Origin of the sequence: Thiohalophilus sp., from assembly GCF_046483665.1 — a bacterium.
GTDB lineage: Bacteria > Pseudomonadota > Gammaproteobacteria > UBA6429 > Thiohalophilaceae > Thiohalophilus.
In genome coordinates, this window is the sequence record NZ_JAWOCR010000007.1 from 1 (window position 1) to 115,343 (window position 115,343).

The following is a 115,343-nucleotide window of genomic DNA, read 5'->3' on the forward strand; positions in this document are numbered from 1 at the left end:
CACGGATGAAGGTGAAGTCGGTATTGTCATGGACGGTGACGATATGGGTACCTCTGGCACCGTATTCACTGTCACGGTAGGAGACGGCGCCAGAGGTACCCATATCTGTACCGTCCTCCATGACAATACCGACTTCACCTTCATCCGTGGCGACATCTGGTACAAATGCGGGATTACCCGAGGAGAGAGGATTACTTTTGCCGCCTTCATTCAGTTTATTTACGATGTCAGTGTTAGTTTGATTGCCACCCGATCCGCCTGCGGCGACTTTGGCGGCTTCGTTTTTGATGAAGCGGTAGGCGCTGTCGGCATTTTCATGTACCGCGTTGACCTTGGCGCTGGCGATATAGCCGTTATACGCAGGAATGGCGATGGCGGCCAGGATGCCGATGATCGCGACCACGATCATTAATTCGATGAGGGTAAAACCTTGTGTACGTTTCATGCTGTTCTCCCAGCTAGTGGTTGGTTTAAAAATCTTGCGGCAACTGTTTGCCGTCTGTGTTGGTGTCTTTGTAGCAGTATGCGTGCCACAAGGGTATCGACCCGGTCACAGAAATCTTGATTTCTTATTTTAACTTTTTATTTCAATAACTTGTGAGGGGAGGGCGGATCGAGGCCGGACCTCACGTTGATGATATTTTCGCCGTTGTGTCACCTCGGGGTGACCGGTTTTGTCAGTTTGTGACACGCGGGGTCAGATCGTGTCAGGTTGCCGGTTACTCGATGCCGAGTTTCTTGATGCGATAGCGTAACTGACGAAAACTCAGTCCCAGTAATTTCGCGGCGGCGGTTTTGTTGTAGCGGGTCTGCTCCAGCGCCTTGCGGATGGCCTCTTTTTCCTGTTCCTGCAGCGAGCTGTCCAGCGGGTTTTCCGTTGCGGCGAGCGGGGGAGCGTTGTCGGTCGTGGCGGCGTGGTTGGCGGGCAGGTTGAGGCTGGCGGCGTCGATCCGGTTGTCCTCGCACAGGGTCATGGCCCGTTCCAGCAGGTTTTCCAGCTCGCGGACATTGCCGGGAAAGGAATAGTTTTGTAAGGCCCGCAGTGCATCATCCGTCAGCCGGGGCAGATCCACCTGCCAGTTGGCGGCGATGCGACGCAGAAAATAGTCGGCCAGCTTTGGAATGTCATCGGGCCGTTCGGCCAGGTCCGGCAGGTGCAGTTCGATGACGTTGATCCGGTAATAGAGATCCTGGCGGAACTGGCCGTCCTGAATCAATTGACCGAGATCCTTGTGCGAGGCGCTGAGGATGCGCACGTCCACATGCACCTCCTGCTGGCTGCCGATGGGGCGCACGGCTTTTTCCTGGATGGCGCGCAGCAGTTTGACCTGCATGTGTAGCGGCAGATCGGCCACCTCGTCCAGAAACAGGGTGCCGCCCTGGGCGGCCTGGAACAGGCCGGCCTTGTCGCCGTTGGCACCGGTGAAGCTGCCTTTTTTATGGCCGAAGAACTCGCTCTCCATCAATTCGGCGGGAATCGCGCCGCAGTTGACCGGCACGAAGGGCCGGTCGCGACGCGGGCCCTGCTCGTGGATCAGGCGCGCCGCGAGTTCCTTGCCGACCCCCGAACCGCCGCTGATGTAGACCGGCGCCTGGCTGCGGGCCAGCTTGGCGATGGTCTGGCGAATCTGTTGCATCACGGGCGAGTCACCCAGCAGGGTAGTCTGCCCTGACTCGGTCGGGCTTCTGGCCGCCGGCCGCCGTTCGAGTTTGAGGGCGGTGGTGACCAGACTGCGCAGATCGTTGATGTCCAGCGGCTTGTTGACGAAATCGTAGGCCCCGGCCTTGAGCGCCTCGATGGCCGATTCCATGTTGCCGTGGGCGGTGATCATGGCCACCGGCAGATCCGGGTATTGTTGCTGGATATGACGGATCAGATCGATGCCGTTGCCGTCGGGCAGGCGCATGTCGGTCAGACAGAGATCGAACGTATGCTGTGCCAGCAGGTTTCTGGCCTGCGCCAGATTTTCCGCACTGAGGCAATCCACGGCCATGCGTGAGAGTGTGATCTCCAGCAATTCCCGGATATCCGGTTCGTCGTCGATAATCAGGGCTAAGGGTTGATCTGGCACGGCATTCCTTAAAGTTGTTTGTACAGTTATTTATTCAGATAGAGTGGATTCCGGGTCGCGCCGCTGGCTTGCCCGGAATGACGCAAGTTGTTTTTTCCTCGTCACTCGTTCCTCATTTTCCGCACTGAGGCAATCCACGGCCATGCGTGAGAGTGTGATCTCCAGCAATTCCCGGATATCCGGTTCGTCGTCGATAATCAGGGCTAAGGGTTGCTGGGACACGCTCATCCTTTCGGTCGTTGTTTTGTTCTGGTTTGTTGCATCAACAGAGACTGGATTCCGGGTCGCGCCGCTGGCTTGCCCGGAATGACGTTTCCTGTTTTTCTAGTCACTAGTGCCTGGTCACTAGCCCCTGTTTTTAGGTTCCGGGTCGCGCCGCTGGCTTGCCCGGAATGACGCAAGTTGTTTTTTCCTCGTTACTCGTTACTCGTCCCTGTCTCGTCAATGCATCTGCCGCCGCGGATCCTGAAAGGTAATCCGGAAACAGCTGCCGCCGGTAGCGACCGGTTCATAGTTTAAATGGGCCTGGTTGGCTTCGGCCAGCTCCCGCGAGATATACAGCCCCAGGCCGGTCCCTGAGGTGGCGGTGGTGTAAAACGGTTCGAAGATATGTTCCGCCACGTCCGGGGGAATGCCGGGGCCGTGATCCAGGATATCGATGAACGGGCGGCCCGATTCCTCGGTCAGTGCAACACGGATCTCCACCTTGGGGAAACCGGGATACTCCTCGCTGTGGCGTACGGCGTTGTGGCACAGGTTGGTCAGGATCTGATCCAGATGGGTCGGATCGAAGCGGACCTGCAGTTGCGCGGGATTGATATTGATTCCGATCAGTTCCGGGTGCAGCCCCTGGCCGGAGAGAAACTCGCGCACGAATTTGTGTAAAAACGGTTCGAGTTCGATGAGCCGCGGCGTGGAGTGATCCCGTCGGCTCAGTTGCATGATGTTCTCGACGATGGTGTTCATGCGCCGGGATTGATCGCCGATGATCCCGGTCAGGCGCCGATCGTGTTCATCCAGATCGGGCGATTCGCCCAGTAACTGGCCGGCATGGCTGATGGCGCCCAGCGGGTTGCGAATCTCATGCGCAATGCTGGCTGTGAGTCGCCCCAGTGCCGCCAGCTGCAGTTGCTGCGCCTGGCGCGCCAGGGCGGTGGCGTCCTCCAGAAAGATCAGGGTGCCGGTGGCATCCTCCTGACCCAGGCGGGCGAAGCGGGGCATTACCCGGGGGTGCTCGGCCGAAGGCTGGATCATTTCGATATCGGTACCCGGATCCGCCTCCCAGCGTTGCAGCTGATCAGCCAGCTCCGCTGACAGTTGGCCGAGTCGACTGTAGTGGGTCGCCGAGGGCATGCCCAGCATGTACCAGGCCGATTCGTTCATCAGGCGAATCTGGTCTTCGTTGTCGGTCACAATAATCCCGGTTTGCATTCGCTGGATAATATGTTCGGTCAGTTGCGACATATTGGCCAGGTCCAGCCCGCGTCGCTGGGCCAGCGCTTCTGATTCGCGGATGCGGTGGGCAAAACCGTGCACCGCCAGGGCGGTGACGAACAACACCAGGCCCAGAATCCCCGCCTGGGTGTAGTTGTTGGGCTCGCCCAGGCCGATGTACTGGGCATAGAACTGTTCGGCCAGCACGGCCAGGGTGGCCAGGGCCGCGAACATCAGCGGATGGCGCCCCCCCATGACGATGCTGCCGCCGGCCACGGCGACAATCAGCAAAGTCCCCAGACCACTGGTGATGCTGCCACTGGCATGCATCAGCAGGACGGTGGCCAGAATATCGGTGCCAATCTGCAGATAAACCTGGATATCAAACCGCGGCCAGCGGTTGCTGATAAGCAGAATGAAGACAATGGCGGCCGCAAAATAGAACAGGGAGACCGCGTAAAACAGCACCGGATCATGGCTTGCCAGGGGCGGCAAAAGATAACCACTGTAAAACAATCCGGTGAACAGGCCGCTGATTAACAGGCGATAGAGATTGAGCAGAGCCAGCGGTTTCCAGACCCGGGTTTCGCTGTCGCCAGTGCCGACAAAAAAACGGTTGGCTTCGGTTTCCGTGCTCATAAAGTTAGCGTGTCACGTCTTGCGCCATTTAGCGATGGCGGGGCAGGTGTGCCCGGCTGCAATAGTAATGCCCGTCCTGTTCCAGCGCTTCTTTTTCGGGCACATGGGTGCCGCACTGCTCGCAGCGAACCATATTCTCAATCGGGCGAGCCGACTGTTTTTTTGACGCCGAACGACGTTGCTGGCCCAGGGCCTTGAAACGCTGATAGAGCCGGATGATCAGCCAGATCAGCAGGGCCAGCAGAATAACGCGCACCAGTCCGGGCATGGGAATTCCTGAATCATAGAGACCAACGGGCATGATAACCCAATTTAGCGTGGGATATCCCTGCACGAGTTTTGCGTCTGTCCGCGGATTGTTCCAGAATAGCTACTGGTTTCCCGCCAGAACAAGAATATGAATCTTCACGAATTTCAGGCCAAGCAACTGTTTGCCCGCTACAACATTCCGGTGCCCGAGGCGCGAGTCGCCGAGTCGGTCGAGGCGGCGCGATCCGCCGCTCGCGAACTGGGAGGCGGGCAGTGGATGGTCAAGGCCCAGGTGCATGCCGGCGGCCGTGGCAAGGCCGGCGGAGTAATCAAGGCCGGCTCGGCGGAGGAACTGGAAGCCGCGGCCGATCGCTTGCTGGGTTCCCGGCTGGTCACCGGCCAGTCCGGCCCCGACGGACAGCCGATCAATCAGCTGTTAATCGAAAGCCCGGGCGATATCGCCGCCGAGTATTACCTGGGTATGCTGGTGGATCGTGCCCTTTCAAGAGTGGTCTTCATGGCCTCCGCCGCCGGCGGGATGAACATCGAGGAGGTGGCCCGCAAGACGCCGGAGAAGATTCTCACCGTGCCGGTCCATCCGGCTGCCGGTCTGCAGGGCTATCAATGCCGGCAACTGGCGTTTGGCCTGGGGCTGGAAAAACAACTCAAGTCCCTGACGGCCATCATGCACGGCCTGTATCGACTGTTCATGGACAACGATCTGAGTCTGGTGGAGATCAACCCGCTGGTGCTGACCGCCAGCGGTGACCTGCTGGCAGTGGATGCCAAGATCAATCTCGATGACAGTGCTCTTTATCGACACCCGGAGTTACAGGCCCTGCGCGACGCCAGCCAGGAAGATGAGCGGGAAAACCGCGCCCATCAGCACGGCCTCAATTACGTCAGCCTCGACGGTAATATCGGCTGCATGGTTAACGGCGCGGGACTGGCCATGGCGACCATGGACCTGATTCAGTTACACGGCGGGGCGCCGGCCAACTTTCTTGATGTGGGCGGCGGCACCACCGCCGAGAAAGTGGCCGGGGCCTTCAAGCTGATCCTCTCCGACAGCAAGGTGAAAGCGATCCTGGTCAACATCTTCGGCGGCATCGTGCGCTGCGATCTGATTGCCGAGGGCATCATCCAGGCGGTGAAAGAAACCGGGCTCGCGCTACCGGTGGTGGTGCGTCTGGAGGGGACCAACGTGGATCAGGGCAAGGCGCTGTTGCAACAAAGCGGGCTGGACATTATTACGGCCGATGGATTGAGCGACGCGGCCACCCGGGTGGTCGACGCGGCCGGAGGTCCGGCCTGATGGCGATACTGGTGGATAACACAACCCGGGTGATCGTGCAGGGTTTCACCGGCAAGCAGGGCAGCTTCCATGCCGAACAGGCCATCGAGTATGGCACACAGCTGGTTGGTGGTGTCACGCCCGGCAAGGGCGGCACGACCCATCTGGAACGGCCGGTATTCAATACCGTCGCCGATGCCGTGCGTGAGACCGGCGCCAATGCCAGCATGATCTACGTGCCGGCGGCTTTTGCCGCCGATGCGATCCTGGAGGCGGCCGATGCCGGCATCGAGGTGATCGCCTGTATTACCGAAGGTATCCCGGTGCTGGATATGTTACGGGTCAAAACCGCATTGCAGGACAGCGACAGCTATCTGGTGGGTCCCAATTGCCCCGGCATTATCACCCCGGGCCAGTGCAAGATCGGGATTATGCCTGGCGCCATTCACCAGCCGGGGGGGGTCGGCATTATCTCGCGTTCCGGCACCCTGACCTATGAGGCAGTCTATCAGACGACCCAGAACGGACTGGGGCAGAGTACCTGCATCGGTATCGGTGGCGACCCGATTCATGGACTGAATTTCGTCGATTGTCTGTCGCTGTTCGAAAACGATCCCGATACCCGCGGCATGATCCTGGTAGGCGAAATCGGCGGTGGCGAAGAGGAAGAGGCGGCCGAGTTCATTCGCCACCATGTCAGTAAACCGGTAGTGGCTTACATCGCCGGGGTCACGGCCCCGCCGGGCAAGCGCATGGGCCATGCCGGCGCGATCATCTCCGGCGGCAAAGGGACCGCCGAGGGCAAGTTCACCGCCCTGCAGGATGCCGGTGTGGCCGTCAGCCGCTCCCCGGCCGAAATGGGCCGGCTGATGCAGGAACAACTCGGCACCTGAGCCTGGCATCGGCTCTACAATTCAAAATGACCCTCGCCAGAATGCACAGATGCCGGAATACCCTGAATATATTCAGTCCGCCAATAAACGCGAATGAACGCCAATATGAAAACAGAATTGGCGTTTATTCGCGTTCATTGGCGGATTAGAATCGCCTTGCTGTTTTACAAGAGATTGATCTGGAGATAAGCGCAGACATGCCAGAACAGGAACTACGGATCGCGATTGCCCAGATCAATCTGCTGGTTGGCGATATGGAGGGTAACGCCCGGCGGATTATCGAGGCGATGCATGAGGCTCGTGACACCCTCGGGGCGGATGTGCTGGTGACGCCCGAGCTGGCCCTGACCGGCTATCCTCCCGAGGATCTGTTGTTACGCCCCGGCATGTATGAACGTATTGAACGGACACTGCTGCATTTGCAAAAGCAGGTATCCGGCATCGATGTGTTACTGGGATACCCCGAACACACTCCGGAAGGGGTGTATAACGCTGCGGCGTTGATTCGTGAAGGCCGGATCATTGCGCATGCGCGTAAGGAAAATCTGCCCAACTACAGTGTATTCGACGAGAAGCGCTACTTTTCGCCGGAACACGACAGTTGTGTGGTTCGCATCAAGGGCGCCAATGTCGGCATTACGATTTGCGAAGACGTCTGGTTTCCCGAGCCACTCCAGCGGCTCAAAGAGGCTGGCGCCGATCTGATCCTGAATATCAATGCCTCACCCTACCATATTAATAAAGGTTACGAGCGAGAGCGGGCCGTGGCGGACCGTTGTCGGGAAACGGGCCTGCCGGTTGTGTACGCCAACCTGGTCGGCGGTCAGGACGAGCTGGTGTTCGATGGCGATTCATTCGTGATGGACGGCGAGGGTACCGTCACCCGGCGTGTCCCGGCGTTTATCGAAAAGCTGGAACAGGTTCGCTTCGTGAAAGATACTCAGGGCTGGCAACCGGTGCAGGCCGATGCATTACCGGCGCCGTTGTCGACCACCGCCAGCGTGTATCAGGCCCTGGTGCTGGGAGTGCGCGATTTTGTGCGCAAGAACGGTTTCAACGGGGCGGTGATCGGGTTATCCGGCGGGATCGATTCGGCGTTGACGCTGGCAATTGCCGTGGATGCGCTGGGCAACGAGGAGATCGAAGCGGTGATGATGCCCTCGCGCTACACTGCGGATATGAGCGTGGAAGATGCCGCGGAACAGGCGCGTACTCTGGGCGTCAATTACCGGGTTATCGCCATCGAGCAACCCTTTAATGCTTTTCTCGATATCCTGGCCGATGAATTTGCGGGCTTGCCGGTGGATACCACCGAGGAGAATATTCAGGCCCGTTGCCGTGGGGTGTTATTGATGGCCATCTCCAACAAGAAACGCAAGATGGTCCTGACCACGGGAAACAAAAGCGAGATGGCAGTCGGCTATGCGACACTCTATGGGGACATGGCCGGCGGCTTCGATGTGCTCAAGGATGTGCCCAAGACCCTGGTGTATGAATTGTCCAGTTATCGCAATACGCTCTCACCGGTGATCCCGCAACGAGTGATCGACCGTCCCCCGTCCGCCGAACTGGCACCGGATCAAAAGGATACCGATAGCCTGCCGCCCTACGACGTGCTGGATGCCATTCTGGAGATGTACGTGGAAAAGGACATGGGACTGGAGGATATCGTGTCCTGTGGTTATGACCGGGAGATCGTGCAAAAGATCATGTATATGGTGACACGCAACGAATACAAACGCCGTCAGGCGCCGCCGGGGATCCGTATTACCCGGCGCGCCTTCGGTCGCGATCGACGCTATCCCATCACTTCGGGGTATGCCACGCCTACCCGGTGACGAGGAAAGCCGTTTATCACGAAGGCACGAAAGCACCAGCTTATATTATACTGTCTCGATAACTTGAATTATTAACATTTTCGTGTCTTCGTACCTTCGTGGTAAATTATTTAAGCTGCGGGGTGTGTTTAACGCACTGTGATGCCAATGCAACAAACCAGGGATTAGTGTTATGAAAAAAGTCGAAGCGATCATCAAGCCGTTTAAACTGGATGACGTGCGTCAGGCGCTCTCCGAGATCGGGGTTACCGGGATGACCGCTACCGAGGTCAAGGGTTTCGGCCGGCAAAAAGGGCACACCGAACTGTATCGCGGTGCCGAGTACGTGATTGATTTTTTGCCCAAGGTTAAAATCGAAGTAGTGGTGGCCGATGAACTGGTCGATCAATCCCTCGAGACCATCACCAGTGCTGCCCGTACCGGCAAGATCGGCGACGGCAAGATCTTCGTCACTGATGTGCAGCGGGTAATCCGGATCCGCACCAGCGAGGAAGGCAACGAAGCCATCTAGGTCCTTCGTTCCGAAGGACCAGTTTCCGGGGGCCAGGTTCTAGCTGCTAGAACCTGGCCCCTGGCCCCTGGAAACTGCTTTTGTTATGTCGTGATCAGGATAGTTCAATTCCAGCACTTTAAGCGTGTCGGTGGCGAGATCGTTCAGTTCCAGTTGCCGGTAGGCCCGTACCATGATGCCCAGGGCTTCGGGAACTTCGGAAGTTTGCTGGTAATTTTCCACCACATGTTTGGCGCGATTGACTGCGGCGATCAGGGCGCCACGTTTCAGGTAATAGCGGGCAATATGCATTTCATGTTCGGCCAGCGCATCGCGCAGGGCATACATGCGGGCAACGGCATCCTCGGCATACTGGCTGTTGGGAAACTTTTCAACCAGTTCGGAGAAATGGCGAAAGGCCTCGCGTGAAGGCCGGGGATCGCGCTCGGTCATATCCTGATCGAACCAGCGATTGAGCAGGGAGGGTTCCAGGCGAAAACTGGACAGGCCGCGCATGTAGTAAGCGTAATCGACATGTTGATGGTTGGGATGCAGTTTGATGAATCGCTCAGCGGACAAAATGGCGGTCTCTTCTTCCCCGTACTTGTAATAGGCGTAGATGATCTCCAGCTGGGCCCGCTCGGCATAGGGACCGTAGGGAAAGCGCGACTCCAGCCGTTCATACAGGTTGATGGCGCTCTCGTAGTTTTTATTTTCCAGCTCGCTGTGAGCTTCCTCGTACAACTCTTCCACTGTCATGCCCGAGGTGGGATCATTCGCATCCGGCGAGGAACTGCATCCGGAGAGTAACAACAAGGGCAGGAGCAAAAGCAGATAACGGGCGAACATGACGATTCCGGTAAGGTGAGTGTGAATTTGTAGTACGATTCTGGTTCAGACCGGCATTATACCCGCAAACAGGCCGATGACGACACAATCGACAGAACTTCTCCGTGGCGAGATCCCCAATAGTCTGGCCGGCCAGCGGCTCGATCAGGCTCTGGCACAGCTGTTTTCCCAGTACTCCCGCTCCCGTTTGCAGCACTGGCTGAAACAGGGATGTGTGCGGGTCGACGGCCGCCAGAGGCGGGCGAGGGACAAGGTGTTCGGTGGCGAGCAAATCGAGATCGAAGCGGTCCATGAGCCCCAGGGGGAATGGCAGCCCGAGCCGATCGAACTGGATATCGTGTTCGAGGACGAGGCATTGATTGTACTCAACAAGCCGGCCGGGCTGGTGGTGCACCCGGCCGCCGGTAATCCTGAAGGGACCATGCTCAACGCCCTGCTGCACCACGATCCCGATCTGGCCACGGTACCGCGCGCCGGTATCGTGCATCGCCTGGACAAGGAGACCACCGGCTTACTGGTGGTGGCGCGTACCCTGGAATCCCAGAAGCAGCTGGTGGAACAACTTCAGGCACGGCGCTTTCTGCGCGACTATCAGGCTGTGGTCAATGGCGTGATGACCGGGGGTGGCAAGGTGGACGCTCCCATCGCTCGTCATCCCACGCAGCGCAAACGCATGGCGGTGGTTCAGAATGGCAAGCCGGCGGTCACCCACTACCGGGTCGCGCAGCGCTTTCGCGCCCATACCTGGTTGCGTGTCACGCTGGAGACCGGGCGCACCCATCAGATCCGGGTGCACATGGCGCATATTCACCATTCGCTGGTGGGCGACCCGACCTACGGAGGTCGTCTGCGGCTGCCCAAAGGAGCAAGTGAGACGCTGGCCGAAACCCTGCGCGGCTTCAGGCGTCAGGCTCTGCACGCCAGCAAACTGGGACTGCAACATCCGCTGACTGGTGAGATGGTGCAGTGGGAACAGCCGTTGCCCACGGATATGGCCAATCTGATTGCGGCCCTGCAGCAGGATCTGACGGCACAGGATAAGCCATGAATCGCGAATGCTTTGTCATGCCTCGCTGGCCGGCTCCCTTAACGGTCCGGGCCGGGACCAGTTGCCGTCGGGGCGGAGTGAGTGCACCGCCGTATGATTCGCTCAATCCGGCCTCCCATGTGGGCGATTCCCCGCAAGCGGTGGCGACTAACCGGGTCCGACTGGGTTTGCCGGCCGAGCCGGGCTGGTTGCAACAGGTCCATGGCACGCGGGTTGCCCTGCTGGAACACAACGGGCAGCACGGTCTGGAGGCCGATGCCGCCTACACGCGCACGCCGGGGGTGATCTGTGCGGTACTCACCGCGGATTGTTTACCGGTGTTGCTGTGCGATCGGGATGGCCAGGAGGTGGCGGCAGTCCACGCCGGCTGGCGGGGCCTCAGTGCCGGGGTGATCGAGGCGGCACTGGACCAGTTTCAGGCCCCGGCCGATCAGATCCTGGCCTGGCTCGGTCCGGCCATCGGGCCCGACGTTTATGAAATCGGCGAAGAGGTGCGTCGCGCCTTTGTCGAGCCCGATTCCGACAACGGGGCAGCGTTCACGCCGACCCGCCCCGGTCACTGGTTGATGGATATCTACGCCCTGGCGCGCCGGCGTCTGCTGCAGCGGGGCGTGGAACAGATCAGCGGCGGGGAATATTGCACCTTCACTGATAGCGAGCGGTTCTACTCCTACCGGCGCGACGGCGTCACCGGGCGCATGGCCAGTGTCATCTGGCTGGCACCGGCTGACAGGGGCTAGCCGCCAGATACCAGGGGCTAGTGGTAGGCCGGACATAGCGGATGCGGTGTCCGGCAACTCGAAAAGTGCCCGATACCGCGTTGCTATATCGGGCCTACCTGCTGGCGCCGGATGACAGGGGCTAGCTGCCAGGTACCAGGTACCAGGTGCTAGTGACTCTTCTTGAAGGTATTGTGCCGATAATTTTCTCCGCTAACGAGGCGGGAACGGTGCGTGGGACGCACCCTATCTCCCTGGGTTCTAGTAGCACAGAGCTTGGAATTTTAGCCTCTAGTACCTAGCCCCTGGTAACTAGCACCTAGTATGATGATGGGGTTTTTTGCCGACCTGGAAGGGTAATGTCGTTATTCATCTGGATTTTGCTGTTCAGTCTGCTCGGCGGGGTGCTGAGTGTGCTGGCGGCCGCGCTGTTTTTATTGATTCCTGGTTTTACCCGGGATCGGCTGTTGCCCCATTTTGTCAGCTTCGCCATCGGTGCCCTGCTGGGGGCGGCGTTTCTGGCCCTGCTGCCGCACAGTCTGGCCGGCACGGACGACTTTCATCTGCTGGGCATGACCGTATTGCTCGGCGTGCTCGGTTTTTTCCTGCTGGAGAAGATGGTGCTGTGGCGCCACTGTCATCACGAAGTCTGTGAGGCACATACTCCTGAACCACACACGCATGACAACAACGCGGCAGGGACCCTGATCCTGATCGGCGACGGGGTACATAACTTCGTGGACGGTGTGCTGATCGCCGCCGCCTTCATGACCGACATTCATCTGGGTATCGTTACCGCGCTGGCCGTGGCGGCGCATGAAATCCCGCAGGAAGTCGGTGACTTCGCCGTGCTGTTGCAAAGCGGCTTCAGCAAGCGCAAGGCATTTTTGTATAACGTGCTGGCCAGCCTGACTACCCTGATCGGGGCCGGCCTTGCCTATTACAGCCTGGCTGATATGCAGCAGGCGTTGCCGTATGTGCTGGCGGTCGCGGCCTCCAGCTTCATCTATATCGCTGTGGCCGATCTGATCCCGGGCCTGCACAAGCGGGTGGAGTTCGGGGCGACTATGCAACAGATTGCCTTGATCCTGCTCGGCGTGGTGGTGATCTACCTGGCGCATTCGACACTGCATTGAATCCTGTTCCGGTGTTATCGTCTGGCTATCAGCCACTTGATTGACACCTTGCTCTCAAGTGAAGGGATTGGGCAGACGAAATACGCTTTAACAGGGATACTATAAAAAGGCGCGACAGGTGATGGGCTGGGAATTGAGCTGGGGGATGTGGCTGTTAACAGGTGTCGGCATTCTGCTGATCATTATGCTGGTCGCTATGTATCTGGCCGATGTGACGCAGGTGACTCATGCCATTCGGCGAAATTATCCGGTCATCGGTCGCTTTCGTTATTTGTTCGAGAATCTCGGCGAGTATTTTCGCCAGTACTGGTTTGCCCACGATCGTCAGGAGATGCCATTTAATCGGGCGACTCGCGCCTGGGTCTATCGCACTTCCAAGGGGCTGGGAGGGCTGCTCGGCTTCGGTTCCACCAATGATCTGCGCGAGCCGGGATCGATTATTTTTGTCAGCGCCTCTTACCCGTTACTGGAAGAAGAATATACCGATACCTCGCCGGTGGTAATCGGTCCCGGGTGCGACAAACCCTTCGAGGCAAAATCGGTTTTCAATATCTCCGGGATGAGTTATGGCGCGCTGTCAAAGCCGGCCGTCAGGGCTCTGTCGCGCGGCGCCGCCAGTGCCGGTGTCTGGCTCAATACCGGCGAGGGGGGATTGTCTCCCTATCACCTGGAAGGGGCCTGTGATCGTATCTACCAGATCGGGACTGCCAAGTACGGGGTTCGGGATGCCCGGGGTAGTCTCAGTGAGGCGCGTTTGCGCGAGGTGGCTGAACAGGTCAACGCCTTCGAAATCAAGTTGTCGCAGGGTGCCAAGCCGGGACGTGGCGGGGTCTTGCCGGCGGCCAAGGTGACGGAGGAGATTGCCGCCATCCGCGGTATCGTACCGGGGCTGGTCTCCAGCAGTCCTAACCGGCATCGGGAGATCACCAATGCCGATGATCTGCTCGATATGGTCAATCGGGTGCGGGATATCACCGGGCGTCCGGTTGGTCTGAAAACCGTGCTCGGCTCCGAGGAATTTCCCCAGTTACTGTGTGAGACTATCCTGCGCCGGGGCGAGGATCAGGCGCCCGATTTTATTACGGTCGATGGCGGGGAAGGCGGTACCGGTGCGGCGCCGCAATTACTGGCGGATTATGTCGGTTTGCCGATTACCGAGTCTTTGCCGGTCATGGTGGACACCTTGATGGCCTACGGGCTGCGCAATCGTATCAAGGTAGTGGCTTCGGGCAAGATGGTGCATTCGGCCAAGGTAGCCTGGGCGTTATGCATTGGCGCCGATTTTGTGGTCAGCGGGCGCGGATTCATGTTTGCGCTGGGCTGTGTCCAGTCGTTGCAATGTCACAAGGACAGTTGTCCGACCGGCATTACTACCCAGGATCGACGCCGGCAAAAAGGTCTGGTGGTGGAAGACAAGGCCGAGCGGGTGGCGCAATATGCCTACTGGGTCAATCACGAGGTCAATGTGCTGGCACACTCCTGCGGTCTGTCCAATGCCCGGGAGTTTCGGCGCGAGCATATCCGCATTGTTCAGACACCGGGCAAGAGTCTGCCATTGAATGTGCTTTATCCGTATCCGGTAAGCAAGCATACATACTGATTCTTTGTGCACCCCCTGTCGCGCAGTCTGTTGCGGGGTACTACGTCAGCACTCGCAGGCAAAATCTTACCGATACCCTGTCAGGCGAGTCATCATCCGGGTTGTCAGCGCAACAGCAGTACCGGGACGGTGGCGTTGCGGACCACGCTGGTGGTGGTGCTGCCGACCAGAAAACGACGAACTATCGAGTGACCCCAGGCGCCCATGATCAGCATATCGATCCCGTTGTCCGCGCGGTAATCGCATAACACCCGTTCGATATCCCCGCTAACAATACTCGCCGGAGTGTCAAAGCCTGCTGCCTCGAGGGTCGTCTGCGCCCATTGAAGCTGTTCGCGATTGCTCGCACTGTCATTGCCGACCATCAGCAGATGGCAGGGAAGGCCTTTAAACAGCGGGCTGCGAGCGACCATCTCGACCCCTTTACGGGTGGTATCGCTGCCATCAAAAGCCAGCATCACACTCTCGGGGGCCTTGAAGGTACCGGTGGTAACCAGAATCGGGCAGTGCAGGCTGCGCACTACGCTCTCCACCCGGCTACCCACGTGCGGTTTGAGTTTCTCGTCATGTTTGCCCAGCACCAGCAGGCGGGTGTCCTGTTCGATGGCCAGCAGCGAGTCGATCAGGCTGCCGTGACGCTGGTGAGTAATCGGTTCGCTGACGCCGTCTTCCAGCGCGCGTTGTCTGGCGGATTCGAGCATCAGCCGTCCCTGTTCCATGGCCAGCTTGCCACGCTTTTCGTCCAGCTCCGCCAGCTCCTGCAGCAGGGTTTCGCGACTGCCCAGGCCGATGTTGCCGCTCAGGTCGGTTTGCGCCGGGTATTCCGATTTGTCCAGCACATGCAGCAGGACCAGCGGGGCATCCAGTTGCAGGCTGGCCCAGGCGGCGCAGTCGCTGACTGCGGTGGAGACTTCGGTACCGTCGATACAGGCGATAACATTGGGCATAGCGGATATCCTGTCAATGGGCCATCAGTTTATCGACGGCGTCGGGTTTGTCATGCACCGCGAAGCGATCCACGATGGTGGCGCTGGCCTCGTTGAGGCCAATCACTTCGACTTCGGTGCCTTCGCGGCGGAACTTGAGTACCACCTTGTCCAGCGCGGCCACCGCCGTGATATCCCAGAAATGGGCCTGACAGAGATCGATGACCACTTTATCCAGCGCTTCCTTGAAATCGAAGAACTCCACAAACTTGTCCGCCGAGGCGAAAAAGACCTGGCCCACCACTGTGTAGGTCCGCGTCGCGGTTTCCTCGTCCCGCTCGGAGACCACGTATTTGTACTGGCCCACCTTGTTGGCGAAAAACAGCGCGCCCAGCAATACGCCGACGAACACCCCATATGCCAGATTATGGGTGGCGACGACCACCACCACGGTCGCGACCATCACGATGTTGCTGCTCATCGGGTGTTCCTTGAGGTTGCGGATCGAATCCCAGCTGAAGGTCCCGATGGAGACCATGATCATCACCGCCACGAGCGCGGCCATGGGGATCTGTGCCACCCATTGATCAAGAAACACAACCATCACCAATAAAAACACACCGGCTGACAGAGTCGAAAGCCGGGTGCGGCCGCCGGATTTGATGTTGATCACCGACTGGCCGATCATGGCGCAACCGGCCATGCCGCCCAGCAGGCCCGAACCGATGTTGGCGATGCCCTGGCCCTTGCATTCGCGGTTCTTGTCGCTGGATGTGTCAGTCAGATCATCGACGATAGTGGCGGTCATCAGCGATTCCAGCAGGCCGACCACCGCCAGCGAGAGGGAATAGGGCAGGATGATCAGCAGAGTCTCGAGATTGAGCGGCACGTCAGGCCAGAGGAAGATCGGCAGAGTATCGGGCAGCTCGCCCATGCTGCCGACGTTGCGAATATCCAGATCCAGCCAGATGGCCAGCGCGGTCAGCACTACGATGGTCACCAGTGGCGAGGGGATGGATCGCGTGATGTACGGAAACAGGTAAATGATCGCCAGTCCCCCGGCGGTCATGGCATAGACATGCCAGGTGACCCCGGCGGTGGCCGGATTCAGCTCCGGCAACTGGGCTAAAAAGATCAAAATGGCCAGCGCGTTGACAAAGCCGGTGACTACCGAGCGCGAGACAAAGCGCATCAGCGAGCCCAGCTTGAGATAACCGGCGCCAATCTGCAGCAGGCCGGTCAGCAGGGTGGCAGCCAGCAGGTATTCCAGCCCGTGGTCCCGCACCAGGGTGACCATCAGCAGCGCCATGGCGCCGGTGGCGGCGGAAATCATGCCAGTGCGGCCGCCGGTAAAGGCGATTACCACGGCGATACAAAACGAGGCGTAGAGCCCCACCTTGGGGTCGACCCCGGCGATAATGGAAAAGGCAATGGCCTCGGGAATCAGCGCCAGCGCCACCACGATGCCGGCGAGCAGATCGCCGCGCGGGTTGCTGAGCCAGTTGGTTTTCAGGGTCTGGTACATGGTTATCGGTATTCCAGTTCGCAATTGTCGAGCGCCGCGCCGTGTACGAAGTCGACGCATCACGGCCGTCAGTGGCGGCAACGACCGTCAGGTCGGGAGAATGAAAGCATTGGCGGGCACCGCCGGTGCGCCGGTACCCGGACAGAAAGCCGGTCGTAGCGCGAGAGGTGCGGCGGCAAACGCGGCGCGCACTATAGCACAACGCGCCTGGCAAGGCAGGTGCGCCGCGGATGGTTCAGGGCGTATCATGGTTTTATGAGCCTGAATGACACCGAGCTCGAACAGTTGCACGCCGCCCTGCAGGCCCAGCGGGCCGCGCTGGATGAGACCCGGGATACCAATGCCGAGGCCAGCTCGACCGTGGAGCTGGACCAGACCCGCGTCGGCCGCCTCTCGCGGATGGATGCCCTGCAGAGTCAGGCCATGTCGCAAGCCGCCGGCCAGCGGCGTGAGCAGATGCGGCTACGTATCGAGTCGGCACTGGCTCGAATGGACGCGGGCGAGTATGGCTATTGTCTGCGTTGCGAGGAGCCGATCGCCGCCGCCCGCCTGTTCGCGGATCCCGCTGCCACCCTCTGTATCCGCTGCGCCAGCGCCAGCGAACACTGATTTGTGCAAAGGCGGTAATTAAACGCTGAGGACGCGGAGACGCGGAGGCGCTGAGAAGTCAATATAGGGTGCGTCCCACGCACCGTTTTTCTGCATTCGAGGTAAGCGTGCGTAGAACGCACCCTACCCACTATTCGTTGTAGGAGACCTGCCCTCTGGCCGATCTGCTTGTGGATGGTGCGATCGTCAGGGTGAATCGCCGAGGGGGCTCGGCTCCCACAGTGCTTTGCGCACGAGGATGGCTGCTTCGGATCTTCTGTTTTGCCGCCAAGCCTTGAATCCCGCATAACCGGCCCTATTTTTGTTGGAGTATTTGAAATTTTATCCGCACAGGGGAAAACGAGTTATGCGAATGGACAAACTCACCAGCAAGTTCCAGATGGCGATCGCCGATGCCCAGAGCCTGGCGGTCGGCCGCGATCATCAGATGATCGAGCCGGTGCATCTGATGAGCGCCATGCTGGATCAGGAAGGCGGCAGCGTCTCGCATCTGCTGGCCCAGGCCGACGTCAACGTCAATCTGTTGCGCTCCCAGCTGGGTGAAGCGCTGGATCATCTGCCGCAGATCGAGGCTGCCACCGGCGAGGTGCATATCTCCAATGATCTGTCTCGCCTGCTGAATCTGACCGACAAGCTGGCGCAAAAGCGCAAGGATAAATATATCTCCAGCGAACTGTTTGTGCTGGCGGCCGTGGATGACAAGAGCAACCTCGGAGAATTGCTGCGCAAAGCCGGCGCCACCTCCGGTACCCTTGAAAAAGCGATCGAAAATGTCCGCGGCGGCCAGCAGGTCGACGATCCCAATGCCGAGGAACAACGCCAGGCGCTGGAAAAATACACCATCGATCTGACCGAACGGGCCGAACAGGGCAAGCTCGATCCGGTGATCGGGCGCGATGATGAAATCCGCCGTTCCGTCCAGGTCCTGCAACGGCGTACCAAGAACAATCCGGTACTCATCGGTGAACCCGGTGTGGGCAAGACCGCGATCGTCGAGGGTCTGGCGCAACGCATTATCAATGGTGAAGTACCCGAAGGACTGAAGCGCAGGCGTGTGTTGTCACTGGATATGGGCTCGCTGCTGGCCGGTGCCAAGTTCCGGGGGGAATTTGAGGAACGTCTCAAGGCCGTGCTCAATGATCTCTCCAAACAGGAAGGACAGGTGATCCTGTTTATCGACGAGATCCACACCATGGTCGGTGCCGGCAAGGCCGAAGGTTCCATGGATGCCGGCAATATGCTCAAGCCGGCACTGGCCCGTGGTGAGCTGCATTGTATCGGCGCTACTACCCTGGATGAGTATCGCAAATACATTGAAAAGGATGCCGCACTGGAACGCCGTTTTCAAAAAGTGCAGGTGGATGAACCGAGCGTGGAAGATACGGTAGCGATCCTGCGTGGTCTGAAAGAGAAATACGAAGTCCATCACGGGGTGGATATCACCGATCCGGCGATCGTCGCCGCGGCGACCCTGTCACATCGGTATATCACCGATCGGCAACTGCCGGACAAGGCGATCGACCTGGTGGATGAGGCGGCCAGCCGCATTCGTATGGAGATCGATTCCAAACCCGAATCCATGGACCGTCTGGATCGCAAATTGATTCAGCTGAAAATTGAACATGAGGCATTGAAAAAAGAGAGTGACGAAGCCTCGCTCGAGCGTCTTAACAAACTGGAAGACGAAATCGACAAACTGGAGCGTGAATACCACGATCTTGAAGAAGTCTGGAATTCAGAAAAAGCAGCTGTGCAGGGTACCCAGCATATTAAAGAAGAGCTGGAACGTGCCCGTATCGAGCTGGATACGGCGCGCCGTGCCGGAGACCTGGCACGTATGTCCGAGCTGCAGTACGGCAAGATTCCCGAACTTGAAAAACAGCTGGACATGGCTGCCCAGGCGGAAATGCAGCAGGAAACAACCTTGCTGCGTACCTCGGTGAACGAGGAGGAGATCGCCGAGGTGGTCTCCAAGTGGACCGGCATCCCGGTTTCCAAAATGCTCGAAGGCGAGCGCGACAAGTTATTGCGCATGGAAGAGGCCCTGCATCGGCGCGTGGTGGGACAGGACGAGGCAGTTAAATCAGTGGCCGATGCCATTCGCCGCTCGCGTGCCGGACTGTCCGATCCCAACCGGCCCAACGGTTCGTTCCTGTTCCTCGGCCCGACCGGGGTGGGCAAGACCGAGCTGACCAAGTCGCTGGCGGCTTTTCTGTTCGATACCGAGGACGCCATGGTGCGCATCGATATGTCCGAATTCATGGAGAAGCACTCCGTGGCCCGGTTGATCGGTGCCCCGCCCGGTTACGTCGGCTATGAAGAAGGCGGTTACCTGACCGAAGCGGTACGTCGCAAACCCTATTCGGTTATCCTGCTCGACGAGGTCGAAAAAGCGCATCCCGATGTGTTTAACATCCTGTTGCAGGTGCTGGATGATGGCCGACTGACCGACGGTCAGGGTCGCACGGTCGATTTTCGTAACACGGTGATCGTGATGACTTCCAACCTGGGTTCACAACAGATCCAGGAGATGGCCGGTGAGGAAAATTACGATGCCATGAAGGCCACGGTCATGGAGATTATCGGCCAGCACTTTCGCCCCGAGTTCATCAACCGCGTCGACGAAGTGGTGGTCTTCCATCCGCTGGCACGCGAACAGATACGCGCCATTGCCGGCATCCAGTTCGATTACCTGCGCCAGCGCCTGCAGGATCGGCATATGGATATCGAACTGACCGGGGCGGCGCTGGACAAGATCGGCGAAGCCGGTTTCGATCCAGTCTACGGCGCCCGGCCACTCAAGCGGGCCATCCAGCAACAGGTGGAAAACACCCTGGCGCAGGAGATACTCTCGGGTAAGTTCGTGCCGGGCGATGTGATCAAGGTCGATGTCAAAGACGACCGGTTCGTCTTTGGCAAATCCGATCGCAAGGCCTCGGCGGCGTAAGAGCACACCACCAAGACACAAAGACACCAAGTCTGAAAATAAATTTGCCGGCGAAAGCCGGCATTTTTATGTGTGCGTGATTTTTTCTGAATTAGAAAATATATTTTTGTTTTCCTTGGTGTCCTGGCGTCTTGGTGGTGATTGTTTTTATTTTAAAAGTGCATGTTCATGAGGCGCTGGCGGGCACGACGATATTCGTCCTGGGTGATGATGCCTTCGTCGGAGAGTCGGCGCAGTTCTTTCAGTTCGATCGCCAGCATCTCTTTTTTGTCAAAGGTAATGGCCTGGCTGGCGGCGAGGATGCGGGTTTTGAGTTCGGCGACGAAGTGTCGAAAGCTTTCGGGGTCGGGTTTGTTATAAAGCAGGCGTAATAACGGGCAACTGCCGTAGCGACTGCGAAATTCGGTGACATTGGGCGAGTAGTAGATAAACAGAATCAGGCAGCCGCAGGTCAGCAGGATAAAGGTAATCAGAAATGGAAGCACCTGGTTCAACGTCTGGGTGGTCTGGTTCTGCCACAGATAAAAGCCGAATAGCAGGGTGGTCAGGGCAAAGTAGGCGATGCCCAGCAGCCAGCGCCAGGCAATTCTTCGATGGCGAACCGGCCACGGCTCCAGCATGCCCAGGTTCAGGTGATAACTCTGGCGACCGAACAGATCCTGGTCCGCGACCTTCACGAACTTGTCGTTATAGATTTCGATGCGCCGCAGTTGCCCCATGCTGCGCGCGTGTTGGGACAAAACGGTGTTGATCCGCCGGGTGCCGACGCTGACGGTGGTTGTTTCGCTGGCGCTCATTGATTCTGTCTTGTTCTGTATTAGTCGTCCTGCATCATAGCCCAGCCGGCGAGGTCATAACAGCCGTGCGGTTTGCATATTAGCAGATCATGATGCAGATGAACTTGTGCCCGGCGTGGATGTCCGATGGGGTATCGTCGAATCGGGAACTGCTGATACGTTACTTCAAGGATACTTACGATCAAGCCATCCGAAATAACCGACCCGGAACTCTATCGCCAGCGGCGCCGGTTTTTACGTCTGGCGGTGCTGCGCCCCCAGGCCAGACGCTGATGCAATCTGCAACAGGGGGTTGCATGGATCACAGGCGGGCTGCAATCCGCAGAACCGGTACCGGTTTTGTCGACCAATTGGCGTAAACGTATGCAATCCGGATAAAGTTTGTACTATCATGTCGCAATCCCGCTGCGAGGTCACACAATGTGATTCCGGTGAGCCGCCTGCAGAGACGGGCAACAACAAAAATACAACAGTACAAAACCAAGACTTACAATTTGAAGGTATACGAGGAGGACCGAATGTCTATTAATCGCCGTGAATTTATCCAGCTGATGGGTATGGCTGCGGCTGCAGGCATGTTGCCGGGTTGCGACAACAAGTCGAGTGGCTCAGCCGGAGTGACGACCACCGGACAGGGCAAGGCGCCCGAGGATATGTACCATGTTCCCAAGTTCGGCAATGTCACTTTCATGCACATGACCGACTGCCATGCCCAGCTGAAACCGGTCTATTTCCGTGAGCCGAACGTGAATCTGGGGCTGCATGATGCCAAAGGTCGGCCGCCGCACATTGTCGGTCATGCCTTGCTCGACTATTACGGAATTAAACCCGGGACTCCGGAGGCGCATGCCTTTACCTATCTGAACTTCGCCGAAGCGGCTGAAAAATACGGCAAGGTCGGCGGTTTTGCGCATCTGCAAACCCTGGTCAAGAAACTGCGGGCCGATCACGGCGCCAACCGGACCCTGATGATGGACGGGGGCGATACCTGGCAGGGTTCCGGGACGGCCTACTGGACGCGCGGCAAAGATATGGTCGGCGCGACCAACTTGCTCGGCGTGGATGTCATGACCGGTCATTGGGAATTCACCTACCACGACGAGGAAGTTATCTCCAACGTCAAGGACTTCAACGGCGAATTTGTCTGCCAGAATGTTCTGGTCAAGGACGAAGCCAGCTTTGATTACAAGTTCGAGGACTTCGAGCACTTCGACATGAATTCCCTGCACGCCTTCAAGCCCTATACCATCAAGGAAATGGACGGGGGAATTCGTGTCGCCATTATCGGTCAGGCCTTCCCCTATACCCCGATTGCCAACCCCGGTGAGCGCTTTATCCCCGACTGGACCTTCGGGATTCGTGATCAAGCCATGCAGGCGATGGTGGATACGGTACGCGAAACCGAGAAGCCCGATGCCGTGGTGGTGATTTCGCATAACGGCATGGACGTGGATATCAAGATGGCCTCCCAGGTCAGCGGTATCGATTGCATCTTCGGCGGGCATACCCATGACGGCATGCCGGGAGCTATGGAAGTGAAGAACAAGGGCGGTACCACACTGGTCACCAATGCCGGCTCCAACGGCAAGTTCCTGGGTGTCATGCAGTTCGATATCCGTAACGGCAAGGTCCAGGGTTACGATTACAAGCTGCTGCCGGTCTTTTCCAACTTCCTGGAGCCGGATCAGGAGATGGCCAGGTACATCGAAGAGGTGCGCAAGCCCTACCTCGATACCCTGAACGAAGAGCTGGCCGTGGCCGATGATGTGCTCTATCGCCGTGGCAACTTCAACGGGACCTTCGACCAGCTTATCTGCGATGCGCTGCGTGAAGTGGGCGGCGCCCAGATTTCCTTCTCACCGGGCTTCCGCTGGGGCACCACGGTATTGCCGGGGCAGCCGATCACGATGGAGCACGTGCTGGATCAGACCTGTCTGACCTACCCGGAAACCTACGTCGATAACCTGAGTGGTGAAAACATCAAGCTGGTCCTTGAAGACGTGGCCGATAACATCTTCCACGAAGATCCCTATCGTCAGCAGGGCGGGGATATGGTGCGTGTCGGCGGCATGGATTACACCATCGACCCGACCAGGAAGATCGGCGACCGGATCAAGGACATGCGTCTGGACGACGGTACCCCGATCGAGGCCAATAAGGAATACAGCGTGGCCGGCTGGGCCTCGGTTTCCCCCAATCCGCGCGAAGGCAAGGATATCTGGGATGTGGTGGCCGAGTACCTGCGCGATCAGAAAGTGGCGAGCGTCAAGAAACTCAATACGCCCAAGCTACTTAATGTGCAGGGTAATCCCGGCCTGGCGGACTATAACGCCTGAACGGTATTCTGATAAGGCAATAAAAAGGGGGAGCAGATGCTCCCCCTTTTTTATGGTCAGGCTCTAGTTGCTGGTTGCTGGTTGCTAGCCCCTAGCCCCTAGCCCCTGCGCCAGCAGTCGACGGGTATCTGTATCGGTTGGCGAAAGCCCGTGCCAGGCGCCTGTGTGCTCGCTGATCAGATCGGCCAGAAACCGGATATGTTCCGGGCGATCGTTGAGGGCCGGGATGTAGTCGAACCGTTCGCCGCCGGCCTCGAGGAAAAATTCCCGGTTTTGCATATCGATCTCTTCCAGGGTTTCCAGGCAGTCACTGGCAAAGCCCGGACTGATCACCTGCACGTGACGGATACCTTCGTCGGGTAACGCCTTGAGGGTGACGTCGGTATAGGGCTGCAGCCACTCTTCCCGGCCGAAGCGGGACTGGAAGGTCACCTGCCAGGCGTCTTCGGGTAGTTCAAGCTGTTCGGCCACCAGCCGGGCGGTTTTGTGGCACTGGCAAAAATAGGGATCGCCGGCCAGCAAATAGCGTTTGGGCAGACCGTGAAAGGAGAACAGCAACTTTTGTGGTGTGCCGTGTTGCTGCTGGAACTGTTGAATACTGGTGCACAGCGCGCCGATATAACCGGGATGATCGTGGTAGCTGGTCAGCATGTGCAGCTCCGGTAACCAGCGCCAGGTTTTCAGTTCGTCGGCGATGGCGTCGAAGGTGGAAGCGGTGGTGGTAGCCGAATACTGGGGATAGAGGGGGAGTACCAGAATACGCCGTACCCCGGCGGCCTGCAGTTCGGCCAGACCGTCCGCCAGTGAGGGATTGCCGTAACGCATTCCGATAGCCACCCTGAGCGGTTGTTGAAATATTGTCTCCAGTACCGGTTGCAGGGCCCGGGCCTGCCTGCGGGTGTAGGCAAGCAATGGGGCTCCGTCCTCGCGCCAGACGCTGGCATAGGCGTGGGCGACGCGCGGCGGGCGAATGCGCAAAATGACGCCGTGCAGGATAATTCGCCACAGCCAGCGAGGCATTTCCACGATGCGCGGATCGGCGAGAAACTCTGCCAGATAACGCCGCACCGATGCGCTGTCCGGCGCGTCGGGGGTGCCGAGATTGGTCAGCAGAATACCAATTTGATCGGGCTGTTGATGAGTGAAACCGGGCGTGCCTTTAAAAGCCATGCGCCAAACCTTGTTGATGAGTGTAGCGTGGATTATCCCGGAGTTTGCGCGCCGGCAAAAGTGGTAAATATACTCGGTACATTATTGTGGCCCATGGGAGAGGGAGATGCTGGGGGTTTTTCTGGATACAGGCAGTCTGGTCGCCGGACAGGGGAATCACGGCGATCTCGATTTTGCGGCCATCAATGCATTACCCATTGACTGGCGCTATCATGCATCTACCGAAGCCGAAGCGGTTGTGGAACGCCTGCAAGGGGCCCGGGTGGTGGTCACGAACAAGGTTGTGCTGGATGCCATGCAGCTTGCCCGGTTGCCGGAGTTGAAACTGATCGCGGTGGCGGCCACTGGCGTCAACAATATCGACCTGGACGCGGCCCGCCGGCAGAGCATTCAGGTATGCAATGTCACCGGTTATGCCACTGCCTCGGTGGTACAGCATGTGTTCATGTTGATTCTCGCCTTGCTGCGCCAGCTACCCGCCTATCGCGCAGCACTGCAAGACGGCCGCTGGCAGCAAAGTCGGCATTTTTGTCTGCTCGACTATCCCATCGCTGAATTGCAGGACAGGAGCCTCGGAATTATTGGTTATGGCGAACTGGGCCAGGCGGTGGCCCGCATGGGGGAAGCATTCGGCATGCGCCCTCTGATCGCACAACGCAGTGCCGACGATCAACGTGCCGGTCGCCTGCCGCTGAGCGAAATGTTGCAGAAGGCGGATATTGTCTCTTTGCATTGTCCGCTGACCGAGGAGACCCGCCATCTCATCGGCGCCGAACAGCTGGCCCTGATGAAACCCGGTGCCCTGTTGATTAATACCGCCCGGGGCGGCATTGTGGATGAGTCGGCGTTATATGAAGCGCTGCGGGAAGGGCGTCTCGGCGGGGCCGGTGTGGATGTGCTGGCGCAGGAACCGCCGGTGCAGGATCATCCGCTGCTATGTGCGCAACTGGATAACCTGATTGTTACGCCCCACATTGCCTGGGCCAGCCGGGCCGCACGTCAACGGCTGCTCGATCAGGTGGCAGATAACATCGCCGGTTATCTGAACGCCAGGCCGTTACCCAATACCCTGTGGTAGCCGCTGGCACCGCTTGCGTTTTTTACAGGCTGCAAAGCCGGTCACAGCAGCGGATGACAGGCTGTGATTAAACTCACGGAACTCTTTGTCAAAACGCCGTTACATAGGCGCCCAATAATTCATGTATACCGACTCAAGGGAAGCGAAACCATGAAAGCATATTACGGATTCACCCTGGCTCTGCTACTTGCCAGTGGCCAGCTGGTCGCCGCCGGTGCGACAGACGAACAGAATAGCTCGCCTTATATCCCGGACGAACAGGAGCAGGAACAATCGCGCCAGAATCAGTCCGGTCAGGATCAGATTAGCGAGACCCCGACCGCGGCAATGGAGCAGAGTGGTTTTTCCTCCGGCAGTGTCATGCGCTCGGCCTTCACCACCCGGATTGAGAATCGTGAGCCGGCGGATAATATTGACCAACTGGAGAATGACGTACAGGAAGTCTATTACTTTACCGAACTGCGAGATATGAAGGGGCAAACCGCCCGGCATCGCTGGAAATATCAGGGCGAAGTCATGGCCGAAGTGGAATTTGACGTCAAGGGATCGCGCTGGCGGGTATGGTCGAGCAAACGTTTGATGCCCGACTGGACCGGCGAGTGGAGTGTCAGTGTGGTTAACGCCGCCAATGAGGTGATTGCCGAAGACAGCTTTGAGTATGTTGCGCAAACCGAAGACCCCGCTGCTGACGAGACGGAAAACACCGGGGATATGGAAAATAACGGTGATCTTGAATAGTCCGGCGATTCAATAAATCAGCCAGTAAAGTTCAAGGCCTTTCATAAATGAAAGGCCTTTTTGGTTGTTGTGACAGTCAACGCAACCTGCCATATAGAATAACGATTACAAACAATAAACAGGGGGTTCCGTTCGTCGCACCGGGGGTGACATTTATCGACCTGCTGCTAATGTATTATTTGTGGTTTGTGCCGCAAACCGTCCAGCATGATTCCCGACCGGCGGGGAGGGCGTATGCAAGAACATCGAATTGAACCTGTTGTGGGCCAGTGGTATCGGGATGCCGATGACCGGATGTTCGAAGTCGTGGCCACTGACGAGGACAGTATTGAAATCCAGTTTTATGACGGCGATGTAGAAGAGCTTGAAATGGATATCTGGGACGAACTGGCCGTCATTGCTATTGCCGAGCCCAATGATGGCAGTGGTCCGTTTGACGATTTCGAAGATGAACTGAATACTCTGGCCGAGGAGTATCATCCCCGCCATTGGGGGGTATAAAGCCGGTGGTCAACCACTCGCCCGGTCGTTATTTATCCAGACTCTTATACTTGATTCGGTGGGGCTGTGCGTCATCGCCGAGCCGACGTTTGCGATCTTCTTCGTAATCGGCGTAATTGCCCTCGAACCAGGTAACCTGGCTGTCGCCCTCGAAGGCGAGCATATGGGTGGCGATGCGATCCAGGAACCAGCGATCATGCGAGATGACGACGGCGCAACCGGGAAATTCGAGCAGGGCCTGTTCCAGCGCACGCAGGGTTTCCACGTCGAGGTCGTTGGTCGGTTCGTCCAGCAGCAGGGCGTTGCCGCCGCTTTTGAGCAGCTTGGCCAGATGCACCCGGTTGCGCTCGCCGCCGGAAAGATCGCCGACCCGTTTTTGCTGATCACTGCCGCGAAAGTTGAAGCGGCCGACATAGGCGCGGGAGTTAATCTCGAAATCCCCCACCTGCATGATGTCCTGGCCGTCGGAAATCTCTTCCCAGACAGTTTTGTTGCCATCCAGACTGTCGCGACTTTGATCCACATAGGCCAGTTGCACGGTGTCACCCATGCGCAGCTCGCCGTCATCGGGCTGTTCCTGGCCCACCAGCATGCGAAATAGCGTGGTCTTGCCGGCGCCGTTGGGGCCGATGATGCCGACGATGCCACCGGGCGGCAGATTGAAGCTCAGATCATCGACCAGCAGCTTGTCACCGAAGCCCTTGCGCAGATGATTGGCTTCGACTACCAGGTCGCCAAGGCGAGGGCCGGGCGGAATGAACAGTTCGTTGGTTTCGTTACGCTTTTGATAATCTTTTGACGAGAGCTCCTCGAAGCGGGCCAGGCGCGCCTTGCTCTTGGCCTGGCGTCCCCTGGGATTGGTGCGTACCCACTCCAGTTCGCTCTTGATGGTCTTGATTCGCGACTGCTCCTGTTTCTCTTCCATCTCCAGCCGCTTCTCTTTTTGTTCCAGCCAGGAGGAGTAGTTGCCCTGCCAGGGAATCCCCTCGCCGCGATCCAGCTCCAGGATCCAGCCGGCCACGTTATCCAGGAAGTAGCGATCATGGGTGACCGCCACCACGGTGCCGCTGTAATCATGTAAGAAGCGTTCCAGCCAGGCGACCGACTCGGCATCGAGGTGGTTGGTCGGTTCGTCCAGCAGCAGCATATCGGGTTTGGACAGCAGCAATTTGCACAGTGCCACGCGGCGGCGTTCCCCGCCGGAGAGTTTACTGACATCGGCATCCCAGGGCGGCAGGCGCAGGGCGTCGGCGGCAATTTCCAGGGTCCGCTCCAGATTGTGACCGTCGCTGGCCTGCAGCAGGTTCTCCAGTTCGCCCTGTTCGGTAGCCAGGGCGTCGAAATCGGCGTCCGGCTCGGCATAGGCCGCATAGATCGCTTCCAGCCGGGCCTGGGCCTCCTTGATGTGCTGCAGGGCGCCTTCAACGTTTTCACGGACGGTTTTGGTCTCATCCAGTTCCGGCTCCTGGGACAGGAAACCGATATTGATCCCCGGTTGCGGGCGGGCCTCGCCCTCGATCTCGGTGTCCAGCCCGGCCATGATGCGCAGCAGGGTCGATTTGCCCGCGCCGTTGAGCCCCAGCACACCAATCTTGGCGCCGGGGAAAAACGACAGAGAGATATCCTTGAGAATCGTGCGCTTGGGCGGAACCACCTTGCTGACGCGGTTCATGGTGTAGATATATTGAGCCATCGGTCTGTCTTTCTCCGGAAAAAATAGTCTCTATCAGAAGCCGGTCATTGTACCGGATCCGGGGGAGAAGACGATACGGGAGCATCCCGGCTCACCCGGGCTTCAAGTTGGCCGGGTTCGGGCCGCTAAGCTGTCAACCTGATATAATTATGGATGGGGCGCGCTCCGGCTGCGTCCCGGCACCGGTGAGGCCTTATGCGAACCCCTATGAGCACACGCCCCAGCATTTTGCGTCGACTGTTTGTTTCCTTTTTAACCTTCGGGTTAGTAGTGGCACTGATTTTTCCGTTTTATGCGGAGTTTTTTGTCGAATGGAAACCAGGTATGTATGCCTGGTTTGTGCTGGGTTGCATTCTGGCCGGTACTTCGATCGGCATCGTCAATTATTATCTGGTCCGCTGGATACTGCTGAGCAAGTTACGTCAGATATCGACCCTGGCCCGGGCTGTCAGTGAAAAGGACCTCAGTCACAACTGCAGTATCGAAAGTCATGACGTGGTGGGCGATATTGTCATCAGCATCAACACCATGATTGATAACCTGCGCGGTATTCTTCAGAAGCTGCACAATGAAGCGGAATCCCTCAACGGAGCGGCCAACAATATGTCGGTCGTCATGGATACCAATACCACCGAGATTCGGTCCCAGCGCGGCATGATCGAGCAGGTCGCCACCGCGATTAATGAGATGGCGAGCAGTGCCCAGCTGGTGGTGGGCCATGCCGGTGAAGCGGCCAGTGCCGCCAGCCAGGCCGATGAGCAGGGTAATACCGGCCGGGACGTGGTCGGGGAGGCCAAACAGGCGGTCGACACGCTGGCGCGCAATGTGGAGCAGGCCAACCTCACAATCACTCATCTGGAGCAGGAAAGCGATAACATCGGGAATGTCTTGACGGTCATCACCGGAATTGCCGAACAGACCAATCTGCTGGCGCTCAATGCCGCGATCGAGGCGGCTCGCGCCGGCGAACAGGGGCGAGGGTTTGCCGTGGTCGCCGATGAAGTTCGAACCCTGGCCACGCGCACCCAGCAGTCCACCGAAGAAATTCGCGGTATGATCGAGCGTTTGCAGGCCGGGACCCGGGACGCGGTGAGTGTGATGTCCAGCAGCGGGGAACTGGCCCGGAGCGGGGCGGGGTTGAGTGAACAGGCGGCCAGCGCCCTGACGGAGATCGCCACCTCGATTGGGCAGATAGCCGAGATGAGCCAGCAGATATCGCAGGCTGCGAAAGATCAAAGTACGGTCATCGAAGAGGTCAACCAGCAAATCGAGCAAATTAACGATGCCAGCGTGCACAGCAGTGAGCGCACGGAACAGCTGAGCGGTGTCAGCCAGGAAGTCTCCCACATGGCTGATAGCCTTCACCAGCTGGTCAGCGACTTCCGGCTGCAATAATCAAGTCGACGGGGCCTGAACACCACAAGGCACTGGTCTTTGCGCTAACCGTAACTTACCCGTGTTACGCCTGTTTCTCCTCGTCAACTCGCCCCTCGTCTCTGTGCAGGAGGGGTTCCCTGCCCGGCGGATGTTGATATGATTGGCCTATCGAATTTTCTGCAAGGAGCAGCTCATGAGGTCCGCATTGTCCCAATCTGTTCTGATCGTGAGTCTGGTTATCGGCGGACTTCCCCTGTCCGGCGCGGCGCAGCTGGACTTTGCTGAGGCAACTTTGCAGACCCGGCCTCTGGAGCGGGTACTTGATGGCGAGGTCGAGGCGGTACACGAGGCGACGGTCTCCGCCCAGACCTCCGGGCGCGTGGTGGAGATCAATTACGATGTCGACGATTATGTGGAAAAGGATGCGATCTTACTCCGCTTTCGCGACAAGGATCAGCGGGCACGTTATAACGCAGCCAAAGCCAATTATGAGGAAGCCCGCGCCGAATTCGAACGGGTCAAGGATATCTACGAGAAAAAACTGGTGGCCAAATCGGCGCTCGACAAGGCCGAGGCACGCCTGAAGTCGACAAAAGCGGCTTTTGAGCTGGCTTCCGAGGAACTGGAAAATACCCGGGTCCAGGCGCCCTACAGCGGCATCGTGGTTCGCCGGCATGTGGAGGTCGGGGAGCTGGCCAATGTCGGTCAACCTCTTTTCACCGGCATTTCACTCGAGCTTCTGCGGGTTTCAGTGGATATTCCCCAGGATATGGTGCGCGTGGTCCGTGAGCGTCAGCAGGCCCGGGTATTACTTGATTCCAATGGTCAAACCAGTGTCCCCGGTGACGCGTTACGCATTTCTCCTTATGCCAATCCGCAAAGCCACACCTTTAATGTGCGGGTGCGGTTGCCCGACGGCAATCATGGCATTTATCCCGGTATGTTTGTGAAAGTCGCTTTTGTGCTGGATGAGATTCAACGGCTGGTTATCCCGGCCGGGGCGATCGTGCATCGCAGCGAAGTAACCGGTGTGTATGTGCGCGATGAGCAAGGACAGCTGCAATTGCGTCAGATTCGAACCGGTGAGCGTTTCGCGGACGACATGGTGGAGGTACTGGCTGGTCTGGAGGAAGATGAGCAGGTGGCGCTGGATCCGATCCGGGCCACGGCAGCCTACAAGGAACAGTGGACGGGTGACGCACAATGAGCGATAAGCTGGGTGTCTCGGGCTCACTGGCCCGGAAATTCCTGACTTCGGAAATAACCCCGCTGCTGGCGCTGATCGGTTTTTTGCTCGGGGTGTTCGCGGTAATGGTAACTCCCCGCGAGGAAGAACCGCAGATCGACGTCACCTTTGCCAATGTCTTTATCGGTTTTCCCGGCGCCTCGGCCAGGGAGGTCGAGGAGCTGGTCAGCACCCCGGCGGAACAGATTCTCTCCGAGCTGGAAGGACTCAAGCATGTCTATTCAGTCTCGCGTCCCGGTATGTCGACGATTACCGTGCAGTTCAGGGTAGGCGAGGATCGCACCCAGTCGATTGTGCGATTGTATAACGCGCTGTATTCCAAACAGGACTGGCTGCCATCGGGACTCGGTGTGGCCCAGCCAATTATCAAACCCAAGGGCATCGACGATGTCCCCATCGTCTCGCTGACCCTGTGGAGCGAGGATGACAGTTACAGTGGCGAAGACCTGGGCAAGGTGGCCCACTCGATCGAATCGGAACTCAAGCGCGTCAAGGGTACCCGGGATATCTACACCATCGGCGGACCGGATCAGGTGGTACATGTGCTGTTCGACCCGGCCAGCCTGGCCGCCTATAACCTGTCGGTCTCCGATCTGCGTTATGCCTTGCAACAGAGTAACGCCACCCGGCCGGCCGGCTACCTGGTGAATGAAAACCGGGAAATCCCGGTTCAGACCGGGACTTTCCTGAGCAGTGAGGCAGAGGTCAAGGACCTGATCGTCGGTGTTCATGAGGGCAAACCGGTTTACCTGCGCGATGTCGCCAGCGTGCGGCGCGGACCGGATCAACCCGAACATTATGTGCGCCTGGGCACCGGTCCGTCCGCGTCGAACAAGGGGATCGGAGTGCAGGGGGAATTTCCGGCGGTGACAGTGGCCATAGCCAAACAGCCGGGAACCAATGCGGTCAATATCGCCCGGGATGTGATAGAGCGGGTGGAACAGATCAAGGGCATCTTTATTCCTGACGGCGTCAATGTCACCGTGACCCGTGATTACGGCAAGACCGCCAATGACAAGGCTATGACCCTGATTACCAAGCTGGTCTTCGCGACGGCCTCGGTGGTGCTGCTGGTGTTGCTGGCGCTGGGCTGGCGCGAGGCGTTGATCGTCGGGGCGGCGGTGGTTATCACGCTGGCGATTACCCTGTTCGCTTCCTGGGCCTGGGGTTTTACCCTTAATCGCGTTTCATTATTCGCATTGATCTTTTCTATTGGCATCCTGGTCGATGACGCCATTGTAGTGGTGGAGAATATTCACCGGCATATGCAGATGGGCGGCAAGAAACTGCTGGAGGCGATTCCCGTCGCCGTCAATGAAGTGGGCGGGCCGACTATTCTGGCGACATTTACCGTTATCGCCGCGCTGTTACCCATGGCGTTTGTGACCGGCCTGATGGGGCCCTACATGAGCCCGATACCCATCAATGCCAGTATCGGGATGTTGATCTCGCTGATCATTGCTTTTGTGGTGACGCCGTGGATGGCCAACAAAGTGCTGGGGCGTCAGCATCTCAATTCGCATGATGCCAGTGAAGATCGCATTACCGAATACCTGCACGGGCTGTTCAAAAAATATCTTGCGCCGTTTATGAATCGCGAGCAGGGCGCTCCGCGGCGGCGCATGTTGTTCTATGTGATCATGGCGTTGATTGTGCTGTCGGTCAGCCTGGTCGGATTCAAACTGGTGGTAATGAAAATGCTGCCGTTTGACAACAAGTCCGAATTTCAGGTGGTGGTGGACATGCCCGAGGGCGTAAGCCTGGAGCGGACCAATCGGGTGCTGGGTGAACTGGGTCGTTATCTGGCCGGGGTCCCCGAGGTCAGCGATTACCAGATCTACGCCGGTAATGCGTCGCCGATCAACTTCAACGGCCTGCTGCGTCAGTATTATCTGCGCGAGGGGGCCAATGTCGGGGATATCCAGGTCAATCTGGTCGACAAGAGCGAGCGCGAGCGCCGCAGTCATGATATTGCCCGGGCGGTGCGTGGTCCCTTGCAGGAAATTGGGCAGCGTCATGATGCCAACGTCAAGATCGTCGAGGTGCCGCCAGGCCCGCCGGTGATGTCGCCGCTGGTGGCCGAAGTCTACGGGCTGGATTACGAGGGCCAGATTCGGGTGGCCAAGCAGATCCGCGGAGTCTTTGAACAGACCGACGAGGTGGTGGACGTGGACGACAGTATTGAAGTCCGCTCGCCCAAGTATATTCTGCAGGTCGATCAACAAAAAGCGGCCCTGCTCGGGATCAGCCAGCAGTCGGTGGTCTCGGCGGTTTCGGCGGCATTGAGTGGCGAGGATGCCAGTTACCTGCATCCGGGCAATCTCAAGTACCCCCTGCCGATCCGCCTGGAATTCGAGGTCGCCGACAAGGCCCGGCTTAACACGCTGCTGCTGTTGCCCATCCGCAGTCGCGGCGGGGAACTGGTGCCGCTGTCCGACTTTGTCGAGATCATGCCCACCCAGCGCGAGCACGCCATTTACCACAAGGATCTGCTGCCGGTGGTGTATGTCACCGGTGATGCCGCCGGGCAGCTCGACAGTCCCCTGTATGCGATGTTCGACATGTACGGCAGTCTGGGCGAGATGGATATCGATCAGGGCCGGCCACTGAATCAGTTCCTGATCCAGCAGCCGGATAATCCCTATCAGTACGGGATCAAGTGGGACGGCGAATGGCAGGTGACCTACGAGACCTTCCGCGACATGGGCATCGCCTACTCGGTCGGCCTGTTGTTGATCTATCTGCTGGTAGTGGGCCAGTTCCGCTCCTATCTGGTGCCGCTGATCATCATGGCGCCCATCCCGCTGACCCTCATTGGCGTGATGCCGGGCCATGCCCTGTGGGGCGCCCAGTTCACTGCCACCTCCATGATCGGCATGATCGCCCTGGCCGGAATCATCGTGCGTAACTCGATCCTGCTGGTGGATTTCATCAACCAGGAGGTGGCCGCCGGCGTGCCGTTCCAGGACGCGGTATTGCGATCGGGAGCGGTACGGGCCAAACCGATTGCCCTGACCGGGCTGGCGGCGATGCTCGGGGCCATGTTCATCCTGGACGATCCTATCTTCAGCGGGCTGGCCCTGTCGCTGATCTTCGGGATTCTGGTCTCGACCCTGCTCACCCTGGTGGTGATTCCGGTGCTGTACTACGCCTTCATGTACAGGCGCATGGAAAGCTGATTTTGCAGTGAAAAATCCTGAAATTCAGCAGGTTAAAACGCCTTCTGGCGGCAAAAAATGCGTTTTGTTTTGGCGCCAGACTTGCTACCATTTCGTCCCTTAGTTTTACCGATGCGTACATAGATAAAGATTATTATCACGGTAGTACCCGAGAGGACGGATGGCGGACAGACGATTACAGGTATTTCAGACCGTGGCCCGGTTGCTGAGCTTCACCAAGGCGGCCGAGGAATTGCATATGACCCAGCCGGCCGTGACCTTCCAGGTCCGCCAGCTGGAAGAGCAGTTCAATACCCGGCTGTTTGATCGCACCCACAACCGGATCAGCCTGACCGACGCCGGCCAGCGTGTGTATGAGTGCGCCAACCGGATCTTCGAGCTGTACGCCGAAATGGACAACGCCGTGCGCGAGCTGACCGGGGATGTCAGCGGGGTGCTGATCATCGGTGCCAGTTCGACTATCGCCGAGTACATGCTCCCCGAGCTGCTGCGCGATTTCAAAAAACAATATCCCGATGTCACCATCCGCCTGCGCGTGGCCAATACCGACGGCATCGTCAGCATGGTGGAGAACAACGCCATCGATCTGGGTGTGGTCGAGGCGCCGGTGACCAACAAGAACCTGGTGGTCGAGGAGTGCCGCACCGACAAGCTGGTATTGATCGTCCCACCGGAGCATCCCCTGGCCAAGGAGGAAACGGTGCCGGTCAGGCAGATCGCTGATTATCCCTTTATCTGTCGCGAAGAGGGTTCCGGAACCCGCGAGGTGATGCTGGAGAGTATGACCCGCGCCGGAATCCACGCCACCGATCTGAATCTGTCCATGGAACTGGGCAGTCTGGAGGCGATCAAGGGCGCGGTCGAGGCCGGTATGGGTGTCTCGGTACTGTCCAGCGCGACGATCGAAAAAGAGCTCAAGCTGGGTACCCTGGTGGCGGTCAAGCTGGATCCCCCGGTAGAACGGCCCTTCTCCTTCGTCCATCAGAAGCAGAAATTCAAGATCCGGGCGATGGATGAGCTGCTCAGTTTTGCCCGGGCCTACTGCAAGTCCCACCCGCATTGATTTATCATCGGTCTGTGATGGCCAACACGAGACCGATCGGTGAGTAAGCCCGAAAATCAACTACTTGACTGTTTTTATCAGCTACCCGAGGAGGCGCGGCAAAGTCTGCTGGATTTCGCCGAATTTCTGGTTCAGCGCCATGCGGTGCGTTCTCCGGTCGCAGATGAGCCTCTGGGTCTGCCCCGCCCGGACAATGAAACCGTGATCGCGGCCATCAAGCGCCTGTCCCGGAACTATCCGATGTTGAACAAGGACAAGCTGCTGCACGAGACCGCCGGCCTGGTCACCGAGCATATGATGCGCGGTCGCGATGCGCTCGAGGTGATCGATGAGCTGGAGCTCATTTTCGAGCGCCATTATCAGGCTCTGAACAAAGAAGAATAAGTCGCATGCTGGAACTACTGAAAAACTGGTACAACCGCTATTTTTCCGACCCCCAGGCAGTATTGCTGGCGTTCATCCTGATCATCGGTTTTACCGTGATCCTGACTCTGGGCAATATGCTCGCGCCGGTGCTGGCCGCCGTCGTCATTGCCTATCTGCTGGAAGGGATTGTGCGCAAACTGGAAGATCAGAGGGTACCGCGTTTCTTGGCGGTGGTTCTGGTGTTCAGTGTGTTTTTGATCTTTTTGTTCTTCCTGTTTCTGGGTGTTGCGCCCGTGATTACCTCGCAACTGCAGGAACTGATTCAGGAATTACCACGCTATTTCTACCGCTTGCAACAGAGCCTGCTTGATCTTCCTGAACACTATGCCTTTATTTCCGAAGAGCAGGTCAAGGATCTGACCCAGCTGGTTAATCGCGAGATCGCTACACTGGGGCAAAAGATCGTGACCCTGTCACTGGCCTCGCTTACCAATCTGGTAATGTTCATGGTCTACGCGGTGCTGGTACCGCTGATGGTGTTTTTCTTTCTCAAGGACAAAAAGCCTATCATCACCTGGGCCACCAGTTTCCTGCCCAGGGAACGGGCGCTGGCCAACCAGGTCTGGGCCGAGATGGACCTGCAGCTGGGCAACTATGTGCGCGGCAAGTTCTGGGAAATTCTGCTCGTCGGTATTACCACCTATGTGACTTTCGAACTGCTGGGACTCAAGTATTCCATTCTGCTGTCAGCACTGGTCGGGATCTCGGTGGTGGTGCCTTATATCGGGGCCACGGTGGTGACGATTCCTGTGGCGCTGGTGGCCTACATGCAGTGGGGGGTAGGACCGGACTTTGCCTGGGTCGTCGTGGCCTACGCCATCATTCAGGCGCTGGATGGTAATGTACTGGTGCCGCTGCTGTTCTCCGAAGTCGTTAACCTGCATCCTATCGCCATCATCGTCAGCGTGCTGGTGTTTGGCGGATTGTGGGGGTTCTGGGGCGTCTTCTTCGCCATCCCGCTGGCCACCCTGGTCAAGGCCTCACTCAGCGCCTGGCCGCGCGCCTCTGAACGCATCCACCAGAAAGAAGAACAACAGGCCCAGGCGCAGCAATAAAATCTTTCAACGCAGAGGCGCAAAGATAAGAAATATAATTTTGAATGTTGAATGTTGAATTTTAAATTATGAATGGTGAACTGACTTTTCATTCAAAATTCAACATTAAAAATTCAAAATTACTTTGTAACCTCCGCGACCTCCCCTCCGCGTTTATTTTAATGGTATAGCTAGAGCACTTCCGATGAGTAGTCGGCCAGGCGCGAGCGTTCGCCGCGGACGAGGGTGATGTGGCCGCTGTGTTCCCAGCTTTTAAAGCGGTCTACCACGTAGGTCAGGCCGGAGGTGGTTTCGGTCAGGTAGGGGGTGTCAATCTGGGCGATGTTGCCCAGGCAGATCACCTTGGTGCCCGGTCCGGCGCGGGTGATCAGGGTCTTGAGCTGTTTGGAAGTCAGGTTCTGTGCCTCGTCAATGATGATATAACGATTCAAAAAAGTCCGGCCTCGCATAAAGTTTACCGATCGAATCTTGATGCGCTTGCTGAGCAGATCGTTGGTGGCCTGACGCCCCCATTCGCCACCGAATTCGGTGTTGGTCAGCACTTCGAGATTATCCATTAAAGCCCCCATCCAGGGCGTCATTTTCTCTTCTTCGGTACCGGGCAGGTAACCGATATCCTCGCCCACCGGGACAGTGACTCGGGTCATGATGATCTCGTTGTAGTGTTTTTGCTCCAGGGTCTGTTCCAGACCGGCGGCCAGGGTCAGCAGGGTCTTGCCGGTACCGGCCATGCCGAGCAGGCTGACAAAGTCGATGTCGGGATCCGTCAGCAGGTTGAGCGCATAGTTCTGTTCGCGATTGCGGGCGTTGATACCCCACACGGCATGATTGGGATTACGGTAATCGCGAACTGTCTCTATAACCGCACCGTCATCACCTTCAATGCGGCGCACAATGGCGTCAAACGGAGTATTGTCCTGGTTGCTGAACAGAAATTCGTTGGGCGACCAGTTCTCAATATCCGGTCCCTTGAGCCGGTAGAACGTGCGTCCTTCCTCGATCCAGGATTCCATTTCACGGGCATGGCGATCCCAGAAGGCTTTTTCCAGTTCATAATGGCCGGTATACAGCAAGTCCACATCTTCCAGGACCCGGTCGTTGCGATAATCCTCGGCGTGAATGCCGACCACCGCGGCCTTGATACGCAGATTGATGTCTTTGGTGACCAGGGTGACCTGCCGATCCTGCCGGTTTTCCTGCAGGGCCAGGGCGGTACCCAGGATATTGTTATCGGGCAGGTTGCCGGGCAGGTGATGGGGCAGACTGTCGGGATAGGCGCGGGTTTGGAAAAACAGTTTGCCGTTCAGCTTTTCTGCCAGCTGCTTGCCGTTTTGTGGTTTTTGATTTGCCAGCGACTCCAGCTGCGCATTTAGCGGCAACCCCTGTTCGATATCCTCATGACTGGCCGTTGAGAGCAGTTCGTCCAGGAAGCGGCTGGCCTGACGAGCATTGCGGGCAACTTCGGTGCGGCCCTTTTTATTGTTATCCAGCTCTTCCAGCACCATCATGGGTACGAAGACATCATGTTCCTGAAAACGGAACAAAGAAGTGGGATCGTGCATCAGTACATTGGAATCCACCACGAACAGACGTTTACTCATAAATTAAGGACAACCTGGTTGTTGGAATGAAAAAGTGCCCGTTCGGGCAATGAAGTGCGGTAATCCGTTTGGGAAGTATAACCAGCGAAATACCGTAGCCACTGAATACAAGATAACGTTGTTCCGTAATAGTGTGGCGGTTTCGGTGTCATCGGTGGTTGAAAGTCTCCGGTCTATTGGATATCGCCTGAGCAGCTCATAAAAACAGGAACAGTAGGCTATTGTTTATTGAGCTTCCTGACCGCGTCGAGAACTTCCTCGGCGTGGCCATCGACCTTGACTTTGCGCCATTCCTGGCGAAGTTTGCCTTTATCGTCGATCAAAAAAGTACTGCGTTCGATACCACGCACCTTTTTGCCGTACATGTTTTTCATTTTTATGACATCGAACAGGTTGCAGAGCATTTCGTCTTTGTCTGACAGTAGTTCAAACGGAAACTCCTGCCTGGCCTTGAAATTTTCGTGCGCTTTGAGGCTGTCCCGCGAGACTCCCAGAATTACCGTGTTCTGACGTTTGAATTTGGTGTGGTTGTCGCGAAAGGCCTGTCCCTCGCGAGTACAACCGGGAGTACTGTCCCGGGGGTAAAAATAGAGTACGACATTCTTGCCTTTGAAATCGGACAGGGAAATGTCCTGATTGCCGGTGGCCGGCAGAGTGAAGTCGGGGACTTTCTTTCCGGGGCTCACTGTGTCGCTCATGACGGTTTGATACTCCCTGATAAATCTGGTTGCCTGAAAATTATCTTAGCTTCATACCGGCTTTATGAGCAAACCACGACGCCGGCACCGGCGACAACGCCGAAGATACTGAAAATCACCGAAACAAAAAGCGCAGAAAGTATACAAGAGCGGCTTTTACTTTACTTTTGCACAGTCGGTGTATTCAGTGTTTTGGGAGTTCAACGCTCTGCCGAATCAGTCGATGTTGACAGTGCGCAACTGCTCGGCGGCTTCTTCCGGGCTGACAGTGTTGACGAACAGTCCCGAGCCCAGCTCAAACCCGGAGGGGATACTGGTACGGGGACAGATCTCCAGATGCCAGTGGTAGCTGCCGCGGCAATCATTATAGTCCTCGCCCCGCGGGCGCGAGTGCAGGAAGTAGTTGTACTGCGCACCACCGATCACCGCGTCCAGCCGGGCCATGGTGCGTTTGAGTACCCGTGCCATATCCGCCAGATCCTCGGCCGAGGTCTCGAGAAAGTCGCTGTTGTGTTCCAGTGGCAGGATGTGAATTTCCCATTCATAGCGGCTGGCGAAAGGTTTGATGGCGATAAACCGCTCCCCCCGTTCGACCACATACTGACCAACATTGATACGGCGCACGATTTTGCCCGAGTCCCGGTCATAGATGGTGGTCTCGAAAGTCAGGGCCTCATCGATCAGGGTACAGAAGATACAGTGGTGGTGTTTTTTATAATACTCGCGGCTGTACTCGACCTCTTCGTGCAGATTCTGGGGTACCACCGGCATGGCAATGAGCTGGCTGTGGGTATGGGCCATGCTGGCGCCGGCGGCGGGACCGAAGTTTTTGAAAATCAGGATGTATTTGAGCCGGTCGTCCAGGGCGTAAAGTTCGGCGGAACGTTCCTGATAGGCCCGGAATAGCGTGGCCAGATGGGATTCGCTCATTTCATGAATGGCAATACCGTGGGCATAATGATCGATAATGACTTCGTGTCGCCCATAGCCGTCGATGGCCTGCTGCAGCCCGAATACTACGCCGGTCTTGTCCCGGTCATCGCCCAGTACCGGATAGAGATTTTCCACCAGGCGCACGACCCATTCGCCATCCTCTTCGTAGCGCTTCAGTTCCGGCGGGGTTTTTTCCTCATTACCGCGACAAAACGGGCAGGTTTCCACATGCTGGCGGGTATCGCGGGGGGCCGGGGCTTCCTCCTTGCGCGGGCGCATACTGCGCGCGGTGGCGACCAGGACCGATTCGCTGGGAACAATCGGGTTAATGCGGATTTCGCGGTTACCATTTTCCGTTTCGGACATGCCCGACTCCTGTATTATGCGGCTGCTTTGGGTGAAAATACCGGGATTCGGCCCGTTTGTTGAACAGTTATATTTTATGGCCCAACAGGGTAACTTAATATTGCGTTGTGGCAAGGCGCCAGCGCATGCGGAGTGAGCCGCGGGCGTTCCGAAGCCACTGAAAACGCCAGGGAAAACGGGCGGGTTGTTTTTGGCGCCGGTTTACAAAGGTAGATCAATGAGGTTGGGGCCTGGTGTGTTCGGGGCTCAGGGGCTGCCCGGGCGGGCCGCTTGTCAGGGCTGGTGGGCCCAAGTACCATGAGCGTTTTTTGCGGAGAGGGGTATGTTTCAGGGGAGTATGGTGGCACTGGCCACCCCCATGCACGAGGATGGCCGGGTCGATGAGGCCGCGCTCGCGGCGCTGGTCGAATTCCACGTCGAGAACCAGACCGACGCCATTGTCGCGGTCGGGACCACCGGCGAATCGGCGACACTGGACGAGACCGAGCACTGCGAGGTCGTCAAACAGGTGGTCGAGCAGGCCCGTGGCCGGATTCCGGTCATTGCCGGTACCGGCTCCAATTCCACTCGAGAAGCCATCGAGCTGACCCGTTGCGCCAAAGAGGTCGGCGCGGATGCCTGTTTGCTGGTGACGCCCTACTACAACAAACCGACCCAGGAAGGCCTCTATCAGCACTTCAAGGCCGTTGCCGGGGCAGTGGCAATCCCGCAGATCCTGTACAACGTCCCCGGGCGCACGGCGGTCGATATGTTGCCCGGGACCGTGGCTCGCCTGGCGGATATCGAGAATATCATCGGTATCAAGGACGCCACCGGGGACGTGCAACGGGCTCGTGATATTATTGGCCTGTGTGGTCCGGATTTCGAGGTCTACAGTGGCGATGATGGCACCGCTATGGAGCTGATGCTGGCCGGGGCTCATGGCGATATCTCCGTGACGGCCAATGTGGCCCCCAAAATGATGCATGAGATGTGTATGGCGGCGCTCGCCGGCGAGCGGGAGACCGCGAGGCATCTCAATGATCAACTGATGGGATTGCATCATAATCTGTTTCTCGAAGCCAATCCGATCCCGGTTAAATGGGCGCTGTATGATATGGGACTGATTCCGGGCGGAATTCGCCTGCCGCTGACAATTCTGGCTCCCGAGTATCAGGTCATTGTGCATGACGAGTTGCGTAAACTGGGCCTGGTCGACGCCTGATTGATTTTCATTTGCAGAAGGACTGACTTACATGACGCGCCGTTATGGCTATGAGTTGATTGTGTTGGCGCTGGCCCTGGGCCTTGGCGCCTGTTCCGGCTCGCCGCAAAAGGACTACCGGGCGATCTATTCCCAGGCGGAGGAAAAGCAAACCAAAGCGCTGGAAGTGCCGCCGGAACTCGGCCGCCCGCAGGGCGGGGAACAGATGCAGATTCCCTCGATCGGTCGCGATCAGGCCCGCTATTCGTCGGGCCAGCAGGGGAGTGCCGCTGCCACGGACAGGGTGGTCGCCACCGCCCGCGAGGCCCGCTTTGTCCGCGAGGGCGATATGCACTGGCTGGAAGTGGCCCTGCCGCCAGAACGAATCTGGGAGGCCGGACGCGAGTTCTTCCAGTCGCTGGGTTTTGAGATTACCCGGGAGGATCGCCAGCTCGGGGTGATGGAAACCAACTGGCAGGAGCGGCGTGAGCGGATCCCGGGTAATTGGTTGATGCGGATGATCGATTCCATCAGTTCTACCGGTTACCAGGATCGTTACCGGCTGCGCCTGGAGCGACTGCCCGAGAAGGGGACGCGGGTCTTCATCAGTCATCGGGGACTGGAGGAGATCGTCACCTCCGGTGACGGGATTGATGTGGTCGAGACCGCCTGGGTACCGCGCGAGCCTGACCCGGAACTGGAAACGGAACTGCTGCAACGGTTTTTGATCTCGCTGGGCAGCCCTGCCGGGCAGGCCGAGGAAATCGTCGATGACAGTGAACCGGTCAAGCGGACCCGTTTCGTGCAGCAACAGGATGAGCAGATTTTGCAGGTCAACGAGACCTTTGCCCGCACCTGGCGACGGGTGGGACTGGCGCTGGATCGGGTCGGCCTGCGGGTCGAGGACCGCAATCGCTCGGAAGGCACCTATTTCATCCGCCTGACCGAGGAGTTCAAGGCCAAGGAAGAAAAAGGGTTCTGGGCCAGTCTGTTGGATGGCGAGGAGCAGGACACGGCAGTGGATGAGTTATTATTACGAGTGCAACAGCAGGGTGAGGTGACGAACATACGCCTGCGTGACAGAGAGGGCGGCCAGGTTGAACCGGCACTGGCCAAACGCCTGCTGGAGGACATCGAAGTCCACCTGCGCTAATCTGTCGCCTCGGGCGTGAATGAGGAACAGTTGTGCGATTTGCACTGATCGGCAGTGGCAGCAAGGGCAACGGGACGCTCATCGAGCATGGGCAAACCCGTATTCTGGTCGATTGCGGCTTCTCCCTGCGCGAGTCCGAAGCGCGTCTGCAGCGGCTGGGTTGCGAGCCGGCGTCGCTGAATGCGATTGTGGTGACCCATGAACACGGCGACCATATTCGCGGCGTGGGTCTGCTGGCCCGACGCTACGGCGTGCCGGTCTGGGCCACGCGTGGCACGGTCAATGGCACCCAGCCGGGCAAGGTTCCGCGGCTGAATCTGTTTGATGTCCATCAGCCGCTGGCGATCGGTGATCTCGAATTGCAGCCATTCCCGGTGCCGCACGATGCCCGCGAACCCTGTCAGTTTCTTTTCCGTGACGGCGATCGGTCTCTGGGACTGCTGACCGATACCGGCTGCAGTACCCCGCATATTCATTCCCGCCTGTCAGATTGCGACGCCCTGATTCTCGAGTGTAATCACGATCCGCAGATGCTGGCCGAGGGCCCCTATCCACCCGCCCTCAAGCAACGGGTCGGCGGTGACCGGGGCCACTTGAGTAATGCCCAGGCCGCGCAGATACTGACCGAGATCGATACCGGCGGTCTGCACTATCTGGTCGCGGCCCATTTAAGTGACAAGAACAACACCCCGGCATTGGCACAGGATGCTCTGTCCGGGGCGCTGGGCTGCAAGCCCGTGGAAATCGAAGTGGCCTGCCAGGAACAGGGAACCGACTGGCGCGACGTCTGAAGTCTATTAACCGCATAACCGCTTGTGAGGATACGCCGCATGCAAAAACAGCAGGAACTCTACTCTGGCAAGGCTAAAACGGTCTTTACCACTGATGACCCGAACCGATTGATCCTCGAGTTTCGTAACGACACTTCGGCCTTCGACGGGGAAAAGCTGGCCCAGCTGGAACGCAAGGGCATGGTCAACAACAAGTTCAATGCTTTCATCATGCAACAGTTGCAACAGGCGGGCATCGCTACTCATTTTGAAAGCCTGCTGTCCGATCAGGAATCGGTGGTCAAAAAACTGGCGATGTTGCCCATCGAATGTGTGGTTCGCAATCTCAGTGCCGGTAGTCTGTGCCGTCGTCTGGGGGTCGAGGAAGGCCAGTTGTTGAATCCGCCGGTATTCGAATTCTTTCTCAAGAACGATGCGTTGCATGATCCCCTGATCAACGATTACCACATTCTGGCGTTTAACTGGGCGACGGCCGGGGAAATCGAACACATGAAACAACTGACCTTTGCGGTTAATGATGTGCTGAAGCAGCTGTTTGAGCAGGCCGGGCTGTTGCTGGTGGATTACAAGCTGGAGTTCGGTCGCTTCGAGGGAGAGCTGTTACTGGGCGATGAATTCACGCCCGATGGCTGTCGCCTGTGGGATGCCGAAACTCGCGACAAGCTCGACAAGGATCGTTTTCGTCAGGGACTCGGCGGGGTTGTCGAAGCCTACGAAGAAGTGGCCCGCCGCCTGGGGATTGCTTTGGCCTGATCTACCGGCTTATTCCGGCCTGCATAAGTCATTGTTATAAGTAAGGAAACTTGCCTTCCTAAAAGATATATTAGGGTAAACCCTGATTATTACCATCAAGGTATCGCTCCGCGGGCCGACATGTAAGCAAGGTGCCAGATTGACTGGCGCTGCCGAGTAATATCAGTAAGTCCTTATATTAAGGTCCTGGGCCAGAGGGAACTGGCGCTGAGACGGAGGTGAAACATGTCGCGGTCGAACGAAACCCCTTTCTGGAGTCCGGTTCAGTCCCTGTTCGCAAATTTCAAGATCAGTCACAAGCTGTGGCTGGGTTTCGGCAGTATGGCCGTGCTACTGGTGATTGTCTCTGTTACGGCCCTGACTAGTCTTAACCGGGCCCAGAACAAACTCGGCGAGGTCGTGGAGGTCAGTCAGCCGATGGTCCTGGCCTCGATGCAGCTGGCGGACCGGCTCGATCGCACCAGCGCGGCATTGGGCTTTTATCTGTTGAGCAAGGAAGAAAACGATGAACAGGAGTATGAACGCAATCTGCGGGAACTGGACGTTGAACTGAACCAGTTAAAAGCCCTGACTGAACGGGTAGATGCCCCGCAAATCGAGCAACGCATTAACGATATTGCCCGAAACATTGCCGAATACGCCACCTACAAACCCCGGATGCTGGAGCTGGCAAGCAACTTTGACCAGAACCAGCCCGGTATCGGTCTTTCCTCCTCAAAGATGGCCCCGCTGGCGGCCGAGATCCAGCAATATCTGAGCCAGATGATCCGCTCCGAAAGCACAGAACCGGCCACACCACAACGTCGTGAGCTGCTCCTGGAAATGGTCGAACTGCGTCAGATCTGGATGAACGTGCTGAATGAGAACCGCGCCTTTATCTCCTTTCGTGGCCCTTCCAACATGTCCAATGTCAAACTCTATCGCGAAGGTTTTCTCGAGGCGCTGGATAAAATTGCCGACCGGGAGGCGCTACTGACTTTTGAACAGCTGGACGCGGTGGAGTCGATCCGAACTCTGGCGCAAAATTATATCGCTGTTCAGGATGAACTGTTCAGGATCCACAGTGGCGACCAGTGGCGAACCGACTCCCATTTGATCCGTACCGAGATCGGGCCGCTGGTTGAGGCGATTAAAACCGATATCGACTGGCTGGTTAATGAACAGCGCACCGAAGTGGAAGCCTCTTCCCGTTCATTGCTGACGGAAGTGTCGGCCACCCGGGGACTGGTCGGCACGCTGTTGATTATCGGCCTGATTGTCAGTGTGGGCGGCGGTCTGTTGCTGGCGGGACTGATTACCCGGCCCATGCGAGCTGCGGTTACCGCGATGGAAAATATTTCCGAAGGAGAGGGCGATCTGACCCGGCGCCTGGAGGTGCAGGGCAAGGATGAAATGGCTCAGCTGGCGACCGCCTTCAACAAGTTTGCCGACAAGATTCAGGAGACTATCAAGCAGGTTTCCGGCGCTACCACGCAAATAGCATCGGCTGCCGAGGAAATGTCCATCATCACCAACGAAACCAGCGAGGGGGTGAATCAGCAACGTAATGAAACCGAGCAGGTAGCCACTGCCATGAACGAGATGACCGCTACCGTGCAGGAGGTTGTCAATAATGCCGAGTCGGCAGCCGAGGCAGCCGGCAATGCGGATAACCAGGCGATAGAAGGTCGCTCGGTGGTCAATAACACGATTGACTCGATTGATCGCCTGGCCTCGGAAGTGGAAAAGGCTGCCAATGTTATCAATCACCTGGAAAAAGACAGCGAGCAGATCGGTACCGTCCTGGAAGTCATCCAGGGAATTGCCGAACAAACCAACCTGCTGGCATTGAACGCCGCCATTGAAGCGGCCCGCGCCGGGGAACAGGGGCGGGGATTTGCCGTGGTTGCTGACGAAGTGCGTAATCTGGCCAGCCGCACCCAGGAGTCGACCGAAGAGATTAAACAGATGATTGACAAGCTGCAGACCGGCGCCCGGGATGCGGTCAGAGTGATGGAGGAAGGTCGCAACCAGGCCGGATCCAGTGTGGAACAGGCGGGGCAGGCTGGCCAGTCATTGCAAAGTATTACCGAGGCGGTCAACCGGATTACCAGCATGAATCAGCAAATTGCTGAAGCGGCCCGCCAGCAGGGCCAGGTAGCCGAGGAGATCAACCAGAGTATTGTCAATATCACTCACGTGGCAGACAGCTCCTCCAACAGTACCGAGCAGCTGGCAACCGCCAGTCATGATCTGGCGCGACTTTCTTCGGAACTGCAGACCCTGGTCGGTCGCTTCAAGGTCTGACGCCTTGCCGCTGCAGCGGAAGGTGCCAGATAAGGCCGGCACGGTATTGACGTCGTCATTCGGCCTGTTGCGAGGTGGCTACTTTAGTTGCTGGTGCAAAATCGTGCCCCCGATCGGCACGATTCATTTTGCTCCCTGCCCCGATCCCCCGTAGAATCGCTGCGTAATATCCGCGCCGGTCAGTGACCGGTGAACGTCTATTCGATATAACGATTAAGTTATGAACGCCAAATATACTGCTGAGTCTATTGAAGTTTTGACCGGCCTGGAGCCGGTGCGCAAACGCCCGGGCATGTATACCCAGACCGAGCGTCCCAATCACCTGGCCCAGGAAGTCATCGACAACAGTGTTGACGAGGCTATTGCCGGTCACGCGAAACGGGTCGATGTGGTGCTGTTCAAGGACGGTTCCCTGCAGGTCAGTGATGACGGGCGGGGTATGCCGGTGGATATGCATCCTGAAGAAAAAGTCCCGGGCGTGGAAGTTATCCTGACGCGGTTACACGCCGGCGGCAAGTTCTCCAGCAAGAACTACCAGTTCTCCGGAGGATTGCATGGGGTCGGGATTTCGGTAGTCAATGCCCTGTCCAGACACCTGGAGGTCTGGATCAAACGCGATGGCAAGGAATACAACATCGCCTTTGCCAACGGTGATAAAAAATCGAGCCTGGAAGAGATTGGCAGTGTGGGAAAACGCAACAGTGGTACCACCCTGCGTTTCTGGCCCGATCCAAAGTTTTTCGATTCCCCGAAGTTTTCCGTGCCGCGCCTCAAACATGTATTACGCGCCAAGGCCGTGCTATGTCCCGGTCTGATTGTTACCTTCAAGGACGAAGCCGGCAAGGAAGAAATCGAATGGTGTTATGAAGATGGTCTGCGTGATTATCTCAAGGGCGAGCTGGGTGGTGTTGAACTGCTGCCCCCGGACATTTTTGTGGGCAGTTTCAGTGGCAACCTGGAAGCCGTCGACTGGGCGCTGGCCTGGGTGCCCGACGGTTCGATCAACGTCAGTGAAAGTTACGTCAACCTGATTCCGACGGCCCAGGGCGGCACGCATGTCAACGGCATGCGTACCGGCCTGACCGAAGCGGTGCGGGAGTTTTGCGAATTTCGCAATCTGATCCCGCGCGGCGTCAAACTGGCACCGGAAGACATCTGGGAAAAACTCAGTTACATCCTCTCGGTCAAGCTCGAGGATCCCCAGTTTTCCGGCCAGACCAAGGAGCGGCTTTCCTCGCGGGAGTCGGCGCCGTTTGTCTCTGGTGTCGTCAAGGATGCCTTTGGTTTATGGCTGAACCAGCACAGCGACCTGGGTGAGCAGATCGCCGAACTGGCCATTAATAATGCCCAGAGCCGCTTGCGTGCCGGACGCAAGGTGGTACGCAAAAAGGTAACCCAGGGACCGGCCTTACCGGGCAAACTCGCCGATTGTTCGGCCCAGGATTTGAGTCGCACCGAGTTGTTTCTGGTCGAAGGGGATTCAGCCGGCGGCTCGGCAAAACAGGGACGGGATCGCGAGTTCCAGGCGATCATGCCGTTGCGCGGCAAGATTCTGAATACCTGGGAAGTGGAACCGGCCGAGGTACTGGGCTCCCAGGAAGTACATGATATCTCTGTCGCCCTGGGGGTCGATCCCGGCTCCGAGGATCTTTCCAGCCTGCGTTACGGCAAGGTGATCGTGCTTGCCGATGCTGACTCTGACGGGGCACACATCGCGACCTTGCTGACGGCGCTGTTCCTGCGTCATTTCAAACCGCTGGTGGATGCAGGTCACGTCTATATCGCCATGCCGCCGCTCTACCGAATTGATGTTGGCAAGGAAACTTACTATGCACTGGATGATGCCGAGCGCCAGGGTACCCTGGATCGTATCGTGGCAGAAAAAATCAAAGGCAAGGTACAGGTCACCCGCTTTAAAGGCCTGGGCGAGATGAATCCCTTGCAGTTACGTGAGACGACTATGGACCCGGACACCCGGCGCCTGGCCAGGCTGGTGACAAAAAGCGGTGACGGTACCCAGCAAATGATGGATATGCTACTGGCCAAGAAACGGGCGGGCGATCGCCGCGCCTGGCTGGAGCAAAAAGGCGACCTGGCGGACATCGATGTGTAGTAGATATGTCACTGGGAAATAACGCAGAGGATGCAGAGTCGCGGAGACGCAGAGAAAATAATTTTGAGTTTTCAATGTTGAATCTTTAGTTAGATGCAGCTTACCAATTCATAATTTAACATTAAAAATTATAACTCCGCGGCTCTGCGCCTCCGCGTACTCCGCGTTAATTAAACGACTTTCAGTAAGTGACGAGTATCGATGAGCAATCAATTCGAAGAAAATATTGAACTGCTGCCGTTAAAGGAGTTTACCGAGCGGGCGTATCTTGATTATTCGATGTACGTCATCATGGATCGGGCGTTGCCGCATGTAGGGGACGGTCTCAAGCCGGTGCAGCGGCGTATTGTGTATGCCATGTCCGATCTCGGACTCAAAGCGGGCTCCAAGTTCAAAAAATCGGCTCGTACAGTGGGTGATGTCCTGGGTAAGTTCCATCCCCATGGCGACAGCGCCTGCTATGAAGCCATGGTACTCATGGCGCAGCCATTTTCCTATCGTTATCCCTTGTTGGAAGGCCAGGGCAACTGGGGTTCGCCGGATGATCCCAAGTCCTTTGCGGCCATGCGCTATACCGAAGCCCGTTTGTCCCGCTACGCGGATCTGTTGTTGTCCGAGCTGGGACAGGGAACAGCTGACTGGGTGCCCAATTTTGACGGTACGATGAATGAGCCGGAAGTCCTGCCCTCCAGAGTTCCCCATGTATTGATGAATGGAACGACCGGCATTGCTGTGGGAATGAGCACCGATATTCCGCCACATAATCTTACCGAGTTGCTTAATGCGTCGGTTCATCTGCTGGAAAACCCCAAATCCACCGTCAAGGAACTTTGCAAGCACTTGCCCGGACCGGACTATCCCACCGACGCGGAGATCATTACCCCGAAAGACGATCTGGTGAAAATGTACGAAACCGGTCACGGTTCAATTCGTATGCGGGCCCGTTACGAGCGGGAAAAAGATGACATTATCATCACCGCGCTGCCACACCAGACCTCACCGGCAAAAATACTGGAACAGATAGCAGCCCAGATGCAGGCCAAAAAACTGCCCATGATCGTTGATTTGCGCGACGAGTCGGATCATGAACACCCGACCCGACTGGTGATCGTGCCTCGCTCCAACCGGGTGGAGGCGGATGAAGTGATGACACATCTGTTTGCAACTACCGATCTGGAGCGGACTTACCGGGTGAACATGAATGTGATCGGCCTCAATGGTCGACCCGGGGTGCGTAATCTGAAAGATATGCTTAATGACTGGCTCAGCTACCGTACAGATACTGTACGTCGGCGTCTTGAGCATCGTCTGGATAAGGTCAGCAAGCGACTCCACATTCTTGACGGCCTGATGATTGCCTATCTAAATATTGATGAAGTGATAAAGATTATCCGTGAGAATGACAAGCCTAAACCGGTCCTGATGAAACGCTTCAGATTGACGGATGAACAGGCCGAAGCGATCCTCGAACTCAAGTTACGGCATCTGGCCAAGCTTGAAGAGATGACTATTCGCACCGAACAAAAAGAACTGAAAGAGGAGCAGGGCGAACTGGAGAAAGTTCTTGGCTCCAGGCAACGTCTCAAAACCCTGGTCAAGAAGGAACTCAAGGAAGTGGCGAAGGAATACGGCGATGAGCGACGCTCACCGATCGTCACCCGTGAAGCGGCCCAGGCACTGGATGTTACCGAACTTGTCAGTGCGGATCCGGTGACGATCGTCCTGTCGGAAAAAGGCTGGATTCGTACCGCCAAGGGACATGAGGTGGACCCAACTGAACTCAATTACAAGTCCGGTGATGCCTGTCTGAACAGTGCGCGCGGCAAATCCAATCAGCTGGCGGTGGTGATCGACTCTACCGGGCGCACCTATGCTTTGCCCGCTCATACCTTACCATCGGCAAGAGGTCAGGGTGAGCCACTGACCGGTCGTCTGACCCCACCCTCCGGTGCCATATTCTGCGGTGTGGTGACCGGCAGTCCCGAACAACTCGTATTGCTGGCGACCAGCCATGGTTACGGGTTGGTCACGAAGCTGGAAGACATGATTACCCGTAACAAGAAGGGTAAGGCCATGTTGAAAGTCCCCGAAGGGGCCAGGGTCCTGCCGCCGGTACCGGTCACCGACATGGAGACTTACTGGGTAGCGATGGTCTCCAATGAAGGCAAGCTACTCATTCATCATGTGTACGAATTGCCGGTGCTCCCCAGGGGCAAGGGTGTCAAGATCATGAATATCCCCCCGGCCAAGGCGAAAAGCGGGCAAGAATACGCCACGGCAGTGACCGTGCTCGAAGAGCAGGACAGTCTCAGGATCTATTCGGGCAAAAGGCATAAGGTGCTCAAGCCGAAAGAAATGGAACCCTACGAAGGCGAACGGGCCCAGCGAGGTATCAAACTACCGCAGGGATTCCGTAACGTGACACGCATGGAGCCGGTGGAAGAGTAACAAGCCAGCTGCTACCTAATATGACGAAAGCCCCGGAGGGGGCTATTCCAGGGAGAGGTGCGTCCCACGCACCGTACTCCTGGTCACGATGATGTCCGGCTATAATACTCACGCAAAGATGCAAATAGGCAGAGCGCGCTGAGTATGAGCCATGGCCGATCTCCTGGCGCCGTGGCGTCTTTGCGAGAGACAGGCTTTTTCCTGTTACGTCACACCACACCACACCAGAACAGGTATCACCGCCGAAATACCGAACCCTGTCGACTGGCAGTAAAAAGTCTCAGTTTTGCAGGGCCGGCGGGCTAATCACACTGCCTTCCTGCTGCAGACGCTGAAGTTTTTCGAGTACTCGCCGGGCACGTTCGATGTATGCTTCCAGTTGCTGATTGCCCGGGTCGATGCTATGCAGTGATTCCCAGATTTGCAGTGCCTGCTGTATCTTTCCCTGGCTGTACAGACGGCGTGCCGACTCCATGCGCTGATTGATGCCTTGCTGCAAACGTTTGCGGAGATTGTCGAGCAGCTCCAGTGTTTCATCGTCAAGTGTACCGTACTGTCCCGAACTTTGCAGGCGATCCCGGGCCCGTTGCAGATTATCCAGACTGTTGCCCTGTCTGAGCTCAGCCATGAGATCAATAATCAGGTCTTTATATTGGGTAAGGCGGGCTTCTCGCGCCTCCCCGATGCGCTCGCGAATGCTGGCCAGTCGCGGGTCTTGTTTTAATGCCGGCTCCAGGCGTTCCGCCAGGAGCACACACTGACGTGCCAGATTAATGTTGTCGGCGCTGTCCGCCGTCAGAGCGCATTCAACCAGTGATTGTGTTGTCCGCCGCTGATCGCTTTCGTAGTCGCGGATGCCGTCAACAGAACGGTAATTATCCGGAAGGGCCGCTTTGACCCGGCTGTAAATGGAGGCATTTTGTTTCAGCCAGTTGCCTTTGTTAATTAACAGCCGGGTTTCAAGGGCCGCCAGGTATGTCTGGCGTTTATTAATAAAATCCTCATATGCGTTTTGCAGTGCTTCACTATCAGGATATTTACGCAATGCTTCCTGATAGAGTTGAGAGGCGTTATACCACTCGTTCCTGGCAACTAGCTGCCGCGCACGCGCGATAGTTTCTTTCGCCAGTTTTGCCGCCAGTGACAGGATCCGTGCCTTTTGTTTCATCAACAGGGCGTAATTACGGTTATCCTCGCGGACATGTTCCAGGGTGTCCATAGCCTTGCCATATTGTTCCTCTTCAATCCACTGGTCGATTTTTTCCGGCAGATTGGAATCAAAGGAGTGCAGGTAGGCACAACCCGTGAAGGAGAGGGAGAGGCTGAAAATGACAAGGATGCGAAGAAAATTCATGCAACACTTTTGCCGGATAGAATCTCACGCAACTGGGCATCCATGGTGGTCCGGTAAGTTTGCGTGATATCGTTGACGATATATGTGGATACAGGTTCGGCAATACCTCGCAGGTGAATGGATTTGTGTTTCTGGGCCAGAAGACGCCAGTTGATATCACTGTCCTTGTAGAAAGGCTCGGTGATGATGATCTGTCCCTTTTCGGCAACTGTGTGAAGCCGGGATGCCAGGTTAACTGCCTCGCCAACGACAGTATATTGCATGCGCTCAGGAGATCCCATGTTGCCAGCAAGCATGACCCCGCTATTGACTCCGATGCGGAAGTGGATAGGATATTTTCCGTCACGTATTCTTCGCGCGTTAAGGGTTTCAACCAGGCGTTGAATCATTACAGCACAGGCTATAGCGTTAAATTTATGTTCTTCATCGTTATCCGGAATGCCAAATACAATCATGGCACAGTCACCCATGTATTTGTCTATTGTGCCACGATAGAGCTGGCAGACTATGGAGATATAAGAAAAATATTCATTGAGCAGGTCTGCGACTTCATCTGGAGGCAGTTTTTCCGACATGCTCGTAAAACCGACAATATCAGCAAACAGTACACTTCCCTCCATATGTTTTCCGCCCAGATGAACCGAGTCAAGATTGGACAAAATCTGTTTGGCAACATTAGGCGAGACATAGCGGGAGAATGCGTTTTCCACCTGGGATTTTTCCAGTAAACCTTTTGCCATGTCATTGAAGGCCGAAGTCAGATAACCGATTTCATCGTTCCGCCGTTCCTGAATACGATAGCCGTAGTTACCGCTGCCAATCGCCTTGCTGGCATCCATTAGCTGGTGTATAGGTCGAGACAGGCGATCCCCCATTATGAAGGCAATAATAATGCCCAGGATAATCATAAGAATGGTCGCGGCTGCAATGGCACTGATTGTGTGCTGGATCGACTCGTTCAACGCCTGTTCACTGAAACTGACCAGGGCATGACCGGCGATGACCCCCTGAAAGCGGATTGGCGTTATAAAAGCCAGCGCGCTGGTGTATGTGCCGGCATCTCTGGATGATTGCCAGGCTACACTATAGCTGTTATTCCCAATATGGGTTGACTTGCCGTAAAGATTGATGATGTCACCGGAGGGATTGGCGCCGGAAGACGCGAGGACCTCGCCATTGTCGGAATAAATGCTCGCCCCGAGCACATTTTCATTTGTCCCCAGATTGCTGATTACGACCATCAGGCTCAGTGTATCGTCCGACAGGACCAGCTCCTTCGAGGACTCGGCAACCTGGTTGACCATAGTTTGACCAAATTCATCCATCTGGCCACGCAGTAATTCAGTCTGATTGGTTACGATAACCAGGCCGAGCATGATCATCCCGCCGCTGATCAGCAGCGTAATAATCAGAGAGAGTTTATAGGCAATGGGAAAATATTCCGGCAGCCGATCGTGGACAAACCGGCGCAGTCGGAAGCCGGACCGCACCCGCCAGCGTTTGATGCGATGAATGATGCTGCGTTGTGTCGAGGGTGAATCCATAGTTTCCTGTTATCCGGGTAGTCATTACGCTGCCTGCGCCCCGGCGACAGGTACGCTGGCCAGACAGTCGGAGGCATCTCCGATTTGATGATTCTGGTCCTTCCCAGAGAGGTATAATCCCTTATATATTAAAGCATAATCGGCCGGGTTGCGCCTATTGCTGAGAAACCTGGTGAGCCGCCGATAATTTTGTGATCTGTGTCATAAAATATCGGGATGGAGTATAAAAGGCGTTGAAAACGCCAGGACAGAGAGATGCGCAAGGTTGAGGTCATGACAGACTGGCTAAAGTCCGCTGTAATGTTGGTCGCGGTCGCCATGGCACTGTTGCTGGGCGGCCTTCCATGGCTATGGTTATTATATGCGCAGGGATGGGGGCCGGGCCCTCTTTCGCTGCCTGGATTATTGATCGCGCTGGTCTCTGCCGCCGGCCTGATCTGTCTTTTTGCTGCCCGGCTTTACTGCCGGCAAATTCTCAAAGCCCGTCATCTGCAACAACCGCTCAGTGGTCTGGAACAGTGGTTGCATACTACCTCATTCCGCCTGGCCCTGAGACGCGGGATAGTGCCACCGCGAATCGCCATTTATCCTTCTCGTGAGTTCAATGCCTTTGCACTGGGATTACACAGAGACAAGGCGACCATCGTTCTGAGCGATGGACTGGCGCATGGTTTAACTCCGCGGGAACTGGAGTCGGTTCTGGCGCATGAAATCAGTCATATAGCCAATGGTGATGTACAGGTGCTGGCCCTGTTGCAAGGCGTGCTCACGGTCTTTATTGAAATGCCTGCCAGGACACTTGATACACTGGCGAGCCAGGTCTGGCCCGGTTATGCTGTCGGCGGTGTAATTTACAGGTCGATCATGGTGGTTCTGCAACTGGTGGGAGGCTGGCTGGCCAGCTTGCTGATCATGCGTTTCAGTCGGCATTGCGAATACCGGGCCGATCGCCAGGCTGCGGAACTGGTCGGTTACACACAAATGCGTGCGGCCCTGCTTTGTCTGGATTCCATGGTGTCACCCGGTCAGAGGCAGCAACTGGCGGCGTTTGGTTTGTCCGGACGACTTAAATTCCGTTTCATGCAGTTGTTTAACAGCCATCCTATGTTGTTTGAAAGACTGGGGGCCTTGCGTCGACAGAATGACCAGTGTCAGGATAAACTCACAGTTCAAACACAGACATAAACCAATAATAAACCAGGAAAACCGAGGAGTTTGTATGTCTTTGATTCGCCCGTTTGCCGGCCTGCGGCCGGTACCGGAACACGCCGACGCTGTTATTGCCCCGCCCTATGATGTATTAAACACCGAAGAAGCCAGACAGAAAGCCGAGGGTCGCCCCTACAGTTTTTTACACATTTCCAGGCCTGAGATCGATCTGCCTGAAGGCACGGATCCATATTCTGAACAGGTATATAGTCAGGGCGCTGATAATCTGCAGGAGCTGATTGACAAAGGCATTCTTATACGAGAGCCGCAGGACTGTTATTATCTGTATCAGTTACAGATGAATGAGCATGTCCAGACCGGCCTGGTGGCGGTCGCCTCCATTGCCGAATACGATCGCAACCGGATTCGTAAACATGAACACACCCGACCCGACAAGGAAGCTGATAGGGTCAGGCAAATTGACGCCCTGAATGCCCAGACCGGACCGGTATTCCTGACCTATCGGCATAATGCCACCATCGATTCACTTGGCGACCGGATCAGCGGGGCCTCACCGCTTTATGATCTGACCGCCGATGATGGTGTGCAACACAGACTCTGGCGCATTACCGGGCCGAAGGATATTGACCTTATTACCAAAACCTTTGAGGCAATGAACTGTCTGTACATTGCCGACGGCCATCATCGTTCCGCAGCGGCCTCGCGAGTAGCAGAAATGCGCAATAGCGAAGCCAACGGGGATAATGAGGCCAGCCATGACTATTTCCTGTCAGTCATATTTCCGGATAATCAGATGAACATTCTGGACTACAACCGCGTAGTGCGTGATCTTAACGGTCTGGAACAGGCGACGTTCTTGAAGCAACTGGAAGAACGGTTTGACGTGCAGACCAGTGATCGGCAGGTTAAACCTGAGCGTTCCGGCGATTTTGGTATGTACCTGTCCGGACAGTGGCATCGTCTGACGATCAAGCCGGCACAGATTCCGGAACAGGACCCCGTGGGGCGGCTCGATGTCAGTCTGTTACAGAATAACCTGATCGATCCGGTACTCGGTATTGTGGATCCCCGTCGCGACAAGCGCATCGACTTTGTCGGTGGCATACGAGGGCTGGGCGAACTGGAGAAACGGGTCGACAGTGGTGAAATGCAGGTGGCCTTTGCCCTCTACCCGACCGCCCTGTCCGAACTGATGGCGGTAGCTGACGCCGAAGAGGTGATGCCCCCCAAATCCACCTGGTTCGAACCCAAGCTGGCTGACGGGCTGGTTTCTCACATGCTGGATTGATTCAGTGAGAAGTCGGGTGAAAAGTGCAGATCAGAAGCCTTCTTCGAAGTCATAGTTCAGACTGGTATCGGGCTCCTGCAGGAAATAGCCCTGGAAGAAGTCGATACTGCACTGCCAGAGCACGGCCAGACTGTTGGCGTCTTCTACACTGGCAGCGATGGAACGCATATTGCGCTGGCTGGCCTCGTTGGTGATTTCCTTGACCTTGTCCTGATTCTCGACATTCTGGGCCAGATTCTGAATCAGGTTGGCGTGGATCTTGATATAATCGACGGGTAGTTGCTTCATGGACTGGAAAGTATTCTGCTCGATGCCGAAATTCTCCAGCGCAGTGCGGCAATTGAGTTGTTTGAAGGCGTCGACGAATCCTTTTGCGGCATTGATATTGTTCAATGCCGTGTCTTCGCTCAATTCGAATACCAGCAGCGTGACATCCAGTCTTAATGATTTGATGCGCTCTGAAACCCAGGGAAGGAATTCCGGATCAATTAGCGAGCCCTGGGATATTTTGATAAAAAATCGGGTTTGCTTCTGTTGCTGGGTACGCTCGGTCAGTACTTTAAAAGTATTTGCAATGACCCAGCGGTCGATATATTTCATCAGATCCGCCTGGTTGGCTGCGGGGATGAATTCCGACGGCGACAGGTCCTCCCCTTGCTCGTCGAGCATACGGACAAGAACTTCGTAATGTTCGCCGCTTTCACCATGCAGACTGACTATCGGCTGAAAGAGCAACTTGAATTGGTTATGTTTGAGTGCTTCCTTGATACGGTGTGACCAGTGGGCAATCTGTTCCTGTTCTTCGAGATCTTCCACCGCCGGGTTATAGATATAGTATTGGTTGCCACCGGCTTTTTCGGCGGCGTGGAAACCCTTGATGGCGCGGTTGATCGCTTCCTGGGTGTTTTTGACAGTCTCATTGATATGCGCCAGGCCGAGGCTGGCCCTGGCACTGACCAGCTTGCCATTAATATCCGAGGAGTGATCCTGAATCAGTTTCACCAGCCCGCCAGCAATTTTTTCCGCCTGCTTGAGATCAATGCCGGTCAGCAAAAAGGTGAAGTGGTGACCTTCAAATCGGGCCAGGGTGCCCATGTTGCCCACTTTTTTCTTTAGCATTCCGGCGACATCTGTCAGCAGCAGGTCTGCACCGGATATTCCGTGTTCTTCCTTGTGTTTCTCGAACTCGTCAATCACGATATACAGTAATGCTCCCTGGGCTTTGTCTTCAACAGTTTTGGCGACAACCTTGTCGACCTGTTCCAGAAAATAGTTGCGATTGTAGAGGCCGGTCAGCAGATCCTGTTTGCTCAGGACATTGAGCTGTTTTTCCAGTTCCCTGGTAGTGGACTGATCGCGAATGATGATTTGCGAGCAGGCCTCGCCTTCCATACTGGCAGTGGTGAATTCCATGATGATCTTGAATTTGTTGCCATCGAGTGTCTGGCCATGCACTTCCAGGGTATCGTCGGTGCTCTGGCCCTTGGAATACTTGCGTAGAAATTCTTTCATTTTGGCATGGTCTTCGTTGCTGACCATATCCAGAATAGGCACGCCCTCGATATCTTCCAGCGTGTCATAGCCGAACATCTTGAGATAGGCGTTATTGGCATAAATATGCATGCCGTCGTGAACGTAGGAGATGGCATCCCTCGAATTATCGATCAGATCCCGGGCGCGCTTTTCTGACTCATGCAGCATTTTTTCACTGCGCCGCAGGCCGCGCCGGTTTTTGAGATCGGCGACTTCGCGTTTGATGAGCAGTTTGAGCCGTTCGTTCTGGCCCAGTTCCAGGCTGTCCCGGGCGCCTGTTTGCATGGCTTCCAGCGCGCTGTCGAGCTCTCCTGTCGAGGTGACAACAATGACCGGAATATCCCGCCCGGATTTGATGATGTATTCGACCGTCTGTTTCGCGGTAATCAATGGCGTGGCCTGTTTGGCCAGAATGATATCCACCGGATTTTCCTCAAGGGCTTTTTCGAGATCTTCCTCGTCCTCGACACGAATATCCCGGATGATGTGTCCGGCATTGCGCAGGGTATTGATCAACCCTTCGGCTTCCTCGCTATTGTCGAAAATGGTCAGGAGTCTCAGAAGGTCCGCGTCACTCACCGTAAATCCCTTAGCTGTTTGATTTTTCTTGTATTAACGGATTTTTCGTAGCGGCTATCATGTCACTGTTCAGGCGTGCGGGGCAAGCCGCTTGCAGCCTGAATAGGCTATCGGCCGCGCTAATCAAAAGCTTGAGAAGGGATTAGATGCTGGACCAGACCTGCGAGAGAGTATCTTCTTCCGTTTTGCTGTTTTCCTGGTGTTCGATATTCTGGGACTGGAACTGGAACTGGGCAAATAATCCGGTGTTTTGCAGGGAGTGGGTCAGAACCACCGGCATTTCTCTGCCCTGGATGTTGATCACCGCATGTTGCCCCGCACGCCAGGGTACCGGACCGGTGATCAGGGTGGCAGGCTGATGCATGGCGCGGATCTCGGGCAGCATCAGGGTTCGCTGGTAATTATCCGGATCGTTGCTGGCGGCGGCCGGGCGAATACCGACGGCGACGGCGGCCGGGTTGAGCATTTCGATGCCCATTTGCACGGTCTTGCCGGCCAAGCCTTGCGGCTGTTCGGCGGCGAACTTCAGCCAGCGGATCACCCCGATGCCCCATTTGAGGGTCTTGCCGTTCTGGTCTCGACGGATACCCACCAGCTCCCCGACCTGCGCCCGGGTGGTATCGTCATCATGGTATTCCAGACAATAGCCGCTGGCACTTTCATTGAGAATCAGCCAGCTGCCGGCCTGATAGTGTCCGGCATCCCGATCCAGCCCTGATTCATCAGCCTCGGCAGGTGCCTCATGCCGGGCCAGTTCCTCGTTGACCAGGGGCATGATGCTGCTGGTATCGAAGCTGGAAGAGTCGGTCTGATAAATCATGTCCCACACATCGTGCTGCGGCTCATTGAGGCTTTTGATCTCCTGGCTTTCATAATGGGCACGGTGTTCGAACAGGTCCTGCTTGCCTTGCTGATGCCGGGCCAGGTGATTGAGAAAGCGGTGGGTGGCGCTCAGGCCGATGGTGACCTCTACCGCCTCTTGCTTTGGGCTGCGCGGGAAGCTGCGTTTGGCTTCGGTCCCCCAGGCCACCAGGAGACGACGCATCAGATCATGGGAGAGATCGGGGCGCCCCAGGTCGACACTGGTGAGGGTAGTGGAAACGACTTCTTCATTATTGCGAATTTCATCGCGCAGCAGTTGGGTCAGCTGCTCGGTATCCAGAATACGGTAATGGGCCCGGCGTTCCTCACGGATAACCGCATAGGCCGAGGGGCGGGGCGCGGCATCCCGATCGAGCCGGACCAGGAAGTGGTTCTGTCTGTCGCCCGTGCTGGCCAGATTCAGGGGACGCAGTTCCAGCTGCGGAGTCCAGCGTTCCAGCGCGGTATAGATTTTGAGGATTTCTCCCTGGCGTAGCTGGTAAGGGGAAGCCAACGCCAGCAACAGCAGGCGCAGATACTCGTTCAGGGAACTGGTTTTATCGCCGTTCTGGTGTTGATAGTCGTTCACCACGGTTTTGTGCAGTTTTCGCGTTTCAGCCCAGGCGTACAGTCTGTGCAGTTCTTGCCAGAGACGCGGCCCGCAAGGGCTGTAAATCTGGTAGGCGGTGACCAGGTTGCGACCGGTATAGAACAGGGCCCGTTGTAACAGTGTCGCCAGCAGCTTCTTGTCCTGGAAGAGGGGGTGGGTGTGGCTCATTTCCTCAATGGCGATTTTGTATCCGGTGGCCATAGCCGAATAAATTTCCCCGGTGGCAGCGGCAATCCTGCGGTTTTTATCTGGCAGGGGGAAGGTCATCCCGAGAAAGTGTTTGCGCATTGAATCGGTCACATAGTGAGTCGGTTCACGCATTTGCTCGAGGAAATGATAGCGTTCCACAAACGAGTAACTTAACTGATTGGTCTGGTTCAACAGCTGATAGATCTGGCGGGCAGTTTCGCCCAGATTGGCTTTGGGCAGGCTCTGTAGCCAGGCCTCCACCTTTTTGGGACGCAGATTTAAATCGTGCCGGCCCGGCTTTCGCTGTTCGGGTATCTCCAGTCCTGGTGCTCGGCTCACGGCCCCCCCTTTTTTTTTGGTCCCTTCCCTGGGACTTTCAATACCACAAATCGTCTACTATGTCACAAATCGCAAGATTATCAGGAGTAAATTTTGCGCTTTGACTGATCGTCTCAGGGGCAGGAAATGACCGGCGGTGGACAGTATCAGACCAGTGGTGTCTTGGCGGGGGCGCCGGCCTGTTCACGCACCAGGCGCGGGACCAGGTAACCCGGTAATCGGTTGCGCAACGCCGTCTCCAGCGTCCGGGCCCGGTTGTCGTCGACGGCAAAGTGGGCCGCGCCCTGTACCGGATCCAGCTGATGCAGGTAATAGGGCAGCACGCCGGCGGCAAACAGTGCTTCGCTCAGGTGGGCCAGAGCGGACTCGCTGTCGTTGACGCCGCGCAGCAGGACGGCCTGATTAAGCAACGTGATCCCGGCCTGACGCCATGGGACGAGCGCCTGTCGGACGTTGGCGTCGATCTCATTGGCGTGATTGGCGTGAATGACCAGGATGACCTGTTGGGGCAGCGCGCTCAACAGACCCAGCAGGTCGCCGGTGAGTCGCTCGGGCAGAATCACGGGATAGCGGGTGTGCAGGCGTACTCGCTTGAGGTGCGGCACGTTTTGCACGGCCTCCAGCAGTCCCGCGAGACGGTGGTCGGCCAGGCTCAGCGGATCCCCGCCGCTGAGGATCAGTTCCTCGATGCTCTCATCCGCCAGCAGGTAATCGCGGACCTGTTGCCAGCGCTCGGGCATGGGGTTGGCCCGGGTATAGGGAAAATGGCGCCGGAAGCAGTAGCGACAATGAATCCCGCAGGCTCCGGTGGCGACTACCAGTGCCCGACCGTGGTACTTGTGCAGAACGCCCGGACGCGCCATGGCTGACAGATCACCGACCGGATCGGCCACATACCCCGGCGCGGGGAGTCCTTCCGCCTCCAGCGGCAACACCTGACGCAGCAACGGATCCTGCGGATCGCCGACCCGCATGCGGGCCACGTAGCCGCGGGGCACCAGCAAGGGAAAGTCCTGCCCGGCCGCGTCGGCACCCACCAGCAGGCTGTCGGGCAGTTGCAGGGTCGCCAGCAGCTCACGGGGATCCCGAATGGCCCTGGCCAGAGATTTTTGCCAGTCGGCGGTATGCCACAGGGGGGGAGTTCGCGTTATCATAGGGGATTCGAGTTTTAATGGCTTGATTGCCGCCCCAGTGTACCGGATTCGCCGGTGTGGGTAACGATCGAGAAACCGGTATAGCAGGAAACGAGGACCTCCATGGCAACCTATAGCACCAATGAATTCAAAAGCGGTCTCAAGATTATGCTCGACGGAGACCCCTGTACGATTATCGAAAACGAGTTCGTCAAACCCGGCAAGGGGCAGGCCTTCAACCGGGTCAAGATCCGCAACCTGCTGACCGGCCGGGTGCTGGAAAAAACCTTCAAGTCGGGTGATTCGGTCGAGGCGGCCGATGTCATGGATACTGATATGCAGTATCTGTATAACGATGGCGAGGCCTGGCATTTCATGCACCCTGAAACCTTCGAGCAGGTCGCCGCGGATGAAAAGGCCGTGGGTGATGCCGCCAAGTGGCTCAAGGAACAGGACGTTTGCACCGTGACCCTGTGGAACGGTAATCCCATCAGTGTCATGCCACCCAACCACGTGGTGCTGACCATTGCCCAGACCGATCCCGGCGTCAAGGGCGACACCGCCAGCGGTGGCGGCAAACCGGCCACTACCGATACCGGCGCGGTGGTACGGGTCCCGCTGTTCATCGAGGAAGGCGAACAGATCAAGGTGGATACCCGCAAAGGGGAATACGTCGGTCGCGTGAAGGAGTGATCCTTAATCCATGAGCACGGACTGGCGACCGGGTGCCGATGTCGCGGTCCTGCAAAAGCGGGCCCGCATGCTGCAACAGCTGCGGACCTTTTTTGCGCAACGCGATGTGCTGGAGGTCGAGACACCAATCCTGCAACACCAGGCCGTGACCGATGTGCACATCGACAGTCTACGCGTTCCGCTGGACGGTGCGGACGGTTATCTGCACACCTCCCCCGAATACCCGATGAAACGGTTATTGGCCGTCGGCAGCGGGCCCATCTATCAGGTCTGCAAGGTGTTTCGCGCCGGCGAGGCCGGTCGTCGCCACAATCCCGAATTCACGCTGCTCGAATGGTACCGGCCGGGGTTCGATCATCACGCGCTGATGCACGAACTGGAACAGCTGGTCAGAGTCTTGCTGGCCGATGCCTGCTCGCTGGATGAAACCTGCAAGTTCAGCTATCGCGATCTCTTTCACCATTATCTGCAACGGGATCCCTTTACCTGCTCGGTCGCGGAGTTGCAGCAACTCGCCCGGCAACAGCATATCGATATCGTGAGTAATGAGGTGATGGATCGTGACAGCTGGCTGGACCTGTTACTCACCCACGCGATCGAACCGCAACTGCCCGCCAACCGGCCGGTCTTCATTTATGACTATCCCGCCAGCCAGAGCGCATTGGCCCGCCTGCAGCAACAGGACAACATCACCGTCGCCAGCCGCTTCGAGCTGTACCTCAACGGCCTGGAACTGGCCAACGGTTATCATGAGTTACAGGACCCGGCCGAACAGCGCCAGCGCTTCGAACACGATCAGCGGCAACGCCGGCAACAGGGACGCTTTGTGTCCGGGCTGGATGAAAAATTTCTCGCCGCCCTGGAACACGGCCTGCCCGATTGCGCCGGCGTCGCCCTGGGGCTCGATCGATTACTCATGCTTGCCTGCGGGAAAGACGACATCCGCGACGTGCTCAGCTTCAGCATTGAACGTGCTTAGTTAGAGTCATGTCATAAACGCGGAGGTCGCAGAGGCGCGGAGTCGCGGAGAAAAATTATTGTGTTTCCTGCTAAATGAAAGTACAGACGAAGCGGAGATAGTTTTATCACAAACGTAACAGGGGTTTTGCCACTTGCTTTATTAATTGCTTACTTTATTTATTTGGAAGCCGGCAGGTAAGTCCGGAAAAATAATTCGATTTTCTCTGCGCCTCCGCGTCCTCCGCGTTATTTCCAGCGACCTAGCTATTTGCACAGGAACCGAGAAGCTGCCCCATCTGCACGTGGCCCTCGGCGGCGATCTGGTCGCTGAAGGTTACTGCGTCCTTGCCGAACAGCAGGATTACCGTGGAGCCCATGTTGAAGCGGCCCATTTCTTCGCCCTGTTGCAGGTGTATGGGGTGCTGGCGGTAATCCCAATGCTGCACGGTTTTGCCGCGCGGCGGGGTGATGGTGCCATGCCAGAGGGTGTCGATGCTGGCGACGAAGATAGCGCCGACGAGGATCATGGCCATGGGGCCGGCGTCGGTGTCGAACAGGCAAATCACCCGCTCGTTGCGGGCAAAGAGATCCGGCACCCGGCTGACCGTGGTCGGGTTGACACTGAACAGCCGTCCCGGAACATAGATCATCTCGCGCAGGGTACCGGACAGCGGCATGTGGATCCGGTGGTAATCACGCGGAGATAAGTACAGCGTGGCGAAGGAGCCATCTTGAAAGGTTCGTACCGCCTCGCTGTAATCCGCCAGCAGGTGGGACAGTGAATAGCGATGGCCCTTGGCCTGAAACAGGGTCTCGTATTCCAGTCGGCCCAGCTGGCTGACCGTGCCATCGACCGGACAGATGACATTCCCCTCACCGACGGCCAGCGGCCGGGCGTCGGCGGCCAGGGCCCGGGTGAAAAAGTGATTGAAGTCGGGATAGGCGTTCGGATCGGGTTGTTGCGCTTCGCTCATGTCGACCCGGAACAGGCGAATGAATTGCCGGATGAAAAAGTTCTTCAACCAGCCAATACGAATCCGTGTCAGGCGCCACATCAGGTGCGAGAGCAGGTGATGGGGCAGCGCATATTGCAGGGCCACAAAGGCGGCCTGTTGTGCGCGGCGCACCAGTGTCAGGGGAAAAAAGGCCATCGTTTCAATGGTGATGGTGTTGATGGTTGTCAGGTTGCTGATCCCGCGCTGACTGGGGTTTGACCTCGAAGTTTACCGGGATGGATTCGCCGCTGGCGGTTTCAAAGGTTACTTCCAGGGTTTCCCCTTGCTTGATGGCTCGCCGGGGTTTCATCAGCATCATGTGCAGGCTGCCCGGTTTCAGTTCCACCTGCCCGCCGGCGGGGATGGTCAGACGCTCCTGTTCAATCATGCGCATCATGCCATCACGCTCGACCATGTCATGAATTTCCACCCTGGAAAAGTCGGGGCAACGGGCACCGGTGAGCGTGACATCCTCGCTGCCATCATTGCTGATCCGGACATAACCGGCCATCACCGGTGCAACCGGCGGTGCCTCGGGGGACCAGGCATTTTCAAAGGTGAGAGTTTGTGCGATGGCCATACCCGGAGCCAGGCTCGCGGCCAGCAAGGCGAACATCAAAAGCGGGCGAACTCGCAACATGATTTTAATCTCCGTAATAGTCTGTGATGATCTGGTAATTACGCGCCATGGTGGTGGAATCATGGGGCGGGGAGAGCACGGCGCGCATGCGGCCCTGCGGATCGATGAGCAGTACCTGGCCGCTGTGGTTCACGGTGTAGTCGAGCGGGTTGTCACTCTTTTTGTCGTCGTAACCGTATAACACGCCAAGCTGGCCGGTCAGATTATCGATTTGATCCAGTTCGCCCGTCACACCGACGAATGAGGGATCGAAATAGGTCACGTACTGCCTCAGCGTATCCAGGCTGTCACGATCCGGGTCGACCGAGACAAAAAACAGTTGCGGATGACCCGGTTCACCCGGTTCGGTGGGCAGTTTTTGCCAGAGGCTTTTCATGGTATGCAGGGTCGCCGGGCAGATATCGGGGCAATTGGTAAAGCCGAAAAACAGAAAACTCCACTGGCCTTCCAGTTGCGCCAGACCAAATGGCTGCCCGTGATGATCCTGCAGGGCAAATGGCTGAAGCTGGCGCGCCTCGGGCAGCACTGTCGCTTCCATATTGTCGGGAATGCCGCTTCGCTGCTCCTGCAGGGAGAGCCAGATACCCAGCCAGACAGCGATGACGGCCACCAGGGCGATGAGGGGATAACTGACGAACTTGGGAATTCGGGTATCAGACATAGCGGTATTATCTCATGAATCAGTGAGCAACAGGACCCTGCATTAGGCTGTGGCGAAGGAAGAAGGTTCCGAAGTCGGGCTGTGAGGTTTGAATATTTTGTTTATCCCGGCTAAGGTTAGGAAAAATACCTAAGGAATTACCTCAATGTCAAATATTAACTATCTGATTCCCAAGAAGGAACGTCCAGTCTGGAGTCCGCAGCTCGAAGCCCTGGATATATTTGCTGACGACATGCTGAGTATTCCTCTGCTGGGCGAGGTGACCGCCGGGCGGCCCATGGACCTGTGCGAGCAGGACGAGCGGATTTCGGTCCCGGCCAACATGGTGCGTCGCAATACTTACGCTTTGCGGGTACGCGGCCATTCGATGATCGACGACAATATCGAGGACGGCGATGTCATCGTGATCGAAAAGCGCGAGACTGCCGAAAACGGTCAGACTGTGGTGGCCATGATTAACGGCGAGAGCGTGACATTAAAAAAATTCTACGTCGAGCATGACGGTATTCGCCTGCAACCGGCCAATCCCGATATGGAGCCAATTTATCTCAAGAACCAGGATGTGCAGATTCTGGGGATCGTCTCGGGAGTCATCCGTTCGGCCGACTGAGCAGTGGCGGTGAAATTTCTCTGTGATGAAATGTTGCAACGGCTTGGTAGCTGGTTGCGGGCCGCCGGTTACGACACGCTGATTGAAAATGATGGCCGCGACGACTATGAATTGCTGCGCGAGGCCATCGCTGAACAGCGCCAACTCCTCACCCGCGATCGCAAATTGCTCGAATACCGCCGCGCCCCCGGCCATGTGATCTTGCTGGAAGGTAATAACCTTGAAGAATGTGCCGCCAGTCTTTCCCGGCAGCTACCCATCGACTGGCTCTATCGCCCCTTTACCCGTTGTCTGGTCTGCAATACCGTGCTGCGCCCGGCGAATGAGCCCCGTCAGCTCGAGATGCCCGCGGATGTGCGCGGCCAGGCCGGCACGCTATACTGTCCCACCTGTAACAAGGTCTACTGGGAAGGGAGTCACGTGCGGCGCATGCGCCATCGCCTCAAACAATGGCAACAAACATTGGGGGCTCCCGCCCGGGCAAACGTCTAGCTGGAGCATTTCTGTCTCCCGGCGTTAATCCGCCCGGGACAAGCCGCCGCAAACCTTTTATACTGGAGTTTTTTACTCGGATATCAACCTTCCGCGGAGCTTCCCGGAGCAAAAGAACAGGTATTGTTTATGAAATCATTCATTCCTCCCCACCGGACCCTGATGGGCCCGGGTCCTTCCGATGTCAGTCCGCGGGTCCTGGAAGCCCTGGGTCGGCCGACCATCGGCCATCTCGATCCTGCTTTCATCGGCATGATGGAAGAGATGAAAGAACTGCTGCAGTACGCTTTTGCGACCAAAAATGAACTCACCTTTCCGGTCTCCGCGCCCGGCTCGGCCGGCATGGAGACCTGCTTCGTCAACCTGGTGGAGCCGGGTGACAAGGTGATCGTTTGCCAGAACGGCGTGTTCGGCGGGCGCATGAAGGAGAACGTCGAGCGCTGCGGCGCGACGGCCGTCATGGTCGAGGACGAGTGGGGCACCGTGGTCGATTCGCAAAAAGTCGAAGCGGCCCTGAAGGCGAATCCCGATGCCAAGATACTGGCCTTCGTGCATGCCGAAACATCCACCGGCGCCCAGTCCGATGCCAGGACCCTGTGCGATCTGGCCCGCCAGCATGATTGTCTGACCATCGTCGATGCAGTCACCTCGCTGGGTGGTTCCCCGCTGAAGGTGGATGAGTGGGGCATCGATGCCATCTATTCCGGCACCCAGAAATGCCTCTCCGCACCGCCGGGACTGTCGCCGGTCAGCTTCAGCGAGCGCGCGGCCGAGGTCGTGAAAAACCGCAAGACGAAGGTCCAGAGCTGGTTCCTCGATCTCAGCCTGGTGATGGGTTACTGGGGCGGTGGCGGCAAGCGCGCCTACCATCATACCGCGCCGATCAATAATCTTTACGGTCTGCACGAAGCGCTGCTGATCCTGCACGAAGAAGGCCTGGAAAACGCCTGGGCTCGCCATCAGCATCATCATCAGGCGCTCAAGGCCGGCCTGGAAGCGATGGGCATGAGCTTCGTGGTCAAAGAAGGCGATCGCTTGCCGCAGCTTAATGCCGTCACCATTCCCGAAGGCGTGGATGATGCCGAAGTGCGTTCCATCCTGCTGAACGATTACAACCTGGAAATCGGTGCCGGGCTCGGCAACCTGGCCGGCAAGGTCTGGCGTATCGGCCTGATGGGCCACGCCAGCAACCCGGCCAACATCGAGTACTGTCTCAACTCGCTGGACGAAGTCCTGAGCAAGATGAACGCGCCGATCAAAAGCGGCGTGGCCGTACCGGCGGCCAAAGCCGTGCTGGAAGGCGCCGCGCAAGCCAGTTAATGATTGGTTTAACGAAACAGAAAAAGGGCGATACTATGTCGCCCTTTTTTGTGTGGCCACGGGATGTCGATAATCCGCTGTATGTTATCGCATTCATCCGTCCGGCAAGTTCGCCGGGCCGATAAGCGGTTATTCAAACGGGTTGGGGTAGGCCTGACTACCCAGCACCGCCTCGTTGATCTTGTCCCCGTAATAACACTGGTGGCTGTGATAGGTCTGGTCAGTCGCTTTGAGGTCCCCTGTATTGCGCGGATCCTGCGGGCGTTCGTGGCTGTTGATGTAGGCGGCTACATCCCAGGCTTCCTGCTCGCTCAGACTATAGGGCTTGCCCAGCGGCATGTTGGCATGAATAAAACTGGCCGCGGTATTGACGCGGTGCATGCCGGCGCCCCAGTTGAAGGAGTCCTCGCCCCACAGCGGGGGAAAGACGTACTCGCCCTCGCTCTTGCGACCCTCGCCGTCATCGGCATGACAAATGGTGCACTGGGCCTGGTAGACCTGCCGGCCGCGGCGGATGTCCGCTGTCTTGTCCGGCGGGTCGAGCTTCGGGTAGCCTCGGCCGGCCAGAGCTACCCCAGTGGGGGCGCCCCTGGCCAGCCAGTAATGGTAGGTGAGCAGGGCGGTTAGCTCCTCGCTGCCGGACGGCGGCGGTTTGCCGTTCATACTGTAGCGAAAGCAGCCCTGGATGCGTTCTTCCAGTGTGTTGACCCGATCGTTCTTGCTTCGATAGGCGGGATACATGGTATAGGCGGCCCACAGCGGCGCCGAGTCGGCACGGCGACCCGCATTCACGTGACAGTTAACGCAGTTCAGGCCGTTCCCCACGTACTTGCCGCGCAACTGCCGGGTATCGATAAACAGATCGCGGCCGCGGCGTACCATGTCACCAAACTGATCGTCAGGGATGGCCGATTCGGGCGGTGGGGTGAACCGGGGGGCCTCACCCGGTGTGTCGGGAAGCTCGAGCTGGTAATCCCGCTCCTGTTCAGCACTTGCCCCGCTCAACAGCAGCAGGCTGCTCACCAATAGAATAAACGTGTATTTCATCGGTCGGCTCCGGTATCAGGCTGAACGGGGACAGTGGCGAAATAATCAGCGACCGCCTGGATTTGTTCGTCGCTCAACCGCTTCGCCACGACTTTCATTAAATCGTTCGTATCATTGTTGCGTGTCCCTTCGCGCCAGGCCTGAAGTTGCGCCCTTATATAACTGGCATGTTGTCCGGCCACAGCAGGAAAGGCCGGGGCCACGCCGCGCCCGCCGGGTCCGTGACAACTGACACAGGCGGGAATCGTGTTTTCCCAGTCACCCCGTAGTGCCAGGGTTCGTCCAGCGGCGTTGTCTTTCTCCTTTGCCGTATCACCGGCGAGATCGAGGCTGGCATAATAGGCTGCCACGTCCCGACTCGCCGCGTCATCCAGTGCGGCAGCGATCGGGTTCATCGTGGGATTGGTGCGCGAACCTTCACGATAATCCCGTAGCTGTTTAGCAAGATAGTCGACATTCAAGCCGGCCAGACGCGGAAATCCCGCCGGAGCATTGCCCTCGCCACTGGCGCCGTGACAAGCGACACAAGCCGTGGCGCCCTGGTCGTTGCCCTGAAGGGCGAGTCGCTTGCCGGCGTCTATATCACCGGCGGCCATTGCGACAGGTGATAAAGCTGATAACAGGGGAATGATCAGCCGGAGTTTCATCAGTTTGTTAATCCTTGTAGCATTTAATGCTGCTGGTTGTTGAGCACTGAAGAGAGGTTCCGAACCCCGGGAATATTGTGAGCTTTGTGAGATGTGTCGTAACTTCAAGGGTATTCGGATTGCTTGTTTGGCGAACGGCGATGGTCATTCGCCAAAGTATAGACACCCTGCCTTCAGGATGTCGATGTAAACCCGTGGTTGTCTTGGCATTGCCCGAGCGGGGAGTCGGGGGAGAGAATCAGCTCCGGATTGAGGGAAACTTCCCTGAAGGCATTCACCGGATTATATATTCTGATTCAATTACGCTATGTTCGTTTTTATAACAGCCCGTAAAATCCCCCGGCCGCCAAAAACGCCAGTACACCGCCTATGGCAAAGGCGAGGTTGGAATAGAAGCGATTAGCCGCGCGCAGGGCAAACCCGGCCCAGATGGCGAACGCCGCAATGATAATCAGCAATATAAACAGACGGGCCATGTCAGTTGTTCTTCTCCTCTAACTGTTCTGCGAGATACAACCAGGTGGAAATTACGCTGTCGGGGTTGAGCGAGACACTGTCGATACCGTGTTCCATCAGCCAGAAAGCAAGATCGGGGTGATCAGAAGGACCCTGGCCGCAGATGCCGACATATTTGTCCTGCGCGCGACAGGCCTTGATCGCCATAGCCAGCAGGGATTTGACTGCCTCGTTGCGTTCGTCAAAGTCATCGGCCACCAGCTCCGAGTCACGATCCAGACCCAGTGTCAACTGGGTGAGATCATTGGAACCGATGGAGTAGCCGTCAAAGTTTTCAAGGAACTGCTCGGCGAGCAGGGCATTGGAGGGGATCTCGCACATCATGATCACCTTGAGATCGTTTTCTCCCTGTTTGAGCCCATTATTATTCAACAGCTGGATGACCTTCTGGCCCTGTTCGACGGTGCGTACGAACGGGATCATAATCTGCACATTGCTCAGGCCCATCTCGTCGCGGACCTTTTTCATCGCCCGGCATTCCAGCTCGAAGCAGTCCTGAAAGGTCCTGGCGATATAGCGACCAGCGCCACGAAAACCGATCATCGGGTTCTCTTCGTGCGGTTCATAAGCCTCGCCGCCGATCAGGTTACGATACTCGTTGGACTTGAAGTCGGAGAGGCGCACGATCACTGGTTTGGGCCAGAAAGCGGCGGCGATAGTACCGATTCCTTCGCTCAGCTTGTCGATAAAAAATTCGACCGGATCGGGGAAACCGGCGGTCTGATCGTCAATCTGTTGTTTGACCTCCTCTGGCTGTTTGGCGTAGTTCAGCAAGGCTTTCGGATGTACGCCAATCATACGATTGATAATAAATTCCAGCCGGGCCAGACCAACCCCGGCATTGGGCAGATAACTGAAATCGAAAGCCCGATCCGGCGATCCGACATTCAGCATGATCTTGAAAGGCAGATCGGGCATGCTTTCCAGGTTAACCTTATTGATTTCGAACTGCTGAATGCCATCATAGATATAGCCGGTATCGCCCTCGGCACAGGAGACCGTGACTTCGTTACCATCGGTGACAGCTTCGGTGGCATTACCGCAACCGACCACGGCCGGAATGCCCAGTTCGCGGGCGATGATAGCAGCGTGGCAGGTGCGTCCACCCCGATTGGTGACGATCGCCGAGGCCCGCTTCATCACCGGTTCCCAATCAGGATCGGTCATCTCGGTAATCAGGACGTCGCCTTTTTGCAGACGACTCATCTCCTTGATGTTCATGATCGTGCGGGCTACACCACTGCCAATGCGCTGACCAATGCTGCGACCCGTGGAGAGTACCTTGCCATACTCCTGCATTTCGTACTGTTCCAGAACATTGCGGTCGCTACGGCTTTTGACCGTCTCCGGCCGGGCCTGCACGATATACAGTTTGCCGTCCAGGCCATCCCGCGCCCATTCGATATCCATATGACGGCCGTAATGGTTCTCGATAGTGACAGCCTGACGGGCCAGCTCCATGGCTTCCTCGTCGTTAATGCTGAACTGGCGTTGCATATCCCGGGGGACTTCCTCCGTGCGGGTCGAGCCAGCATGGGCGGTGTCATCGCCGTACACCATGCGGATCCCTTTTTGGCCGAGATTGCGGCGTATCACTGCCTGCTTGTTTTGCTCCAGCATCGGTTTGAAGACATAGAACTCGTCCGGGTTGACCTGGCCCTGAACCACGGTTTCACCCAGTCCATATGCGGCAGTGATAAATACCACGTCCTCGAAACCCGATTCGGTGTCGATGGTGAAGATGACCCCGCTGGCGCCGATATCGCTGCGAATCATGCGTTGTACGCCGGCAGACAGCGCTACGTCGCGGTGGTCGAACTCGTTGTGGACCCGGTAGGTAATGGCCCGGTCATTGAAGAGCGAGGCAAAGACATGGTGGATGGCGTCCAGCAGATTATCCTCACCCTTGATGTTCAGATAGGTTTCCTGCTGACCGGCAAATGAGGCTTCCGGCAGATCCTCTGCGGTAGCCGAAGAGCGTACCGCGAACGAGATTTCTTCTCCCTGTTCTTTTTGCAGTTTATTAATGGCTTCGTGCAATTCCTCTTGCAGCGCCGGGGGGAAGGGCGTGTCGATAATCCACTGGCGGATGCGCTCGCCGGTTTTGGCCAGAGCGTCGACATCATCAATATCCAGATCATCCAGTTCCCCGTAGATACGATCGGCCAGACCTTTGTGTTCAAGAAATTCACGAAACGCATCGGCGGTAGTGGCGAAACCGTCAGGCACCCGCACGCCGGCGTTGCTCAGCTGATGAATCATCTCACCCAGGGAGGCGTTCTTACCGCCGACCCGTGGAACATCATCAAGCCGCAGGTCTTCGAACCAGATCAGGTGTTGAGTCACGTTGTTTCCCCTTGCTAGTCAGGATGATTCATAGCAGAGTGTAACTGCTCATCAAGCAGGTTACAGGCAGCTTTACCTGCTTTTCAATATATCAAAGATAACAATAACCCGGGTGTACGTTTTATGACCGACAAACGTGCGGTGTTTTTTGTCTCCGACAGTACTGCGATTACCGCGGAAACCCTCGGTCAGAGTCTGCTTTCCCAGTTTGCGGACCAGTCTTTTGATTGTGTGACCCTGCGCTATATCGACAGCGAGGAGAAGGCGCACGAGGTGCGGGAGATGGTGAACAAGGCCTATCGGGAGAGAGGCAAGCGGCCGGTAGTGTTCAGCACCCTGGTGGAGTCCAACGTGCGGGAGCAGGTTGTCACCAGCGAAGGGTTGTTTATCGATTTTATGGGGTCGTTTTTGACTCCCCTGGAAGAGGAGTTGGGTACCCGCTCGGTCGCCACGGTAGGCCATACCCATGGTATGGTTACGCCGGAGCAATACAGTCACCGGATGGAGGCGATCAATTTTGCCCTGCAGAATGATGATGGCGGCAGTATTCGCCAGTACGAGCGGGCGGATTTGATCCTGGTCGGCGTCTCGCGCAGCGGCAAGACCCCCACCAGTGTCTTTCTGGCGATCCATTACGGCATTTTCGTCGCCAATTACCCGCTGGTGGAAGAGGAATTCGAAAACAGCCGGTTACCGGGCGATCTGCGGGACTGGCGTGACAAACTCTTCGGCCTGACCATCCGGCCCGAGCGCCTGCAGCAGATCCGTCAGGAACGCAGTCCGAACAGCCGCTACGCCGCGCTGCACCAGTGCCAGTACGAGGTACGCCAGGTCGAGGCGCTGTTTCGCTCCAGCCGTATTAATTACCTGGATGTAACCAGCAAATCTATCGAGGAGATCGCGACCTATATCCTCAAGGCCACCAGTCTGGAACGCCACCGACTCTAGCCTTCCAGGCAAGGGCCGGAGTAACCAGGGACGAGTGACGAGGAAAAACGGTAGGGTGCGTTCCACGCACCTTCTTTTTCACCTCGTACCTCGTTACTCGTCTCCAGGCCCTCGCTCGAAGGGGGAGGGCTTGAAAATCGGCAACCCCGACCCCATTACCCATAAAAATTATGCTACCCCCTTTGGGATGGTCACAGATATATATAAGGTGAGAAGAACATGACAGTCGACGCCCATAAAGAAACTCTGAGTTTCCAGACCGAGGTCAAGCAGCTGCTGCAGCTGATGATCCACTCACTCTACTCCAACAAGGAGATTTTCCTGCGCGAGCTCATCTCCAACGGCTCCGATGCCTGTGACAAGCTGCGCTTCGAGGCCCTCTCCGATGACGCGCTGTACGAAGGCGACATCGATCTCAAGCTGCGGGTCGACTTTGATCCCGAGGCGCGCACCGTCAGCGTGACCGACAACGGGATTGGTATGAACCGCCAGGAGGTAATGGACAACATCGGTACCATCGCCAGCTCAGGCACGCGCAAGTTTCTCGAAGCCCTCTCCGAGGACCAGTCCCAGACCGCCCAGTTGATCGGCCAGTTCGGTGTCGGTTTCTATTCCTCATTTATCGTCGCTGACAAGGTGACGGTGGAGACCCGCCGCGCCGGGCTGGGGGCCGAGCACGGCGTGCGCTGGGAGTCGACCGGCGAGGGCGAATACACCCTGGAGACCGTCGAGCGCGCCGAACGCGGCACCCGCGTCACCCTGCACCTCAACAGTGATGCCGATGAGTTCCTGGACGATTTCCGCCTGCGCAGCATTATCAAGAAATATTCCGATCACATCTCTTTGCCGATCCTGATGGTCAAGCGTGATGAGGAGGGCAAGCCCACCGACGAGCTGGAGACCGTCAACAAGGCCTCCGCACTGTGGACCCGCGCGCGCGAGGAGATCAGCGACGAGGAGTACACCGAGTTCTACAAGCACGTCGCCCACGACTTCGAAGAGCCGCTCTCCTGGCTGCACAACAAGGTGGAAGGCACCCAGTCCTATACCACACTGTTTTACATCCCGAAGCGGGCACCGTTCGATCTCTACGACCGGGACAAGCGTTACGGGATCAAGCTGTATGTCAAACGGGTGTTCATCATGGACGACGCCGAGCAGCTGATGCCCAACTATCTGCGCTTCGTGCGCGGCGTGGTCGACTCGGACGATCTGCCGTTGAATGTCTCACGCGAGATCCTGCAGCGCAATCGCCAGATCGACACCATTCGCAACGGCTCGGTGAAAAAGATTCTGGGTCATCTGGGAAAACTGGCCCGGGACGAGCCGGAGAAATACAGCGAGTTCTGGCAGGCCTTCGGCAACGTCATCAAGGAAGGTCCGGCCGAGGATTTTGGCAACAAGGAGAAGATCGCCAAATTGTTCCGCTTCGCCTCCACGCAGAATGACAGCGATGTCCAGAACGTCTCACTGGACGAGTACCTCGAACGCATGCAGGACAAGCAGGAGAAGATCTACTTCATCACCGCCGAAAGCTACGCTGCGGCGAAAAACAGCCCCCATCTGGAGCTGTTCCGCAAGAAGGGCATCGAAGTATTGCTGATGTACGATCGTGTCGATGAGTGGATGATGTCCTTCATGGATGAATACAACGGCAAACCGTTCGTCTCCGTCGCCAAGGGTGCACTGGATCTCGGCGAGCTGGAAGACAAGGAAGAAAAAGAGAAAGCCGAACAGGCGGAGAAGGATTACCAGTCTTTGCTCGAACGGATGCAGAGAGTACTGGAAGGCAAGGTCAAGGAGGTCAAGGTTTCGCATCGCCTCACCGACTCGCCCTCCTGCCTGGTGGTCTCCGAGAACGATATGGCCATGAGCATGCAGAAACTGCTCAAACAGGCCGGTCACAACGTGCCCAATATCGAGCCGGTACTGGAGATCAATCCCGACCATGGGCTGGTCAGGCGACTGCAGAATGTGGACGACGACAGCCAGTTCAACGACTGGGCCCTGATCCTCTTCGAGCAGGCCATGCTCAGCGAAGGTGGCCAGCTTGAAGACCCGGTCGCCTACGTCAGTCGCGTCAACCGCCTGCTACAGGAACTCGGCAACTAAAAACTGATCAGAAAACTACGATCTGAGTTTTCGGCGTTGTTATCCCGGCGCAAAAAAGCATTCCCCGGCAAGCTTCAAGCCGGGACCGGGATCCAGCTCTGTGCTAATGCCCCACTGCCGGGTTCCGGCACTGGCTGGGTTTTTATAAGGGCGTTATCACCAAGACACGAAGGCATGAGGAAAAATTAATACACTTCGGGACTTCGCATCTTCGTGGTAAAAACCAGTCCGATACAGGAAATATCAGGTAGCGCTGAGCACAACCTGACCTATCCCTGACGCTCAGAACTCAGTACCTGCCCGCAGGGCACAGGCAATGATATGTTAGAGATAACAATAATCAATACTATAAATCCGACTAGCACCAGAACACGCAGGCAATGGCTTCAGCTATCCAACAGGCATTTCCCTGGTTAAACGAACACCTTTATATTTTTCTGTGTCCTGTGCAGCTCTGCAGTAAAAATAAAACGCCCCGCTATTTTCGATAGCGGGGCGTTATTTCTCTCGTGAAGAGCCCGATTCAGGCCGCCTGGATAGACTTGTCGCCGGACTGTTTTTTGTCTGCTTCGTGAATGTCCCGCAGGCTGACGCTGCTCAGGTAGTCATAGACCATATCGGACAGCTGTTTCCACAGATGGGCACTTTCCGGAGCGCCATGGCCGGAGGAAACATTCTCTTTCGGCTTGTCGTTACCCGGCAGGTCGATGGCCTTGACGATGTCGCCGACGGAAATCTCGTCGATGTTCTTGTTCAATACATAACCGCCGCCGGGACCGCGCACGCTGCGTACCAGACCGTGTTTGCGGAGCAGGGCAAAGATCTGCTCCAGGTAGGAGATAGAAATGTTCTGGGTGTGCGCCAGGTAGGCGAGCGTGACGGGCCGATCGGGGCTCATCGTCAGTTCCAGCATGGCCTTGGCGGCATAGTCTGCTCGTGATGAAAGTTTCATGATTTGGCCTCTTGATGGTTTGGGTTCGTTCTCGGTCTCTACAATTTACTTGTCTAACAACTTAGGATTATTCCCCTAGCATGACAATGTGTATGCTGTGAACAATTGTAAATTTCAACCCTGTCACTCGTAAGGGATATGGAGGATAATCTATATCAAACAGTTAGTTACGTGATTTTCCGGTTACATTGACCGCTTTTTCTTGGGCACATAAAAATCCGGATGGTTCCGCTGTGCCGCGGTGAGCTACGCTCGCTGGTATAGTAGGGCCCGACCGCAGCCGGGCGGCGGCAGGACTCTTTTCCGGTACCAACACAGGTGAGATGATTTTGATGCAGGCACTCGACGCGGATGCGCTCTATACCCCTTGTGACCCGGATCGACTCGGGTTCAAAAGCACGGCGGAACTGGCCGATCTGGACGGATTGCTGGGCCAGGATCGGGCCGAAGAAGCCCTTCATTTCGGTCTGGGTATTCGCCGGCACGGCTATAACCTGTTCGTGCTGGGCCCCAGCGGGATGGGCAAACACACCATGGTGCGTCAGTTCCTGCACCAGTGCGCCGCCGATGAGCCGGTTGCCCATGACTGGATCTATGTAGCCAATTTTTCCAAGCCTGAAAAACCGCGCGCCATTGAACTGGCCGCCGGGCGGGGTAGCGCCTTTGCCCGGGATATGCGTCAGCTGGTGGAAGATTTGCGTTCGGCGATCCCCAATGCGTTTGAAACCGAGCAATATCATGCCCGGCTGCAGGAGTTACACGAAAGTTTCCAGGAGCGCTCGCGAGAAGTCTTTGCCGAACTGGCCGAAGAGGCGGAAAAGCATGGTGTTACCCTCGTGCGTGCCCGGGACCGGGACGAATTCAGTTTCGTGCCGCTCAAGGACGAGCACCCGATGAAATCGGAAGAATACGAGGCATTGTCGGAAGAAGAACAGCAGCGCCTGTCGGCGGTGATCACCAGCCTGGAAGACAAGCTGCGCGGTATTCTCCATCAGCGCAGTCAATGGCAACGGGAGTTGCGCGAGGCAATCAAGACTCTCAATCGCGAAGTCGGCATGTTTGCGGTCGGCCACCTGATCGAAGACCTGCGTGAAAAATATAACGATATAGCAGCGATTAACGATTACCTCTCTGAAGTGCAGGAGGATGTCATTGATAACCTCAATGCCTTCCGCGATGAAGAAGAGGAAGAAGTGGTGATGTGGGAGACGGGCAAGGCCGAGCAGTCGTTCCGTCGTTACCAGGTGAATGTTCTGGTGGATCACAGTGAGGCATCGGGGGCGCCGGTTGTCTACGAGGATTTACCCATTTTTCAAAATCTGATCGGTCGCATCGAATATGTCTCGCAGATGGGAACGCTGGTTACCGATTACATGTTGATTCGATCCGGCGCACTGCATCGTGCCAACGGCGGCTATCTGGTGCTCGATGCGCATAAAGTCCTGACCCAGCCCTTTGCCTGGGAAGCGCTCAAGCGCGTGCTGTATGCCGGTGAGATCCATATCGAATCGCCGGCGGAAATGTACAGCATGATCAGCACTGTGAGTCTGGAACCGGAACCGGTCCCCCTTGACGTCAAGGTTATCCTGGTCGGTGAACGTTATTTATACTATCTGCTGCAGGCCTACGATCCCGATTTTGCCGAGCTGTTCAAGGTTCAGGCCGATTTTGAAAACAGTCTCGACAGTAATGACGATAACCAGAACCTCTATGCCCGCCTGCTGGCGACCCTGGTACGCAAGGACCAGCTGCTCCATTTTGATCGCGATGCGGTAGCCCGGGTAATCGAGCACAGCCGGCGTGCAGTGGAAGATACCCAGAAGCTGTCGGTGCATATGCGCAGTATTAACGATTTATTGCAGGAATCCGATTACTGGGCCCGTCAGGGAGACCGTGAACTGGTTATTCGTGCCGATGTGCAACAGGCGATCGACAAGCAGATCTATCGTTCCGATCGGGTACAGCAACGCATCATGGAGGAGATCCGACGCGGAACTTTGCTGATCGACACTAGCGGTGCGGTGACCGCGCAGGTCAATGCGCTGGTAATCAACGAACTGGGTCGTTTTGCCTTCGGTCATCCCAGCCGTGTCACCGCCACGGTGCGGGTCGGCGAGGGAGAAGTGGTGGATATCGAGCGCGAGGTAGAACTCGGCGGCGCGATTCATTCCAAGGGTGTAATGATCCTGACGGCCTACCTGGCCGCGCGCTTTGCCGGAAGCAAGCCGCTGTCTCTGGCAGCGACGCTGGTGTTCGAACAAAACTACGGCGGCATCGAGGGGGACAGCGCCACCGTTGCCGAGCTGTGCGCCCTGTTGTCTGCGCTGGCCAGTATCCCGGTGCGCCAGTCACTGGCGGTGACCGGCTCGGCCAACCAGCGCGGTCAGGTACAGCCGGTCGGCGGGATTAATGAAAAAATCGAAGGCTTTTTCGATGCCTGTCAGGCCATCGGCCTCAATGGCGAACAGGGAGTAGTGATTCCCTCTACCAATGTCGAGCATCTGATGCTGCGGGAGGATGTTGTTGCAGCGGCACGCGAAGGACACTTTCATATCTACCCGGTGAATACCGTGGACGAGGCGATCGAAGTGCTGACCGGGATCACAGCCGGCGAGGCCGATGCGCAGGGCGAATACCCGCATAACTCGGTGAATTATAAAGTCAAACAACGGCTGGAGGATTTTGCCGAGACTCGCCACGAGTTTGCCAAGCCGGGTGATGAAGACCAGGACGAGGGACCACAAGGACAAGGATAACGATGATGATGCTTCCTGATACCAGCCTCTGAATGTGCCGGGACGTGACCGGGTAAAAACACCACAAAGCGCAGGCTTGAAATCACGCTGGCGGTACCCATAACTTCGATACACTTTATTTATTCAACCCGGACATTGACGGAGTTAGCGCATGAGTATGCAAACGGTCATTGAGGAGAAACTCTCCCAACAGATTCATCCCTCGCATTTGCAGGTGATCAACGAAAGTGATAATCATAATGTGCCGCCGGGCTCCGAATCACACTTCAAGGTGGTGATCGTCTCCGACAGCTTTGACGGCAAGCCGCTGATCGCCCGTCACCGGATGATCAACGAAGTTCTGGCCGATGAGCTGCAGAACAAAATCCATGCTCTGGCGCTGCACACCTACGCGCCGGACGAATGGCAGGAGACCGGTCAGGCGCCCGATTCACCCCTGTGTCACGGGGGTGGGAAATAAGGGGCTAGGTGCTAGTTGCTAGGGGCTAGGGACAGCAAACTTTCCGGCTCGCAGGGTTGTAAGGAAAGGGTCCGATGCAGTGCTTTTTTTAGCAGCTCGCCCCTGGAGACTTGGACTCGATTTGTCATATTGACAGCGTGGCTTCGTGAGCGGTACACATTATCTCTCGCGGAGACGCCACGACGCAGAGAAAAGATCACCTTTTATTCTCCGCGAGCTCGGCGTCTTTGCGAGAGGTAATTACATTGTGTCGTGATAATACGGATCGTTCTATTCAGGCAGGTCAATTACCGGGTAGGTCAGGTTGCGCGCAGCGCTACCTGACACCCTTCTATTCGCAGGGTGTCACGGGGGTGGTAAATAAGGGGCTAGGTGCTAGTTGCTAGGGGCTAGGAACAGCAAACTTTCCAGCTCGCAGGGTTGTAAGGAAAGGATCCGATGCAGTGCTTTTTCTAGCTGCTAGCCCCTAGAGACTAGCCACTTTCTCCCCGGGGGGCATTTGCAGGTAAAAACCCTGCTCTTCTATTGCGGCGATCACCTCGGCGCCGGTACAGCGGGCCAGCTGACGCTCCGGTGTCACTGCCAGTTCCAGGAAGCGTTCGGTTTCTCCCAGCAGGTTTTGTATATTCTCCGGCACGGCCGACCAGTCATCTTCCCCGGGCAGGTAGACGTATAAACCGGGCTTGCGCCGGCTGCGATAGATGTAGCAGTTGATAGGGTTCAATTGATGGTGACCTGCGAGGTGGCGTTGGCCAGCGCCGATTCAATCTGTTGTAACCGCTGTCGTGCTTCGGGCAGGGTGTGACCCTGTTGCCGGGTGTTTTCCAGCAGGCTTATGGCGTCCTGGTAAATGGTACTGAGCTGTTCGGCATCAAACAGTTGTAGAGCCGTATGGACCGCCTGTTCCGATTCACTCAGTAATGCGGGGACCAGTTCGTGCTGTTCAACAGGCGACTCGGGCAGAATGATGTCAGCGACAAACACTTCGTCGGCGAGCCGATTATGCAGCTGACGCGCCTGTTCTTCCTCATCCAGCTTGTTCAGGGCCACCGGGTCGTTGGCCGCCCCCTGACGCACGGCGACCATGATGACCTGCACGAGTTTGTTGACGGCCTGTTTGATCTCGCTGTGATCGCCGGGCAAGGCACAGCACTGGACATAACACTGATCCAGTCGTTCCTTGATATCCAGAATGACATCGCTGTCACTGTTGGGTTTGAGATCCATCGCTTCCTGAACCAGATCACGGAAGTAACGCAGAAAGTGATTGAGCTCGGTTTCGTCCTGTTCGCGCGCCTGTATCACCTGATCGGCCTCAAGATTTTCGCCATCCGGGAACAGAGGATTGCGGTACTTGCGTTGCAAGTGCCGTTCGCGGGGACCGGGTTGCTGACTGAACTGGATTGGCATGAGATAAACCGGCCTGGTTGTGTGGATCCGTGAATGATACCGGATTTTTCCGTTCTGTCAGAATGCTCCGTACTCCGAACAAAAAAAGACCGGCCTGACGCCGGTCTCTTGCCCAGAGAAGTAACCTTGTCAAATCAGACGCAGCCGGTCGGCTTGGGCAGGCCGCCCCACTTGCAAATCAGTTTCATCGGGCCTTTCTTGAAAATGTCGTACAGCTCCTTGGAGGAGACGCCCGTCTGTTTGGCAAATTTGCGAATCGGCGGGACTACGCCGTCTTCTTCATACATATGACGTGCCTGATGGATGAGTTCCATGATTTGATCGTCAATTTCCATTTCGTCCTGCTTGGCCAGTTCTTTGGCGACTTCTTCTGACCAGTCGTCACGATCGACGAGAAAGCCTTCGCCGTCCAGATTCAGTTCCACTGTTATCAACCTCCTGATTGAAAGAATGTGTTTTGGTGCTGCCCAAAATTGTCTTATAACCTTAGCAAAAGACTCGGGTATTTGGCAAGGGGCTCGCGCCCTTTTTTCCGTATGTAGAACAGGGTTACTGTTTCGTCTGGTGGCGAATCCGGGCCGCCAGACGCTCGGGATCGGGGTGTTGTGTGGTGTCGATGTCAATGGCCCGGTCCTGTTCCCGGCTGTTGAGGGGATCATGATGCTGCAACTGGGCCTCGAGCACGGCCAGATCCGCCTCGGAGGCATCTCGCCCGGCCTGCTGGCGGTGGCGGATCCGCTCGCGCAACACATCGGGCCCGGCCTGCAGGGCAAGGATATGAAACGGCACGCCACAGCGGGCGGCCAGTTCGACAAAGGGCTGACGGCGGGCGTGTTGCAGGAAGGCGGCATCGACAATCACCGTGTAGCCCGCCTGCAGCAGGTGCTGGCTCAGTTCCTGTAAATGGTAATAGAGCCGGTCGCTGGCCTGGGTCGAATACTTGCCGGTGCCGATGTCCTGATCGCTGTCGGCCTCGCCAAACAGGCGGGCCCGCTCCACGTCGGAACGCAGGCGCACCGCGCCGAGCGACTGCAGCAGGCCATCGGTGACGGTACTCTTGCCGCTGCCGGAAAAGCCCATCGTGATCAGCAGGGCGGGGGAATCGCGACGGCTACCGGCCACGGCCAGATCGAGATAGTCATTCAGTTCCCGGTGGTGGCGCGGCTGCTCATGCTGGCCCAGTTCGATGGCGGCCACCTTGGCCCGCACCATGGCGCGATAAACCCGGTAGAAGGGCAGCAGATCCAGCCCGGCATAATCACCGGTCTGCTCCAGGTAACGATTGAGCACATACCAGCCAAGACCACTGGCGGCATGCGCGTCGAGATCCATAATCAAAAAAGCGATTTCATTGAGGGTATCAATCCAGCGCAGGGCCGGGTCAAACTCGATACAGTCAAAGGCGATGACCTCATCCTGCCACAGGGCAATGTTGCGCAGATGCAGATCGCCGTGACATTCGCGGATAAAGCCGTTGCGATGACGTTGTTCAAACCGGCTGGCCAGCTGTTGCAATTGTTGTTCGCTCCAGTCTGCTACTTCGGTCAGCCGCGGATCATCGGCCAGTTGTGGCGCCTGCTGGCGAATCTGTGAGATGTTCTCATCACAGGGGTAACGGATCGCCTGCGGGGTACCGTACTCACTATCGGGCGGGGCGGCGGGCAGTTGCTGGTGAAATTCCCCGATCAGGGCGGCCAGTTGATCGAGATGGGTCAACGTCAGTTGCTGCTTTTGCAGCAGATGATCAAACCCCTGATCGGGATCGAATTGACGCATCTGCAGCGCGTATTCGATCACCTCTCCCTCGGTCTGTTGGGGGTCGGCCATCACGATGCCGTCGGCGGTCTCGATCACCGCCAGAACCTGCAGATAAATCGGTGCTGCCAGACGGCGATTCAGACGCAGCTCTTCCTGGCAATAATAGTGGCGCAGGTCGAGGGTGCTGAAATCGAGAAAGCCGAGATCCAGCGGTTTTTTGAGTTTGTAGGCAAACTCACCGGTCAGTAATACCCAGGAGATGTGGGTTTCGATCAATTCGATCGTGGCAACGGGGTGCGTATAGGCCGACGGTTGTTGCAACGCTGCCAGCCAGGCTGGAGTTTGCGCCTCGCTCATTGGTACACTGAATGTATTATCTTCATAGGCTCAGCCTAGCGCTGATCGTCGATCGGGACAATCACATGTCGTCGGATACCTCCACACCAATGCGCCTGGACAAATGGCTGTGGGCTGCCCGGTTTTACAAGACCCGCAGGCAGGCCAGCGAGGCGATCAGTGGCGGGCATGTGAAACTCAACGGCCAGCGCAGCAAACCCGGAGCCCGTCTGCAGACGGGGGATCAAGTGTACATTCGCAAGCAAATGCTGACCTTTGACATCATCGTGCGTGAACTCTCGCCGCGCCGGGGCCCGGCCAGCGAGGCACAAAAACTGTACGAGGAAACAGCCGAAAGCGTTATCCGGCGGGAATCGCAGCAGGCCGCGCGACAGGAACAGGCGCGGCTTAACCCGCGTCCCAAACGCAAGCCGGATAAACAGGAGCGGCGCAAGATTATCCGGTTTGTGAATAAACATACCCGGGAGCCCTCATGAGCCGGCCCGAAACGCCGTTAGTGACGGTGGATATCATCATTCGATTGAACGATCACCCCGAACAACCCCTGGTGCTGATCGAGCGTAAAAACCCGCCTTATGGCTGGGCATTGCCCGGTGGCTTCGTCGATATCGGGGAAACCCTGGAGACAGCCGCGGTGCGTGAGGCGCGCGAGGAGACCGGATTGCAGGTTGTGCTGGAGCGCCTGCTGGGTTGTTATTCGGATCCAGCGCGCGATCCCCGCGGGCATACCGTCAGTGCGGTGTATATCGGCTATGCTCGCGGCGAGCCCCGGGCGGCGGACGATGCGCGCGCCATCAGGCTTGTCAGCCCGACGGAATTGCCGGAAAAACTCGCCTTTGATCATGCGCTTATTCTTGATGATTACCGTCATTATCTGGTTACGGGCGAGCTGGCGCCGGTGCGCGAATAGCGGGGTTGTATCGTAAAAAATTGCCCCTATATTTACCGTTACGCAAAAAATTGACACATTCTAAATTTCAGGAGAAATCCATGGCGACCGTAGAACTGACCCCCGAAAACTTCAAAGATGTCATCGAGCAGAACGATTTTGTGATTATCGACTTCTGGGCGCCGTGGTGTGGTCCTTGCCAGTCTTTCGGTCCGGTCTATGAAGAGGTATCCGAAAAACACGATGATATCGTCTTTGCCAAGGTTAATACTGAAGATCAACAGGAAATGGCCGGTATGTTCAACATTCGCTCTATCCCGACCCTGATGATCTTTCGCGAGCAGGTCATACTCTACTCCGAGGCCGGCGCACTGCAGCAGTCCGCATTTGAAAAGCTGATCGAGGACGCCAGGGCCCTGGATATGGAAAAAGTCCACCAGGAAGTCGCCAGGCAACAGCAGGAACAGGAACAACAGCAGGCCCAGTCCTGATCTTTTAAAATCTCACCACCAAGACACGAAGACACCAAGGGAAGACAATTTAAAGTTTTTCCTGTGGTGTCTTCGTGTTTTTATGCACGGTGTAAATATTTTATCGTGCATCCCTTTACCTCTGAGTAGAGTTGAAAAGGGATTGAATAAAATTGACTTATTTTACTTCGTGTCTTTGTGCCTTGGTGGTGAATATCTTTTAGGTTCAAGACACGAAGACACCAAGGGAAGATGTTTGACGATACTTCCTGAAGGTGTCTTTGTGCGTTAATGCGCAGTGAGTTCTTCGTGGCAGGTCTGTTGCCGGTAAATTAGAATAATATGCGGGTAAAAGTTATATTTTTTTACTTGGTGTCTTCGTGGTGAATATCTTTTTTTTACATTAACCCGCGAAACGGCTGCACCTCGACCAGGGTGCCGGCGTCGATATTGTCGGCTTCCAGCGGCAGGATGATGAAACAGTTGGCGCGGCTCATGCCGCTGAGGATATGCGAGGCCTGCATACCCGCAGCCGTAACGCCCGGGTTGCCCTGTTCATCCAAGGTCAGGATGCCGCGTTGAAAGTCGGTGCGTCCGGCGCGTTTTTTCAATGGCTCGCGACAGGGCACTTTGAATGTCAGTGGCGCTTCCGCCTCTTCACCCATCAGGCGACGCAGGGCCGGCAGGGCAAACTGGTAGAAGGTTGCCATGACCGACACCGGGTTACCGGGCAGCCCGAAGAACCAGGCGTCTTTAACTCGCCCGAACGCCAGTGGTTTGCCCGGTTTCATGGCGATCTTCCAGAAACTGACTTTGCCGAGTTTATCCAGGGTCGTTTTAACGTAATCGGCTTCACCTACCGATACCCCGCCGGAGGTGATCACCGCATCGGCCTGATCGGCGGCCTGTTCAAAAGCCGCTTCGATCGCCTCGGGCACATCCCGGATGACACCCAGATCCAGAATCTCCACGTCCAGTTCCCGGAGCATGCCATACAACGTATAACGGTTACTGTCATAAATCTGGCCTTCTTCCAGCGCTTCACCGACAGGGCGCAACTCATCGCCGGTGGAGAAAAACGCCACCCGAAGTTTGCGCGCCACAGTGACCTCGGGCACACCCAGCGAAGCCAGCAGCCCGATCTCGGCCGCGTGCAGACGCTGCCCCTTTTGTAACACCACATCCTCCACGGCAATATCCTCGCCGGCGTGACGCACGTTCTGTCCCGAGGTGTGGCCATTGCCAAAGGTGATGCGTTCGCCGTCGGCGGTGGCGTGCTCCTGCATGATCACTGTGTCGGTGCCAGCGGGCAGCTTGGCACCGGTCATGATGCGTACGCACTGACCGGCCTGCACTTCCCCATCGAACGGGTTGCCGGCGAAGGCGGTGCCGATCAGATCCAGGCTGGTGTCCCCGTCGCCGAGATCGGCGCCGCGCAATGCGTACCCGTCCATGGCGGAGTTTTTGTACGGCGGCACATTCAGTGGCGAGTGGACATCCTCGGCCATGACATGGTTGTGCGCCTGCATCAGTGGCAGTCTCTCGGTTTCTGCTATGGGCGTGATGCTGTGCTGAATCTGTTCCAGCGCCTGTTCCACGCGCAGGTTATTGGGATCAAATTCATCGCAGGAGGGTTTGGCGGACATAGGCGGTTACTCACTTAAACGGGATTTGTTGCGAGCCGGGATTATGCCATATCAGACGCGATTCTGCCGGATGAAGGCCTCGATAAAGTCGGCAATGGCCGGCGGGTTATTGATGTCGAGTACGGTTAATTGCCTGTCGATATCGGCGGGAAGTTCCGTCACCAGGGCGATAATCTCGGGATCGTCGATATACAGCGGCGAATGCGAAACTACTTCACGATACACTTCCAGCCTGGGATAGGCGGCGTGCTTGAAGCCTTCCACCAGGATCAAATCCAGGCGGTCACAGTCCAGCTTTGCGATCAGTTTGTCCAGTTGCGGATCGTGGTCCTGTTGCGGGGTTTCGCCAATCAGTGCCCAGCGATATTGTGAGGCAACCAGCATCTGACTGGCACCGGCATGGCGCAGTTCATAGCTGTCCTTGCCGGGATAATCGATATCAAATTCATGATGCGCGTGTTTGATAACGCCGAGCTGGTAGCCGCGTTCGCGCAGGAGGGTAATCAGCCGGGTGAGCAGGGTGGTTTTACCACTGCCGCTGTAGCCGACAAAACCGAGCAGGGGACAGGGCGCTTCAATCATGATAATCCAGATTCCAGTTGTTGCGGTTCGTTGATGTTGATCAGCGTATCGGGCTGATCAGAATAATCCACCAGGGCGTGGGACTGGCTGCGTATCCATTCCTGCACCCGGTGCCGGCCCTGCTGGTAATAGTCGAGCAGCGCAGCTTCACAGGAACGGTGCAGCAGACACAGCGTGCCATGCAAGTGCTCTCCGTCAGTGACCGCGACCACGGGGACCTGTTGCTGTGCGGCTGTCTCACTCAGGCGGGCCACCAGATCACCCGGCAGTCGCGGAGTATCACAGGGCGCAAAACAGAACCACTCGCCATCACACTGTTGCAGAGCACTGTAAAACCCGGCCAGGGGACCGGGAAAATCCGGCCATAGATCTCCGACCACCGGATAGCCATAGCGTTGATAGGTTTCCCGGTGCCGGTTGGCGTTGAGACACAGCCTGGCTACCTGGGAACCCAGTCGTTCGCAAACATGTTCGATCAACGGACGTCCGTGGTAGCCGAGCAAGCCTTTGTCCTGCCCCTGCATGCGCCGGGCACGGCCGCCAGCCAGGATGATGCCGGTAATGCTGGTGGGTGCGGGTAAGCTCATGGCGGTTCCGTTGCGATCAAAATCCCAGTATATCGTGGCTTGTGGTCCGGTGCGTCACTCCCTAAAGATCATCCTGTGTCGGGCCGATAAGGTAAAACTGCAAGCAATTAAATCACTCAACACGGCCCCGGGTTTCCATGTCCACTATCGATGCCACAATGAAAAATGCTGTCAATGGCATGCAGGCCGGTATTACCACTGCCCGGCGCGCGGCTTCCCAGATCGCCTCCGGGCGCGGCGACAGCGAGTCTCTTCAGGATCTCAAACAGGCCGAGAGGCAGGTCGCCAGTAACGCCAAAAGCGTGGAACAGGCCAACGAAGCTCTGGGCGGGGTTATTGATGTCAAGGCGTGAGCCCGTTACTGGCTGATACCTCTTGCAATGCTATTCGGCCGGATATTCGCAAACCGGGTTGTTTGCCGGCGTCTCGCCGGTGCTGAAGCAGCGAGGAATTTGTCCTGGCATTGCCGGAGACCGGGAAGGACGATGCCATGATCCTTGCCGATCAGGTCCGCTCACGTATTGCCGGTCTGGAATTCTGCCGGGCTGAGAAAGACTTTGGGATCACGATCAGCACTGCAATCAGATCAACCGCTATTCTGACATTGTCATCAATATCTGACTACACCGCCAGGACACGAAGAGCCCAGGAAAAATGATTCAAGAAGCCGTAACGATCATGCCGGTTTACTAATATCGACGACGGCGGGTAGTTTCCATCGCGAGGGAAAACGGGGCCCCGGGAATACAGAAAATTGACCTGGTGTCTTCGCGGGGAACACGCTGGTGATTTATTCAGCAAACTCGATCGCTTCGCGAATCGCATCAATGCCTGCTCTGGCACATTCATCATCCACGTCGCCGCTGATCTTTTTTGCGGGGGCGCCGGAGATACCCACGGCTCCGTAGAAATGCCCGCCCATGCGGACCGGCACACCACCCCCGATCAATAACACTTGCGGGGCAAAGCGCAGATTATCAAAATCACCTTCCTGCATGTCGAGCGTGGACGTCTGGAAACTGGCGGCGGTTTGGGCTTTTAGCCGGCTAACGTCGATGGTGTGGCTGCCGGCCAGCGGATCGCGCGCCATGGCCAGCAGTTTGCCATTGCGATCAACCACGCTGGAAGTCACCTGATAGCCCTGTTTACGACAGGCCTGGGCCGACTCGACAGCCAGCTGGTTGGCCAGCTCGAAGGAAAGGATCCGGCTGGTGATATAAGCCGGTTCGGCGTCGGCGATGGGACTCAGGAGTAAAGTCGGAAGCAGGACTAAAGAAAGATAGCGTTTCATGGCGTTTTAATCCTCGAGTGTAGAGGCTTGATGTTGTTGTAATGCCCACAGCACATGTTCACGCACCAGTTCGGAAGAGTGGCCGGTGCGGGCCTGCAGGGCGGCGATTACCCCGGGCGAGGTGGCCGCATTGCCCAGTGCCACGGCGATATTGCGTAACCAGCGTTCGTGGCCGATACGGCGAATCGCCGAGCCTTCCAGATTCCGGTTGAAAGAGACGTCATCCCACCGGAAAAGTTCCACCAGACGCGCAGCATTCAGTTGCTGACGCGGATCAAAATCCGGCTCGTGGCTGTAGTCGGCAAACCGGTTCCAGGGACAGTACAGCTGGCAGTCATCACAACCATAGATTCGATTGCCCATCGGTTTGCGCAATTCCACCGGGATCGGTCCTTTCAGTTCGATGGTCAGATAGGAGATACAGCGTCGGGCATCGACCACATACGGTTCGACGATAGCATTGGTGGGACAAACATCGATACAGGTCTGGCAGGTACCGCAATGGTTGCTGGACGGTTCATCAACCGGCAGAGGCAGATCGGTATACAACTCGCCGAGAAAAAACCACGAGCCGGCATCCCGCTGCAGCAAATTACTGTGTTTGCCAATCCAGCCGAGGCCGGCTTTTTCGGCCAACGCCTTTTCCATTACCGGCGCGCTGTCGACAAAGGCGCGATAACCGAAGGGCCCGATCTGTTGCTGGATACGATCGGCCAGCTGTTGCAGACGCTTGCGCATCAGCTTGTGATAATCACGGCCCAGCGCATAGCGCGAGATATAGGCCTTGTCGGGGTGATCCAGCAATGTCTTGATATCGATCGTTTCTTCGGGCAGATAATCCAGGCGGACACTGATAATGCGCAATGTTTCGGGGACCAGCTCGGTCGGCTGGCTGCGTTTTGTTCCGTGCCCGGCCATCCATTGCATCTCGCCCTGGTAATCCCGGCTCAGCCATTGCTGCAAACGCGCCTCATACTCATCCAGATCAGTATCGGTGATGGCGGTCTGCTGAAAACCGAGTCCGGCGCCCCACTGTTTGATCTGCGCCGCCAGCGCCGACCAGTCGGGATTGTGCGCGGCCTGCTTGTTTTGGCTGTGACTCATGATCATAATCATAGCCTTATGACTCATCTGCCGCATGATCTTTATACCGCCGACCAGTGCCGTGAACTCGATCGCATCGCCATCGAGGAAGAGGGGATGTCCGGTTCCATATTAATGGAGCGCGCCGGCGAGGCCGCTTATCGTCTGCTTGGCCGGCGCTGGCCCGGGGCACGGCGCATTACCGTGGTCTGCGGCACCGGCAATAACGGCGGCGATGGCTATGTGGTCGCGCGACTCGCACACGCCGACGGGCGCGAGGTTCGGGTGCTGCAGGTCGGGGATACGGATAAATTACGCGGCGATGCCCTGGCCGCTCTGCAACGCTTGCAGGGCATGGATATTTTTCCCGAGCCGTTCGAGTCGCAACCGGTCGAAACGATCGATCTGCTGGTTGATGCCCTGCTGGGAACCGGCGTCCAGGGCGAAGTGAATGAGCCCTATGCCACGGCGATCGACTGGTTCAATGCGAGTGGCAAGCCGGTGCTGGCGCTGGATGTTCCCTCCGGCCTGGATGCCAGCACCGGTCAGGCGGGCGGCCGGGCTGTGCACGCACAGGAAACCATTACCTTTATCGGCACCAAGACAGGATTACTGACCGGGGACGCGCCGGATTATGTCGGCCAGCTGGCATTCAGTTCCCTCAATCTGCCGGCCCGCGTGCGGGGGCGCGTGAGCCCGGTCGCCCGGCGGCTCGACTTTGAAACCTTGCGCCAGCAGCTGCCGCGGCGAGCGCGCAACAGCCATAAAGGGTTGTTCGGGCATGTCCTGATCATCGGCGGGGATCAGGGCATGAATGGCGCCGCCCGGCTGGCCGGCGAAACCGCCCTGCGTTGTGGGGCCGGGCGAGTGAGCATCGCGACCCGCGCCGCCCATGCGGCTACCCTTAACAGTGGTCGTCCGGAACTGATGTGCCATGGCGTGGAAGACGGCGACACGCTGCAAGCATTAATTGAACAGGCTACAGTGCTGGCGGTGGGCCCCGGTCTGGGGCAGGGCGAGTGGGGCCGGATGATCTGGTCGGTGATCGAGGCGTGCGACACCCCGCAGGTGATCGACGCGGACGGACTCAATCTGCTGGCCGGCAATCCGCAGCGGTTCGAGCAGCGGATTCTTACGCCCCATCCCGGTGAAGCCGCTCGCCTGCTGAACCAGAGCCCGGCCGAGGTACAGGCTGATCGGCTGGCGGCAGTGCGCCGTCTGCAGAGGGCGTATGGCGGGGCCGTGGTGCTCAAGGGGGCCGGAACATTAGTGAGCACTGACACAGGTAACTCAGTGTGTACGGAGGGCAATCCCGGCATGAGCAGCGCCGGCATGGGCGATGTGCTCACGGGGGTGATCGCCGCCCTGTTGGCGCAGGGGCTGGAGCTGGAAACGGCTGCGCAACTGGGGGTCTGCCTGCATGGCGCAGCGGCGGATCAGGCTGCCGGAGCCGCGGGTGAGCGCGGCCTGCTGGCGGGGGACCTGTTCGGGCCATTGCGCCGACTCGCCAACCGGTGATCCCGCAGACCAAATTCTTTCTCCCGCGGGCATGCCGTTATTCGAAAAATTCCGCTAAGCTTGGATTGATGGAAAAATATCTCGACAACGAAGCGGCCACGGTGCAGCTGGGTCGGCGGCTGGCTCGTCTGTGTGTGGCACCCTGTCTGGTGTTTTTGCACGGCGAGCTGGGCGCCGGCAAAACCACGCTGGTGCGAGGGCTGCTGCAGGAAATGGGGCACAGGGGGCCGGTCAAAAGTCCGACCTACACCCTGGTTGAGCCCTATCATTTTGATCATAAAAAAGTTTTCCATTTCGATTTGTATCGACTTGGTGAGCCCGAAGAGCTGGAATACCTGGGCTTTCGGGATTACCTGGATGATCATTCGCTCTGTCTGGTGGAGTGGTCCGAGCGGGGCAAGGGCCATCTCCCCCATCCCGATGTAGAGGTGTATCTCGAGCCACGCGGCGAGGGACGTCAGGCACGTCTGATCGCTCACGACCAGGCCGGCGAGGCCCTGCTGGCCCGGCTGGAGCCGTTTTGAAAACCCCGCAGGTGCGACAATCTCGAAAAAACTCTAGAAAGCCTGGCTATCTTCATAATAAATATCAAATTTTTACTTGATTTATTCCCCCGCCCGGCACAATAATAAATTACACGCAGGTAACACGGGAGGAGAGCACCATGCGTACAGCTCGGGCGCTGTTATGGCTGATGTTATCCGTCATACCCCTGACCGCGGCAGCCGCCGGGGTACAGGTGGAGGGGGTGCGCATGTGGCCGGCACCTGATCACACCCGGCTGGTGCTGGATCTGAGCCAGCCTGTGGATCATCGTCTCTTTGCTCTGGAAAATCCCGACCGCGTAGTGATCGATCTCAAGGATTCCCGTTTCCCCGGCAGCCTGCCGGCTCTGAGCTATGAGGAGGCCCTGATCGAGAATATTCGTTATGCGCACCGCGAGGATAATCAGCTGCGCTTTGTGCTGGATCTCAATTCCCAGGTGCGCCCGAAAAGTTTTGTTCTCAAACCGCAAGGCGAATACGGTCACCGTCTGGTAATCGACCTGCATCAGCCGCAAAGCAAGCAGGCTGCGCCGAAGGTGACCAAGTCGGTTACTGATGGCAAGCCCCGAAATCTCATTATTGCCATCGATGCCGGTCACGGCGGCGAGGATCCCGGTGCCCTTGGCCAGCTCGGCACAAGAGAAAAAGATGTGGTCATGGCTATTGCGCGCAAACTCGAAGCGATGCTCAAACGGGAGCCCGGCTTTGAACCGGTGATGATCCGCACCGGTGACTATTACCTGAGCCTGCGCGAACGCGTGGAAAAAGCGCGGCGCGCGCAGGCCGATCTGTTTATCTCTGTCCATGCCGATGCCTTTCATGACCGTCGCGCGCACGGTTCCTCGGTCTATGTCATCTCGGATAGCGGCGCCAGTAGTAAGGCCGCCCGTTTCCTGGCCGAAAGTGAAAACAGTGCCGACCTGATCGGCGGGGTCAGTCTGGATGACAAGGAAGATCTGTTGAAGATGGTGCTGGTGGATATGGTGCAGAACTCCACCATCGAAGACAGTCACCGGGTAGCCAGCGAAGTGCTGGGCGGTCTCAAACACGTCAATCACCTGCACAAGCGGCAGGTGGAAATGGCCGGCTTCCGCGTGCTCAAGGCGCCGGATGTCCCGTCGATCCTGGTGGAAACGGCGTTCATCTCCAACCCGGGTGAAGAACGCAAGCTGCGTAGCACTGCCCATCAGACCAAACTGGCCCGTTCCATGTTCTACGGCGTCAAACGTTACTTCGCCCGTCATGCTCCGGCCGGGACCGTGCTGGCCGAACGCAAGCCGCAGCGTCACCGGATCGATCGCGGCGACACGCTCTCCGGCATAGCCGCCCGCTACCGGGTCAGCGTCTCGGCGATCAAACAGCACAACAACCTCTCCGACAACATGCTGCGCGTCGGTCAGGTGCTGCAAATTCCCGTTATCTGAATAGTCAAATAAAACCCAACGCAGAGGCGCAAAGACGCAAAGGACGCAGAGTTATTATTTCGGCTTGTCTGGTGTGTCTGTCTCAAGTGTATGACTGGAACGTAACAGGATATTACACGAGTCTGGGATACAGCTTCTGATCCAGGTGTTTTGCTGTAGCCATAATTAAATTTTCAAATTACCTTTACTGCAATTCTTTGCGGTTCTCTGCGCTTCTGCGTTAAAAGCTTTTTCTGTATTTCAAAGTCCCGGCCCGGCCGTCTGGCGAAGGAAAAGCAATACGGTTAAGCTATTTGGATGCAACCTGCCCGCCGTTATCAACCCGATGCGATTATTCAGCGCCTGCCGCCAATCCTGGCCAATCAGATTGCCGCCGGGGAGGTGGTGGAGCGGCCGGCGTCAATCGTCAAGGAACTGGTGGAAAATGCGCTGGATGCCGGCGCCAGACGTATTGATGTGCAGATTCGCAATGGTGGGTTGGAGCAGATTCAGGTCAGTGATGACGGCTACGGGATTCGGCCCGCGGAGCTGGAGCTGGCGGTCAGTCCGCACGCGACCAGCAAGATTGCCCAACTGGCGGATCTGGAGAATCTGGCCAGTCTCGGTTTTCGTGGCGAGGCACTGGCCAGCATTGGTTCGGTGGCGCGCCTGGTGATCGACTCCCGTTTCACTGATACCGCGGAAGCCTGGCGCCTGAGCCTGACCGATCGCGAGGCCGGCCCGCAGCTGGTCCCCGTAGCCCATCCGGTGGGAACTACTGTCAGCGTTTCCGAGCTCTTTTATAACACCCCGGCACGGCGCCGCTTTCTGCGTACCGAACGCACCGAATATCGCTATATCGAAGACATGCTCAAGCGCCTGGCCCTGAGCCGCTTCGAGGTGGGCTTCAGTCTGCGGCACAACGCTCGGGAGGTTTTCCGCCTGCCGCCGGCGACGACAGCCGCGCAACAGGCCCGGCGGGTCGAGCGGCTGTGCGGCAAGGCGTTTTATGCGCAGGCATTGCATATTGATTACAGCCTGGAGGGCTTGCGGCTGTGGGGCTGGCTGGCGCGCCCCGAGGCGGCGCGCAGCCAGGCCGATTTGCAGTATGTGTATGTCAATGGACGCAGTGTGCGCGACAAGTTGATCAACCACGCTCTGCGTCAGGCCCAGGGCCAGCTCTATCCCGGTCGCCATCCGGCCTGGCTGCTGTATATGGAGCTGGACCCGCTCAAGGTGGATGTGAATGTGCATCCCACCAAACATGAAGTCCGCTTTCATCAGGCGCGCCAGGTGCATGATTTTCTTGTCCACGCCGTCAGCGAGGCGCTGGCCGAGGACTCTGCCGCTGCCCGGCCAGCGACGCGGGGATGGAATCCGTCAGCGGCTGAACCGCGGGGCCCGTTTTACAGCCCGGCGGAGGGCAATATTCCCGCCGCCTGGTCGGTTCGCGAGGCCGCCCGGGTCGAGGCACCGGCGGCGGTGAATAGCGATGATACCCGGTCCGATAAACAGATCCTGGCCACACTGGCGGGAGGGTATCTGGTGGTGGAAGAGCAGGGCGCATTGTTGCTGATTAATGCTCCGGCGGTGCGTGCGGCGCAACTGGCGGCCAGCTTTGCCAGCGGTGAAGCGCAGACCGCCAGGCCGCTGTTGATTCCCGAGACCATTGAGTTGTCCGCAGCGGCGCTGCAATGGCTGGAAGAACAGGCTGTATGGCTGGCTCGCCACGGCATCGATGTCAGTGCGATCAGTGAAACCTCGGTGCTGCTGCGTCAGGTGCCGGCTGCGGCGGCTTCCCATGAACCGGCGCAGTGGCTGACGGTATTTGTCGAATTGATCCTCGCGGGGACCGCGCCGGAGGTTGCGCTGGCACAGGTGCTGAGTTGTCCGCCGAACTGGAGTGCGGTCGAACAACAGGCACTGGTGCGCGATGCCCTGAGCTGGCAGCGGGATCCACAGCCTGCCCGCTACTGGCTACGCTGGGATCAGGCCGCGTTGCAGACGCTGTTCGAAACGTGAGTCTGGCCTCGGCGTCTCTTCCTCCGGCGATCGCCCTGATGGGGCCGACCGCCTCGGGCAAGACCGACCTGGCCGTGCGGCTGGTGCGGGAGCTGCCAGTAGAAATCGTCAGCGTCGATTCGGTGATGGTCTATCGCGGTATGGATATCGGCTCGGCCAAGCCAGGCCCCGAGGTCCTGGCCGGAGCGCCCCATCGCCTGATCGATTTTCTGGATCCGGCTGAAGCCTGTTCGGCAGCCCGCTTTGCCGAACTGGCTCGTCGTGAGATGACCGAGATTACCGCCGCCGGGCGGATTCCCCTGCTGGTCGGCGGTACCATGCTCTATTTTCGCGCCCTGATCCATGGTCTGTCCCGCCTGCCGGCGGCCGATCCCGTACTGCGCACGCAACTGGAGCAGGAGGCGCTGGAACAGGGCTGGGCGGCGATGCACGTCCGACTGGCCCGGGTGGATCCGCAAGCCGCAGGACGGATTCATCCCAATGATCCCCAGCGTATCCAGCGGGCGCTGGAAGTGTATGAGCTGACCGGGGTGCCGTTGAGCCAGTTGCAACAACAGAATGAACCGTTGCCCTGGCAGTTTGTCAAACTGGCGCTGATTCCCTCGGATCGGGCCGTATTGCACGAACGCATTGCCTGTCGGTTTGCGCAAATGCTCGAGCAGGGATTCGTCGAGGAGGTCGAAGCCCTTTACAGGCGTGGGGATTTGAATGAGCAGATGCCCTCGATACGGGCGGTAGGCTATCGCCAGCTGTGGCACTACTTGCAAGGCAGGAACAACTATACTCAAATGCAGGAACAGGGTGTGGCGGCGACTCGCCAGCTGGCCAAACGCCAGCTGACCTGGTTGCGCAGCGAATCGGGGGTCCGGAGCTTTGATGCCCTTGATCAAAAAAGGGAGGATCAGGTCTTGAAATGGTTAGCCGGCTCACCCATTGATACAGAATGAGTATGGTAAGATAATTTTTGAATTTTTATAAGGTTATAAGAACAGGCCCGATCGTCTGAGACAATAACTATAACATGCGGAGATAATAACATGAGTAAAGGACAGTCCTTACAAGATCCGTTTCTCAATGCCCTGCGTAAGGAACGCGTCCCCGTTTCAATTTTTCTGGTGAACGGGATTAAATTGCAGGGGCAGGTCGAGTCATTTGACCAGTTTGTGGTGCTGTTGCGTAATACAGTTAATCAAATGGTTTACAAACACGCGATTTCTACCATCGTGCCGGCACGCAATGTGAAGCTGCCGATGGCGGAAGATAACGGCAAGGCTAATCTTTGAATCGCCAACCACGGTTGGTCAGGATGGTATTGATTGTTTGAACGTCCACAAGCCGGTGAGCGGGCTGTTCTGGTTCACCTGGCTCTGCAAGCGGAGCAGCAACAGGAAGAACCCGGAGAATTTCGGGAACTGGCTGTCTCCGCCGGTGCTGAACCGATCGCGGTGATCACCGGTTCACGGGCGGTGCCCCACCCCCGTTATTTCGTCGGTACCGGCAAGGCCGAAGAGATCCGTGAAACTGTCAGGGAACTTCAGGCCGATCTGGTACTGTTCAACCATGCCTTGTCTCCGGTCCAGGAACGTAACCTCGAACAACTGCTCAAATGCCGGGTGCTGGATCGCACCGGCCTGATTCTGGATATTTTTGCCCAGCGGGCCCGGACGCATGAAGGCAAGTTGCAGGTCGAGCTGGCGCAACTTAAACACCTTTCTACGCGCCTGGTACGCGGCTGGACCCATCTGGAGCGTCAGAAGGGGGGGATCGGTCTGCGCGGTCCCGGTGAAACCCAGCTGGAAACCGACCGCCGCCTGATTGGCGAGCGGATTCGGCAGCTCAACAAGCGGTTGGAAAAGGTCCGGCGTCAACGCGAACAGGGACGCCGCGCTCGCAAACGCCGCGAAATCCCCACGGTCTCGCTGGTCGGTTACACCAACGCCGGCAAATCCACCCTGTTTAACCGACTGACCGACTCCCGTGTGTATGCGGCCGATCAACTCTTTGCGACCCTGGATCCGACCCTGCGCCGGCTGGAACTGGCCGACGGTCAGGCCCTGATTCTGGCCGACACGGTGGGATTCATTCGCCATCTGCCGCATGATCTGGTGGCGGCGTTTCGTTCCACCTTGCAGGAAACCCGCGATGCGGACCTGCTACTGCACGTGGTGGACGCCTCCAGCCCCGAACGTGACGGGAATATCGAACAGGTTAACGCGGTATTGAGCGAAATTGACGCCAGTGATGTGCCCCAGTTGCTGGTTTACAACAAAATCGATCAGCTCGAGGAGAGCGAACCGCGGATTGAATACGACGAGCGCGGTCTGCCGTGGCGGGTCTGGGTCTCGGCCCGCGACAGTGCCGGCCTGGTCGAGTTGGGCGAGGCGCTGGCGGCGCGGCTGGATCGTGGCCGGGTCTGCCATGAGCTGCTATTACCGGTGGCTGAGGGACGACTGCACGCGCGGTTATATGAAGTGGGCAAGGTCCACCGTGAACAGGTGGACGAGCAGGGTAACTGGCTGATGACTGTCGAAATGCCTCGTGCCGAGTGGGACGCGCTGGATAAGCATTATGCGATTGGCGCGCATCTGGCCGACGAGGAAGAGGCGGCCCGGCTTGCCCGGCTGGCTTCCTGACAAGCGGCGGGACAAACGCAGATGAGCTAAATCCGGAGCATGCCTTGCGGCAGGTAGCGAAGCCCCATAGAATTGCCCTTCGGTCACATTGAAAATTCTATTTTCCTGAATTGAACTGCACGCGCTGATTCAGAACACATATCACGGAGCATCACATGGCCTGGAATGAACCTGGTGGTTCAAATAACAAGGATCCCTGGGGTAATCGCAATAACCCGCAAGGCGGCCCCCCGGATCTCGACGAGGTAATCAAAAAGCTGCAGGCCAGGTTTAGCGGCTTGTTTGGTGGCAAAGGCGGTGGGGGCGGTCCTCGCATACCCGGCGCCGGCGGCTCCATGGGATTGAGCCTGATTATTCTGGTGCTGCTGGCGGTCTGGGCGCTGTCCGGCATCTACATCATCAATGAAGGCAAGGAAGGCGTGGTATTGCGCTTCGGTAAATTCCACACCATCCAGCCACCCGGTCCGCACTGGTATCCGCGTTTCATCGATACAGTCGATATCGTGGATGTCTCCCAGGTGCGTTCGGTACATATTGGTGAAGGCAGTAACGAAGCCCTGATGTTGACCCAGGACGAGAATATCGTCGATATGGAATTCGTAGTGCAGTACAACGTGCGTGATTCACGCCGTTTCCTCTATCACGTGCGCGAGCCGGAAATTTCACTGCGCCATGTTACTCAAAGTGCCGTACGCGAGATTGTCGGTAACAACGAGATGGAATTCATCATCACCCAGGGCCGTGACAAAATTGCTGCAGAAGCCTGGGACCGGATTCAGGGCATCCTCGACAGTTACGAGACCGGTTTACAGGTGCGTGGTTTCAATATGCAAAAGGCCCAGCCACCGCAGGAAGTCATGGCGTCATTCGACGACGTGGCCGCGGCGCGCGAGGACCGGGAAAAGTTCATGAACCAGGCGATGGCCTACGCCAACGACATTCTGCCCCGGGCCGAAGGTCAGGCGCAGCGTTTTCTGGAAGAAGCCAAGGCTTACCGCGATGAGAAAGTTTCTATCGCCGAGGGTGATGCCGAACGTTTCCTGGAAATCATGCGTGAATACAAGAAGTCGCCCCGGGTCACGCGCGAGCGTCTTTATCTGGAAGCGATGGAAGAGCTGATGGGGAAAAATCCCAAGGTTATGGTTGATCTCAAAGAAGGCAACAATCTGATGTATCTGCCACTGGACCAGCTGATGAAGCAACGTGCCAGTGGTTCAAGTAGTAATAGCGATGCTTCACAGGGGTCCGGGCCGTTCTCCCGCCAGAAAGAGGATTTCGGGCTGGACCAGACGCGTGAGCGCGATCGTTCAAGGGAGGTGCGCCAATGAACCCGAAACTTCTGGGCGCCGTCATCGTCCTCGCCATCGTTGGCTTTGTGGGAAGCAGTAGCGTTTTCACCGTCAATGAGCGAGAGCTGGCCATCCTGTTTGCCCTGGGTAAGATTGATAAAGCGGATTATGAACCGGGTATCCATTTCAAATGGCCGTTCGTGAACAACGTACGCAAGTATGAAAAGCGTATTATTACCGCCGATACCGCCCCGCAGCGTTATCTGACCCAGGAACAGAAACCGTTGATCGTGGATTACTACGTCAAGTGGCGGATCCGCGATGTCGAGACCTACTACAAGACCATGCAGGGCATGGAAACCCGGGCTCGTCAGCAGTTTCAATCGATCGTCAACAAGGGATTGCTGGACGCCTTCGGTGAGCGCACCCTGCAGGAGGTTATCTCCAGTGCGCGCGATGAAATCATGCGTGATATCACCAAGAAAGCGAGCGAACGGGTCGAGAGTTTCGGTATCGAGATCGTTGATGTCCGTCTCAAGCGTATCGAGCTGACCGAGCGGGTCTTCAAGAATATCTTCGAACGCATGAAGTCGGCGCGTAAAAAGGAAGCCAATGAGCTGCGTGCTTCCGGTGAAGGTGAAGCGGAACGGATCCGCGCCGAGGCCGAACGGCAGAAAACCGTGATGCTGGCCAAGGCCTATCGCGAGGCGCAGGGTATTCGTGGTGAAGGTGATGCCCGGGCTGCGTCCATTTATGCCGGGGCTTATCAGCAGGACGAGGAATTTTATTCCTTCTATCGCAGCCTGACGGCCTATCGCAAATCGCTGGTCGGCCAGGGTAACCTGATGGTGCTGGAACCGGATTCCGACTTCTTCAAGTATTTCAAGGATAATAATCCCGCCAACAAGTGATGCACCGATAACGTTTGTTTAATCACGCTTTCGGACGTCATTTATGTGGCAGGAATTGATTGTGGCTATCGCACTGGTGCTGGTGATCGAGGGGATTACACCGGCACTCAGTCCCGCCTCTTTTCGTCGTGGTCTGATCATGGTGGCCCAGATGAGCGATCGCGTTTTGCGGCGTATCGGGCTGGCTGCCATGCTGGGCGGGGCGTTGTTGATCTATCTGGTCAAGGGTTAGAAACAGAATGAAATCCGATCGTTGGTTGTTACCGGAAGGGATCGAGGAGGTCCTGCCAGAACAGGCGCGCCGGCTGGAGATGCTGCGCCGTCGTTTGCTCGATCTGTATGCCAGCTGGGGCTATGAGCTGGTGATCCCACCGATGATCGAGTATCTCGATTCCTTGCTGACCGGAACTGGTCATGATCTGGATTTGCAGACCTTCAAACTGACCGACCAACTGACCGGTAAGCTGATGGGTTTACGCGCGGACATGACCCCCCAGGTGGCGCGCATCGATGCCCATACGATGAAAAAGGACGGCCCGTCACGGCTTTGCTATATCGGTTCGGTATTACATACCCGATCGGACGGTTTTGCCGGTTCGCGCAGTCCGATGCAGGTTGGCGCCGAACTCTACGGTCACAACGGAAGCGAAAGCGACGTGGAAGTGTTTCGCCTGATGCTGGAGACCCTGCGCCAGAGCGGTATACCGAATCTCTATTTCGATCTGGGTCATGTCGGTATCTATCGACAACTGGTTCACGCGGCAAAACTGTCCGATGAACAACAGGCTGAACTGTTCGATGCCCTGCAACGCAAGGCGATCCCCGAGATCGAACAGCTGCTGGATAACAGCTCGGTGGACAGGAAGATTGCCGAAGGATTGCTTGCTCTGGCGACGCTCAACGGGGATGACTCTGTCATCGATGAAGCGCGCCGTCTGCTGACGTTCGCCGGTGACGGCGTTGCCCGGGCGCTGGATAATCTGCAGGCCGTGGCGCTACAGATCAAGGCTTATGAGCCGGCGATTCCCCTGCATTTTGATCTGGCCGAATTACGCGGTTACAACTATCACACCGGCGTGGTCTTTGCTGCTTACGTGCCGGGGCGTGGACAAGCTATAGCCGTGGGCGGGCGTTATGATGAAATCGGCAAGGTCTTCGGTCGTTCCCGGGCCGCCACCGGTTTCAGTACCGATCTCAAAACACTGATCGATCTGGGCGAGACGTGGAACACGCGGCCCGGCGCGATTTATGCCCCGGTCGCGGAGGATGCCGGCTTGCGCGAGCAAATCGAACAACTTCGCCGACAGGGCGAGCGGGTAATCAATGCCCTGCCGGGGGACAACAGCAATCCGCAGCAACTGGGCTGCGATCGCAAACTGGTCAGGGATGGCAAGGCATGGCAAATTGTAACGATTTGATAACAACAACAGGCTGAAGTCATGGGCAAGAACGTCGTCATTATCGGGACCCAGTGGGGAGATGAAGGTAAAGGCAAGATCGTCGATCTGTTGACCGATCGGGCTTCCGCAGTGGTGCGATTCCAGGGTGGTCACAATGCCGGGCACACACTGGTGATCGGCGACAAAAAAACCGTCTTGCACCTGATCCCCTCTGGCGTGCTGCGCGAAAACGTCCAGTGCCTGATCGGCAACGGCGTGGTGCTCTCGCCCGAAGCATTGCTCGATGAGCTGACGATGCTGGAAAACGAGGGCGTCCCGGCACGCGAACGACTGCGCATCAGCGAAGCCTGCCCGCTCATTCTGCCCTATCACGTGGCCCTGGATCATGCCCGCGAAGTGGCGCGCGGTAAAAAAGCCATCGGTACTACCGGACGGGGCATCGGCCCGGCCTATGAAGACAAGGTCTCGCGCCGCGGTCTGCGTCTGGGCGATCTGTTTCACCGCGAACGCTTTGCCGCCAAGCTGGGCGAGATCCTCGATTATCATAACTTCGCCCTGAAAAACTATTTCAAGGTCGAGCCGGTGGACTTCAACCAGGTGCTGGATCAGGCCATGACTATGCGTGAGGAATTGCAACCGCTGGTGGCCGATATTCCCGAACTGCTCAATCAGCATATGCAGGCCGGCAACAACATTATGTTCGAGGGCGCCCAGGGCGCGTTGCTGGATATCGATCACGGGACCTACCCGTTTGTCACCTCGTCCAACACTACCGCCGGTGGCGCGAGTACCGGCAGTGGCATGGGCCCACGCAATCTCGATTACGTGCTGGGGATCACCAAGGCCTATACCACCCGCGTCGGCTCCGGCCCGTTCCCTACGGAGCTGTACGATGGCAATCTGTTAATGGATGAAGTTGGTGCGCGACTGGCCGAACGCGGCCACGAGTTCGGCTCCACCACCGGCCGCCCGCGGCGTTGCGGCTGGTTCGACGCCGTGGCGCTGCGCCGTTCGGTCTTGATCAACAGCGTCAGTGGCCTGTGTATCACCAAGATGGACGTGCTGGATGGTCTGGATCAGATTCAGATCTGCGTGGGCTACAACTGTAACGGTGAAATGCGGGATACTCCGCCGGTCGGCGCCGAAGCGTTTGAAAGTTGCGAACCGGTTTACGAAGCGATGCCGGGCTGGCAGGAATCGACCGTCGGCCTGAAAAGTTACGATGAGTTGCCGGCCAATGCCAAGGCCTACCTCAAACGCATCGAAGAAGTCACCGGCACCCCTGTTGACATCATCTCCACCGGCCCCGAACGCAGCGAAACCATCATCCTTCGTCATCCGTACGACGTTTAACGGCCCGCCGGGCCGTTAAACAGGTGCCAGGTCCTGGTGACTAGTATCTGGCACCTGTACTTTGCACTCGGAACTCAGCACTCGGAACTTATATTAGAGGTAGGCCGGACATAGCGAAGCGGTGTCCGGCAATCGCTCGATGCCCGATACCGCTTCGCTTTATCGGGCCTACTCTCACTCCCTGTGCCTTAAAGTCGAACACACTGGCAACAGCCTGTGTGATATCGGATGTTTATAAGAGCTTTACCACGAAGACACGAAGTCTCGAAGCGGATTAATTTCTCCTTCGTGTCTTCGTGGTAAAAAATTGCCTGATAGAGGGAATGTCAGGTAGCGTTGCGCACGATACACTCTTAGTATTCAGAATTCAGAATTCAGAACTCAGCACTTATATCAGCGCGACACTTTTCACCTGCGCATAGACCTGTTTGCCGACTGCCAGTTCCAGATGCTCGGCGGACTTGCGGGTAATGCGGGCGAGCAGGGTGGTGCCGTTGGCATCGAGTTTGACCAGTTGCTGTGAGGGGTTCTCTTCAGCGATAGTCTCAATGGTGACGGGAAAGATATTCAGGATGCTGGTATCTGTTTGTTGTGACAACGCCAGACTGATATCCCGGGCCTGCAGACGTACCCGCACCGCCTGACCCACTGGCAAGTCGGTCTGTGTCACCGTCAGTCTCCCGCCGGCGAACGCCAGATAGCTCAAACCATACTGCTTATCGTGTTCGTTGACTGTGGCCTCCACAATGGTCTCGGCATCGGGGGCATGGGCCAGCGGCAGATCGAGCCGGTTTAACAGTTCGATGACGCTGCCGGTGGCCTGTACCCGCCCCTTATCCAGCATGATCATCTGTTGGGCCAGTTGCGCCACTTCACTGTGATCGTGACTGACATACAGCACCGGGATCGCCAGGTCCTGCGACAACTGTTGCAGGCAGGCCATGATGGCGTTTTTGCTGTCGCGGTCCAGCGCGGCCAGTGGCTCGTCCATCAGCAATAGTTGTGGGGCAGACAGCAGGGCGCGACCGATCGCCACCCGCTGGCGTTCGCCACCGGAGAGGTTCTGGACGGAACGGTTTTGCAGTTGATCGAGACCCAATCGATCGATGATGCGTTCCGGAATCACGTCGCCCTGATCGCCGCCACGACGATAGCCAAAAAGCAGGTTATCCCGCACGGACAGGTGGGCGAACAGATTGGCTTCCTGAAAGACGTAGCCGACAGCGCGTTGATGCACCGGTACAAAAGTATGATTATCCTGCCAGGTGGTGTCTCCCAGTTTGACACCGCCCCGGGCCCCCGGCTCCAGACCGGCAATGCACCGCAACAGGGTGGTCTTGCCGCAACCCGAGGGACCGAACAGGGCGGTGATGCCCTGGGCGGGCGCACTGAGCTCAACGTCAAGCGTGAAATTACCGCGCAAGAGTTGAAAGCGTGCCTGCAGTGTCATGCGGGCAGTACTCGCAAACGCCGGTTATAGCGATAGACCAGCAGTAGCATGATGAACGAGGCCAGCAACAAACCGCCGGCCAGCCAGTGGGCGCTGGCGTAGTCCAGTGCCTCGACATGATCGTAAATGGCAATCGACAGCACTTGGGTTTCGCCTGGAATGTTACCGCCGATCATTAGCACCACGCCGAATTCCCCCACGGTATGCGCAAAGCCGAGGATAGTGGCGGTAATAAAGCCGGGCCGGGCCAGGGGAAGGATAACGCTGAAAAAACGATCCAGGGGCGCGGCGCGCAGAGTGGCGGCCACCTCCAGCGGCCGGCGGCCGATGGTGGCAAAGGTATTTTGCAGTGGCTGTACCACAAATGGCAGGGAATAGAACACCGAACCGATCACCAGACCGCTGAAGGTAAAGGCCAGCGAGCCCAGTCCCAGCGCCTGTGATGTCTGGCCGAAGATCCCTTGTGGCCCCAGGGCCAGTAACAGGTAAAACCCGAGTACCGTGGGCGGCAGAACCAGCGGCAGGGCGATCACCGCTTCGATCACCGGTTTGATCCTGGCGCGACTGTGGGCCAGCCACCAGGCCAGCGGGGTGCCGAGCAGTAATAAAATCACCGTCGTGAGCGTGGCCAGCTGCAGTGTGATCCACAGGGCCTGCAGGTCGTTCGCGCTGATCATTCCCTCTCCTGTGACGCGGTGGCGTAGCCGAACCGGCGAATGATCCGACCGGCAGGCTCATTTTTTATATAGGCGATAAATGCCCGGGCCGCCGGCGTGTCGTTCAACAGGACCGCCTGCTGCTCGATCGGATCATAGAGCGATTCGGGAATGGTCCACAGCGAGCCCTGTTGTGCCATGCTCGATCCTTGCAGCTGCGAGAGCGCGACAAAGCCCAGTTGCGCATTGCCGGTAGCAACAAACTGAAAGGTCTGCGCGATGTTCTCACCGCGCACCAGACGCGATTGCAAGTGCTCGTACAGCCCGCGTTGTTGCAACACCTGCTTTGCCGCCAGCCCGTAAGGCGCCAGACGCGGGTTGGCCATCGCCAGCCGTCGGAAGGTGCCGCTTGCGAGCACCTGGCCTTTGTCATCCACATAACCGGGTTTGGGGCTCCACAGCACCAGCTTGCCGACGGCGTAGGTAAATCGACTGCCCGCCACGCTGCGCTGTTGTTGTTCGAGCAAGCGCGGGCGGCGCGCATCGGCCGCAAAAAACAGATCAAACGGCGCGCCGTTGCGGATCTGTGCATAATGCTTGCCAGTCGAACCGCTGGCCAGAATCACCCGATGTTCGCTGTTCGCTTCAAAATTCTCGACCAGGACTTCCAGCGTCGTTTTGAAATTCGCCGCGACCGCCACCCGCAGGGTCTCTGCATTGACCTGTTGAATCACGGCGCCACTCAGCAGATGGATTATCAGAGCAATACGACCAGTTTGTTTAACAATGCTTGTTAACAACGTTTGCAACAATGCCCTACTCCGCGTTCTTTGCGCCTCTGCGTCCTCTGCGTTATTGACAGTAGAATTCAGTCAGTGACACGCCCTTTGATTTGCCGGCTTGATGGCTAGTGTAATTTGATCTCAGGCTCCACCGTGGCCCGGAAGCGATTGGCGATGGAGATCATCATGGTGCGATAAAACCCGAACAGGGCGAACTGGTGCAACTTGTAGAGCGACAGATAAACCATCCGCGCCACGAAGCCTTCGACCATGATGCTGCCGGTCAGATTCCCCATCAGGTTGCCCACGGTACTGTACTTGCCCAGCGAAACAAGCGAGCCGTAATCGCGATAGTTGAATGACGGCAGCGGTTTACCGGCCAGGCGGCGCTTCATGCTCTTGATCAGCAGAGCGGCCTGCTGGTGCGCGGCCTGCGCCCGGGGCGGGACATTACTTTCCATCTGCGGCCAGGGACAGGCGGCGCAATCGCCCAGGGCGAAGATATTCTCATCGCGAGTACTTTGCAGGGTTTGATCGACGACCAGTTGATTGCCGCGGTTGGTTTCCAGGCCGTCGATCTCGGCGAGAAAGTCGGGCGCCTTGATGCCGGCCGCCCAGACCCTGATCGGTGCGCGGATTTCGCGGCCGCTTTCGGTATACAGCGCCTCGGCGGTGACTTTCACCACCCGTTCGCCCTTGAGGACCGCGATATTGAGTTTCTCCAGCTCGGCCTCGGTAGCCCGCGACAGGCGGGGCGGCAGGCCCGGCAGGATCCGGTCGGCGGCTTCGACGATGGTAATGCGTACATCGGCCGGATTGATCTGATCGATCCCGTAGGCGGTGATCAGGCGCGAGACCTTGTGTAACTGGGCGGAGAGTTCGATGCCGGTGGCGCCGCCGCCGGCGATCACCACATCCAGCTGACCCTGTTGCGGCGCATCGGGCCGGGTGCTGGCGCGCATGAAGTTCTCCAGTAACAGGTGCTGGAACGACTCGGCCTGTTGCTTGGTATCCAGAAACAGGCAGTGATCGCGTACGCCCTCGATCCCGAAATCATTACTCACGCTGCCGACCGCCATGATCAGCGTGTCATACTGAAATTCGCGCCGGGGAATGATTTCGTTGCCGCTGGCATCCAGGGTCGGGGCCAGATAAATCGTGCGCGAGGTCCGATCCAGGCGGTCCATACGGCCGAGGCGAAACTCGAAATGGTTACGCGCGGCCTGGGCCAGGTATTCGATCTGGTTTTCGTAAGCGTCGAAGGTGCCGGCGGCCACCTCGTGCAGCAGCGGTTTCCAGATATGCGTGCGGTTGGCGTCCACCAGGGTGATGCGGGCGCGGCCTTTTTTGCCCAGGGTCTTGCCCAGACGAGTGGCCAGTTCCAGCCCGCCGGCGCCGCCGCCGACAACAATAATATGATGAAGTTGTGACTCGTTCATGGTCCGGTTCCGTGGCTGCTAACCGCGATTGTAACATCCGACAGGAACAGTCTGGCCCCGGCGGGACGGTCTCGTTGCAAATCGTTCAGGGAAGGGTAAAACAAAAAAGCCCCCGGAAGGGGGCTTTTATGAGAGAATTGGTGCCGAGGAGAGGACTTGAACCTCCACGGGGTTACCCCCACTAGCACCTGAAGCTAGCGCGTCTACCAATTCCGCCACCTCGGCTCAGAAGCCGCGCACTTTACAGAGAGTCCCAGGGATTGTCAATCACAAGCGCTGCCCCGAAAAATGACGCATAATTCGCCGGTGACGAAATAGATTGCGTCGCCGAATACAAAATAACGAGAGAAAGAAGATTCCATGACCCAACGTTCTGACAAGCAAGACCCTTACGCCGAGCGCGAAGCTCAGAAATACGAAAACCCTATCCCCAGCCGTGAATACATCATGGACCTGCTCGAGCAGTCTGGTCGTCCCATGTCCCGGGAGGACCTTGCCGAGGCACTCAAGCTGGAAAGCGACGATGAACTCGAAGGACTGCGGCGCCGGCTGCGGGCCATGGAGCGCGATGGCCAGCTGTTGTTCAACCGCAAACGTGAATACGGCCTGATCAGCAAAATGGATCTGGTGCGCGGCCGCGTGCAAGGGCATCCCGATGGTTTCGGCTTTTTAATTCCCGACGACGGCTCCGATGATCTGTTTCTTTCCGGGCGTGAGATGCGGGTCGCCTTCCATGGGGACCGGGTCCTGGCCCGGGTGGCCGGTATCGATCGGCGTGGCCGCCGTGAAGGCGCCATCGTCGAGGTGCTGGAGCGGGCTCACAAGACCATGGTCGGCCGGCTGTTTATCGAAGGCGGCGTGGCCTTCGTGGTGCCCGATAACAAACGCATCAGCCAGGACATTCTGGTACCGACGGAGAATCTCGGCCCGGCCGAACATAACCAGATCGTCAGCGTCGAGATCGCCCAGCCGCCGACGGCGTTCCGCCAGGCCATCGGCCGGGTCATCGAAGTGCTCGGTGATCATATGGCGCCGGGGATGGAGATCGATGTCGCGATCCGTTCCCACGGCCTGCCGCAGGTCTGGTCGCCGAAAACCGAGGCACAGATCGCCGAATTGAGCGACCAGGTCAAAGAAGAACACAAGCAGGAGTCCGGTCGCGAGGATATTCGGCATCTGCCGCTGGTGACCATCGATGGCGAGGATGCCCGCGACTTCGACGATGCAGTCTATTGCGAACCCAACCGCAAGGGCTGGCGCCTGCTGGTGGCCATCGCCGATGTCTCGCATTATGTCGAACCCGAGTCTCCGCTGGATCAGGACGCCCAGGAGCGCGGCAACTCGGTCTATTTCCCCGAGCGCGTCATTCCCATGCTGCCGGAGATCCTCTCCAATGGTCTGTGTTCGCTGAACCCGGAAGTTGATCGCCTGTGCATGGTGTGTGACATGCAGCTGGATAAAAACGGCGTTCTCAAGGGGTACACTTTCTATCCGGGGGTCATGTATTCCCATGCGCGGCTCACCTATAACAAGGTGGCGGGAATGTTGGTCGACGAGGATGCCGAGCTGTGTCGAGAATACGCCGGGGTGCTGCCGCATCTGCATAACCTTTACCAGTTATACCAGGCGTTGCGCGTGCGTCGCAGCAAGCGCGGCGCCATCGATTTTGATACCACCGAAACCCGCATCGTCTTCGGTGAGGATCGCAAGATCGAATCCATCGTGCCCACCGTGCGCAACGACGCGCACAAGCTGATCGAAGAGTGCATGATTATCGCCAACGTGGCCACCGCCCGCTTCTTGCTGGAAAACAAGGTGCCGGCGCTGTATCGCGTGCACGAAGGGCCCAAGCCGGAAAAACTCGAGGCCTTGCGCGAGTTTCTCGGCGAGTTCGGACTCAAGCTCGGCGGCGGCGACAGCCCCGACGGCAAGCATTTCGCCAAACTGCTGGAGCAGATATCCGAACGTCCCGATGCCCATCTGATTCAGACCGTGATGTTGCGCACCCTCAAACAGGCGGTTTACAGCCCGGACAACCTGGGCCACTTCGGCCTGGCCTTCGATGCCTATGCCCACTTTACTTCGCCGATTCGCCGTTACCCGGATCTGCTGGTGCATCGCGCCATTCGGCATGTCATCAAGCACAAAAAAGGGGGCTTCTTGCAGCGCAAGAAACTGCCGCCGTTTCGTTATGACTCTGCCGCTATGGAAAATCTCGGCGAGCATTGCTCGCAGACCGAACGGCGCGCCGACGAAGCGACTCGTGACGCGGTCGACTGGCTCAAGTGCGAATTCATGCTCGACAAGGTGGGCGAGGAATATAACGGCACCATCAGCAGCGTGACCAGCTTCGGCCTGTTCATCGAACTCGATGAAGTCTTTGTCGAAGGACTGGTGCACGTCACTTCACTGGAGAACGATTATTACCATTTCGATCCGGCCCATCATCGTTTGATTGGCGAGCGTCAGCGGCAGATGTTCCGCCTCGGCGATCGCGTGCGGATCAAGCTGGCGCGGGTCGATCTGGAAGAGCGCAAGATGGACTTCATACTGCTGGAAAGCCTGACTGGTGAGACCTTCCGGGGCGAGCTGCCCGAGCGCGGCGGCAAGGGCGGTGGTCGCGGCAAGAAAACCGGCAAAAAAACCGCCGGTAAAAAACGCAGCAGTAAAAAAGCTGCCAGCGACTCTGACGAAGGCGACGGACGCAAGAAGACCGGCAAGAAAAGCGGAAAAAAATCGACCCGTCGGCGCGGCAAAAAGAAAACCGACTGATCCCCGTCGCACCACGCCATGGCAGAGAAACACCTCATCTTCGGTCTGCACGCGGTCGAGGCGGCAGTTAAACGGGACAGCGAGCATATCGAGCGGGTCTATCTGGAGCAGGCCCGCCGCGATGAGCGGGCCCGGCAACTGGAAGGCCAGATTCGCGCCGCCGGCGTGGCGCTGGAGCGGGTCAAACGGCAGGTCCTGGATGATCTGACCGACGGCCAGCGCCATCAGGGCGTCGTGGCCGAGGCCACGCTGCCGGGCCCCGGCGATGAGCGCCAGCTGGCCCGGTTGCTCGATGAACTGAGCGAACCGCCGTTGTTACTGGTACTCGACGGGGTCCAGGATCCGCATAACCTCGGGGCCTGCCTGCGCACCGCCGATGCCGCGGGGGTACAGGCGGTGATCGCCCCCAAAGATCGGGCCTGCGGTCTGACCAGTACCGTGCGCAAGGTGGCCAGCGGCGCGGCCGAAATCGTACCCTTCATCCAGGTCACCAATCTGGCCCGGACCCTGCGTGAGCTGCGCGAGCGGGGCATCTGGCTGGTGGGCACCGATCTGAGTGCCGAGAGCGACCTCTACCAGGCCGACCTGGCCGGCCCGCTGGCCCTGATCATGGGTGCCGAGGAAAAAGGCCTGCGCCGCCTGACCCGCGAGCACTGCGATCAGCTGGTCAGGCTCCCCATGGTCGGCACCGTCCAGAGCCTGAATGTCTCCGTCAGTACGGGGATCTGTCTCTATGAAGCGCGGCGCCAGCGCCGTGCTTCATAGAGAATAGAGACAGGGGCTAGATTCCAGCTGCCAACTGCCAACTGCCAAGGGCCAGGGGGAGGCCGGACAAAGCATAGCGGTGTCCGGCAATCTGCCCGACACCGCGGCGCTATATCGGGTCTGCCTATATCTGGATTGCAAAGCCCTGATCGCTCAAGTAAAATGCGCCACCTTTAAATACAACCTGCTGGCCATAAGGTCGGTGGGGTTCCTTGCTCCACCGCGACAGGCGGGGGGCTGCCAACCGAAAGGAAGAGATGTCGATGCGACACTATGAGATCGTGTTTCTGGTCCACCCTGACCAGAGTGAACAGGTTCCCGCCATGCTGGAACGTTATCGCAACCTGGTCGAAGGCAACGGGGGCAAGGTCCACCGGGTCGAGGACTGGGGCCGCCGCCAGCTGGCTTACTCCATCCAGAAAGTCCACAAGGCGCATTATGTTCTGCTGAACATCGAATGCGACCAGGCCACCCGTGATGAACTGGAAAGTGGCTTCCGCTTTAACGACGCGGTTATTCGCAACCTGATCATCCGCCGTGATGAAGCTGTCACCGAGCCGTCCCCGATGGCGAAGAAAGACGAGCGCGAAGAAGACAGCGAGCAAAGCGCTGCTTGAGCCCGACGTTAACCCGTTAAATTAAAGGAATCACATCATGGCCCGTTTTTTCCGTCGCAAGAAGTTCTGTCGTTTTACCGCCGAAGGCATCAAGGAGATCGATTACAAGGATCTCGGTTTGCTGAAGGCCAATGTCACCGAAAGCGGCAAGATTGTGCCCAGTCGTATTACCGGCACCAAGGCCCGCTATCAGCGTCAGCTGGCCACCGCCGTCAAGCGCGCCCGTTTTCTGGCGCTGCTGCCGTACAGCGACTCGCACAAGAACTGAAAAAATCGTCTGTTCGTTCGTTGCGAACAGAGGAACTGAAATGATGAAGTCGCTGGCAAGTTATGCCATGCGCGGCCCGCTGCAGGCTATCCTGGCGGTGGCCGGGTTGGCCATCGCCTCGCTGCTGTTTTTTCCGCTGAGCTGGCCGTTGAGTTATCTCAGCGGCGGGCTGGTGGCGCTGGTGGGGCTGACCCAGGCCAGCCGCGAGAGCATGCTGATCGTGCTGGGGGCCACCGCCGCGCTGGCTGTGCTGGCCCTGCTGATCGGCAGTCCGCACTTTGCCGTTGGCTATGCGCTGGTGGTCTGGTTACCGGCCTGGCTGGTGGCCCAGTGGCTGCGCCAGCGCGAGTCCCTGTCCCAGACTCTGCTGCTGTGCGGTCTGGTCGGGCTGGTCGGCATCAGTATTATGTTCCCGCTGCTGGGCGATCCGGCCCGCTGGTGGGGCGAGTATTTCAACCAGCAGGTGATTCCGGCGCTGGAACAGGCCGGCATCGAGATTCAGGACGAGGTTGCCCTGCGGGCGATGCTGGAGCAATCAGCCCGGCTAATGACCGGCGCCATGTTCACTTCGCTGGTGTTGAGCGCCATCATCGGCCTGCTGGTCGGGCGCAACTGGCAGGCGCGGCTGTTCGCCAGCGCCGCTCCCGGTGAGTTTCACCAGCTGCGGCTGGGAACACTGGCCGCCGGGGTGTCACTGGCCATTGTGGCGCTGGCCCAGTTTGTGGGTGGTCTGGCCGGCCAGTGGCTGGTCAATGCGGCCACCGTGGCGCTGGGGGTGTTTTTGTTTCAGGGACTGGCGGTGGGCCATGCCCTGGCCAGGCGCAGTCAGAATGCGAAGATCTGGCTGGTGGTATTGTATATTGTGCTGTTTTTTACCCTGCCCTATGGCGCGCTTGCGATCGCCATGCTGGGCATACTGGATAACTGGATTGAGCTCCGTCGCCGTTTTCCCGGGGCGGCGGGTTAATCAACCAATCACATCAAGCGACAGGCATTGAGGTCAATAAAATGGAAGTCATTCTGCTGGAAAACGTAGCCAATCTCGGCACTCTGGGCGACAAGGTTAATGTGCGTCCCGGTTATGGCCGCAACTTTCTGTTGCCGCAGAAAAAAGCGGTTCCGGCCACCAAAGAGAACGTGGAAATGTTCGAAGCACGCCGCGCCGAGCTGGAAAAAGCGGCTGCCGAAGCCCTGACTGCGGCCCGGGCCCGTGCCGAAAAAATCGCCGAACTGGCTGAGGTGATTATCCGTGCCCAGGCTGGTGAAGAAGGCAAGCTGTTCGGCTCGGTGGCCGTGGCGGACATCGCCGATGCGGTGATGGCGGCCGGCGTCGAGCTGGAAAAACGCGAAGTGACCCTGCCCGAAGGGCCGATTCGCCTGACCGGCGAATACGAGATCGAGCTGCAGTTGCACCCGGAAGTCATGCAGTCCATCAAGGTCAACGTCGAAGCCGAGTGATCGCCGACGGGCGGGGACCTTCCCGCCCGCCGCCTCTTTGGCAAACCTTTCGCACACCTGTAGCGTGCGATTTCCCCGTTCATTTTCCCGTTTCAATCCGTGCGCCGGATCGGTCCGATCCCGGTCAGGGTTGTGCTATGCTCAGGGCTTCTTGCCACGGGAGCGAGGGTTCGTTTCGATGACATTCTCCGGGAGTACCGCCCGTCCGCGGCCCCGGCCATGCTGGGATAACAAGACAAATCACCATGCCTGATGCAATTTACTCGGTAACCGCCACGGATCAGGCCACCGACGCGCTCAAAATGCCGCCGCACTCTATCGAGGCGGAGCAGGCGGTGCTCGGCGGGCTGATGATCGACAACAGCAGCTGGGACCAGGTCGCGGATCAGGTTACTGAAGAGGATTTTTACCGGCGCGATCACCGCCTGATCTTCTGCGCCATCGCCGCACTGGCGAAGGAGAGCGATCCCTGCGACGTGGTCACCCTCTCAGAATGGCTGGAGCGCCATAACCAGCTGGATGCCGCCGGCGGCATGAGTTATCTGGGCGGGTTGGCCAAGAACACGCCGACTGCCGCCAATATCAAGGCCTATGCCGCCATCGTGCGGGAGCGCTCGGTACTGCGCCAGCTGACCCGGGTGGCCACCGAGATCGGCAACCTGGCCTACAACCCCGAAGGGCGCAACAGCGCCGAGGTGCTGGACCAGGCCGAGAAGGCGGTGTTCGATATCGCCGAGCAGGGTGCGCGCAACCGCTCCGGCTATGTCGGGATCAAGGATCTGCTGGTCAGGGCGGTGGATCGCATCGACGCGCTCTATCAAAGCAGCGATGCCTATACCGGCGTGCCGACCGGTTACACCGATTTTGACGATATGACTTCCGGGTTGCAGAACTCCGATCTGATCATTGTTGCCGGACGTCCCTCCATGGGAAAAACTTCCTTCGCCATGAATCTGGTGGAAAACGCCGCCATCAAGCATCAGGTGCCGGTGGCGGTGTTCAGTATGGAAATGCCCGGCGAGCAACTGGTGATGCGTATGATGTCCTCGCTGGGACGTATCGATCAGCACAAGATTCGTACCGGCAAACTGGATGACTCGGACTGGCCGCGCCTGACCTCGGCGGTGGGTATTCTCAACGAGGCGCAGATTTATATCGATGACACGCCGGGACTCTCCCCCATGGAGGTCCGCTCCCGCGCCCGGCGCATCAAGCGTGAACATGGTCTGGGCCTGATCGTGATCGATTATCTGCAGCTGATGCAGGTGGGGGGAAACACCGAAAATCGCGCCACCGAGATCTCCGAGATCTCGCGCAGCCTCAAGGGACTGGCCAAGGAACTCAATGTCCCCGTGATCACGCTCTCACAGCTCAATCGCTCGCTGGAACAACGTCCCAACAAGCGCCCGGTCATGTCGGATCTGCGTGAGTCGGGTGCCATCGAGCAGGACGCGGATATGATTGTGTTTATCTACCGCGACGAAGTGTACAACGAAGACAGCACCGATAAGGGCACTGCCGAAATTATTATCTCCAAACAGCGTAACGGTCCCATCGGTACCGCGCGACTGACCTTCCTCGGTCAGTACACCAAGTTCGAAAACTACATTTCCGGCGACAACTATCTCGAAGGGCCCGGTGCATGACCCGTGCAACACGGGCCACCATTAACCTACGCGCCCTGCAACACAACCTGACCGTCGCCCGCCGGCACGCCCCGGACAGTCGCCTGATGGCGATCATCAAGGCCAACGGCTACGGCCACGGCATGGTCGAAGTGGCCCAGGCCCTGGAGCATGCCGATGCTTTCGGGGTGGCGTCCATCGACGAAGCGATCAGCCTGCGCGAGGCGGGCATCCCGCAACCCATCGTGTTGCTCGAAGGCTTCGTTCGGGGCGACGCGCTGCGTCTGATCGAGGGCTATCAATTACAACCGGTGATCCATCACCCCGAACAGATCGCTATCCTGGAACAAACTCCGG

At 57.5% G+C, this 115,343-nt stretch carries 101 protein-coding genes, 1 tRNA gene and 1 pseudogene (1 of these 103 running past the window's edge); 62 read left to right on the forward strand and 41 right to left on the reverse strand.

Going from position 1 to position 115,343, the window contains the following annotated elements:
- The 5 genes and pseudogenes from R6U90_RS01790 to R6U90_RS01810 all read right to left on the reverse strand — a co-directional run.
- Positions 1-445 (reverse strand): prepilin-type N-terminal cleavage/methylation domain-containing protein (locus R6U90_RS01790; RefSeq protein ID WP_410350947.1); only part of this gene is annotated, 445 nt, incomplete at its 3' end.
- A gap of 274 nt (positions 446-719) precedes the next feature.
- The gene (locus tag R6U90_RS01795) at positions 720-2,072 is read right to left on the reverse strand and encodes a sigma-54-dependent transcriptional regulator (protein WP_410350948.1); all 1,353 of its coding nucleotides are present in this window, start codon (positions 2,070-2,072) and stop codon (positions 720-722) included.
- Between the two features lie 96 nt (positions 2,073-2,168).
- Positions 2,169-2,300: pseudogene (locus tag R6U90_RS01800) on the reverse strand (hypothetical protein); the annotation flags it as partial.
- Between the two features lie 213 nt (positions 2,301-2,513).
- The gene (locus R6U90_RS01805; protein WP_410350949.1) at positions 2,514-4,145 is read right to left on the reverse strand and encodes a sensor histidine kinase; all 1,632 of its coding nucleotides are present in this window, start codon (positions 4,143-4,145) and stop codon (positions 2,514-2,516) included.
- Between the two features lie 28 nt (positions 4,146-4,173).
- Complete coding sequence (locus tag R6U90_RS01810) at positions 4,174-4,413, reverse strand: PP0621 family protein (protein WP_410350950.1); 240 nt, start codon at positions 4,411-4,413, stop codon at positions 4,174-4,176.
- 129 nt (positions 4,414-4,542) lie between these two features.
- Here R6U90_RS01810 and sucC point away from each other — a divergent pair, with 129 nt between their 5' ends.
- From sucC to R6U90_RS01830, 4 genes are all read left to right on the forward strand, one after another.
- On the forward strand, positions 4,543-5,709 hold the full coding sequence (gene sucC, locus R6U90_RS01815; protein WP_410350951.1) for an ADP-forming succinate--CoA ligase subunit beta: 1,167 nt from the start codon (positions 4,543-4,545) through the stop codon (positions 5,707-5,709).
- A complete protein-coding gene (gene sucD / locus R6U90_RS01820; protein WP_410350952.1) occupies positions 5,709-6,581 on the forward strand; it encodes a succinate--CoA ligase subunit alpha in 873 nt (290 codons plus the stop codon). The genes sucC and sucD overlap by 1 nt, the downstream gene beginning before the upstream one ends.
- A 197-nt stretch (positions 6,582-6,778) precedes the next feature.
- A complete protein-coding gene (locus tag R6U90_RS01825; protein ID WP_410350953.1) occupies positions 6,779-8,419 on the forward strand; it encodes an NAD+ synthase in 1,641 nt (546 codons plus the stop codon).
- 172 nt (positions 8,420-8,591) lie between these two features.
- Positions 8,592-8,930, forward strand: a complete 339-nt coding sequence (locus tag R6U90_RS01830) for a P-II family nitrogen regulator (protein ID WP_410350954.1) — start codon at positions 8,592-8,594, stop codon at positions 8,928-8,930.
- A gap of 39 nt (positions 8,931-8,969) precedes the next feature.
- On the opposite strand, the gene R6U90_RS01835 is transcribed toward R6U90_RS01830, so the two are convergent.
- Positions 8,970-9,758, reverse strand: coding sequence for an outer membrane protein assembly factor BamD (locus R6U90_RS01835; protein WP_410350955.1), 789 nt, complete (start codon positions 9,756-9,758; stop codon positions 8,970-8,972).
- Between the two features lie 76 nt (positions 9,759-9,834).
- Here R6U90_RS01835 and rluD point away from each other — a divergent pair, with 76 nt between their 5' ends.
- The 4 genes from rluD to R6U90_RS01855 all read left to right on the forward strand — a co-directional run bounded on the left by rluD (position 9,835) and on the right by R6U90_RS01855 (position 14,261).
- On the forward strand, positions 9,835-10,806 hold the full coding sequence (gene rluD / locus R6U90_RS01840; RefSeq protein WP_410350956.1) for a 23S rRNA pseudouridine(1911/1915/1917) synthase RluD: 972 nt from the start codon (positions 9,835-9,837) through the stop codon (positions 10,804-10,806).
- The gene (pgeF, locus tag R6U90_RS01845; protein WP_410350957.1) at positions 10,803-11,546 is read left to right on the forward strand and encodes a peptidoglycan editing factor PgeF; all 744 of its coding nucleotides are present in this window, start codon (positions 10,803-10,805) and stop codon (positions 11,544-11,546) included. Before rluD ends, pgeF begins: the two co-directional genes overlap by 4 nt.
- Before the next feature lie 338 nt (positions 11,547-11,884).
- Complete coding sequence (locus R6U90_RS01850; protein ID WP_410350958.1) at positions 11,885-12,661, forward strand: ZIP family metal transporter; 777 nt, start codon at positions 11,885-11,887, stop codon at positions 12,659-12,661.
- Positions 12,662-12,782: 121 nt separating this feature from the next.
- The gene (locus tag R6U90_RS01855) at positions 12,783-14,261 is read left to right on the forward strand and encodes an FMN-binding glutamate synthase family protein (protein ID WP_410351064.1); all 1,479 of its coding nucleotides are present in this window, start codon (positions 12,783-12,785) and stop codon (positions 14,259-14,261) included.
- A 104-nt stretch (positions 14,262-14,365) separates the two neighbouring features.
- Here the strand turns inward: R6U90_RS01855 and R6U90_RS01860 are convergent, their stop codons facing one another.
- The gene (locus R6U90_RS01860; protein ID WP_410350959.1) at positions 14,366-15,208 is read right to left on the reverse strand and encodes a universal stress protein; all 843 of its coding nucleotides are present in this window, start codon (positions 15,206-15,208) and stop codon (positions 14,366-14,368) included.
- A gap of 13 nt (positions 15,209-15,221) precedes the next feature.
- Positions 15,222-16,712, reverse strand: a complete 1,491-nt coding sequence (locus R6U90_RS01865) for a SulP family inorganic anion transporter (protein WP_410350960.1) — start codon at positions 16,710-16,712, stop codon at positions 15,222-15,224.
- A gap of 255 nt (positions 16,713-16,967) precedes the next feature.
- On the opposite strand from R6U90_RS01865, the gene R6U90_RS01870 reads away from it, so the two are divergent.
- Both R6U90_RS01870 and clpB read left to right on the forward strand, forming a co-directional pair.
- The gene (locus tag R6U90_RS01870) at positions 16,968-17,321 is read left to right on the forward strand and encodes a TraR/DksA family transcriptional regulator (RefSeq protein WP_410350961.1); all 354 of its coding nucleotides are present in this window, start codon (positions 16,968-16,970) and stop codon (positions 17,319-17,321) included.
- A 346-nt stretch (positions 17,322-17,667) separates the two neighbouring features.
- Positions 17,668-20,268, forward strand: a complete 2,601-nt coding sequence (clpB, locus tag R6U90_RS01875; protein ID WP_410350962.1) for an ATP-dependent chaperone ClpB — start codon at positions 17,668-17,670, stop codon at positions 20,266-20,268.
- A gap of 152 nt (positions 20,269-20,420) precedes the next feature.
- Here the strand turns inward: clpB and R6U90_RS01880 are convergent, their stop codons facing one another.
- Positions 20,421-21,065, reverse strand: a complete 645-nt coding sequence (locus R6U90_RS01880) for an SHOCT domain-containing protein (RefSeq protein WP_410350963.1) — start codon at positions 21,063-21,065, stop codon at positions 20,421-20,423.
- A 518-nt stretch (positions 21,066-21,583) separates the two neighbouring features.
- Here R6U90_RS01880 and soxB point away from each other — a divergent pair.
- Positions 21,584-23,401, forward strand: coding sequence for a thiosulfohydrolase SoxB (gene soxB / locus R6U90_RS01885; protein ID WP_410350964.1), 1,818 nt, complete (start codon positions 21,584-21,586; stop codon positions 23,399-23,401).
- A gap of 84 nt (positions 23,402-23,485) precedes the next feature.
- Here soxB and hemH read toward each other — a convergent pair whose 3' ends face one another.
- A complete protein-coding gene (gene hemH / locus R6U90_RS01890; protein ID WP_410350965.1) occupies positions 23,486-24,571 on the reverse strand; it encodes a ferrochelatase in 1,086 nt (361 codons plus the stop codon).
- A gap of 106 nt (positions 24,572-24,677) precedes the next feature.
- On the opposite strand from hemH, the gene R6U90_RS01895 reads away from it, so the two are divergent.
- The 3 genes from R6U90_RS01895 (at position 24,678) to R6U90_RS01905 (ending at position 26,888) form a co-directional block, all read left to right on the forward strand.
- Positions 24,678-25,649, forward strand: a complete 972-nt coding sequence (locus R6U90_RS01895) for a 2-hydroxyacid dehydrogenase (protein ID WP_410350966.1) — start codon at positions 24,678-24,680, stop codon at positions 25,647-25,649.
- A gap of 150 nt (positions 25,650-25,799) precedes the next feature.
- Complete coding sequence (locus R6U90_RS01900) at positions 25,800-26,387, forward strand: DUF2914 domain-containing protein (RefSeq protein ID WP_410350967.1); 588 nt, start codon at positions 25,800-25,802, stop codon at positions 26,385-26,387.
- Between the two features lie 234 nt (positions 26,388-26,621).
- Positions 26,622-26,888, forward strand: coding sequence for a DUF6763 family protein (locus tag R6U90_RS01905; protein ID WP_410350968.1), 267 nt, complete (start codon positions 26,622-26,624; stop codon positions 26,886-26,888).
- Between the two features lie 28 nt (positions 26,889-26,916).
- Here R6U90_RS01905 and ettA read toward each other — a convergent pair whose 3' ends face one another.
- Entirely contained in the window at positions 26,917-28,581 is a 1,665-nt protein-coding gene (gene ettA / locus R6U90_RS01910) for an energy-dependent translational throttle protein EttA (RefSeq protein WP_410350969.1), read from the reverse strand.
- A 207-nt stretch (positions 28,582-28,788) separates the two neighbouring features.
- Here ettA and R6U90_RS01915 point away from each other — a divergent pair, with 207 nt between their 5' ends.
- The 6 genes from R6U90_RS01915 to R6U90_RS01940 all read left to right on the forward strand — a co-directional run bounded on the left by R6U90_RS01915 (position 28,789) and on the right by R6U90_RS01940 (position 36,927).
- Positions 28,789-29,976 carry a methyl-accepting chemotaxis protein gene (locus R6U90_RS01915; protein WP_410350970.1) on the forward strand — a complete coding sequence of 396 codons (1,188 nt, stop codon included), beginning with the start codon at positions 28,789-28,791 and terminating at the stop codon, positions 29,974-29,976.
- Between the two features lie 175 nt (positions 29,977-30,151).
- Positions 30,152-31,165 carry an efflux RND transporter periplasmic adaptor subunit gene (locus tag R6U90_RS01920; RefSeq protein ID WP_410350971.1) on the forward strand — a complete coding sequence of 338 codons (1,014 nt, stop codon included), beginning with the start codon at positions 30,152-30,154 and terminating at the stop codon, positions 31,163-31,165.
- Positions 31,162-34,383, forward strand: a complete 3,222-nt coding sequence (locus R6U90_RS01925) for an efflux RND transporter permease subunit (protein WP_410350972.1) — start codon at positions 31,162-31,164, stop codon at positions 34,381-34,383. Before R6U90_RS01920 ends, R6U90_RS01925 begins: the two co-directional genes overlap by 4 nt.
- Before the next feature lie 160 nt (positions 34,384-34,543).
- Complete coding sequence (locus tag R6U90_RS01930; protein WP_410350973.1) at positions 34,544-35,446, forward strand: selenium metabolism-associated LysR family transcriptional regulator; 903 nt, start codon at positions 34,544-34,546, stop codon at positions 35,444-35,446.
- Between the two features lie 39 nt (positions 35,447-35,485).
- Entirely contained in the window at positions 35,486-35,830 is a 345-nt protein-coding gene (locus R6U90_RS01935; RefSeq protein WP_410350974.1) for a Crp/Fnr family transcriptional regulator, read from the forward strand.
- Between the two features lie 5 nt (positions 35,831-35,835).
- Positions 35,836-36,927 carry an AI-2E family transporter gene (locus tag R6U90_RS01940; RefSeq protein WP_410350975.1) on the forward strand — a complete coding sequence of 364 codons (1,092 nt, stop codon included), beginning with the start codon at positions 35,836-35,838 and terminating at the stop codon, positions 36,925-36,927.
- 170 nt (positions 36,928-37,097) lie between these two features.
- Here R6U90_RS01940 and R6U90_RS01945 read toward each other — a convergent pair whose 3' ends face one another.
- From R6U90_RS01945 to R6U90_RS01955, 3 genes are all read right to left on the reverse strand, one after another.
- Entirely contained in the window at positions 37,098-38,528 is a 1,431-nt protein-coding gene (locus R6U90_RS01945; protein WP_410350976.1) for a PhoH family protein, read from the reverse strand.
- Positions 38,529-38,746: 218 nt separating this feature from the next.
- Positions 38,747-39,226, reverse strand: a complete 480-nt coding sequence (locus tag R6U90_RS01950; protein ID WP_410350977.1) for a peroxiredoxin — start codon at positions 39,224-39,226, stop codon at positions 38,747-38,749.
- 216 nt (positions 39,227-39,442) lie between these two features.
- On the reverse strand, positions 39,443-40,525 hold the full coding sequence (locus R6U90_RS01955) for a DUF4931 domain-containing protein (protein ID WP_410350978.1): 1,083 nt from the start codon (positions 40,523-40,525) through the stop codon (positions 39,443-39,445).
- 322 nt (positions 40,526-40,847) lie between these two features.
- Between R6U90_RS01955 and dapA the strand changes: the two genes are divergently transcribed.
- The 7 genes from dapA (at position 40,848) to parC (ending at position 51,252) form a co-directional block, all read left to right on the forward strand.
- Positions 40,848-41,729 carry a 4-hydroxy-tetrahydrodipicolinate synthase gene (dapA, locus tag R6U90_RS01960; RefSeq protein ID WP_410350979.1) on the forward strand — a complete coding sequence of 294 codons (882 nt, stop codon included), beginning with the start codon at positions 40,848-40,850 and terminating at the stop codon, positions 41,727-41,729.
- Positions 41,730-41,760: 31 nt separating this feature from the next.
- Entirely contained in the window at positions 41,761-42,861 is a 1,101-nt protein-coding gene (bamC, locus tag R6U90_RS01965) for an outer membrane protein assembly factor BamC (RefSeq protein WP_410350980.1), read from the forward strand.
- 32 nt (positions 42,862-42,893) lie between these two features.
- Entirely contained in the window at positions 42,894-43,652 is a 759-nt protein-coding gene (locus R6U90_RS01970; RefSeq protein ID WP_410350981.1) for an MBL fold metallo-hydrolase, read from the forward strand.
- A 39-nt stretch (positions 43,653-43,691) separates the two neighbouring features.
- Positions 43,692-44,405, forward strand: coding sequence for a phosphoribosylaminoimidazolesuccinocarboxamide synthase (gene purC, locus R6U90_RS01975; RefSeq protein ID WP_410350982.1), 714 nt, complete (start codon positions 43,692-43,694; stop codon positions 44,403-44,405).
- Between the two features lie 225 nt (positions 44,406-44,630).
- Positions 44,631-46,691: a methyl-accepting chemotaxis protein gene (locus R6U90_RS01980; protein WP_410350983.1), complete on the forward strand. Its 2,061-nt coding sequence runs from the start codon at positions 44,631-44,633 to the stop codon at positions 46,689-46,691.
- A gap of 220 nt (positions 46,692-46,911) precedes the next feature.
- Entirely contained in the window at positions 46,912-48,804 is a 1,893-nt protein-coding gene (gene parE, locus R6U90_RS01985) for a DNA topoisomerase IV subunit B (protein ID WP_410350984.1), read from the forward strand.
- A 201-nt stretch (positions 48,805-49,005) separates the two neighbouring features.
- Positions 49,006-51,252: a DNA topoisomerase IV subunit A gene (gene parC, locus R6U90_RS01990; RefSeq protein ID WP_410350985.1), complete on the forward strand. Its 2,247-nt coding sequence runs from the start codon at positions 49,006-49,008 to the stop codon at positions 51,250-51,252.
- Between the two features lie 280 nt (positions 51,253-51,532).
- Here parC and R6U90_RS01995 read toward each other — a convergent pair whose 3' ends face one another.
- Positions 51,533-52,606 (reverse strand): hypothetical protein, encoded by a 1,074-nt coding sequence (locus tag R6U90_RS01995; protein ID WP_410350986.1) that lies wholly within the window; start codon positions 52,604-52,606, stop codon positions 51,533-51,535.
- Complete coding sequence (locus R6U90_RS02000) at positions 52,603-54,150, reverse strand: adenylate/guanylate cyclase domain-containing protein (protein ID WP_410350987.1); 1,548 nt, start codon at positions 54,148-54,150, stop codon at positions 52,603-52,605. The genes R6U90_RS01995 and R6U90_RS02000 overlap by 4 nt, the downstream gene beginning before the upstream one ends.
- A gap of 255 nt (positions 54,151-54,405) precedes the next feature.
- Here R6U90_RS02000 and R6U90_RS02005 point away from each other — a divergent pair, with 255 nt between their 5' ends.
- A complete protein-coding gene (locus R6U90_RS02005) occupies positions 54,406-55,335 on the forward strand; it encodes a M48 family metalloprotease (protein ID WP_410350988.1) in 930 nt (309 codons plus the stop codon).
- 34 nt (positions 55,336-55,369) lie between these two features.
- Positions 55,370-56,608: a DUF1015 domain-containing protein gene (locus tag R6U90_RS02010; RefSeq protein ID WP_410350989.1), complete on the forward strand. Its 1,239-nt coding sequence runs from the start codon at positions 55,370-55,372 to the stop codon at positions 56,606-56,608.
- A 30-nt stretch (positions 56,609-56,638) separates the two neighbouring features.
- Here the strand turns inward: R6U90_RS02010 and R6U90_RS02015 are convergent, their stop codons facing one another.
- The 3 genes from R6U90_RS02015 to epmB form a co-directional block, all read right to left on the reverse strand.
- The gene (locus tag R6U90_RS02015; RefSeq protein ID WP_410350990.1) at positions 56,639-58,720 is read right to left on the reverse strand and encodes an EAL domain-containing protein; all 2,082 of its coding nucleotides are present in this window, start codon (positions 58,718-58,720) and stop codon (positions 56,639-56,641) included.
- A 142-nt stretch (positions 58,721-58,862) separates the two neighbouring features.
- Complete coding sequence (locus tag R6U90_RS02020) at positions 58,863-60,719, reverse strand: hypothetical protein (protein ID WP_410350991.1); 1,857 nt, start codon at positions 60,717-60,719, stop codon at positions 58,863-58,865.
- A 146-nt stretch (positions 60,720-60,865) separates the two neighbouring features.
- The gene (gene epmB, locus R6U90_RS02025) at positions 60,866-61,873 is read right to left on the reverse strand and encodes an EF-P beta-lysylation protein EpmB (protein ID WP_410350992.1); all 1,008 of its coding nucleotides are present in this window, start codon (positions 61,871-61,873) and stop codon (positions 60,866-60,868) included.
- 102 nt (positions 61,874-61,975) lie between these two features.
- Here epmB and efp point away from each other — a divergent pair, with 102 nt between their 5' ends.
- Positions 61,976-62,545, forward strand: coding sequence for an elongation factor P (gene efp / locus R6U90_RS02030; protein ID WP_310693067.1), 570 nt, complete (start codon positions 61,976-61,978; stop codon positions 62,543-62,545).
- A gap of 10 nt (positions 62,546-62,555) precedes the next feature.
- Positions 62,556-63,524, forward strand: a complete 969-nt coding sequence (gene epmA, locus R6U90_RS02035; protein WP_410350993.1) for an EF-P lysine aminoacylase EpmA — start codon at positions 62,556-62,558, stop codon at positions 63,522-63,524.
- Positions 63,525-63,765: 241 nt separating this feature from the next.
- Here the strand turns inward: epmA and asd are convergent, their stop codons facing one another.
- From asd to R6U90_RS02050, 3 genes are read right to left on the reverse strand one after another with little or no spacing between them, the layout of a single operon-like run.
- The gene (asd, locus tag R6U90_RS02040) at positions 63,766-64,656 is read right to left on the reverse strand and encodes an archaetidylserine decarboxylase (protein ID WP_410350994.1); all 891 of its coding nucleotides are present in this window, start codon (positions 64,654-64,656) and stop codon (positions 63,766-63,768) included.
- Positions 64,657-64,660: 4 nt separating this feature from the next.
- Positions 64,661-65,140, reverse strand: coding sequence for a copper chaperone PCu(A)C (locus R6U90_RS02045; protein ID WP_410350995.1), 480 nt, complete (start codon positions 65,138-65,140; stop codon positions 64,661-64,663).
- Positions 65,141-65,144: 4 nt separating this feature from the next.
- A complete protein-coding gene (locus R6U90_RS02050) occupies positions 65,145-65,801 on the reverse strand; it encodes an SCO family protein (protein ID WP_410350996.1) in 657 nt (218 codons plus the stop codon).
- A gap of 145 nt (positions 65,802-65,946) precedes the next feature.
- Here R6U90_RS02050 and lexA point away from each other — a divergent pair, with 145 nt between their 5' ends.
- The 3 genes from lexA to R6U90_RS02065 all read left to right on the forward strand — a co-directional run bounded on the left by lexA (position 65,947) and on the right by R6U90_RS02065 (position 68,223).
- Positions 65,947-66,411, forward strand: a complete 465-nt coding sequence (gene lexA / locus R6U90_RS02055; RefSeq protein WP_410350997.1) for a transcriptional repressor LexA — start codon at positions 65,947-65,949, stop codon at positions 66,409-66,411.
- 9 nt (positions 66,412-66,420) lie between these two features.
- Positions 66,421-66,903 carry a DUF5615 family PIN-like protein gene (locus R6U90_RS02060; RefSeq protein ID WP_410350998.1) on the forward strand — a complete coding sequence of 161 codons (483 nt, stop codon included), beginning with the start codon at positions 66,421-66,423 and terminating at the stop codon, positions 66,901-66,903.
- A gap of 123 nt (positions 66,904-67,026) precedes the next feature.
- Positions 67,027-68,223, forward strand: a complete 1,197-nt coding sequence (locus R6U90_RS02065; RefSeq protein ID WP_410350999.1) for a pyridoxal-phosphate-dependent aminotransferase family protein — start codon at positions 67,027-67,029, stop codon at positions 68,221-68,223.
- Positions 68,224-68,352: 129 nt separating this feature from the next.
- On the opposite strand, the gene R6U90_RS02070 is transcribed toward R6U90_RS02065, so the two are convergent.
- From R6U90_RS02070 to ppsA, 4 genes are all read right to left on the reverse strand, one after another.
- Complete coding sequence (locus R6U90_RS02070; protein WP_410351000.1) at positions 68,353-69,270, reverse strand: c-type cytochrome; 918 nt, start codon at positions 69,268-69,270, stop codon at positions 68,353-68,355.
- Positions 69,267-69,917, reverse strand: coding sequence for a c-type cytochrome (locus R6U90_RS02075; RefSeq protein WP_410351001.1), 651 nt, complete (start codon positions 69,915-69,917; stop codon positions 69,267-69,269). The genes R6U90_RS02070 and R6U90_RS02075 overlap by 4 nt, the downstream gene beginning before the upstream one ends.
- A gap of 317 nt (positions 69,918-70,234) precedes the next feature.
- Positions 70,235-70,393 (reverse strand): hypothetical protein, encoded by a 159-nt coding sequence (locus R6U90_RS02080; RefSeq protein WP_410351002.1) that lies wholly within the window; start codon positions 70,391-70,393, stop codon positions 70,235-70,237.
- Position 70,394: 1 nt separating this feature from the next.
- Positions 70,395-72,779 (reverse strand): phosphoenolpyruvate synthase, encoded by a 2,385-nt coding sequence (ppsA, locus tag R6U90_RS02085; RefSeq protein WP_410351003.1) that lies wholly within the window; start codon positions 72,777-72,779, stop codon positions 70,395-70,397.
- Between the two features lie 123 nt (positions 72,780-72,902).
- Between ppsA and R6U90_RS02090 the strand changes: the two genes are divergently transcribed.
- On the forward strand, positions 72,903-73,727 hold the full coding sequence (locus R6U90_RS02090; RefSeq protein WP_410351004.1) for a pyruvate, water dikinase regulatory protein: 825 nt from the start codon (positions 72,903-72,905) through the stop codon (positions 73,725-73,727).
- A 219-nt stretch (positions 73,728-73,946) separates the two neighbouring features.
- On the forward strand, positions 73,947-75,839 hold the full coding sequence (gene htpG / locus R6U90_RS02095) for a molecular chaperone HtpG (protein ID WP_410351005.1): 1,893 nt from the start codon (positions 73,947-73,949) through the stop codon (positions 75,837-75,839).
- A 523-nt stretch (positions 75,840-76,362) separates the two neighbouring features.
- Here the strand turns inward: htpG and R6U90_RS02100 are convergent.
- Positions 76,363-76,791 carry an RrF2 family transcriptional regulator gene (locus tag R6U90_RS02100; RefSeq protein ID WP_410351006.1) on the reverse strand — a complete coding sequence of 143 codons (429 nt, stop codon included), beginning with the start codon at positions 76,789-76,791 and terminating at the stop codon, positions 76,363-76,365.
- Between the two features lie 332 nt (positions 76,792-77,123).
- Between R6U90_RS02100 and R6U90_RS02105 the strand changes: the two genes are divergently transcribed.
- Together R6U90_RS02105 and R6U90_RS02110 are read left to right on the forward strand one after the other, a co-directional pair.
- The gene (locus tag R6U90_RS02105) at positions 77,124-79,547 is read left to right on the forward strand and encodes a Lon protease family protein (RefSeq protein WP_410351007.1); all 2,424 of its coding nucleotides are present in this window, start codon (positions 77,124-77,126) and stop codon (positions 79,545-79,547) included.
- 151 nt (positions 79,548-79,698) lie between these two features.
- The gene (locus R6U90_RS02110; protein ID WP_410351008.1) at positions 79,699-80,007 is read left to right on the forward strand and encodes a BolA family protein; all 309 of its coding nucleotides are present in this window, start codon (positions 79,699-79,701) and stop codon (positions 80,005-80,007) included.
- Between the two features lie 466 nt (positions 80,008-80,473).
- Here R6U90_RS02110 and R6U90_RS02115 read toward each other — a convergent pair whose 3' ends face one another.
- From R6U90_RS02115 to R6U90_RS02130, 4 genes are all read right to left on the reverse strand, one after another.
- Positions 80,474-80,731 carry a YcgL domain-containing protein gene (locus R6U90_RS02115; protein WP_410351009.1) on the reverse strand — a complete coding sequence of 86 codons (258 nt, stop codon included), beginning with the start codon at positions 80,729-80,731 and terminating at the stop codon, positions 80,474-80,476.
- Positions 80,728-81,417 carry a hypothetical protein gene (locus tag R6U90_RS02120; protein ID WP_410351010.1) on the reverse strand — a complete coding sequence of 230 codons (690 nt, stop codon included), beginning with the start codon at positions 81,415-81,417 and terminating at the stop codon, positions 80,728-80,730. The genes R6U90_RS02115 and R6U90_RS02120 overlap by 4 nt, the downstream gene beginning before the upstream one ends.
- A 134-nt stretch (positions 81,418-81,551) precedes the next feature.
- The gene (locus R6U90_RS02125; RefSeq protein ID WP_410351011.1) at positions 81,552-81,851 is read right to left on the reverse strand and encodes a TusE/DsrC/DsvC family sulfur relay protein; all 300 of its coding nucleotides are present in this window, start codon (positions 81,849-81,851) and stop codon (positions 81,552-81,554) included.
- 115 nt (positions 81,852-81,966) lie between these two features.
- Positions 81,967-83,532: an AAA family ATPase gene (locus R6U90_RS02130; protein WP_410351012.1), complete on the reverse strand. Its 1,566-nt coding sequence runs from the start codon at positions 83,530-83,532 to the stop codon at positions 81,967-81,969.
- A gap of 65 nt (positions 83,533-83,597) precedes the next feature.
- Here R6U90_RS02130 and R6U90_RS02135 point away from each other — a divergent pair, with 65 nt between their 5' ends.
- The 3 genes from R6U90_RS02135 to trxA are packed head-to-tail and all read left to right on the forward strand — an operon-like array spanning position 83,598 to position 84,912.
- Entirely contained in the window at positions 83,598-84,008 is a 411-nt protein-coding gene (locus R6U90_RS02135) for an RNA-binding S4 domain-containing protein (protein ID WP_410351013.1), read from the forward strand.
- Complete coding sequence (locus R6U90_RS02140) at positions 84,005-84,442, forward strand: NUDIX domain-containing protein (RefSeq protein WP_410351014.1); 438 nt, start codon at positions 84,005-84,007, stop codon at positions 84,440-84,442. Before R6U90_RS02135 ends, R6U90_RS02140 begins: the two co-directional genes overlap by 4 nt.
- A gap of 50 nt (positions 84,443-84,492) precedes the next feature.
- Entirely contained in the window at positions 84,493-84,912 is a 420-nt protein-coding gene (gene trxA, locus R6U90_RS02145) for a thioredoxin (protein WP_410351015.1), read from the forward strand.
- A gap of 377 nt (positions 84,913-85,289) precedes the next feature.
- Here trxA and moeA read toward each other — a convergent pair whose 3' ends face one another.
- Genes moeA through mobA form a run of 3 tightly spaced genes read right to left on the reverse strand, consistent with a single transcriptional unit; the run spans position 85,290 to position 87,706 of the window.
- The gene (moeA, locus tag R6U90_RS02150; protein WP_410351016.1) at positions 85,290-86,537 is read right to left on the reverse strand and encodes a molybdopterin molybdotransferase MoeA; all 1,248 of its coding nucleotides are present in this window, start codon (positions 86,535-86,537) and stop codon (positions 85,290-85,292) included.
- 51 nt (positions 86,538-86,588) lie between these two features.
- Positions 86,589-87,119 (reverse strand): molybdopterin-guanine dinucleotide biosynthesis protein B, encoded by a 531-nt coding sequence (mobB, locus tag R6U90_RS02155; protein WP_410351017.1) that lies wholly within the window; start codon positions 87,117-87,119, stop codon positions 86,589-86,591.
- Positions 87,116-87,706: a molybdenum cofactor guanylyltransferase MobA gene (gene mobA / locus R6U90_RS02160; RefSeq protein WP_410351018.1), complete on the reverse strand. Its 591-nt coding sequence runs from the start codon at positions 87,704-87,706 to the stop codon at positions 87,116-87,118. The genes mobB and mobA overlap by 4 nt, the downstream gene beginning before the upstream one ends.
- 137 nt (positions 87,707-87,843) lie before the next feature.
- On the opposite strand from mobA, the gene R6U90_RS02165 reads away from it, so the two are divergent.
- Positions 87,844-88,059 carry a hypothetical protein gene (locus R6U90_RS02165; RefSeq protein ID WP_410351019.1) on the forward strand — a complete coding sequence of 72 codons (216 nt, stop codon included), beginning with the start codon at positions 87,844-87,846 and terminating at the stop codon, positions 88,057-88,059.
- A gap of 437 nt (positions 88,060-88,496) precedes the next feature.
- On the opposite strand, the gene R6U90_RS02170 is transcribed toward R6U90_RS02165, so the two are convergent.
- Together R6U90_RS02170 and queG are read right to left on the reverse strand one after the other, a co-directional pair.
- Positions 88,497-88,997, reverse strand: coding sequence for a GlcG/HbpS family heme-binding protein (locus R6U90_RS02170; RefSeq protein WP_410351020.1), 501 nt, complete (start codon positions 88,995-88,997; stop codon positions 88,497-88,499).
- Between the two features lie 6 nt (positions 88,998-89,003).
- Positions 89,004-90,101 (reverse strand): tRNA epoxyqueuosine(34) reductase QueG, encoded by a 1,098-nt coding sequence (gene queG, locus R6U90_RS02175; protein ID WP_410351021.1) that lies wholly within the window; start codon positions 90,099-90,101, stop codon positions 89,004-89,006.
- Between the two features lie 18 nt (positions 90,102-90,119).
- Here queG and R6U90_RS02180 point away from each other — a divergent pair, with 18 nt between their 5' ends.
- From R6U90_RS02180 to R6U90_RS02235, 12 genes are all read left to right on the forward strand, one after another.
- Positions 90,120-91,598 (forward strand): NAD(P)H-hydrate dehydratase, encoded by a 1,479-nt coding sequence (locus tag R6U90_RS02180; RefSeq protein ID WP_410351022.1) that lies wholly within the window; start codon positions 90,120-90,122, stop codon positions 91,596-91,598.
- 68 nt (positions 91,599-91,666) lie between these two features.
- Positions 91,667-92,122 (forward strand): tRNA (adenosine(37)-N6)-threonylcarbamoyltransferase complex ATPase subunit type 1 TsaE, encoded by a 456-nt coding sequence (tsaE, locus tag R6U90_RS02185; protein ID WP_410351023.1) that lies wholly within the window; start codon positions 91,667-91,669, stop codon positions 92,120-92,122.
- Positions 92,123-92,262: 140 nt separating this feature from the next.
- Positions 92,263-93,567 (forward strand): N-acetylmuramoyl-L-alanine amidase, encoded by a 1,305-nt coding sequence (locus tag R6U90_RS02190; protein WP_410351024.1) that lies wholly within the window; start codon positions 92,263-92,265, stop codon positions 93,565-93,567.
- Positions 93,568-93,864: 297 nt separating this feature from the next.
- Positions 93,865-95,568: a DNA mismatch repair endonuclease MutL gene (gene mutL / locus R6U90_RS02195; RefSeq protein ID WP_410351025.1), complete on the forward strand. Its 1,704-nt coding sequence runs from the start codon at positions 93,865-93,867 to the stop codon at positions 95,566-95,568.
- Positions 95,569-95,606: 38 nt separating this feature from the next.
- Entirely contained in the window at positions 95,607-96,515 is a 909-nt protein-coding gene (gene miaA, locus R6U90_RS02200; RefSeq protein WP_410351065.1) for a tRNA (adenosine(37)-N6)-dimethylallyltransferase MiaA, read from the forward strand.
- Between the two features lie 90 nt (positions 96,516-96,605).
- Positions 96,606-96,851 (forward strand): RNA chaperone Hfq, encoded by a 246-nt coding sequence (gene hfq / locus R6U90_RS02205; protein WP_410351026.1) that lies wholly within the window; start codon positions 96,606-96,608, stop codon positions 96,849-96,851.
- 33 nt (positions 96,852-96,884) lie between these two features.
- The gene (gene hflX, locus R6U90_RS02210) at positions 96,885-98,201 is read left to right on the forward strand and encodes a ribosome rescue GTPase HflX (RefSeq protein WP_410351027.1); all 1,317 of its coding nucleotides are present in this window, start codon (positions 96,885-96,887) and stop codon (positions 98,199-98,201) included.
- 155 nt (positions 98,202-98,356) lie between these two features.
- On the forward strand, positions 98,357-99,529 hold the full coding sequence (gene hflK, locus R6U90_RS02215; protein WP_410351028.1) for an FtsH protease activity modulator HflK: 1,173 nt from the start codon (positions 98,357-98,359) through the stop codon (positions 99,527-99,529).
- On the forward strand, positions 99,526-100,401 hold the full coding sequence (gene hflC / locus R6U90_RS02220; RefSeq protein WP_410351029.1) for a protease modulator HflC: 876 nt from the start codon (positions 99,526-99,528) through the stop codon (positions 100,399-100,401). Before hflK ends, hflC begins: the two co-directional genes overlap by 4 nt.
- A gap of 61 nt (positions 100,402-100,462) precedes the next feature.
- Entirely contained in the window at positions 100,463-100,633 is a 171-nt protein-coding gene (locus tag R6U90_RS02225) for a DUF2065 domain-containing protein (RefSeq protein WP_410351030.1), read from the forward strand.
- 7 nt (positions 100,634-100,640) lie between these two features.
- A complete protein-coding gene (locus R6U90_RS02230; RefSeq protein WP_410351031.1) occupies positions 100,641-101,819 on the forward strand; it encodes an ATP phosphoribosyltransferase regulatory subunit in 1,179 nt (392 codons plus the stop codon).
- Between the two features lie 21 nt (positions 101,820-101,840).
- A complete protein-coding gene (locus R6U90_RS02235) occupies positions 101,841-103,154 on the forward strand; it encodes an adenylosuccinate synthase (RefSeq protein WP_410351032.1) in 1,314 nt (437 codons plus the stop codon).
- Between the two features lie 388 nt (positions 103,155-103,542).
- On the opposite strand, the gene modC is transcribed toward R6U90_RS02235, so the two are convergent.
- The 5 genes from modC to R6U90_RS02260 all read right to left on the reverse strand — a co-directional run bounded on the left by modC (position 103,543) and on the right by R6U90_RS02260 (position 107,706).
- Positions 103,543-104,604, reverse strand: a complete 1,062-nt coding sequence (gene modC / locus R6U90_RS02240; RefSeq protein WP_410351033.1) for a molybdenum ABC transporter ATP-binding protein — start codon at positions 104,602-104,604, stop codon at positions 103,543-103,545.
- On the reverse strand, positions 104,601-105,281 hold the full coding sequence (modB, locus tag R6U90_RS02245) for a molybdate ABC transporter permease subunit (protein ID WP_410351034.1): 681 nt from the start codon (positions 105,279-105,281) through the stop codon (positions 104,601-104,603). The genes modC and modB overlap by 4 nt, the downstream gene beginning before the upstream one ends.
- Positions 105,278-106,072 (reverse strand): molybdate ABC transporter substrate-binding protein, encoded by a 795-nt coding sequence (modA, locus tag R6U90_RS02250; protein WP_410351035.1) that lies wholly within the window; start codon positions 106,070-106,072, stop codon positions 105,278-105,280. The genes modB and modA overlap by 4 nt, the downstream gene beginning before the upstream one ends.
- A 95-nt stretch (positions 106,073-106,167) precedes the next feature.
- Positions 106,168-107,481, reverse strand: coding sequence for an NAD(P)/FAD-dependent oxidoreductase (locus R6U90_RS02255; protein WP_410351036.1), 1,314 nt, complete (start codon positions 107,479-107,481; stop codon positions 106,168-106,170).
- 138 nt (positions 107,482-107,619) lie between these two features.
- A tRNA-Leu gene (locus R6U90_RS02260) sits at positions 107,620-107,706 on the reverse strand.
- A gap of 135 nt (positions 107,707-107,841) precedes the next feature.
- On the opposite strand from R6U90_RS02260, the gene rnr reads away from it, so the two are divergent.
- The 8 genes from rnr to alr all read left to right on the forward strand — a co-directional run.
- On the forward strand, positions 107,842-110,253 hold the full coding sequence (rnr, locus tag R6U90_RS02265) for a ribonuclease R (RefSeq protein WP_410351037.1): 2,412 nt from the start codon (positions 107,842-107,844) through the stop codon (positions 110,251-110,253).
- Between the two features lie 18 nt (positions 110,254-110,271).
- A complete protein-coding gene (gene rlmB, locus R6U90_RS02270) occupies positions 110,272-111,018 on the forward strand; it encodes a 23S rRNA (guanosine(2251)-2'-O)-methyltransferase RlmB (RefSeq protein ID WP_410351038.1) in 747 nt (248 codons plus the stop codon).
- 263 nt (positions 111,019-111,281) lie between these two features.
- Positions 111,282-111,635, forward strand: coding sequence for a 30S ribosomal protein S6 (gene rpsF / locus R6U90_RS02275; RefSeq protein WP_310694284.1), 354 nt, complete (start codon positions 111,282-111,284; stop codon positions 111,633-111,635).
- Between the two features lie 37 nt (positions 111,636-111,672).
- Positions 111,673-111,903, forward strand: a complete 231-nt coding sequence (gene rpsR, locus R6U90_RS02280) for a 30S ribosomal protein S18 (RefSeq protein ID WP_410351039.1) — start codon at positions 111,673-111,675, stop codon at positions 111,901-111,903.
- 40 nt (positions 111,904-111,943) lie between these two features.
- Entirely contained in the window at positions 111,944-112,870 is a 927-nt protein-coding gene (locus tag R6U90_RS02285) for a DUF2232 domain-containing protein (protein WP_410351040.1), read from the forward strand.
- 41 nt (positions 112,871-112,911) lie between these two features.
- Complete coding sequence (rplI, locus tag R6U90_RS02290; RefSeq protein ID WP_410351041.1) at positions 112,912-113,361, forward strand: 50S ribosomal protein L9; 450 nt, start codon at positions 112,912-112,914, stop codon at positions 113,359-113,361.
- 245 nt (positions 113,362-113,606) lie between these two features.
- Complete coding sequence (gene dnaB / locus R6U90_RS02295) at positions 113,607-115,007, forward strand: replicative DNA helicase (RefSeq protein WP_410351042.1); 1,401 nt, start codon at positions 113,607-113,609, stop codon at positions 115,005-115,007.
- Positions 115,004-115,343 carry the beginning of an alanine racemase gene (gene alr / locus R6U90_RS02300; protein ID WP_410351043.1) on the forward strand. It continues 743 nt past the right edge of the window, so 340 of the gene's 1,083 nt are visible here — the first part of the coding sequence; it begins with the start codon at positions 115,004-115,006; its stop codon lies off the right edge, out of view. Before dnaB ends, alr begins: the two co-directional genes overlap by 4 nt.

Excerpts from the sequence above, each read along its gene's own strand:
- R6U90_RS01915 (WP_410350970.1), top strand. The coding sequence starts at position 28,789 with ATGAGCACACGCCCCAGCATTTTGCGTCGACTGTTTGTTTCCTTTTTA.
- lexA (WP_410350997.1), top strand. The coding sequence starts at position 65,947 with ATGTCAAATATTAACTATCTGATTCCCAAGAAGGAACGTCCAGTCTGG.
- R6U90_RS02255 (WP_410351036.1), bottom strand. The coding sequence starts at position 107,481 with ATGAACGAGTCACAACTTCATCATATTATTGTTGTCGGCGGCGGCGCC.
- miaA (WP_410351065.1), top strand. The coding sequence starts at position 95,607 with ATGGGGCCGACCGCCTCGGGCAAGACCGACCTGGCCGTGCGGCTGGTG.
- R6U90_RS02075 (WP_410351001.1), bottom strand. The coding sequence starts at position 69,917 with ATGAAACTCCGGCTGATCATTCCCCTGTTATCAGCTTTATCACCTGTC.
- R6U90_RS01865 (WP_410350960.1), bottom strand. The coding sequence starts at position 16,712 with ATGTACCAGACCCTGAAAACCAACTGGCTCAGCAACCCGCGCGGCGAT.
- R6U90_RS01860 (WP_410350959.1), bottom strand. The coding sequence starts at position 15,208 with ATGCCCAATGTTATCGCCTGTATCGACGGTACCGAAGTCTCCACCGCA.
- moeA (WP_410351016.1), bottom strand. The coding sequence starts at position 86,537 with ATGTCCGCCAAACCCTCCTGCGATGAATTTGATCCCAATAACCTGCGC.
- R6U90_RS02000 (WP_410350987.1), bottom strand. The coding sequence starts at position 54,150 with ATGGATTCACCCTCGACACAACGCAGCATCATTCATCGCATCAAACGC.
- R6U90_RS02230 (WP_410351031.1), top strand. The coding sequence starts at position 100,641 with ATGAAATCCGATCGTTGGTTGTTACCGGAAGGGATCGAGGAGGTCCTG.
- R6U90_RS01810 (WP_410350950.1), bottom strand. The coding sequence starts at position 4,413 with ATGCCCGGACTGGTGCGCGTTATTCTGCTGGCCCTGCTGATCTGGCTG.
- R6U90_RS02140 (WP_410351014.1), top strand. The coding sequence starts at position 84,005 with ATGAGCCGGCCCGAAACGCCGTTAGTGACGGTGGATATCATCATTCGA.
- rplI (WP_410351041.1), top strand. The coding sequence starts at position 112,912 with ATGGAAGTCATTCTGCTGGAAAACGTAGCCAATCTCGGCACTCTGGGC.
- bamC (WP_410350980.1), top strand. The coding sequence starts at position 41,761 with ATGACGCGCCGTTATGGCTATGAGTTGATTGTGTTGGCGCTGGCCCTG.
- R6U90_RS02180 (WP_410351022.1), top strand. The coding sequence starts at position 90,120 with ATGACTCATCTGCCGCATGATCTTTATACCGCCGACCAGTGCCGTGAA.
- rlmB (WP_410351038.1), top strand. The coding sequence starts at position 110,272 with ATGGCAGAGAAACACCTCATCTTCGGTCTGCACGCGGTCGAGGCGGCA.
- R6U90_RS02285 (WP_410351040.1), top strand. The coding sequence starts at position 111,944 with ATGATGAAGTCGCTGGCAAGTTATGCCATGCGCGGCCCGCTGCAGGCT.
- htpG (WP_410351005.1), top strand. The coding sequence starts at position 73,947 with ATGACAGTCGACGCCCATAAAGAAACTCTGAGTTTCCAGACCGAGGTC.
- R6U90_RS01855 (WP_410351064.1), top strand. The coding sequence starts at position 12,783 with ATGGGCTGGGAATTGAGCTGGGGGATGTGGCTGTTAACAGGTGTCGGC.
- R6U90_RS01900 (WP_410350967.1), top strand. The coding sequence starts at position 25,800 with ATGAAAGCATATTACGGATTCACCCTGGCTCTGCTACTTGCCAGTGGC.
- R6U90_RS02110 (WP_410351008.1), top strand. The coding sequence starts at position 79,699 with ATGAGTATGCAAACGGTCATTGAGGAGAAACTCTCCCAACAGATTCAT.
- R6U90_RS02130 (WP_410351012.1), bottom strand. The coding sequence starts at position 83,532 with ATGAGCGAGGCGCAAACTCCAGCCTGGCTGGCAGCGTTGCAACAACCG.
- epmA (WP_410350993.1), top strand. The coding sequence starts at position 62,556 with ATGAGCACGGACTGGCGACCGGGTGCCGATGTCGCGGTCCTGCAAAAG.
- sucC (WP_410350951.1), top strand. The coding sequence starts at position 4,543 with ATGAATCTTCACGAATTTCAGGCCAAGCAACTGTTTGCCCGCTACAAC.
- queG (WP_410351021.1), bottom strand. The coding sequence starts at position 90,101 with ATGAGTCACAGCCAAAACAAGCAGGCCGCGCACAATCCCGACTGGTCG.
- soxB (WP_410350964.1), top strand. The coding sequence starts at position 21,584 with ATGTCTATTAATCGCCGTGAATTTATCCAGCTGATGGGTATGGCTGCG.
- asd (WP_410350994.1), bottom strand. The coding sequence starts at position 64,656 with ATGGCCTTTTTTCCCCTGACACTGGTGCGCCGCGCACAACAGGCCGCC.
- mobB (WP_410351017.1), bottom strand. The coding sequence starts at position 87,119 with ATGATTGAAGCGCCCTGTCCCCTGCTCGGTTTTGTCGGCTACAGCGGC.
- R6U90_RS02070 (WP_410351000.1), bottom strand. The coding sequence starts at position 69,270 with ATGAAATACACGTTTATTCTATTGGTGAGCAGCCTGCTGCTGTTGAGC.
- pgeF (WP_410350957.1), top strand. The coding sequence starts at position 10,803 with ATGAATCGCGAATGCTTTGTCATGCCTCGCTGGCCGGCTCCCTTAACG.
- R6U90_RS02120 (WP_410351010.1), bottom strand. The coding sequence starts at position 81,417 with ATGCCAATCCAGTTCAGTCAGCAACCCGGTCCCCGCGAACGGCACTTG.
- R6U90_RS01995 (WP_410350986.1), bottom strand. The coding sequence starts at position 52,606 with ATGAATTTTCTTCGCATCCTTGTCATTTTCAGCCTCTCCCTCTCCTTC.
- R6U90_RS02190 (WP_410351024.1), top strand. The coding sequence starts at position 92,263 with ATGCGTACAGCTCGGGCGCTGTTATGGCTGATGTTATCCGTCATACCC.
- clpB (WP_410350962.1), top strand. The coding sequence starts at position 17,668 with ATGCGAATGGACAAACTCACCAGCAAGTTCCAGATGGCGATCGCCGAT.
- R6U90_RS02170 (WP_410351020.1), bottom strand. The coding sequence starts at position 88,997 with ATGAAACGCTATCTTTCTTTAGTCCTGCTTCCGACTTTACTCCTGAGT.
- R6U90_RS01805 (WP_410350949.1), bottom strand. The coding sequence starts at position 4,145 with ATGAGCACGGAAACCGAAGCCAACCGTTTTTTTGTCGGCACTGGCGAC.
- efp (WP_310693067.1), top strand. The coding sequence starts at position 61,976 with ATGGCAACCTATAGCACCAATGAATTCAAAAGCGGTCTCAAGATTATG.
- R6U90_RS02080 (WP_410351002.1), bottom strand. The coding sequence starts at position 70,393 with ATGGCCCGTCTGTTTATATTGCTGATTATCATTGCGGCGTTCGCCATC.
- ettA (WP_410350969.1), bottom strand. The coding sequence starts at position 28,581 with ATGGCTCAATATATCTACACCATGAACCGCGTCAGCAAGGTGGTTCCG.
- epmB (WP_410350992.1), bottom strand. The coding sequence starts at position 61,873 with ATGATAACGCGAACTCCCCCCCTGTGGCATACCGCCGACTGGCAAAAA.
- modC (WP_410351033.1), bottom strand. The coding sequence starts at position 104,604 with ATGACACTGCAGGCACGCTTTCAACTCTTGCGCGGTAATTTCACGCTT.
- hemH (WP_410350965.1), bottom strand. The coding sequence starts at position 24,571 with ATGGCTTTTAAAGGCACGCCCGGTTTCACTCATCAACAGCCCGATCAA.
- R6U90_RS01880 (WP_410350963.1), bottom strand. The coding sequence starts at position 21,065 with ATGAGCGCCAGCGAAACAACCACCGTCAGCGTCGGCACCCGGCGGATC.
- R6U90_RS02005 (WP_410350988.1), top strand. The coding sequence starts at position 54,406 with ATGCGCAAGGTTGAGGTCATGACAGACTGGCTAAAGTCCGCTGTAATG.
- parC (WP_410350985.1), top strand. The coding sequence starts at position 49,006 with ATGAGCAATCAATTCGAAGAAAATATTGAACTGCTGCCGTTAAAGGAG.
- R6U90_RS01850 (WP_410350958.1), top strand. The coding sequence starts at position 11,885 with ATGTCGTTATTCATCTGGATTTTGCTGTTCAGTCTGCTCGGCGGGGTG.
- R6U90_RS02105 (WP_410351007.1), top strand. The coding sequence starts at position 77,124 with ATGCAGGCACTCGACGCGGATGCGCTCTATACCCCTTGTGACCCGGAT.
- sucD (WP_410350952.1), top strand. The coding sequence starts at position 5,709 with ATGGCGATACTGGTGGATAACACAACCCGGGTGATCGTGCAGGGTTTC.
- R6U90_RS01945 (WP_410350976.1), bottom strand. The coding sequence starts at position 38,528 with ATGAGTAAACGTCTGTTCGTGGTGGATTCCAATGTACTGATGCACGAT.
- modB (WP_410351034.1), bottom strand. The coding sequence starts at position 105,281 with ATGATCAGCGCGAACGACCTGCAGGCCCTGTGGATCACACTGCAGCTG.
- parE (WP_410350984.1), top strand. The coding sequence starts at position 46,912 with ATGAACGCCAAATATACTGCTGAGTCTATTGAAGTTTTGACCGGCCTG.
- hflK (WP_410351028.1), top strand. The coding sequence starts at position 98,357 with ATGGCCTGGAATGAACCTGGTGGTTCAAATAACAAGGATCCCTGGGGT.
- R6U90_RS02045 (WP_410350995.1), bottom strand. The coding sequence starts at position 65,140 with ATGTTGCGAGTTCGCCCGCTTTTGATGTTCGCCTTGCTGGCCGCGAGC.
- tsaE (WP_410351023.1), top strand. The coding sequence starts at position 91,667 with ATGGAAAAATATCTCGACAACGAAGCGGCCACGGTGCAGCTGGGTCGG.
- rpsF (WP_310694284.1), top strand. The coding sequence starts at position 111,282 with ATGCGACACTATGAGATCGTGTTTCTGGTCCACCCTGACCAGAGTGAA.
- dnaB (WP_410351042.1), top strand. The coding sequence starts at position 113,607 with ATGCCTGATGCAATTTACTCGGTAACCGCCACGGATCAGGCCACCGAC.
- R6U90_RS01930 (WP_410350973.1), top strand. The coding sequence starts at position 34,544 with ATGGCGGACAGACGATTACAGGTATTTCAGACCGTGGCCCGGTTGCTG.
- mutL (WP_410351025.1), top strand. The coding sequence starts at position 93,865 with ATGCAACCTGCCCGCCGTTATCAACCCGATGCGATTATTCAGCGCCTG.
- R6U90_RS02090 (WP_410351004.1), top strand. The coding sequence starts at position 72,903 with ATGACCGACAAACGTGCGGTGTTTTTTGTCTCCGACAGTACTGCGATT.
- mobA (WP_410351018.1), bottom strand. The coding sequence starts at position 87,706 with ATGAGCTTACCCGCACCCACCAGCATTACCGGCATCATCCTGGCTGGC.
- rpsR (WP_410351039.1), top strand. The coding sequence starts at position 111,673 with ATGGCCCGTTTTTTCCGTCGCAAGAAGTTCTGTCGTTTTACCGCCGAA.
- rluD (WP_410350956.1), top strand. The coding sequence starts at position 9,835 with ATGACGACACAATCGACAGAACTTCTCCGTGGCGAGATCCCCAATAGT.
- R6U90_RS01955 (WP_410350978.1), bottom strand. The coding sequence starts at position 40,525 with ATGTCCGAAACGGAAAATGGTAACCGCGAAATCCGCATTAACCCGATT.
- R6U90_RS02165 (WP_410351019.1), top strand. The coding sequence starts at position 87,844 with ATGTCCACTATCGATGCCACAATGAAAAATGCTGTCAATGGCATGCAG.
- R6U90_RS01835 (WP_410350955.1), bottom strand. The coding sequence starts at position 9,758 with ATGTTCGCCCGTTATCTGCTTTTGCTCCTGCCCTTGTTGTTACTCTCC.
- purC (WP_410350982.1), top strand. The coding sequence starts at position 43,692 with ATGCAAAAACAGCAGGAACTCTACTCTGGCAAGGCTAAAACGGTCTTT.
- R6U90_RS02010 (WP_410350989.1), top strand. The coding sequence starts at position 55,370 with ATGTCTTTGATTCGCCCGTTTGCCGGCCTGCGGCCGGTACCGGAACAC.
- R6U90_RS01920 (WP_410350971.1), top strand. The coding sequence starts at position 30,152 with ATGAGGTCCGCATTGTCCCAATCTGTTCTGATCGTGAGTCTGGTTATC.
- R6U90_RS02235 (WP_410351032.1), top strand. The coding sequence starts at position 101,841 with ATGGGCAAGAACGTCGTCATTATCGGGACCCAGTGGGGAGATGAAGGT.
- R6U90_RS01950 (WP_410350977.1), bottom strand. The coding sequence starts at position 39,226 with ATGAGCGACACAGTGAGCCCCGGAAAGAAAGTCCCCGACTTCACTCTG.
- R6U90_RS01905 (WP_410350968.1), top strand. The coding sequence starts at position 26,622 with ATGCAAGAACATCGAATTGAACCTGTTGTGGGCCAGTGGTATCGGGAT.
- hflC (WP_410351029.1), top strand. The coding sequence starts at position 99,526 with ATGAACCCGAAACTTCTGGGCGCCGTCATCGTCCTCGCCATCGTTGGC.
- R6U90_RS01830 (WP_410350954.1), top strand. The coding sequence starts at position 8,592 with ATGAAAAAAGTCGAAGCGATCATCAAGCCGTTTAAACTGGATGACGTG.
- R6U90_RS01895 (WP_410350966.1), top strand. The coding sequence starts at position 24,678 with ATGCTGGGGGTTTTTCTGGATACAGGCAGTCTGGTCGCCGGACAGGGG.
- dapA (WP_410350979.1), top strand. The coding sequence starts at position 40,848 with ATGTTTCAGGGGAGTATGGTGGCACTGGCCACCCCCATGCACGAGGAT.
- rnr (WP_410351037.1), top strand. The coding sequence starts at position 107,842 with ATGACCCAACGTTCTGACAAGCAAGACCCTTACGCCGAGCGCGAAGCT.
- hfq (WP_410351026.1), top strand. The coding sequence starts at position 96,606 with ATGAGTAAAGGACAGTCCTTACAAGATCCGTTTCTCAATGCCCTGCGT.
- R6U90_RS01940 (WP_410350975.1), top strand. The coding sequence starts at position 35,836 with ATGCTGGAACTACTGAAAAACTGGTACAACCGCTATTTTTCCGACCCC.
- R6U90_RS01925 (WP_410350972.1), top strand. The coding sequence starts at position 31,162 with ATGAGCGATAAGCTGGGTGTCTCGGGCTCACTGGCCCGGAAATTCCTG.
- R6U90_RS02050 (WP_410350996.1), bottom strand. The coding sequence starts at position 65,801 with ATGTCTGATACCCGAATTCCCAAGTTCGTCAGTTATCCCCTCATCGCC.
- R6U90_RS02135 (WP_410351013.1), top strand. The coding sequence starts at position 83,598 with ATGTCGTCGGATACCTCCACACCAATGCGCCTGGACAAATGGCTGTGG.
- R6U90_RS01825 (WP_410350953.1), top strand. The coding sequence starts at position 6,779 with ATGCCAGAACAGGAACTACGGATCGCGATTGCCCAGATCAATCTGCTG.
- R6U90_RS01980 (WP_410350983.1), top strand. The coding sequence starts at position 44,631 with ATGTCGCGGTCGAACGAAACCCCTTTCTGGAGTCCGGTTCAGTCCCTG.
- R6U90_RS02100 (WP_410351006.1), bottom strand. The coding sequence starts at position 76,791 with ATGAAACTTTCATCACGAGCAGACTATGCCGCCAAGGCCATGCTGGAA.
- R6U90_RS01870 (WP_410350961.1), top strand. The coding sequence starts at position 16,968 with ATGAGCCTGAATGACACCGAGCTCGAACAGTTGCACGCCGCCCTGCAG.